This window comes from Streptomyces sp. NPDC087906 (assembly GCF_055584925.1).
In genome coordinates this window covers 283,236-396,227 of the sequence record NZ_JBVJLC010000002.1, presented here as the reverse complement: position 1 = coordinate 396,227, position 112,992 = coordinate 283,236, and the positions used below count along the sequence as shown (strand labels likewise).

At 71.0% G+C, this 112,992-nt stretch carries 107 protein-coding genes and 1 riboswitch (1 of these 108 cut by a window edge); of the genes, 55 read left to right on the top strand and 52 right to left on the bottom strand.

The genetic code is table 11. From position 1 onward, the window contains the following. The 5 genes from ACZ63I_RS07090 to ACZ63I_RS07070 all read right to left on the bottom strand — a co-directional run. A protein-coding gene (locus ACZ63I_RS07090) for a hypothetical protein (protein WP_469336183.1) crosses the window boundary here: on the bottom strand, positions 1-167 show its start. 178 nt of this gene lie to the left of the window's left edge; 167 of the gene's 345 nt are visible here — the first part of the coding sequence; its start codon is at positions 165-167; its stop codon lies off the left edge, out of view. Between the two features lie 11 nt (positions 168-178). Further along, positions 179-1,900, bottom strand: a complete 1,722-nt coding sequence (gene ctaD / locus ACZ63I_RS07085; protein ID WP_469337020.1) for an aa3-type cytochrome oxidase subunit I — start codon at positions 1,898-1,900, stop codon at positions 179-181. 218 nt (positions 1,901-2,118) lie between these two features. Beyond that, a complete protein-coding gene (locus ACZ63I_RS07080) occupies positions 2,119-3,189 on the bottom strand; it encodes an HTTM domain-containing protein (RefSeq protein ID WP_469336181.1) in 1,071 nt (356 codons plus the stop codon). Beyond that, positions 3,176-3,862: a DUF5819 family protein gene (locus ACZ63I_RS07075; protein WP_469336179.1), complete on the bottom strand. Its 687-nt coding sequence runs from the start codon at positions 3,860-3,862 to the stop codon at positions 3,176-3,178. The genes ACZ63I_RS07080 and ACZ63I_RS07075 overlap by 14 nt, the downstream gene beginning before the upstream one ends. 89 nt (positions 3,863-3,951) lie before the next feature. Further along, positions 3,952-5,103 carry an ice-binding family protein gene (locus ACZ63I_RS07070; protein WP_469336178.1) on the bottom strand — a complete coding sequence of 384 codons (1,152 nt, stop codon included), beginning with the start codon at positions 5,101-5,103 and terminating at the stop codon, positions 3,952-3,954. Positions 5,104-5,426: 323 nt separating this feature from the next. On the opposite strand from ACZ63I_RS07070, the gene ACZ63I_RS07065 reads away from it, so the two are divergent. Further along, a complete protein-coding gene (locus ACZ63I_RS07065; RefSeq protein ID WP_469336176.1) occupies positions 5,427-5,915 on the top strand; it encodes a hypothetical protein in 489 nt (162 codons plus the stop codon). Positions 5,916-5,942: 27 nt separating this feature from the next. Here the strand turns inward: ACZ63I_RS07065 and ACZ63I_RS07060 are convergent, their stop codons facing one another. Continuing rightward, entirely contained in the window at positions 5,943-7,253 is a 1,311-nt protein-coding gene (locus tag ACZ63I_RS07060; protein WP_469336174.1) for a S1 family peptidase, read from the bottom strand. Between the two features lie 185 nt (positions 7,254-7,438). Here ACZ63I_RS07060 and ACZ63I_RS07055 point away from each other — a divergent pair, with 185 nt between their 5' ends. Together ACZ63I_RS07055 and glgX are read left to right on the top strand one after the other, a co-directional pair. After that, the gene (locus ACZ63I_RS07055; protein ID WP_469336169.1) at positions 7,439-7,792 is read left to right on the top strand and encodes a PRC-barrel domain-containing protein; all 354 of its coding nucleotides are present in this window, start codon (positions 7,439-7,441) and stop codon (positions 7,790-7,792) included. A 57-nt stretch (positions 7,793-7,849) separates the two neighbouring features. Next, positions 7,850-9,958: a glycogen debranching protein GlgX gene (gene glgX, locus ACZ63I_RS07050; protein ID WP_469336167.1), complete on the top strand. Its 2,109-nt coding sequence runs from the start codon at positions 7,850-7,852 to the stop codon at positions 9,956-9,958. 79 nt (positions 9,959-10,037) lie between these two features. Here glgX and ACZ63I_RS07045 read toward each other — a convergent pair whose 3' ends face one another. Then, positions 10,038-11,465, bottom strand: a complete 1,428-nt coding sequence (locus ACZ63I_RS07045) for an MFS transporter (protein ID WP_469336166.1) — start codon at positions 11,463-11,465, stop codon at positions 10,038-10,040. Between the two features lie 118 nt (positions 11,466-11,583). Here ACZ63I_RS07045 and ACZ63I_RS07040 point away from each other — a divergent pair, with 118 nt between their 5' ends. After that, positions 11,584-12,246, top strand: coding sequence for a TetR/AcrR family transcriptional regulator (locus ACZ63I_RS07040; protein WP_469336164.1), 663 nt, complete (start codon positions 11,584-11,586; stop codon positions 12,244-12,246). Positions 12,247-12,253: 7 nt separating this feature from the next. Here the strand turns inward: ACZ63I_RS07040 and ACZ63I_RS07035 are convergent, their stop codons facing one another. Further along, on the bottom strand, positions 12,254-12,841 hold the full coding sequence (locus ACZ63I_RS07035; RefSeq protein WP_469336162.1) for a TetR/AcrR family transcriptional regulator: 588 nt from the start codon (positions 12,839-12,841) through the stop codon (positions 12,254-12,256). A gap of 201 nt (positions 12,842-13,042) precedes the next feature. On the opposite strand from ACZ63I_RS07035, the gene ACZ63I_RS07030 reads away from it, so the two are divergent. Continuing rightward, positions 13,043-14,284: an NAD(P)/FAD-dependent oxidoreductase gene (locus tag ACZ63I_RS07030; protein ID WP_469336160.1), complete on the top strand. Its 1,242-nt coding sequence runs from the start codon at positions 13,043-13,045 to the stop codon at positions 14,282-14,284. A gap of 22 nt (positions 14,285-14,306) precedes the next feature. On the opposite strand, the gene ACZ63I_RS07025 is transcribed toward ACZ63I_RS07030, so the two are convergent. Both ACZ63I_RS07025 and ACZ63I_RS07020 read right to left on the bottom strand, forming a co-directional pair. Continuing rightward, positions 14,307-16,112, bottom strand: a complete 1,806-nt coding sequence (locus ACZ63I_RS07025; protein ID WP_469336158.1) for an LTA synthase family protein — start codon at positions 16,110-16,112, stop codon at positions 14,307-14,309. A gap of 180 nt (positions 16,113-16,292) precedes the next feature. Beyond that, on the bottom strand, positions 16,293-16,691 hold the full coding sequence (locus ACZ63I_RS07020) for a DUF6221 family protein (RefSeq protein ID WP_469336157.1): 399 nt from the start codon (positions 16,689-16,691) through the stop codon (positions 16,293-16,295). A 451-nt stretch (positions 16,692-17,142) separates the two neighbouring features. Continuing rightward, a riboswitch (cyclic di-AMP (ydaO/yuaA leader) is annotated at positions 17,143-17,309 on the top strand. 2 nt (positions 17,310-17,311) lie between these two features. Between ACZ63I_RS07020 and ACZ63I_RS07015 the strand changes: the two genes are divergently transcribed. Beyond that, complete coding sequence (locus ACZ63I_RS07015; RefSeq protein WP_469336155.1) at positions 17,312-18,169, top strand: LysM peptidoglycan-binding domain-containing protein; 858 nt, start codon at positions 17,312-17,314, stop codon at positions 18,167-18,169. 8 nt (positions 18,170-18,177) lie between these two features. On the opposite strand, the gene ACZ63I_RS07010 is transcribed toward ACZ63I_RS07015, so the two are convergent. Continuing rightward, positions 18,178-18,387, bottom strand: a complete 210-nt coding sequence (locus tag ACZ63I_RS07010; RefSeq protein WP_469336153.1) for a hypothetical protein — start codon at positions 18,385-18,387, stop codon at positions 18,178-18,180. Positions 18,388-18,681: 294 nt separating this feature from the next. On the opposite strand from ACZ63I_RS07010, the gene ACZ63I_RS07005 reads away from it, so the two are divergent. The 4 genes from ACZ63I_RS07005 to ACZ63I_RS06990 all read left to right on the top strand — a co-directional run bounded on the left by ACZ63I_RS07005 (position 18,682) and on the right by ACZ63I_RS06990 (position 22,504). Beyond that, on the top strand, positions 18,682-20,370 hold the full coding sequence (locus ACZ63I_RS07005; protein WP_469336151.1) for a glycosyltransferase family 2 protein: 1,689 nt from the start codon (positions 18,682-18,684) through the stop codon (positions 20,368-20,370). Between the two features lie 41 nt (positions 20,371-20,411). Continuing rightward, a complete protein-coding gene (locus ACZ63I_RS07000; RefSeq protein ID WP_469336149.1) occupies positions 20,412-20,996 on the top strand; it encodes a TetR/AcrR family transcriptional regulator in 585 nt (194 codons plus the stop codon). Positions 20,997-21,078: 82 nt separating this feature from the next. Beyond that, entirely contained in the window at positions 21,079-22,050 is a 972-nt protein-coding gene (locus ACZ63I_RS06995; RefSeq protein ID WP_469336147.1) for an SDR family NAD(P)-dependent oxidoreductase, read from the top strand. A gap of 85 nt (positions 22,051-22,135) precedes the next feature. Then, positions 22,136-22,504 carry a nuclear transport factor 2 family protein gene (locus ACZ63I_RS06990; RefSeq protein ID WP_469336145.1) on the top strand — a complete coding sequence of 123 codons (369 nt, stop codon included), beginning with the start codon at positions 22,136-22,138 and terminating at the stop codon, positions 22,502-22,504. 19 nt (positions 22,505-22,523) lie between these two features. Here ACZ63I_RS06990 and ACZ63I_RS06985 read toward each other — a convergent pair whose 3' ends face one another. Further along, positions 22,524-23,399 (bottom strand): LLM class flavin-dependent oxidoreductase, encoded by an 876-nt coding sequence (locus ACZ63I_RS06985; RefSeq protein ID WP_469336143.1) that lies wholly within the window; start codon positions 23,397-23,399, stop codon positions 22,524-22,526. Between the two features lie 322 nt (positions 23,400-23,721). Beyond that, positions 23,722-24,693, bottom strand: coding sequence for an NADPH:quinone reductase (locus ACZ63I_RS06980; RefSeq protein WP_469336141.1), 972 nt, complete (start codon positions 24,691-24,693; stop codon positions 23,722-23,724). A 227-nt stretch (positions 24,694-24,920) separates the two neighbouring features. On the opposite strand from ACZ63I_RS06980, the gene ACZ63I_RS06975 reads away from it, so the two are divergent. After that, a complete protein-coding gene (locus tag ACZ63I_RS06975; protein ID WP_469336140.1) occupies positions 24,921-25,895 on the top strand; it encodes a TIGR03557 family F420-dependent LLM class oxidoreductase in 975 nt (324 codons plus the stop codon). Between the two features lie 68 nt (positions 25,896-25,963). Beyond that, entirely contained in the window at positions 25,964-26,416 is a 453-nt protein-coding gene (locus tag ACZ63I_RS06970) for a TIGR03618 family F420-dependent PPOX class oxidoreductase (protein ID WP_469336138.1), read from the top strand. A 56-nt stretch (positions 26,417-26,472) separates the two neighbouring features. Here the strand turns inward: ACZ63I_RS06970 and ACZ63I_RS06965 are convergent, their stop codons facing one another. Continuing rightward, positions 26,473-27,351, bottom strand: coding sequence for an alpha/beta fold hydrolase (locus ACZ63I_RS06965; RefSeq protein WP_469336136.1), 879 nt, complete (start codon positions 27,349-27,351; stop codon positions 26,473-26,475). A 175-nt stretch (positions 27,352-27,526) separates the two neighbouring features. On the opposite strand from ACZ63I_RS06965, the gene ACZ63I_RS06960 reads away from it, so the two are divergent. From ACZ63I_RS06960 to ACZ63I_RS06915, 10 genes are all read left to right on the top strand, one after another. Continuing rightward, positions 27,527-30,841 carry a BTAD domain-containing putative transcriptional regulator gene (locus ACZ63I_RS06960; RefSeq protein WP_469336134.1) on the top strand — a complete coding sequence of 1,105 codons (3,315 nt, stop codon included), beginning with the start codon at positions 27,527-27,529 and terminating at the stop codon, positions 30,839-30,841. 39 nt (positions 30,842-30,880) lie between these two features. Continuing rightward, on the top strand, positions 30,881-32,821 hold the full coding sequence (gene htpG / locus ACZ63I_RS06955; protein ID WP_469336132.1) for a molecular chaperone HtpG: 1,941 nt from the start codon (positions 30,881-30,883) through the stop codon (positions 32,819-32,821). Positions 32,822-33,073: 252 nt separating this feature from the next. After that, positions 33,074-36,520 (top strand): CARDB domain-containing protein, encoded by a 3,447-nt coding sequence (locus tag ACZ63I_RS06950; protein ID WP_469336130.1) that lies wholly within the window; start codon positions 33,074-33,076, stop codon positions 36,518-36,520. A gap of 297 nt (positions 36,521-36,817) precedes the next feature. Further along, complete coding sequence (locus ACZ63I_RS06945) at positions 36,818-38,983, top strand: carbohydrate-binding module family 20 domain-containing protein (protein ID WP_469336128.1); 2,166 nt, start codon at positions 36,818-36,820, stop codon at positions 38,981-38,983. 174 nt (positions 38,984-39,157) lie between these two features. Next, complete coding sequence (locus ACZ63I_RS06940; RefSeq protein WP_469336126.1) at positions 39,158-40,456, top strand: extracellular solute-binding protein; 1,299 nt, start codon at positions 39,158-39,160, stop codon at positions 40,454-40,456. A gap of 146 nt (positions 40,457-40,602) precedes the next feature. After that, positions 40,603-41,595: a carbohydrate ABC transporter permease gene (locus ACZ63I_RS06935; protein ID WP_469336124.1), complete on the top strand. Its 993-nt coding sequence runs from the start codon at positions 40,603-40,605 to the stop codon at positions 41,593-41,595. Between the two features lie 13 nt (positions 41,596-41,608). Next, entirely contained in the window at positions 41,609-42,532 is a 924-nt protein-coding gene (locus ACZ63I_RS06930; protein WP_469336122.1) for a sugar ABC transporter permease, read from the top strand. Positions 42,533-42,616: 84 nt separating this feature from the next. Beyond that, on the top strand, positions 42,617-44,401 hold the full coding sequence (locus tag ACZ63I_RS06925) for a glycoside hydrolase family 13 protein (protein ID WP_469336120.1): 1,785 nt from the start codon (positions 42,617-42,619) through the stop codon (positions 44,399-44,401). 4 nt (positions 44,402-44,405) lie between these two features. Further along, positions 44,406-45,455 carry a LacI family DNA-binding transcriptional regulator gene (locus ACZ63I_RS06920; protein ID WP_469336118.1) on the top strand — a complete coding sequence of 350 codons (1,050 nt, stop codon included), beginning with the start codon at positions 44,406-44,408 and terminating at the stop codon, positions 45,453-45,455. A 32-nt stretch (positions 45,456-45,487) separates the two neighbouring features. Next, positions 45,488-46,042, top strand: a complete 555-nt coding sequence (locus ACZ63I_RS06915) for a hypothetical protein (RefSeq protein WP_469336116.1) — start codon at positions 45,488-45,490, stop codon at positions 46,040-46,042. A 6-nt stretch (positions 46,043-46,048) separates the two neighbouring features. On the opposite strand, the gene ACZ63I_RS06910 is transcribed toward ACZ63I_RS06915, so the two are convergent. Next, a complete protein-coding gene (locus ACZ63I_RS06910; protein ID WP_469336115.1) occupies positions 46,049-46,762 on the bottom strand; it encodes a polyamine aminopropyltransferase in 714 nt (237 codons plus the stop codon). Between the two features lie 66 nt (positions 46,763-46,828). Between ACZ63I_RS06910 and ACZ63I_RS06905 the strand changes: the two genes are divergently transcribed. Next, complete coding sequence (locus tag ACZ63I_RS06905; RefSeq protein ID WP_469336114.1) at positions 46,829-47,188, top strand: cupin domain-containing protein; 360 nt, start codon at positions 46,829-46,831, stop codon at positions 47,186-47,188. A gap of 59 nt (positions 47,189-47,247) precedes the next feature. Here ACZ63I_RS06905 and ACZ63I_RS06900 read toward each other — a convergent pair whose 3' ends face one another. Further along, a complete protein-coding gene (locus tag ACZ63I_RS06900; protein WP_469336111.1) occupies positions 47,248-48,672 on the bottom strand; it encodes an MFS transporter in 1,425 nt (474 codons plus the stop codon). Between the two features lie 122 nt (positions 48,673-48,794). On the opposite strand from ACZ63I_RS06900, the gene ACZ63I_RS06895 reads away from it, so the two are divergent. After that, on the top strand, positions 48,795-49,130 hold the full coding sequence (locus ACZ63I_RS06895) for an ArsR/SmtB family transcription factor (RefSeq protein WP_469336109.1): 336 nt from the start codon (positions 48,795-48,797) through the stop codon (positions 49,128-49,130). On the opposite strand, the gene ACZ63I_RS06890 is transcribed toward ACZ63I_RS06895, so the two are convergent. Beyond that, positions 49,120-50,187 (bottom strand): SDR family oxidoreductase, encoded by a 1,068-nt coding sequence (locus ACZ63I_RS06890; protein WP_469336107.1) that lies wholly within the window; start codon positions 50,185-50,187, stop codon positions 49,120-49,122. The genes ACZ63I_RS06895 and ACZ63I_RS06890 overlap by 11 nt on opposite strands. 138 nt (positions 50,188-50,325) lie before the next feature. Beyond that, the gene (locus ACZ63I_RS06885) at positions 50,326-50,877 is read right to left on the bottom strand and encodes an RNA polymerase sigma factor (RefSeq protein WP_469336106.1); all 552 of its coding nucleotides are present in this window, start codon (positions 50,875-50,877) and stop codon (positions 50,326-50,328) included. A gap of 43 nt (positions 50,878-50,920) precedes the next feature. Here ACZ63I_RS06885 and ACZ63I_RS06880 point away from each other — a divergent pair, with 43 nt between their 5' ends. The 3 genes from ACZ63I_RS06880 (at position 50,921) to ACZ63I_RS06870 (ending at position 53,823) form a co-directional block, all read left to right on the top strand. After that, complete coding sequence (locus ACZ63I_RS06880; RefSeq protein WP_469336104.1) at positions 50,921-52,318, top strand: serine/threonine-protein kinase; 1,398 nt, start codon at positions 50,921-50,923, stop codon at positions 52,316-52,318. A 93-nt stretch (positions 52,319-52,411) separates the two neighbouring features. Next, on the top strand, positions 52,412-53,158 hold the full coding sequence (locus ACZ63I_RS06875; RefSeq protein ID WP_469336103.1) for a DUF4232 domain-containing protein: 747 nt from the start codon (positions 52,412-52,414) through the stop codon (positions 53,156-53,158). Positions 53,159-53,247: 89 nt separating this feature from the next. Then, the gene (locus ACZ63I_RS06870; RefSeq protein ID WP_469336101.1) at positions 53,248-53,823 is read left to right on the top strand and encodes a DUF4232 domain-containing protein; all 576 of its coding nucleotides are present in this window, start codon (positions 53,248-53,250) and stop codon (positions 53,821-53,823) included. Between the two features lie 24 nt (positions 53,824-53,847). Here the strand turns inward: ACZ63I_RS06870 and ACZ63I_RS06865 are convergent, their stop codons facing one another. Next, positions 53,848-54,513 (bottom strand): TetR/AcrR family transcriptional regulator, encoded by a 666-nt coding sequence (locus ACZ63I_RS06865; RefSeq protein ID WP_469336099.1) that lies wholly within the window; start codon positions 54,511-54,513, stop codon positions 53,848-53,850. A gap of 147 nt (positions 54,514-54,660) precedes the next feature. Here ACZ63I_RS06865 and ACZ63I_RS06860 point away from each other — a divergent pair, with 147 nt between their 5' ends. Then, positions 54,661-55,620, top strand: a complete 960-nt coding sequence (locus ACZ63I_RS06860) for an NAD(P)-dependent alcohol dehydrogenase (protein WP_469336097.1) — start codon at positions 54,661-54,663, stop codon at positions 55,618-55,620. A 66-nt stretch (positions 55,621-55,686) separates the two neighbouring features. On the opposite strand, the gene ACZ63I_RS06855 is transcribed toward ACZ63I_RS06860, so the two are convergent. The 3 genes from ACZ63I_RS06855 to ACZ63I_RS06845 form a co-directional block, all read right to left on the bottom strand. Further along, on the bottom strand, positions 55,687-57,045 hold the full coding sequence (locus ACZ63I_RS06855; protein ID WP_469337018.1) for a M1 family metallopeptidase: 1,359 nt from the start codon (positions 57,043-57,045) through the stop codon (positions 55,687-55,689). A 199-nt stretch (positions 57,046-57,244) separates the two neighbouring features. Beyond that, positions 57,245-58,144: a hypothetical protein gene (locus ACZ63I_RS06850; RefSeq protein WP_469336096.1), complete on the bottom strand. Its 900-nt coding sequence runs from the start codon at positions 58,142-58,144 to the stop codon at positions 57,245-57,247. Then, positions 58,141-59,151 (bottom strand): SPFH domain-containing protein, encoded by a 1,011-nt coding sequence (locus tag ACZ63I_RS06845; protein WP_469336094.1) that lies wholly within the window; start codon positions 59,149-59,151, stop codon positions 58,141-58,143. Before ACZ63I_RS06845 ends, ACZ63I_RS06850 begins: the two co-directional genes overlap by 4 nt. Positions 59,152-59,324: 173 nt before the next feature. Here ACZ63I_RS06845 and ACZ63I_RS06840 point away from each other — a divergent pair, with 173 nt between their 5' ends. Next, the gene (locus tag ACZ63I_RS06840; protein ID WP_469336092.1) at positions 59,325-59,744 is read left to right on the top strand and encodes a CBS domain-containing protein; all 420 of its coding nucleotides are present in this window, start codon (positions 59,325-59,327) and stop codon (positions 59,742-59,744) included. Between the two features lie 38 nt (positions 59,745-59,782). On the opposite strand, the gene ACZ63I_RS06835 is transcribed toward ACZ63I_RS06840, so the two are convergent. Further along, entirely contained in the window at positions 59,783-60,691 is a 909-nt protein-coding gene (locus tag ACZ63I_RS06835) for an aminoglycoside phosphotransferase family protein (protein WP_469336090.1), read from the bottom strand. A gap of 126 nt (positions 60,692-60,817) precedes the next feature. Here ACZ63I_RS06835 and ACZ63I_RS06830 point away from each other — a divergent pair, with 126 nt between their 5' ends. Further along, positions 60,818-61,594: a DUF427 domain-containing protein gene (locus ACZ63I_RS06830; RefSeq protein WP_469336089.1), complete on the top strand. Its 777-nt coding sequence runs from the start codon at positions 60,818-60,820 to the stop codon at positions 61,592-61,594. Between the two features lie 4 nt (positions 61,595-61,598). On the opposite strand, the gene ACZ63I_RS06825 is transcribed toward ACZ63I_RS06830, so the two are convergent. Together ACZ63I_RS06825 and ACZ63I_RS06820 are read right to left on the bottom strand one after the other, a co-directional pair. Continuing rightward, positions 61,599-62,273 (bottom strand): TetR/AcrR family transcriptional regulator, encoded by a 675-nt coding sequence (locus ACZ63I_RS06825; RefSeq protein ID WP_469336087.1) that lies wholly within the window; start codon positions 62,271-62,273, stop codon positions 61,599-61,601. Positions 62,274-62,346: 73 nt separating this feature from the next. Continuing rightward, entirely contained in the window at positions 62,347-63,132 is a 786-nt protein-coding gene (locus ACZ63I_RS06820; protein ID WP_469337016.1) for a polysaccharide lyase family 7 protein, read from the bottom strand. A 211-nt stretch (positions 63,133-63,343) separates the two neighbouring features. Here ACZ63I_RS06820 and ACZ63I_RS06815 point away from each other — a divergent pair, with 211 nt between their 5' ends. Then, entirely contained in the window at positions 63,344-65,788 is a 2,445-nt protein-coding gene (locus ACZ63I_RS06815) for a glycoside hydrolase family 2 protein (protein WP_469336085.1), read from the top strand. Here ACZ63I_RS06815 and ACZ63I_RS06810 read toward each other — a convergent pair. Next, positions 65,772-66,683, bottom strand: coding sequence for a DUF5753 domain-containing protein (locus ACZ63I_RS06810; protein WP_469336083.1), 912 nt, complete (start codon positions 66,681-66,683; stop codon positions 65,772-65,774). The genes ACZ63I_RS06815 and ACZ63I_RS06810 overlap by 17 nt on opposite strands. 104 nt (positions 66,684-66,787) lie before the next feature. After that, the gene (locus tag ACZ63I_RS06805; RefSeq protein ID WP_469336081.1) at positions 66,788-67,024 is read right to left on the bottom strand and encodes a DUF397 domain-containing protein; all 237 of its coding nucleotides are present in this window, start codon (positions 67,022-67,024) and stop codon (positions 66,788-66,790) included. A gap of 186 nt (positions 67,025-67,210) precedes the next feature. Between ACZ63I_RS06805 and ACZ63I_RS06800 the strand changes: the two genes are divergently transcribed. Next, entirely contained in the window at positions 67,211-67,801 is a 591-nt protein-coding gene (locus ACZ63I_RS06800; protein ID WP_469336079.1) for an ATP-binding protein, read from the top strand. 45 nt (positions 67,802-67,846) lie between these two features. Here the strand turns inward: ACZ63I_RS06800 and ACZ63I_RS06795 are convergent, their stop codons facing one another. Next, positions 67,847-70,966, bottom strand: a complete 3,120-nt coding sequence (locus ACZ63I_RS06795; protein WP_469336077.1) for a glycoside hydrolase family 2 TIM barrel-domain containing protein — start codon at positions 70,964-70,966, stop codon at positions 67,847-67,849. Between the two features lie 276 nt (positions 70,967-71,242). Here ACZ63I_RS06795 and ACZ63I_RS06790 point away from each other — a divergent pair, with 276 nt between their 5' ends. Continuing rightward, positions 71,243-72,895 carry a glycoside hydrolase family 27 protein gene (locus ACZ63I_RS06790; RefSeq protein ID WP_469336075.1) on the top strand — a complete coding sequence of 551 codons (1,653 nt, stop codon included), beginning with the start codon at positions 71,243-71,245 and terminating at the stop codon, positions 72,893-72,895. A gap of 7 nt (positions 72,896-72,902) precedes the next feature. Here ACZ63I_RS06790 and ACZ63I_RS06785 read toward each other — a convergent pair whose 3' ends face one another. Then, a complete protein-coding gene (locus ACZ63I_RS06785) occupies positions 72,903-73,100 on the bottom strand; it encodes a hypothetical protein (RefSeq protein ID WP_469336073.1) in 198 nt (65 codons plus the stop codon). 71 nt (positions 73,101-73,171) lie between these two features. Here ACZ63I_RS06785 and ACZ63I_RS06780 point away from each other — a divergent pair, with 71 nt between their 5' ends. Then, positions 73,172-74,014: a DUF1932 domain-containing protein gene (locus tag ACZ63I_RS06780; RefSeq protein WP_469336071.1), complete on the top strand. Its 843-nt coding sequence runs from the start codon at positions 73,172-73,174 to the stop codon at positions 74,012-74,014. A 44-nt stretch (positions 74,015-74,058) separates the two neighbouring features. On the opposite strand, the gene ACZ63I_RS06775 is transcribed toward ACZ63I_RS06780, so the two are convergent. Beyond that, positions 74,059-74,925, bottom strand: coding sequence for an oxidoreductase (locus ACZ63I_RS06775; RefSeq protein ID WP_469336069.1), 867 nt, complete (start codon positions 74,923-74,925; stop codon positions 74,059-74,061). Positions 74,926-75,030: 105 nt separating this feature from the next. After that, the gene (locus ACZ63I_RS06770) at positions 75,031-75,912 is read right to left on the bottom strand and encodes an NmrA family NAD(P)-binding protein (RefSeq protein ID WP_469336067.1); all 882 of its coding nucleotides are present in this window, start codon (positions 75,910-75,912) and stop codon (positions 75,031-75,033) included. Positions 75,913-76,034: 122 nt separating this feature from the next. Between ACZ63I_RS06770 and ACZ63I_RS06765 the strand changes: the two genes are divergently transcribed. Further along, the gene (locus ACZ63I_RS06765; protein ID WP_469336065.1) at positions 76,035-76,739 is read left to right on the top strand and encodes a TetR/AcrR family transcriptional regulator; all 705 of its coding nucleotides are present in this window, start codon (positions 76,035-76,037) and stop codon (positions 76,737-76,739) included. Positions 76,740-76,788: 49 nt separating this feature from the next. On the opposite strand, the gene ACZ63I_RS06760 is transcribed toward ACZ63I_RS06765, so the two are convergent. Further along, positions 76,789-77,244: a MarR family winged helix-turn-helix transcriptional regulator gene (locus ACZ63I_RS06760; protein WP_469336063.1), complete on the bottom strand. Its 456-nt coding sequence runs from the start codon at positions 77,242-77,244 to the stop codon at positions 76,789-76,791. An 85-nt stretch (positions 77,245-77,329) separates the two neighbouring features. Here ACZ63I_RS06760 and ACZ63I_RS06755 point away from each other — a divergent pair, with 85 nt between their 5' ends. Beyond that, positions 77,330-78,061 (top strand): zinc-binding dehydrogenase, encoded by a 732-nt coding sequence (locus ACZ63I_RS06755; protein WP_469336061.1) that lies wholly within the window; start codon positions 77,330-77,332, stop codon positions 78,059-78,061. Further along, a complete protein-coding gene (locus tag ACZ63I_RS06750) occupies positions 77,989-78,321 on the top strand; it encodes a hypothetical protein (RefSeq protein WP_469337076.1) in 333 nt (110 codons plus the stop codon). Before ACZ63I_RS06755 ends, ACZ63I_RS06750 begins: the two co-directional genes overlap by 73 nt. 85 nt (positions 78,322-78,406) lie before the next feature. Here the strand turns inward: ACZ63I_RS06750 and ACZ63I_RS06745 are convergent, their stop codons facing one another. Then, a complete protein-coding gene (locus ACZ63I_RS06745; RefSeq protein WP_469336060.1) occupies positions 78,407-79,036 on the bottom strand; it encodes a TetR/AcrR family transcriptional regulator in 630 nt (209 codons plus the stop codon). An 83-nt stretch (positions 79,037-79,119) separates the two neighbouring features. Between ACZ63I_RS06745 and ACZ63I_RS06740 the strand changes: the two genes are divergently transcribed. Beyond that, positions 79,120-80,064 carry an aldo/keto reductase gene (locus ACZ63I_RS06740; RefSeq protein WP_469336059.1) on the top strand — a complete coding sequence of 315 codons (945 nt, stop codon included), beginning with the start codon at positions 79,120-79,122 and terminating at the stop codon, positions 80,062-80,064. Positions 80,065-80,098: 34 nt separating this feature from the next. On the opposite strand, the gene ACZ63I_RS06735 is transcribed toward ACZ63I_RS06740, so the two are convergent. Next, positions 80,099-80,974 carry an SAM-dependent methyltransferase gene (locus ACZ63I_RS06735; RefSeq protein WP_469336057.1) on the bottom strand — a complete coding sequence of 292 codons (876 nt, stop codon included), beginning with the start codon at positions 80,972-80,974 and terminating at the stop codon, positions 80,099-80,101. A gap of 162 nt (positions 80,975-81,136) precedes the next feature. Between ACZ63I_RS06735 and ACZ63I_RS06730 the strand changes: the two genes are divergently transcribed. Both ACZ63I_RS06730 and ACZ63I_RS06725 read left to right on the top strand, forming a co-directional pair. Then, a complete protein-coding gene (locus ACZ63I_RS06730) occupies positions 81,137-81,478 on the top strand; it encodes an SCO4225 family membrane protein (protein WP_469336055.1) in 342 nt (113 codons plus the stop codon). Positions 81,479-81,619: 141 nt separating this feature from the next. Continuing rightward, on the top strand, positions 81,620-82,162 hold the full coding sequence (locus tag ACZ63I_RS06725; protein ID WP_469336053.1) for an EF-hand domain-containing protein: 543 nt from the start codon (positions 81,620-81,622) through the stop codon (positions 82,160-82,162). Here the strand turns inward: ACZ63I_RS06725 and ACZ63I_RS06720 are convergent. Next, complete coding sequence (locus ACZ63I_RS06720) at positions 82,159-82,899, bottom strand: TetR/AcrR family transcriptional regulator (RefSeq protein ID WP_469336051.1); 741 nt, start codon at positions 82,897-82,899, stop codon at positions 82,159-82,161. The two genes, ACZ63I_RS06725 and ACZ63I_RS06720, sit on opposite strands and share 4 nt — an antisense overlap. Positions 82,900-82,977: 78 nt before the next feature. Here ACZ63I_RS06720 and ACZ63I_RS06715 point away from each other — a divergent pair, with 78 nt between their 5' ends. Next, a complete protein-coding gene (locus ACZ63I_RS06715; RefSeq protein ID WP_469336049.1) occupies positions 82,978-83,292 on the top strand; it encodes a DUF1330 domain-containing protein in 315 nt (104 codons plus the stop codon). A 53-nt stretch (positions 83,293-83,345) separates the two neighbouring features. Beyond that, positions 83,346-83,738 carry a PPOX class F420-dependent oxidoreductase gene (locus ACZ63I_RS06710; RefSeq protein ID WP_469336048.1) on the top strand — a complete coding sequence of 131 codons (393 nt, stop codon included), beginning with the start codon at positions 83,346-83,348 and terminating at the stop codon, positions 83,736-83,738. Positions 83,739-83,817: 79 nt separating this feature from the next. Here ACZ63I_RS06710 and ACZ63I_RS06705 read toward each other — a convergent pair whose 3' ends face one another. From ACZ63I_RS06705 to ACZ63I_RS06690, 4 genes are all read right to left on the bottom strand, one after another. Then, positions 83,818-84,333 carry a DUF4232 domain-containing protein gene (locus ACZ63I_RS06705; protein ID WP_469337014.1) on the bottom strand — a complete coding sequence of 172 codons (516 nt, stop codon included), beginning with the start codon at positions 84,331-84,333 and terminating at the stop codon, positions 83,818-83,820. A gap of 116 nt (positions 84,334-84,449) precedes the next feature. After that, entirely contained in the window at positions 84,450-85,619 is a 1,170-nt protein-coding gene (locus tag ACZ63I_RS06700; RefSeq protein ID WP_469336046.1) for an outer membrane protein assembly factor BamB family protein, read from the bottom strand. Beyond that, positions 85,616-85,846 carry a nuclear transport factor 2 family protein gene (locus tag ACZ63I_RS06695; protein ID WP_469336044.1) on the bottom strand — a complete coding sequence of 77 codons (231 nt, stop codon included), beginning with the start codon at positions 85,844-85,846 and terminating at the stop codon, positions 85,616-85,618. Before ACZ63I_RS06695 ends, ACZ63I_RS06700 begins: the two co-directional genes overlap by 4 nt. A gap of 137 nt (positions 85,847-85,983) precedes the next feature. Beyond that, the gene (locus tag ACZ63I_RS06690; protein WP_469336042.1) at positions 85,984-86,781 is read right to left on the bottom strand and encodes a DUF899 domain-containing protein; all 798 of its coding nucleotides are present in this window, start codon (positions 86,779-86,781) and stop codon (positions 85,984-85,986) included. A 78-nt stretch (positions 86,782-86,859) separates the two neighbouring features. On the opposite strand from ACZ63I_RS06690, the gene ACZ63I_RS06685 reads away from it, so the two are divergent. The 3 genes from ACZ63I_RS06685 to ACZ63I_RS06675 all read left to right on the top strand — a co-directional run bounded on the left by ACZ63I_RS06685 (position 86,860) and on the right by ACZ63I_RS06675 (position 89,817). Further along, positions 86,860-87,645 (top strand): isocitrate lyase/PEP mutase family protein, encoded by a 786-nt coding sequence (locus ACZ63I_RS06685; protein ID WP_469336040.1) that lies wholly within the window; start codon positions 86,860-86,862, stop codon positions 87,643-87,645. Between the two features lie 88 nt (positions 87,646-87,733). Next, positions 87,734-88,927, top strand: coding sequence for a PP2C family protein-serine/threonine phosphatase (locus ACZ63I_RS06680; protein WP_469336038.1), 1,194 nt, complete (start codon positions 87,734-87,736; stop codon positions 88,925-88,927). Continuing rightward, positions 88,924-89,817: a class I SAM-dependent methyltransferase gene (locus tag ACZ63I_RS06675; protein WP_469336036.1), complete on the top strand. Its 894-nt coding sequence runs from the start codon at positions 88,924-88,926 to the stop codon at positions 89,815-89,817. The genes ACZ63I_RS06680 and ACZ63I_RS06675 overlap by 4 nt, the downstream gene beginning before the upstream one ends. A 33-nt stretch (positions 89,818-89,850) precedes the next feature. Here the strand turns inward: ACZ63I_RS06675 and ACZ63I_RS06670 are convergent, their stop codons facing one another. The 4 genes from ACZ63I_RS06670 to ACZ63I_RS06655 all read right to left on the bottom strand — a co-directional run bounded on the left by ACZ63I_RS06670 (position 89,851) and on the right by ACZ63I_RS06655 (position 93,217). Next, positions 89,851-91,011 carry an LLM class flavin-dependent oxidoreductase gene (locus ACZ63I_RS06670; protein ID WP_469336034.1) on the bottom strand — a complete coding sequence of 387 codons (1,161 nt, stop codon included), beginning with the start codon at positions 91,009-91,011 and terminating at the stop codon, positions 89,851-89,853. Between the two features lie 54 nt (positions 91,012-91,065). Next, entirely contained in the window at positions 91,066-92,286 is a 1,221-nt protein-coding gene (locus tag ACZ63I_RS06665) for an SfnB family sulfur acquisition oxidoreductase (RefSeq protein WP_469336032.1), read from the bottom strand. A gap of 83 nt (positions 92,287-92,369) precedes the next feature. Next, the gene (ssuE, locus tag ACZ63I_RS06660) at positions 92,370-92,930 is read right to left on the bottom strand and encodes an NADPH-dependent FMN reductase (protein ID WP_469336030.1); all 561 of its coding nucleotides are present in this window, start codon (positions 92,928-92,930) and stop codon (positions 92,370-92,372) included. A gap of 203 nt (positions 92,931-93,133) precedes the next feature. Beyond that, on the bottom strand, positions 93,134-93,217 hold the full coding sequence (locus tag ACZ63I_RS06655; protein WP_443043046.1) for a putative leader peptide: 84 nt from the start codon (positions 93,215-93,217) through the stop codon (positions 93,134-93,136). A gap of 139 nt (positions 93,218-93,356) precedes the next feature. Between ACZ63I_RS06655 and ACZ63I_RS06650 the strand changes: the two genes are divergently transcribed. From ACZ63I_RS06650 to ACZ63I_RS06625, 6 genes are all read left to right on the top strand, one after another. Next, complete coding sequence (locus ACZ63I_RS06650; RefSeq protein ID WP_469336028.1) at positions 93,357-94,295, top strand: LysR family transcriptional regulator; 939 nt, start codon at positions 93,357-93,359, stop codon at positions 94,293-94,295. A 334-nt stretch (positions 94,296-94,629) separates the two neighbouring features. Next, complete coding sequence (locus tag ACZ63I_RS06645; protein WP_469336026.1) at positions 94,630-96,327, top strand: ABC transporter substrate-binding protein; 1,698 nt, start codon at positions 94,630-94,632, stop codon at positions 96,325-96,327. Then, positions 96,324-97,268: an ABC transporter permease gene (locus tag ACZ63I_RS06640; RefSeq protein ID WP_469336024.1), complete on the top strand. Its 945-nt coding sequence runs from the start codon at positions 96,324-96,326 to the stop codon at positions 97,266-97,268. Before ACZ63I_RS06645 ends, ACZ63I_RS06640 begins: the two co-directional genes overlap by 4 nt. After that, positions 97,265-98,173, top strand: a complete 909-nt coding sequence (locus tag ACZ63I_RS06635) for an ABC transporter permease (protein WP_469336022.1) — start codon at positions 97,265-97,267, stop codon at positions 98,171-98,173. The genes ACZ63I_RS06640 and ACZ63I_RS06635 overlap by 4 nt, the downstream gene beginning before the upstream one ends. Beyond that, complete coding sequence (locus ACZ63I_RS06630) at positions 98,170-99,894, top strand: dipeptide ABC transporter ATP-binding protein (protein ID WP_469336020.1); 1,725 nt, start codon at positions 98,170-98,172, stop codon at positions 99,892-99,894. The genes ACZ63I_RS06635 and ACZ63I_RS06630 overlap by 4 nt, the downstream gene beginning before the upstream one ends. A gap of 1 nt (position 99,895) precedes the next feature. After that, positions 99,896-101,326, top strand: a complete 1,431-nt coding sequence (locus ACZ63I_RS06625; RefSeq protein WP_469336018.1) for an LLM class flavin-dependent oxidoreductase — start codon at positions 99,896-99,898, stop codon at positions 101,324-101,326. Here ACZ63I_RS06625 and ACZ63I_RS06620 read toward each other — a convergent pair. Beyond that, positions 101,300-102,295 (bottom strand): PLP-dependent cysteine synthase family protein, encoded by a 996-nt coding sequence (locus ACZ63I_RS06620; protein WP_469336017.1) that lies wholly within the window; start codon positions 102,293-102,295, stop codon positions 101,300-101,302. The two genes, ACZ63I_RS06625 and ACZ63I_RS06620, sit on opposite strands and share 27 nt — an antisense overlap. A gap of 169 nt (positions 102,296-102,464) precedes the next feature. Here ACZ63I_RS06620 and ACZ63I_RS06615 point away from each other — a divergent pair, with 169 nt between their 5' ends. From ACZ63I_RS06615 to ACZ63I_RS06605, 3 genes are all read left to right on the top strand, one after another. Beyond that, positions 102,465-102,647 (top strand): putative leader peptide, encoded by a 183-nt coding sequence (locus ACZ63I_RS06615; RefSeq protein WP_469336015.1) that lies wholly within the window; start codon positions 102,465-102,467, stop codon positions 102,645-102,647. Positions 102,648-102,783: 136 nt separating this feature from the next. Beyond that, positions 102,784-103,893, top strand: coding sequence for an LLM class flavin-dependent oxidoreductase (locus ACZ63I_RS06610; protein ID WP_469336013.1), 1,110 nt, complete (start codon positions 102,784-102,786; stop codon positions 103,891-103,893). Positions 103,894-103,903: 10 nt separating this feature from the next. Beyond that, the gene (locus ACZ63I_RS06605; RefSeq protein ID WP_469336011.1) at positions 103,904-105,256 is read left to right on the top strand and encodes an NtaA/DmoA family FMN-dependent monooxygenase; all 1,353 of its coding nucleotides are present in this window, start codon (positions 103,904-103,906) and stop codon (positions 105,254-105,256) included. Between the two features lie 37 nt (positions 105,257-105,293). Here ACZ63I_RS06605 and ACZ63I_RS06600 read toward each other — a convergent pair whose 3' ends face one another. The 7 genes from ACZ63I_RS06600 to ACZ63I_RS06570 form a co-directional block, all read right to left on the bottom strand. Then, positions 105,294-105,851: a hypothetical protein gene (locus tag ACZ63I_RS06600; protein ID WP_469336009.1), complete on the bottom strand. Its 558-nt coding sequence runs from the start codon at positions 105,849-105,851 to the stop codon at positions 105,294-105,296. A gap of 63 nt (positions 105,852-105,914) precedes the next feature. Next, entirely contained in the window at positions 105,915-107,174 is a 1,260-nt protein-coding gene (locus tag ACZ63I_RS06595) for a cytochrome P450 family protein (protein WP_469336007.1), read from the bottom strand. Then, complete coding sequence (locus tag ACZ63I_RS06590; RefSeq protein WP_469336005.1) at positions 107,171-108,457, bottom strand: cytochrome P450; 1,287 nt, start codon at positions 108,455-108,457, stop codon at positions 107,171-107,173. The genes ACZ63I_RS06595 and ACZ63I_RS06590 overlap by 4 nt, the downstream gene beginning before the upstream one ends. Continuing rightward, positions 108,454-109,164, bottom strand: coding sequence for a GTP-binding protein (locus ACZ63I_RS06585; protein ID WP_469336003.1), 711 nt, complete (start codon positions 109,162-109,164; stop codon positions 108,454-108,456). Before ACZ63I_RS06585 ends, ACZ63I_RS06590 begins: the two co-directional genes overlap by 4 nt. Further along, positions 109,142-109,507: a DUF742 domain-containing protein gene (locus ACZ63I_RS06580; RefSeq protein WP_041998874.1), complete on the bottom strand. Its 366-nt coding sequence runs from the start codon at positions 109,505-109,507 to the stop codon at positions 109,142-109,144. Before ACZ63I_RS06580 ends, ACZ63I_RS06585 begins: the two co-directional genes overlap by 23 nt. Continuing rightward, the gene (locus ACZ63I_RS06575) at positions 109,504-109,935 is read right to left on the bottom strand and encodes a roadblock/LC7 domain-containing protein (RefSeq protein ID WP_469336001.1); all 432 of its coding nucleotides are present in this window, start codon (positions 109,933-109,935) and stop codon (positions 109,504-109,506) included. Before ACZ63I_RS06575 ends, ACZ63I_RS06580 begins: the two co-directional genes overlap by 4 nt. Next, positions 109,932-111,413: an ATP-binding protein gene (locus ACZ63I_RS06570; RefSeq protein WP_469335999.1), complete on the bottom strand. Its 1,482-nt coding sequence runs from the start codon at positions 111,411-111,413 to the stop codon at positions 109,932-109,934. The genes ACZ63I_RS06575 and ACZ63I_RS06570 overlap by 4 nt, the downstream gene beginning before the upstream one ends. A 320-nt stretch (positions 111,414-111,733) precedes the next feature. Between ACZ63I_RS06570 and ACZ63I_RS06565 the strand changes: the two genes are divergently transcribed. Further along, entirely contained in the window at positions 111,734-112,189 is a 456-nt protein-coding gene (locus tag ACZ63I_RS06565) for an SsgA family sporulation/cell division regulator (protein WP_469335997.1), read from the top strand. A 19-nt stretch (positions 112,190-112,208) separates the two neighbouring features. Here ACZ63I_RS06565 and ACZ63I_RS06560 read toward each other — a convergent pair whose 3' ends face one another. Beyond that, on the bottom strand, positions 112,209-112,964 hold the full coding sequence (locus ACZ63I_RS06560; RefSeq protein WP_469335995.1) for a GAF domain-containing protein: 756 nt from the start codon (positions 112,962-112,964) through the stop codon (positions 112,209-112,211). Positions 112,965-112,992 lie beyond the last annotated feature (28 nt).

The following is a 112,992-nucleotide window of genomic DNA, read 5'->3' as shown; positions in this document are numbered from 1 at the left end:
TCGGCCGCGTAGACCCGTTCCACCTCCTCGCGCTGCGCCGTGGTGAGCCAGGGCAACTGCTCGGCGAAGAGCGCCGCCTGGCGCCGCGCCTCATGGACCTCGGTGCTCCACAGGAGATAGCCCTCGAGCTGCGCCAGCCCTCGCGCACTGTCCTTGTCCGGTTCCACGCGGTCTCCTCCTACTCCTGCTTGTCCCCGGGCGCCACGGTGACCGAGGTCTGCGGACGGGTGGCCATCTCGTCGATGACGGAGATCTCCGGGTGGTGCAGGTCGAACGCCGGCGACTCGGAGCGGATACGGGGGAGGGTGACGAAGTTGTGCCGCGGCGGCGGGCAGGACGTCGCCCACTCCAGCGAACGGCCGTACCCCCACGGGTCGTCGACCTCGACCTTCTTGCCGTACTTCGCCGTCTTCCAGACGTTGTAGAAGAACGGCAGCATCGACAGCCCCAGCAGGAACGAGCTGATGGAGGAGATGGTGTTGAGGGTGGTGAACCCGTCCACCGCGAGGTAGTCGGCGTACCGGCGCGGCATGCCTTCGGCGCCCAGCCAGTGCTGGATGAGGAAGGTCCCGTGGAAGCCGATGAACAGCGTCCAGAAGGTGATTTTGCCGAGCCGTTCGTCGAGCATCTTGCCGGTGAACTTCGGCCACCAGAAGTGGAATCCGGCGAACATCGCGAACACCACCGTGCCGAAGACGACGTAGTGGAAGTGCGCGACGACGAAGTACGAGTCGGAGACGTGGAAGTCGAGAGGCGGCGAGGCCAGAATGACGCCGGTCAGACCGCCGAAAAGGAAGGTGACCAGGAATCCGATCGTCCAGAGCATCGGTGTCTCGAAGGACAGCGAGCCCTTCCAGATCGTGCCGATCCAGTTGAAGAACTTCACCCCGGTCGGTACCGCGATGAGGAACGTCATGAAGGAGAAGAACGGCAGCAGCACACCGCCGGTGACGTACATGTGGTGCGCCCACACCGTCACGGACAGGCCCGCGATGGAGATCGTCGCCGCGACCAGTCCGATGTAGCCGAACATCGGCTTGCGGCTGAAGACCGGGAGCACTTCGGAGGCGATGCCGAAGAACGGGAGGGCGATGATGTACACCTCCGGGTGACCGAAGAACCAGAAGAGGTGCTGCCACAGCAGCGCCCCGCCGTTCGCCGGGTCGAAGATATGCGCACCGAACTTCCGGTCGGCCTCCAGCGCGAAGAGCGAGGCGGCGAGCACGGGGAAGGCGAACAGCACCAGCAGCGCGGTGAGCAGCACGTTCCAGCAGAAGATCGGCATCCGGAACATCGTCATGCCGGGCGCGCGCATGCAGATGATCGTGGTGATGAAGTTGACGGAACCGAGGATCGTACCGAATCCGGAGAAGGCCAGACCCATGATCCACAAGTCCCCGCCGATACCGGGCGAATGGACCGCGTCGGTCAGCGGCGAATAGGCGAACCAGCCGAAGTCGGCCGCGCCGTCGGGCGTCAGGAAAGCCCCTACGGCGATGGTCGAGCCGAACAGGTAGAGCCAGTAGGCGAACATGTTCAGCCGCGGGAACGCCACGTCGGGCGCGCCGATCTGCAGCGGCATGATCCAGTTGGTGAAACCGGCGAACAGCGGTGTGGCGAACATCAGCAGCATGACGGTGCCGTGCATGGTGAACGCCTGGTTGTACTGCTCGTTCGACACGATCTGGGTGCCGGGACGGGCGAGTTCGGCGCGCATGACGAGCGCCATGATGCCACCGAGAATGAAGAATACGAACGATGTGATGAGATACATCGAGCCGATCGTCTTATGATCGGTCGCGGTCGTCCAACTGACCACGATCGTCCCGATTTTTCGGCGCTTTCCCGGTCGCTTGTTCTGATAAGAATTCTCGGTCCCGGTCGGTCCTGCCGTACCCATGGTGGTCAATTGCGACGCTCCTCCGGTCGATTGTTTTTCACGACTCGGCACGAGCATGGCGGTGCATTCGGCGGCACGGTGCGATCTCGTCGTTTCCCGGCGCGTCGCCGCGACGTCAGGTGGATGAGGCCGGTGCGGCGACGAAGACGATCACCGGACAGGGCCCGGATCGGCGAGACCGTGCCGATCCCGCTCACCCAGGCCCTGTCCGGGATCGGCTAGCTCCTCGGCCCGGTCCTGCCCCCGGCAGGCGCGCTCACCGCGGCCCGGGGGCCGGGCAGGCTGCCGCTCTCCTGGCCGGGCGGCGCGGCGGCCGGGCGGCCGAACCGCAGCAGCCCGCGCACCCGGAGCCAGAACCGGTCAGGGACGAACACCGCGTCGGCGACGATCATCGCGCCGGAGAACAGCGGCAGCCCGAGCAGCAGCGCGATACCCAGATGCATGCCCAGCAGCATCACCAGCACCGGGTACTTGAGCCTGCCGAACAGCACGAACGGGAAGGCCACCTGCAACAGGACCGTCAGATAGCCGGCCACCGCCATGAACACCGCGTGGCCGTCCACGAAATGGGACAGGGCGGGCCACGGCCGGAACAGCTCCAGGTTCATGACGTAGTGCAGCGCCGTTCCGTCGCCCCACTTGCCGCCCTGCACCTTGTAGAGTCCCGCCGAGCCGTACAGGAAGCAGACCTGGGCGGCGATGACGAACATCCCGCAGTTGTGCACGGTGGTGACCAGCGTCCGCCGGGCGGCGCCGAGCCGCGAGGGCGCCGCGTCAACCACCGGCCGCCGCTCCCGCAGCGCGTCCAGGGACCAGCGGCGCCCGCACCCGGTGAGGGTGAGATACAGCGCCATCAGCAGGATCAGATTGTCGCCGCCGTCCGTCATGAAGATCGCCCGCGCGTGGAACGACGCCACCACGACGGCGAACAGCACGGATGTCACCCGGGTTCGCCAGCCCAGCAGGAACAGCGCGCAGACGACGACCGCCAAGGCGTAACAGCACTCGAAATAGGCCCGGTTGTCGGACAGCGTCAGCACACTGGCCCAGCCGGTCTCGGCGAAGAGCCGCCTTGCCATGGCGGGGGTCCACGGCGAGTCGGGACCCCAGATCTCGGCACGGTGCGGGAACTCGCGCAGCAGGAAGGCGAGATAGAGGAATCCGTACCCGATACGCAGCACGGACGCGGCGTACAGCGAGACCGGCCGCTCGGTCAGCAGGCCGTAGAGCCGCGCGGCCCGGTCGCGTACGGCGGCCAGCGCGCGGGGGGCGTGCTCAGTCGTTGTCATGGGAGATCACCGTCCACCAGGGCAGATAACGGGTGTTCGCAGGCGACGGCGGCTGGGCCGCGGGGTGCGGGGTGCCGGTAGCGCCCGGCGGCGGGATCTGCTCAGTGACGACCCGGAGTTGGATGGACTCGAAGGCGCCGCGCCGGTGCGCGGCGATCCGGTCGGTCGCGATGTCGCGCAGATACTCCTGGAGCAGCACGGCACGGTCCGAGTGCGGCTGGTCGTCCCCACCGTGCGATTCGAGGTACGACGACCAGGCCCTGCGCAGCATGTTCTGCGAGGTGTGGCTGGGAAACGGATTGTGCCGTACCGCTTCGTCGTCCACGGCGGACAGGTCGAACCAGCCGCTCACCTTGACGGCCCCGGCCGCGTCGGTGTGCGCGGTACGGGCCGAGATCCGCTGGTTGACCGACTCGGGATCCGGTGCGAAGAGCTTCCAGTTCTGTTCGAACAAGGGGTAGACCCACGCGTCGACCTGCCGGCTGAACTGCCGCGAGACGGCGTTGGCCGGGGCCACATGCAGAAACACCAGGAACACATGGGCCAGCGCCGCCGCCGCGCACAGCAGGACGGCGGCCCCGAGCCCCGCCGTCGGTCCGCGGGACGGCGTCGCCGGCTCTGCGTCAGGGCGGCTCTGTTCAGTTACATCCGTTGGTTCCGTGCCGACCAGCACAGCTCCACCCGGCCTTTCTTGCCTGGGGACGGCGGCGCGTGGCGGAATCGGCCTCGATTCCGCCACGCGCCTGTCGCTGTCCGGGTTGCTCAGTGCTTGTCCGGCTGGTCGCCGTAGCCCTCGTGCTGGCCGGGCTGCTCGCCGTACGGGGCCGGCTTGTGCGGCTTGCCGTGTCCGTGGCCCGGCGGCTTGCCGTGGCCGTGGCCGTGGCCGTGCCCGTGTCCGTGGCCGTGCCCGCCACCGGTGGTGGCGCCGGTGGTGCCGCCGGTGGTGGTGGCCCCGGTGGTGCCGCCCGTGACGGTGGCGCCGGTGGTGCCGCCCGTCACGACTCCGCCGAGTACCCCGCCGAGCACGCCGCCGGTGCCGCCGCCCGTCGTCACGCCGCCGAGCACGCCGCCCAGGACGCCCCCGAGGACGCCCGTCGTCGTACCGCCGGTGGTGGTGCCGGTGGTGGTTCCGGTCGTCGTGCCGGTGGTGGTACCCGTCGTGGTGCCCGTGGTCGTACCGGTCGTGGTGCCGGTGGTCGTACCGCCGGTGGTGGTGGAGCAGGTCGACCTGGTGATCCTGTTGGTGTCCAGCGACACCGTGCCATTACGGGCCAGCGCACGGCCGTCGATGGAGGCACCCGTGGTCACACTGATCGAGGTCAGCGCCAGGATGTTGCCGACGAACGTGGAGTTGGTGCCCAGCGTGGCCGAACTGCCGATCTCCCAGAACACGTTGCACGGCTGCGCGCCGTTGACCAGCAGCACCCGGCTCGCGGACGCCGTGGTCAGTCCCGAACCCACCTGGAAGACCCATACCGCGTTGGGGTCGCCCTGGGCGTCCAGCGTCAGGGTGCCGGTGAGGCCGAGTGTGGACGAGGCCGTGTACACACCGGGGACCAGGGTCAGACCGCCCGCGTCCGGCGGCAGCGCCGCGTCGGTGGCCTGTCCCGCCGCGTCGTTGAACGCCGTCACCAGGTCGGACTGGGCCTGCAGGGCCACCGCGTCCGCCGAGTGCTGCGCACCGTTCACAATGCCGGGCGGGAACCCGCTGATGGCCGTGCCCGGACTCACCCCGAGGTCTCCGGTGAGAACCGAAGGGCCTGTGTTGGTGACCGATTGACCGGCCAGTACGGCGAAGCTCGCCGCCGTGCCCAGCGGCACGGGAGTTGCGATGGCGCTCGCCTGAGTGGATGTCGTCGCCACTACGGCGGCGGCTACGAGCGGCGCGACAACCACGGCTGTCCAGCGGGACATCCGGTGTCGTTGCGGCGAACGCAGAAAATTCGGCTTCATCGAGGGCCCAGATCCTGTCAGAGTCGATGTTCTTTTTACGGGCGGCACGGGGTCTAAGCGCTGCCACATCTGTCGCCGGAATATTAAGCACGAAATCCGCGCCGGTATTCAACGCATCCGAGTGAATTGAAAGGAGTGCCGACTCGGCTCACGATAGATATGACAACGATACAAAGGTAATTCGGTTGAATCACTCCGGTGCGACACTCCGATGGCCGATGGCCTTCGCCCGCCGCCGCTCGTTGGCCCGGTGTGATCAATATTGCTGGGAAGGTGACCACACGATGAGCAAGCACAAGAAGGGCCGCAAGCACCGCACCGTCAACCGGACGCCCCGGCCGGTCGGCCCCGCAGCGGGACGGCGCGCCGCGGCGCCGGCGGCCAGGGGCATGATCCCGCCCCCGGCCCATACGGCTACGGGTGAGCCGCAGGGGCCGGGGGCGCCGGCCGCGCAGGAGGAGCCGGCGGGGCCGGTGTTCTACAACAGCGCGCGCAACGGCGGTCTCGGCCTCCACGCGGCCAGGACCTGGCGGGAGTTGACCGCCGCCGGCGCGTCGGGGCTGAGTGTCGACGAGCTGTGCGCGGCCGCCGGCTACCAGGCGCCGACCATCACGAAGCATCTGAAGGGCCTGGCCCGCTACGGGCTGGCCGAGCAGAACGGCGACCGGTGGCAGCCGACCGGCAGGAGCCAGTGGGAAGCGGCTGCCCAGCACGGCCTGCCGGTACGGGCGGGCGACGAGGTCCCCGCGGCCGGCGCGCCGGTCGGCGGCTGACCCCGCCGACGGGAGGTGCGGCGACGGTCAGTTGTCCATCATGTCGGGTTCTTCGCTGACCACGGTGTCCGAGGCGCCCTGGTCCGAGCCGTCCGAGCCGTCCGAGGCGCCGATCGTCGCGCCGGTGGCCGCCAGCGCCGTGGTGACCGGCTGGAAGAACGTCTCACCGCCGCTGGTGCAGTCGCCGCTGCCGCCCGAGGTCAGGCCGACGGCGGCGTCGGCGGCGAACAGCGCGCCGCCGCTGTCGCCCGGCTCGGCGCAGACATCGGTCTGGATCAGACCGTTGACGATGTCTCCGTTGCCGTAGTTGACCGTGGCGTCCAGGCCGGTCACCGTCCCTCCCCGCACCCCGGTGGTGCTGCCGGAGCGCGTCACCTGAAGCCCCACGCTCGCGTCCACGGCCCGGGTGATCTCCTGCGAACCGGCGTCCCCCAGGTCGACGGCGCTGGGCGGCTGGGTCGCCGCGTCGTCGTACGTGACGAGCGCGAAGTCGGCGACGGGGAACGTCGACACGGTGACGGCGCCCAGCGGTACGGTGCCGTCCGGGTCGGCGAACCAGGTGTCGGCCTCGTTCCCGCAGTGCCCGGCGGTGAGGAAGGCGGGCGCGCCCGCGACGTCGACGTTGAAGCCGAGGGAGCAGCGGACGGCGCCGCCGAATATCGCGTCACCGCCGCTCACCCCGCCGACGGCCTGCCCGCCCTGGTCCTGGCCGCCCGTGCCCTGGTCGCCGGGATCCTGGCCGCCCGTACCCTGCCCGCCCGTACCTTGCGCGTCCGAGCCCTGCCCGTCCATGCCCTGGTCGCCGCGGTGGTGGCCGTCGAAGGGCCGGAACACGCCGGCGCTGCGCTTCATGGTCACCAGACCGCCGAGATCGTCCACCGCCCGGTTCAGGGTCGCCATCCGGTCACCCGTGACGGTGCTGTCGGCGAGTACGGAGACCGTGTTGGTCTTCGGGTCGACGGACCACGCGGTGCCCGGCACCGAGGCGGTGGCCTTGAGGGTCCGTGCCGCGCCCTTGAGTTCGGCGGTGCTGTTCTGCACGACCCGCGCGACTCCGCCGCCCGCCTCGACGCTCCGGGCGCTCCGCGCGTCGAGGACGTTGACGACGAGCTGCTTGGCGCCGGCGCTGTAGTACCAGCCCGCCGCGCCGTTCCCGAGGGTCGCGGTGAGCGCGGTACCCAGCCGGGCCGCCGCGTCGGGCGTGAGCACGCGGCTCTCCGTACGCCTGTCACCTGGCTGGTCGTGTTCGGAACTCGCTTGGGCGCTCGGCAGCACGATGGCGGCTCCGGCGATGGCGATCGCGCAGGCCCCGGCGGCGAGGCCGGTCCGCTTGTTCACATGTCGGTGGCTCAACTCACGGCCCTCCAGAGAGGGACAGGTCCGTCCTGTCCACCGGGAGGTACGGGCGGGCGGCGCCGGATTCTCAACCGGCGGGCCGCCGATCTTCCTTGCGTGAACCCCGGAACAGGGGGCAGTCGGCGCAGAGAGGAACAATCCGTACACGCCGATGAGGGAGCCGTTTGATGAGCGACAACATGTGGGGCTACCAGCCGGCGACGGGGCACACCGCGGGCAACACCCTGACCGGCTACAAGGTCGAGGCGACGGACGGCACCGTCGGGAAGGTCGACAAGCACTCCGACGAGGTGGGCTCCGCCTACCTCGTCGTCGACACGGGCGTCTGGATCTTCGGCAAGCACGTACTGCTGCCGGCCGGCACCGTGAGCCGGGTCGACCCGGCAGAAGAGAAAATCTATGTCGACCGTACGAAGGAGCAGATCAAGGAGGCTCCCGAGTTCGACAAGGAAAAGCATGTGGGGGACGCCGCCTATCACCACCAGGTGGGCGAGCATTACGGCCGCCACCGCCGCGTCTGAAACTCGCGTACGGCAGTCAATACATTAGCCCGGCGGAGAATCCGTTAATGTTATCGCGTGCAAACGTGGACAGGAAATTCTCATCCTCTCGGAGCCACCTATGACGGCTCAGGTACCAATTTCGCTTTGTTCTCGGAGGTCGCGGAAAAGGTCGAACTCGCGCTGATCAGCGATCAGGGTACGGAGGAGCGCGTCAGGCTCACCGAGGTCGACGGGTTCGTGTGGCACGCGTATCTGCCAGGAGTGGGGCCCGGCCAGCGGTACGGCTACCGGGTGCACGGGCCCCACTCGCCCGCCGACGGGCAGCGTTGCAATCCGGCGAAACTGCTGCTCGACCCGTACGCCAAGGCGGTCGACGGCCAGATCGACGGGGACGAGTCGCTGTTCGGCTACCGGTTCGGCCGGCCCGACGAGCAGAACACCAAGGACAATCTCGGGCACACCATGCTGTCGGTGGTGACCGGCTCGTACTTCGACTGGGGCGACGACCGGCCGCCGAACCGGCCGTACCACGAGACGGTCATCTACGAGGCACACGTCCGGGGCCTCACCGCCACCCACCCCGGCCTGCCCGAGGAGATCCGCGGTACGTACGCCGGGATCGGCCACCCCGCGATCATCGCGCATCTGACCCGGCTCGGCATCACGGCGATCGAGCTGATGCCGGTGCACCAGTTCGTCCAGGACGGCACCCTGCGGGAGCGCGGCCTGTCGAACTACTGGGGCTACAACACCATCGGCTTCTTCGCCCCGCACAACGCCTACGCGTCGACCGGCACCCGCGGCCAGCAGGTGGACGAGTTCAAGACCATGGTCAAGGCGCTGCACGCGGCCGGCATCGAGGTCATCCTCGACGTCGTCTACAACCACACGGCGGAGGGCAACGAGCTGGGCCCGACGCTGTCCTTCCGGGGCATCGACAACGCCGCGTACTACCGTCTCGTGGACGGCGACCGCGCGCACTACTACGACACCACCGGCACCGGCAACAGCCTGCTGATGCGCCACCCCTCCGTGCTCCAGCTCATCATGGACTCGCTGCGCTACTGGGTGCTGGAGATGCGGGTCGACGGTTTCCGGTTCGACCTGGCGGCCACCCTCGCCCGGCAGTTCCACGAGGTCGACCGGCTCTCGGCCTTCTTCGACCTGGTGCAGCAGGACCCGGTCGTCAGCCGGGTGAAGCTGATCGCCGAGCCGTGGGACATCGGGGACGGCGGCTACCAGGTCGGCAACTTCCCGCCGCTGTGGACCGAGTGGAACGGCAAGTACCGTGACGCCGTGCGGGACTTCTGGCGCGGCGAGGAGTCGGCGCTGGCCGAGTTCGGCTCGCGCCTGACCGGTTCGTCCGACCTCTACCAGCACGACAGGCGCCGGCCGCTGGCGAGCATCAACTTCGTCACGGCGCACGACGGCTTCACCCTGCGCGACCTCGTCTCGTACAACGACAAACACAACGAGGCCAACGGCGAGGACGGCAACGACGGGGAGAGCGCCAACCGGTCCTGGAACTGCGGCGCCGAGGGCGAGACCGACGATCCGGACATCCTGGCCCTGCGCGCCAGACAGCAGCGCAATCTGCTGACCACCCTGCTGGTCTCGCAGGGCGTCCCGATGCTCGCCCACGGCGACGAACTCGGCCGCACCCAGCAGGGCAACAACAACGTGTACTGCCAGGACAACGAACTCGCCTGGGTGGACTGGGACCTCGACGCCGAACAGCAGGACCTGCTCGACTTCACCGGGCGGCTGATCCGGCTGCGCGACGACCACCCCGTGCTGCGCCGCCGCCGGTTCTTCCGCGGCGACACCGGCGCCGACGGACTGGCCGACCTGGTCTGGCTCCGGCCGGACGGCGGCGAGATGCAGGACACCAACTGGCAGCGCGGCGACGCCCGCGCGATCACCGTCTTCCTCAACGGCGACGCCATCTCCGAGCCGGACCCGCGCGGCGACCGGGTGACCGACGACTCGTTCCTGATCCTGCTCAACGGCCACCACGAACCGCTCGACTTCCGGCTGCCCGCCGAGCGGTACGGGGTGAGCTGGCAGGTCGCGGTGAACACCGCGGACGAGAAGGACGCCTCCGCCGAGTCGGAACTCAAGGCCGGCGCCACCGTACGCGCCGAGGCCCGCAGCACACTGGTACTCATCCGCACCGAGGGCTGAGCCGGGCAACGGTGGCCCGGGGCGGCTGAACGCCCCGGGCCACCGGTTCACCTCGACCTCGGTACGGGGCCGCGTCCGCTCACGCGGCGGCGGTCGCCTTCGCCAACTGCTCGGCGCTGGGGGAGATCCTGGGCGAGGCGAAGGTCACCACGATGGCGACGACCGTGAACACCCCAGCCACGAGCAGGCCCCGGTGGAAGCCGTCGACCAGCGCCTGCTCCTGCGAGGCTCCGGACGCCAGGGCCGCCGTGGTGTGCGAGAGGGACAGCGTGGTCACCACGGCCAGCCCGAGAGCGCCGCCCACCTGGTAAAAGGCCGTCACCACACCGGAGGCCGCGCCCGCTTCGTGGTTCTCGACGTCAACGACGGCCGCGATCTGGGCCGGTACGCCCAGTCCGATGATGCCGACGCCGAACAGCACCAGTCCAGGCAGGAGTTCGCTCGCGTACGAGCCGTGTGCGCTGACGCCCATCAGCAGCGCGAGACCGGCGACGTTCAGTAGCGCGCCGCCCAGTTGGACGGGCCGGGTGCCGAAGCGCTGGACGAGCTGGGTGGCGCCGACGGCGGCCGCGATGGCGGCCGCCCCCATGGGCAGGAAGTGCACACCGGCGTCCAACGCCGAGTCGCTGCGCACCTGCTGGAGATAGATGGACGTCAGGAAGAACATGCTGAGGAACGCGGCTCCGTTGAGGCCGAGCGCGACACTCGCCGTCGACAGGGCGCGGGAGCGGAAGAGCCGCAGCGGTACGAGCGGGGCGTGCGAGCGCGACTCGACGGCGACGAACGCCGCCAGCAGCACGGCGCCGCCGAGCAGGAAGCCGGCCACCTCGAGCGAGCCCCAGCCGGCGGGCTCGGCCCGTACGACGCCGTAGACCACGGCGAGCAGCCCGGTCGTACCGAGCGTGGCACCGAGGGCGTCGAAGTCGCGTGCCCCGGCACCGACTCCGGGGATGTGCCGCACGAAGGTCGGCGTGAGCAGCACGATCAGAGCGACGATGGGTACGTTCACGAAGAACACCCAGCGCCAGTCGAGGGAGTCGACCAGCAGCCCCCCGGCCACCACACCGAGGGTGCCGCCGAGACCGGCGAGTCCGCCCCACACGCCCATGGCGATGGTGCGCTCCCTGCCGTGCGGGAAGGTCACCGTCAGGATCGACAGCGCGGCAGGCGACAGCATCGCGCCGCCGAGCCCCTGCACGGCACGCGCCGCGATCAGCACACCGGGGGAGTCGGCGAACCCCGCCAGCAGCGACGTCACGCCGAAGAGCGCGAGCCCGGCGACGAACACCCGCCGTGAGCCGAGCAGATCGGCGGTGCGCCCGCCGAGCAGCAGGAAGCCGCCGAAGAGCAGCGTGTACGCGCTGATGACCCACTGCAGGTTCTCCGAGGAGAAGCGCAGATCGGTCTGGATGTCGGGAAGCGCGACGTTCACGATCGTCACGTCGAGCACCACGATGAATTGGGCGAAGGCCAGAACGGCCAGCGTGGCCCAGGGACTGCGTCGCACGGATTACCTCACAACAGGGAGACCGCCGGTTGAGTATGCGGTGTAAGCGTACATAGTAAACACGGCGAGGTGTGCGCCGTATACTCAAGGGGCCGAGCTACGGGAAGAGGCCGAGGTCATGGGTGCGAAGGCACGACTGAACAAGGAGACGCTGGTCTCCACCGCGCTGGAGCTGGCGGACGCGGACGGGCTCGACGCCGTCACCACGCGGCGCCTCGCCCAGCACCACGGCGTGACCCCCATGGCCCTCTACCGGCACTTCCGCGACAAGGACGAGATCCTCGACGCCGTCGCCGAACGGCTGCTCGCCGAGGCCGACCTGCCCGCACCGGACGACCGGCCCTGGCACGAGCAACTGCGGGACGTCTTCGACGCGTTGCTGCGCGCCCTGCGCCCGCACCCGGCCGCCGCCGCGCTCGTGCTGAGCAGGGTGCTCAGCTCGGACCCGGGCCTCGCGCTGGCCGAACGCGCCCTGGCGCTGCTGGCGGAGGCCGGCTTCCCGGTCGACCGAGCCGCCGAGGCGTCGAGCCAGGCGCTCAGCTCACTGGTCGCGCTCGTCCTGACCGAGCCGGGCCGGGGCGCCGCCATCGCCGACGAGGAGAAGCGGGACGAGGAGATCATCGCCAAGCGGGCCGCGCTCGCCGCCCTCCCGCCCGCCCGCTACCCCCATGTCGTCGCCGCGGCCGACGCGTTGGCCGACTGCGCGAGCGACGAGGTGTACTACGCCCGCGGCACCGCGATGATCGTCGCCGGGATGCGCTCCGTGGACGTACGGGCCTGACGCTCCGTCAGCGGCCGGTCAGCCCCGCGAGCGCCGCGTCCACCGCGCCGGCCAGCCGCAGCGGGTCGGGATCGACCTTCACCACGACCTGGAGTCCCTGGAGCATCATCGTGAGCATCGCCGCGTACCCCGGCAGATCCAGCGCCGCCGGGATCTCGCCCTGCCGGACCGCGTGCCGCAATCCGCTCAGCAGCCCTTCCTCCACCACGGATAGCACCTCGGCGAGGCAGTCGGCGACCGCGGGATCGCCGGGCAGCAGCTCGCCCGCCGTGTTGGCGATCAGGCAGCCGCGCGGCTCCGCCTCCTCGGCGGCCAACTGCAGATAGCCGAGCATGATGGCCCTGATCCTGGGCACGACCAGGCCCTCGCCCAGCAGCGCGGGCGCCACCGCACGGGCTTGCGAGTCCCGGTACTGCTCCAACGCCCGCAGGAACAGGCTGTGTTTGTCACCGAACGCGCGGAAGAGGCTGCCGGGGTGCAGCGCGAACTGCTCGCTCAGCTCGGCGACCGAGGTGCCCTCGTAGCCTTTCGTCCAGAACAGCTCCATGGCGCGATCGATGACGTCGTTCTCGTTGAAGGTCCGCGGGTGAGCCACCCCCGCATCGTAAAGGGGCACCGGGGTACCGGAACGGGGGGTGGGCACCCGCCGACCAGGGCGTTACGGGCCCGCCACCGGGAGTCACCCGTACGGCTGACCGAAGGCCGACAAGGCGCTGCGGACCGGCACTATGCGGATATACAGACACCCCTGACACGGACATCTCCGACGCGACACTGACGACAAGGACGGTTCCCGATGGCGACGACGAGCGGAGCGCTCGACGCGGTGGTGGTGGGCGCGGGTCTCGCGGGGCTCGCCTGCGCACGCGACCTGCTGGCGGCGGGGCTCGACGTACGCCTCGTCGAAGCGTCCGACGCGGTCGGCGGCCGGATGCGCTCCGACCGGTACGAGGGATTCGTCATCGACCGCGGGTTCCAGGTCTTCAACACCTCCTACCCGCAGGTCCGCCGGCGCCTCGACCTGCGGGCCCTCGCGCTGCGCCCGTTCACCCCCGGGGTGCTGATCCACACCGACCGGGGCCGGCTCCGCTTCAGCGACCCCACCCGCCGCCCGCGCGAAGCGGCCGACCTGCTGCCCGGCAGGCTCGCCGGCCCCCGCGACCTGCTGGCACTCGGCGTCCTCTCGGCCCGCGACATGCTCGCCCCCGCCGCGCTGCTCAAACGCGGCGAGGAGCGCACCACCCGCTCGGCGCTCGCCGCGGCCGGCCTCTCGGAGGAATTCGTCGAACGGTTCTTCCGGCCGTTCCTGTCCGGGGTCTTCCTGGAGGACGAACTCGAAACGTCCAGCCGGGTCTTCCACCTCGTCTGGCGCAGCATGCTGCGCGGCACGCTGTGCCTGCCCACGGACGGCATCGGCGCCGTACCCCGGCAGCTCGCCGACGCCCTGCCGGCCGGCACCCTCACGCTGGAGTCGCCGGTCGACCGGCTCACCGACGACGGCGTCCTGCTGGCGACCGGCGCCGAACTCGCCGCGAAGGCCGTGGTGGTGGCCACCGGGCCCGGCCCCGCTGCGGCCCTCCTGCCGGCCGCGCACATCGGCCCGTACCGGACGACGACCACCTACTACCACACGGCGGACAGCTCGCCGTTGGCCGAGCCCACGCTGCTCACGGACGAACGCCGCCGCTTCCTCAACACCTGCGTACTGAGCGAGGTCGTCCCCGGCTACGCCCCTGCGGGGACCGCGCTGATCGCCACGTCCGTGCTCGGCACGGACACCCCCGGCCGCGAGGCCCGGCTCCGGACGGCGCTCGCCGAGGCGTACGGGACGGACGCCTCGGCGTGGCGGCTGCTGACCGTACGGACCATCGAGGACGCGCTGCCCGCCATGCCGCCGCCGCACCGCCTCAGCACCCCGGCGCAGCTCGCGCCGGGCCGCTTCGTCTGCGGCGACCACCGCGCCACCGGATCCGTCCAGGGCGCACTGGCCTCCGGCGCGCGGGCGGCCCGTGAGGTCCTGCGCGAACTGCGTCCTTAGGTCGCCGTCCGCGCGCAACCGGTCACGGCGCCGCCGGCGCCGCACCGGCCGCCGGCTGCGGGCCGTACGCGGTCAGGAAGCGGTTGCGGAACGTGTCCATCCGCCAGACCGGGGCGTGCGGGCCGGGCCGCAGACCGTCCTGCCAGCCCCACGGGGCGATCTTGTCGAGGACGGCCGGGTCATGGGCCACGATCGCGATCGGCACGTCCCGGCTCGCGTGGTCACCCGCGACCTTCGGGATGGGCTGGTGGTCGCCGAGGAAGACCAGCACGGTGTTGTCGTGGCCGTACTTGGCCACGTACGACACGAGGCTGTTCACCGAGTACTCGACGGAGTCCGCGTAGTCGCCCCGGACCTCGGGCCTGCCGCGCAGCACGGCGCGCGGGTCCTTGCCGGCCGCGTGGATGGCGTCGTACACGGAGCCGTCCCCGACCTGGTCCCAGCCGACCGACGTGGGGAGCGGGGCCCACGGGTTGTGGCTGGAGGTGAGGATGATCTCCGACATCAGCGGCTTGGGGCCCGGTGTGCCGTGTTCGAGCCGCTCGAAGGACGACAGGACGAACTGGTCGGGCATCCGGGACCAGCCGAAGGACGGGCCCTGGTAGCCGAGCTGCCGGGAGTCGTAGATGTTGTCCAGGCCGAAGAACTTCCCCTCCGGCCAGGCCCGGGTGACCCCCGGCATGATCCCGACCGTCCGCCACGCGTCGGCACGCTGGAAGGCGCCGGTGAGTGTCATCCGGTCGCCGGAGGTGACGGTCTCGTAGCTGCGCTGGTTGGTGATCCACAGCCCGGACAGGAACGTGGAGTGCGCCAGCCAGCTCCCGCCGCCCGCCGTCGGCGAGGTGAGGAACGCGCTGCGGGAGGAGAACCCGGCCGCGCGCAGCTTGCTCGTGTTCTCCGCCAGCATCGCGTCGATCTGCGGCGCCATCGACGGATCCTCGACCGCGCTGCGGCCGTAGCTCTCGATGAAGGCGAAGATGACGTCCTTGCCGCGCAGCCCGGTGAGCAGTTGGTCGGGCGGCGTCTTGCCGAAGGGGTCGACGGCCGCGGCTTTGGCGAGCTGCCGCTCGTCCCGCAGACTGTCGCGCGCCTGCTTCACATGGCTGTAGACCAGCTCGCCGGTGCTCCGGGACGCCACCGGCGCCCCGGCGAGCTGCGTACCGAGCGCGGCGCAGATGATCCACGCGACGCCGAGGACCGCGGTGGTGCCGAGCGTGGCCCTGGTGTCGCGGACCACGGGACGGCTCACCCTGAGCACCGCGAGCGGCATGAGGACGAGCACGGCGGCGACGATCAGGATGACCCCGATCACGGCGCCGACGGCGAGCGCCTGGCCGCCCGAGTCCCGCAGGAACGCCTCGGCGTCGTCGAACAGGAACCAGTCGAGCCGCGCGTCGAACGGCCGGTCCAGCTCGTTGTAGAAACCTATGTCGAGGAACTTGAGGATGGTCACAAGACCGAGGGCCACCCCGGCGGCGATCGCCACCACCCGCCGCGCCCGCTGCGGCAGGAACGGCAGTACGGCCGCGCCGACCAAGCCCTCCACCGGGATCCGGAGGAAGGCGGAGACGGTGGGATCCGTGAGGTTGTTCGGCAGCAGCAGCGCGAGGAGGACGAGCACGGCGGCGAGCCCGGTGAGCACCAGCGCCGCAGCTCGGGCGACGCCGGGGCGCCTCTCCCGCCAGGTGCCGGAAGCCCCGGCCCCGGGAGTGCCGGCGCCTGGTGTGTCGGCGCCTGGTGTGTCGGGGGAGCCGTCGACAGGGCCGTCGGGGCCGGGGTTCCCCTTCTCGCCGGTCTTGTCCGTGTCCGGCAGTTGACGAGACTTCATGAAGGGCGACAACCCAAGTTCCTTCCGCGCGAGGCCCGGTGGTGACATCGCGGACCAGGCACAGAGGGTCGGGGCCGCAGACTGGTGTACGGCCCAGCGATGCGTTTCGTTCAACGCACGACTGCGGAAATCACGGTCACGCGGCAGGGCCGCGAGCGGCGGTCCCGGCCGTCCGTCAGCTCAACCCGCGAACCGGGGGAGCCACTTCACCCGGTAGTCGGCGTGTCCCGCGTGCTCGGCCGCGATCTGCCGGACGACGAACCCCAGGCCGACCGCGCGCCCGGAGGGGAAATCGCGGGCGGGGCGGTCCACGTCCAACTCGGCGACCTCGGCGTACTCACCGAGGAGCACCCGGGTGGTCTCGATGCGGCGGAGGGTCTGCGCCGGGTCCTGGTGGGCGATGTGCCGGTCGTAGCCGTAGTCCTTCATGCTGAAGGCGATCGGGCCCGTCGTGCTGTGGACCTCGCCCGGCCGCTCCGGCGGGCAGCGCCACGTGTCGCCGCCACCGCCCCGCGCGATCTGCTCCTCCTCGTCCAGCCGGGCCCGGACGAAGGCGATCAGTGCGTCGTTCTCGTTCACGCGTCTTGCTCCTCGAAACGGCCCGTCCAGAGCTGTCAGTGGGCTTGGCGGGCTGGGACGGCCGTCAGGAAGGATACCCCCGCGCGGCAACGGCACTTGCCTCACCGGCGACCGCACGAACACCGCCCATATGGGCGATTTGACGGTATTAACCGTCACGTCCGTATAGCCACCGAAAAAGCAACTTGTCGCCCCCCGTTCCTCGTTGAAGCGCGCGGTTGCGCCATATCTCCGTGATGTGTGTCACGTAAGGACATGTCGGTCGGGAGAGCGGTCCGCTGCCATTTCCCTCGCACAGAAGGAAAGTTGAGTTCTCGAACGTCCTGCGGGTAACGGGATTGCCGCTCCTTCGCATTCCTGATTCGAGATGTTTCTGTAATGCGGGACTTGTTCCGGCCGACTGTTGTCGCTTACGTTCACGTCACTCCGGGTGGACCGCCTAATCCTGCCGCCGTCCGGAAAACCCAATCCCACTCACTTACGGCAGGAGCGGGGGAACCAAGGTAAGCCGCCGGTCCTCATCCAGGACCGGCTAGGGGTGAAGTCGCATTCAGGTGCGGCCGGACATCTCCAGTCCGAACCCGACAGCTCACCTCGTAGGCGACGGAGAGGAATTAGTCATGCCCAGGAAGCACCGTCGTCCCCGTACCGGCCGGCTCACCCGACGCCTTATCGCATTCGGTACGGGTGGTGCGGCGCTCACCATTCCGCTGGTGGCCGCCACCACCGCCACAGCGGCGCCGTCCGTACACAGCTCGGCCGTCGCATCGGCAGTGAAGTCGGCGCCCGCGTCCGTCGTGGCCGCCAAGAAGGCCGCTTCGAGGACGTACTCCGTGGTCCACGGCGACTCGCTCGCCAAGATCGCCCGCAGCCACTCGCTGAGCGGTGGCTGGAAGAAGCTCTACCAGGACAACCGGCAGGCCGTCGGCGACAACCCGTCGCTGATCCACCCCGGTCTCAAGCTGACCCTGGGCGGCAAGGCCGCGTCGAAGCCGGCCGCGACGACCGCCGCCAAGAGCGCGAGCAGGACCGCCGTCAAGGCCGCTCCGAAGGCCGAGGCCAAGCCGGCCGCGGCCGCCGCCGCCCCCTCGGCGTCCGGCAAGAGCGCCCAGGGCGGTACGAGCACCACCCCGATCGAGACGGCGGCGAAGTCGTACACCAACGACCTGGACGGCTGGATCAAGGAGTCGCTGGACATCATGGCCGCCCACGGCATCCCGGGCAGCTACGACGGCATCTACCGCAACATCATGCGGGAGTCGTCCGGCAACCCGGCGGCCATCAACAACTGGGACTCGAACGCCGCCGCGGGCACGCCGTCCAAGGGGCTGCTGCAGGTCATCGACCCGACGTTCCAGGCGTACCACGTGGACGGCACGTCCATGGACAGCTACGACCCGGTGGCCAACATCACCGCCGCGTGCAACTACGCGGCTGCCACCTACGGCTCGATCGACAACGTGAACGGTCCCTACTGACCGGACCTTCACCCACCCGACGGGCCCACTCCGGCCGGACGACGCACACGTCCGGCGGGGGTGGGTCCGTTCGGCATGCTGGGGATGCGGCGCGTCACGCAGGCGCCGACACGGCGCGCACCGGTGCGTCCGCTGCCCCGGCCGAGCCCGGCCATCGCGTAGCCGATGCTGCCGAAGGCGATCAGGGTGAGCAGCAGGGCGAGGGTCCAGAAGAGCATCGCCGGGCCTCCGGGTCTCGGAGCGGGGCGTGACTCCTGCCCGCGGTGGGACGCATCGGCAACGATGCGCAGAGTGCGATCCCTGCGGACGATAGCCCGTCGGGCCGTTTCTGAACAGGCGTCAAGTCGCCATCCGCCACGCCCTCCGGGCCCGGCGCAGACCCGACGTGCCGGCTCGGCCGAATGAACGGCGGGGAAACGGCATCCGTCGTGTCGAAGTCATATTTACGTACAACCTTCTAGGGTGTGGATGAATCTCACTCGGTGACCGCCGCTGTTGACGAGGGAGCCCGAATGCTGAAAGTGAGCATAGTGATTCCGGTTTACAACGCCGGAGAGCATCTGGACCGCTGCGCCGCATCACTGACCGGCCAGAGCCTCGGATCCGACGCCTACGAGATTCTCTACGTGAACGACGGGTCGACGGACGATTCGGCCGATCGGCTGCACCGGCTCGCCGCCCGCCACCCGCATGTGCGCGTCCACCATCAGGAGAACTCCGGCTGGCCCGGCAAACCCCGCAACGTCGGCGTGCGACTGGCCCGCGGCAAGTACGTGCAGTTCGTGGACCAGGACGACGAACTCGCCCCGGAGTCGCTGGAACGCCTGGTCAGACTGGGGGAGCGGAACGACTCGGACATCGTGCTCGGCAAGATGTACGGCACGATGACGGGACCGAGCAACGTGTTCAAGCGGACCGTCGAGCGCTGCACGGTCAAGGACGCGCCGCTGATCGAGAGTTTGACGCCGCACAAGATGTTCCGAAGATCCTTTCTGCTGGATCACGGCATCACATTCCCCGAAGGGCGCGTCCGGCTCGAAGACCAGCTCTTCATGGCGCGCGCGTACACCCGCGCGCGAACCGTCTCCATTCTCGGCGACTATCCGACCTACCGCTGGGTCCGCCGGGCGGACGGCGGCAACAGCAGCAGCGGCGCCACGACGGCCGACACGTATTACCGCCATCTGCGGCACGTTGTCGACGCCATCAAGGAGGGCACCGAACCGGGGGAGTTGCGCGACAGACTGCTACGGCGCTCCTATCGGGTGGAATTACTCCGACCGGTGACCGAGCCGCGCGTTCTGCAACGGACCGGGACTCAACTGCGCACGTATTTCGATGTCGTTCGGCGGATGGCGCTTGAATGTTTCCCACCGGGGGTCAGAGAGGGAATGCCGGCCGTCGGAGGACTGCGGGCCACCCTGCTGGAGGAGGGCCGGCTGGAATCCCTTGTCGAACTCGCCCGGCGCACCGGCGGAATCAGACCGCGGCTCGACATGGAGAAGCCTTTCTGGCGGCAGGACAAACTCGTGGTGCGCACCACGGTCCGTCATGTCCGGCCGAATGGTGAGCCGTTGGTTCTCGTGCAGCGCGACGGAAAGATGTTCCTCGATCCCGAACTGCTGGCGGGCATCGAAGGCGCGGAGGACTTCGAGGTGACCGATCCTTTCTCCTATGCCACGGGCGAGCTGCTCGTACAGAACACCTCCGACGGCCACTGGTGGTATCCCGACAGCGAACTGACCCCGGAACTGCGGCCGCTCGGCGCGGGACGGCACGAAGTGGTGATCACGGGCGAGACCCTGCTCGACCCGCACTCGCTCGCCGGCGGCAACCCGCTGGCGAGCGGTCGCCACCATGTGTGGCTCAACTACCAGGTGCTGGGCCTCGGTCGGCGGGCCAGAGTCGCCAGCGACGACCGGCCCCATCTCCCGGTGCGGCGCATCGGCGGCCGCATCCTCGTCCCCAACTGGTTCGGGCCGCACTCCCAGCTCCAACTGACCGCCGGTCAGCCGGGCCGCCAGCTCTGGCTGCGGCACTTCGTGGCGTCCGCGGCGACCCGTCCCGGGATACGCCGCCTCGTCCGTACGGCCATGGGGAAGCTGCCGGCGGGCCTGCGGGGCCGGGTGCGGTCCGCCGCCCAGGAAGCCTCCCGCTGGGGACGCGGGGAGCGGGGGGAGCACGGGAAGCGCTCAAGCTGACGCGTTAGACAAAGTTCGTACGGCTGTCTAATGTGTCAGGTGTGAGTAGTCCTGAGCAGAAGTCCGACGACCCGAAGCGCGCCGCCGTGCTGGCGGCAGCCCTCGGCGTGTTCGGCAGGTACGGATTCCAGAAGACGTCCATGGAAGCGGTCGCCAAAGCGGCGGGCGTGTCCCGGCCCGGCCTCTACCTGCACTTCTCGAACAAGGAGGAGCTGTACCGCGCCACGATGCGCGGGGTACTGGAACGTGCCCAGCAGGGCATGGAGGCGAGCTTCGACGACCCGTCGGCGAGCTTCGAGGACCGCACGGTGGCGGCGCTGGACGCCCTGATGGGCCAGTACGTCGAGACCCAGGTGGCCAGAGACCTCGGTGAGCTGCTGGAGAACAGCGGACCGCAGCTCGGCTCGATGTTCCACGACCACCAGGAGCAGGCGCGGGCGACGATCAGCGACCGGGTCGGGGCACTGGCCCCGCCCGGCCTGCTCACCGACGAGCTGACCGCCGACGACGTCATGGACGTCATCTTCTCCGCGGCCCTCACCTGGAAGCAGACCTCGGCCACCCGCGCCGAGTTCCGCGACCGGATCAGACGTGCCGTCCGGCTGATCTGCCGCGCCGCCGGCTGACAGCCGCCGCCCCGACACCTCCGGGCCCCGGCCTCCGAACCCCGGCCTCCAGGCCCCGCACACCGACCCACGGAGTACAGCCATGCCCCGAACCACCACCCCGGTCACCACCACCCCCTTCACCGGCACCTCCACCGCTGCCGAGGTCATCGACGGTGTCGACCTGACCGGCCGGCGCGCCGTCGTCACCGGCGCCGCCTCCGGTATCGGCCTGGAGACCGCCCGTACGCTGGCCGGCGCCGGCGCCGACGTCACCCTGGCGGTACGGGACACCGCCGCCGGCGAGCGTGCCGCGGCCGACATCCGCACCGCGACCGGACGCGACACCCGGGTCGCCCATCTCGACCTGGCCGACCTCACCACCGTCGACGCGTTCGCCGAGGACTGGACGGGACCCCTGCACATCCTGGTCAACAACGCCGGGACCATGGCCCTGCCCGAGCGCAGCACGACCGCCGAGGGCTGGGAGACGCAGTTCGCCGTCAACCATCTGGGCCACGCGGCCCTGACCCTCGGACTGCACGACGCGCTCGCCGCCGCCGGTGGCGCCCGGGTGGTCGCCGTCAGCTCGTCCGCCCATCTGATGTCCCCGGTCGTCTTCGAGGACATCCACTTCACCGCCCGGCCCTACGAGGCGTGGTCCGCGTACGGCCAGTCGAAGACGGCGACCATCCTCTTCGCCGTAGCGCTGTCCAAGCGGTGGGCGTCCGACGGCATCACGGCCAACGCGCTCCACCCCGGGGGCATCATGACCAACCTCCAGCGCCATCTGGACGAAGGCCAGCTCCGGTTCGTCGGCGCCGTGGACGACCAGGGCCGGCGCCTGGACGTCCCCCCGGGCTGGAAGACCCCGCAGCAGGGAGCGGCCACCACGGTCCTGCTCGCCGCCTCACCCCTGGTCGAAGGCGTGAGTGGCCGCTACTTCGAGGACTGCGCCGAAGCCGCTACCGTCACCGCGCCCGGCGACGGCAGGAGCGGTGTGGCGTCCTACGCCCTCGACGCACACGAGGCCGACCGCCTCTGGGCGGAGACGGCGCGGCTGCTGCACCGCTGACGGCCGGCCGGCGGGACACGACAGGCCCGCCGGACACAGCCCGCGGCCGAACGCGTCCGGCGGCCTCGTCGGAGAGGATGGGGGAATGGCCATCTCGGATCCCACGCCTGCCGTCTCCGCCGCCGTCGAGGGCGAGCTGCGGTTTCTCGACCCCGCCGTGTACGCGTCGCCCGCGCGCCTCGGCGAGCTGCTCCACGACGACTTCACCTCGTTCGGCTCGTCCGGCACGGCGTACACGCGCGAGACGTACATCGCCGAACTCCGGGCGTGGGGCGCGTCGACACCGCCCGGCACGGTGTCGGGGATGACGGCGGCGCAGCTCGGCCCCGATCTCGTGCACCTCACCTTCGACCTCACCGTACGAGGCCGGGACGTCCATCGCAGTTCCCTGTGGAAGAACACCGAAGAGGGCTGGAAGCTCTACTTCACCCAGGGCACGACATTCGCGAGCTGAGGCACCGCCCCTTCACCGGTCAAGCACCCACCAGGGGCCGGACGTCGGTGGCCGCGAAGCGGACGAAGCCCTCCGGGTCCGGTTCGTCGGCCGTCGGCTGGAGCACCACCGTGTCCGCCCCCGCGTCCACCAAGCGCGCCACGGCCTTCGCGACGGCGTCCGCGTCGCCCGCGACTCCCGCCTCCGGGGTCTGCGCGAGGTCCTCCCGCGCCAGTTCCCGGCGCAGCCGCTCCGCCGCGTCGGGACCGGTCGCCGTGAGGAGGTACACCACCACCGGATGCGGTCCTGTGCGCCCCGCCGCCGCGCGGCCCTCGTCGATCAGGGCGCGGGCCCGGCGCACCCCGTCCGGTGTCGTACCGCCGGTGAGGATCGTGCCGTCGGCGGCCTCCCCGGTCAGCCGGAGGGAGCGCGGTCCTGTCGCTCCCGCGTAGATGCCGGGCGCCGCAGGCGGCGGCCAGTCGAGGGCGACGCCGTCGAGCTTCACATAGCGGCCGTCCGTCGTCACGGACTCGCTCCGCAGCAGCGCGCGCAGCGCCTCTAGGTGCTCGCGCAGCAGTGTTACGGGCGACTCGACACGCGCGCCGACCTGCGCCATCCAGTCCTGGACGCCATGGCCGACGCCCAGCAGGACGCGCTCGGGGAAGAGCCGGTGGAGCGTCGCCGCCTCCATCGCCGTCAGCGCCACGTTCCGCAGCGGCACGGGGAGCAGCCCGACCCCGATCCGCAGCCGCTCCGTCCAGGCGAGGGCGGCGGCCGCACTGGCGATTCCGCTTTCGAGGAAGCAGTCCTCCCAGAGCCACAGCTCCTCAAGACCGGCCTCGTCAGCGGCGCGCGCCACGTCACGCAGTCGCTCAGGGGGCAGTTGGGGGCGGAACACAGCGCCGAGTGTTGTCATACGGTCATCCAACACGGCGGCCCCGCCGGGTGTCGACCTCGGCCGGGGACCCCGACGCGCGCGGTCAGGCGCGTCGCACGGACGGCACTCGGGGCGGGACCGTGTGCCGGACCCGCCCCGAGCGTTTTTGCCCCCTGCCCCGGAGGCTGCACGGCGTGCTCTTCCCCGAGCATGGTGTGGCCGACCGTGCACAGTTCGAGTGCCCCGCCCGTAGATCGGTAGGCGCGTCCGATCGGGTGAGTTGGGGTCTGTCGTTCGGATCAGGCCGGATCAGGGAGCGGTGCCAGGGCCCGAGAGCCCGGCAAGATCCACACGACAGACCCTAGGCGTTGGGGTTGACGACGACCTTGCCCACGGCGCCGCTCTCCACGGCTTCGTGCGCCGCCGCCACCTCGGAGAGCGGGAAGCGCCGTACCGGCAGGGCGCTCAGCGCGCCCGCGCTCAGCGCCGCGCCCACGTCGGCCACCGCGTCGGCGAGGTCCGGCGCAGGGAACCCGTAGAGCAGGACGAACCGCAGCCGCACATTGGCCGTCATGAGCCGCCGCACCGGCAGGGAGACGTCCTCCGCCGCCGCGTACGTGGAGATCACCGTACGCGGGCCGCTGACCGCGAGGTCGAGATCGAGATTGGGGCCGAGGGCGACCTCCACGACGCGGTCCACGGTGGCGGCGAAGCCCTTCACCTGGTCCACGGCGTCCTTGTCGTGGTAGTTGACCACCAGGTCGGCGCCCGCCAGGCGGGCCAGCTCGGCCTTCTCGGGGCCGCTGACGGTACTGACGACCCGGGCGCCGGCGTGCTTGGCCAGTTCGATCGCGAAGTGGCCGACGGCTCCCGCGCCGCCCGCCACCAGCACCGTACGGCCGTTGAGCCGCCCGTCGGCGAACAGGCAGTGGTGCGCGGTCAGCGCGGGCACGCCCAGGCACACGCCCAGTTCGTCGTCGATGCCGTCGGGCAGCGGCACGGCGCGCTCCTGCGGCACGACGCTCCATTCGGCCGCCGTCCCCCACTTGTTGCCGAACGCGGCGAGATACGTCCAGACGCGCTGTCCGACGCGAGCGGTGTCGACACCGGGGCCGACGGCGTCGATCCGGCCGGTGGCATCGTGGTGCGGGACCTGGAACCCGGTCGGCGCTCCCGCGGTCGCGCCGCCCCGCGACTTCACATCGGTGGGGTTGATCCCGGAGAGGGCGATCCTGACCCGGACCTGGCCAGGGCCGGGTTCGGGGCGGTCGACGTCCTCGACCCGCAGCACATCACGGGCGGAACCCAGACGGTCGTACAGAGCTGCTTTCACTTCATCGTCCTTTTGCCGCGAGGCGGGCGGTGGCATCGAACCGCCCGATCGTACGGCGCTCCTGCCCGTAACGGCCTCCCTGACACCGGCCCCGCGCCGGGCTCCGTTACGGCACGCCGAACGCGGGTATTCCTGGTCGGACCACGACAGGCCCGACCACGACAGGCCCGACACGACTGGCCCGACACGACTGGCGGGACCACGCACCGAACCGGAAGGCGACGCACATGGAGATCGGCTACAAACTGGCGGCCGAGGCATTCGGTCCCGCGGAGCTGGTGCGGCAGGCGGTCCTGGCGGAGCAGGCGGGCTTCGACTTCGTGGAGATGAGCGACCACTTCCACCCCTGGCTGGACAACCAGGGGCACTCGCCGTTCGCCTGGACCGTGTTCGGGACGATCGCGGCGAAGACCGACCGTATCGGCCTCGCGACCGGCGTGACCTGTCCGACCGTCCGCTACCACCCGGCGATCATCGCCCAGGCGGCGGCGACCCTGGCCCTGCTCTCCGACGGCCGCTTCACGCTCGGTGTCGGATCGGGGGAGCGGCTCAACGAGCATGTGGTGGGTCCCGGTTACCCCGGCACGGTCCGGGTGCGGCACGAGATGCTGCGCGAGGCGCTGGAGATCATCCGGCTGCTGTGGAGCGGCGGCTACCACTCGTACGAGGGCAAGCACCTGACCCTCGACGACGCCCGCGTCTTCGACCTGCCCGGCGAACTGCCGCTCATCGCCGTGGCGGCCAGCGGGCCGCCGTCGACCCGGATCGCCGCCGAGCTGGGCGACGCGCTGTTCGCCACCGAGGACAAGCCCGAGATCGTCCAGGAGTACCGGGCGGCGGGCGGTGCAGGCCCCCGGTACGCGGAGGTCCCGGTGGCCTGGGCGCCCGACGAGCACACCGGCGCCCGGACGGCGCTGGAGACCTCGCGATGGGCCCTGACCGGCTGGAAGGTCATGAGCGAGCTGCCCAACCCGGTGAACTTCGACGCGGCCACCACGACCGTGCGCGAGGAGGACATCATGGAGAAGTTCGCCTGCGGCACGGACCCCGCCCGCCATCTCCAGGTCGCCCAGAGTTACGTGGACGCGGGCTTCGACCGGCTCGTCATGCAGAACGCCGGACCCGACCCGGACGGGTTCATCGACTTCTACCGGCGCGAACTCGACGGACCGCTGCGCGGGCTCAAGCCCTCGGGCGCGTAGCGGCCAGGCCCGGCTACGATCATGCCGACATCGCGCGCACGCCCGGCCTTCACGTACGAGGAGCCCCGATGACGACACTGGACGACGCGGCGGCGCTGGGCCGCAACGAGCAGGGGCTCGCGGTGATCTCGACGCTGCGGGCCGACTCCACCATCCAGGGCTCGCTCGTCAACGCGGGCGTACTCGCCCATCCGGTCACGGCCGAGCCGGTGCTCGCCTTCGTCACGTACGGCCGGGTGAAGCTCGCCAATCTGCGGGTCAGGCCCCAGGTGACGGCGACGTTCCGCAGCGGCTGGCAGTGGGCGACCGTCGAGGGCCGGGCCGAGCTGGCAGGGCCCGACGACCCGCGGCCCTGGCTGGACGCCGAAGGGCTGCGGCTCCTGCTGCGGTCGGTCTTCGTCGCCGCCGGCGGCACCCACCAGGACTGGGACGAGTACGACCGGGTGATGGCCGAGCAGCGCCGTACCGCGGTGCTCGTCAGCCCGGACCGGGTGTACAGCAACCGGCAGACCGGCTCCTGACCCGATCCGCTGCCGCTGCCCCTGCCCCGGTCCGGCGCCGGACGCCGGGCGCTGCGCTAGCGCGCCAGCAGGTCGCGCAGGGCGCCGATGACCTCGGCCGGTGACTCCTCCGCCATGAAGTGCCCGCAGGACACCGGGATGTGCTTCAGGTCCGGTGCCCAGGCCCGCCACAGCTCGGCCGCGTCGAAGCCCAGCGCCGCGCCCCAGTCCTGCTGGAGCACGGTCACCGGCATCCGCAGGTGGTTGCCGGCCGCCCGGTCGGCCAGGTCGTGTTCGACGTCGGCCCCGGCCGACGCGCGGTAGTCGGCGACGATCGAGGGGACCGCCGCACGGCACGCGTCGAGATACGCGGCGCGTACGTCGGCGGGGATCGCGGCCGGGTCGATCGCCCACAGGTCGAGGAAGTGGCCGAAGAACGCGTCGGGCGCGCCGCTGATCAGCTCCTCGGGCAGGCCGGGCGGCTGGGCCATCAGATACAGGTGGAAGCCGACGGCGGCCGACGTACCGTGCATCACCTCCCACATGTCGAGGGTCGGCAGGACGTCGAGCGACGCCAGACGGGTGACGGCTCCGGGATGGTCGAGCCCCGCGCGGATCGCCACCAGGGCGCCCCGGTCGTGTCCGGCGAGCGCGAAGCGCTCATGGCCCAGGGCCCGCGCCAGGGCGACCACGTCGGCGGCCATGGTGCGCTTGGAGTACGTCTCTCCGTCCGTCTCCGCCGGCTTGTCGCTGGCGCCGTAGCCGCGCAGGTCCGGGCAGATCACCGTGTGATCGGCGGCGAGATCGGCGGCGACATGCCGCCACATCAGATGCGTCTGCGGAAAGCCGTGCAGCAGGACGACGGGGCTGCCCGAGCCGCCCACGGCGGCATTCAGCGCCACACCGTCGGCGACGGTCACCCGCCGCTGGGTGAAGCCGGGAATCTGCGGGGTCATAGCTGCTCCTGGTGTGTTCTGTACGGGTCGGTACGGCCGAGTCTGCGGGCCGCCGATCAGCGGCGAATCAGCGGCGGATCAGCGGCGAATCAGTGCCGGATCAGCGGCGGCTCGGCGAGCTGACCTCGGCGGCGCCCGGATAGGTTGGCGCGTGTGCGGACGCGGGGACAGGGAGGTGGGTGAGCCGGTGATCAGCTTCGGTGTGCTGGGCCCGCTGACCGCCCGGAGCGCGCACGGTCCCGTCGATCTCAAGGGGCTGCGGCACCGCGCGGTCCTGGCCCGGCTGCTGATCGCCAGGGGCCGGGTCGTCCCCGTGACCCGGCTGATCGACGACCTCTGGGACGAGCCGCCGCAGGGCGCCCTCGGCGCCGTGCAGACCTTCGTCGGCGCGCTGCGCAAGACCCTGGAGCCGGACCGGCCGCCCCGCACCCCGGCCCGGCTGCTGGTCACGGCCGACCCCGGTTACGCGCTGCGGGCCGACCCCGGGACGGTGGACGCCTGGCGGTTCGAGGCCGCTGTCGCCGCTTCCGCCCCGCTGCTCGCCGAGGGCAGGGCCGAGGAGGTCCGGCTTCTGCTGGACGGCGCGCTCGGCGACTGGCGCGGACCCGCGTACGCGGAGTTCGCCGAGACGCACTGGGCGCGCGCCGAGGCGGACCGGCTGGACGAGTTGCGGCTGCTGGCCGTGGCGCGGCGCACCGAGGCGGCGCTCGACCTGGGGCAGGCTGCCGAGGCGGTGCCAGGACTGGAAGCCGCTGTGGCCGAGCGCCCCCTGCGCGAGGACGGCTGGCGGCTGCTCGCGCTGGCGCTCTACCGGGCCGGTCGCCAGGGCGACGCGCTCGCCGCGCTCCGCCGCGCCCAGGCCACGCTGCGGACCGAGCTGGGCGTCGACCCCGGTCCAGCCCTGCGGCAACTGGAGGCGGACATCCTCGGCCAGGCGGCGCGGCTCACCGCACCGCCGGTCGCCCCGGCGCACCGTACGCGACCGGCGCCCCAGGCGGCCGGCCGGCCGCGCTCCCCCGCGCATCCGTTCGTCGGCCGCGGCGCCGAACTGGCCGCGCTCGACGGGGCCGCGGCGGACGCGGCCGCCACCGGCCGCTCGCGGCTGGTGCTGCTGTCCGGAGCCGCGGGGGCGGGCAAGACGGCGCTGGCCTGCGCCCTCACCGAACGGCTCGCCGCCACCGGCTGGACCACCGCCTGGGGCGCCAGCCCCGAACCGGCGGGTGCGCCCGCTGCCTGGCCGTGGACCCGGATGCGCGCGAGTCTCGCGGCTGCCGGTCAGGACGGGCCCGTACCCGCGGAGTCGGCCGAAGCGGCCGGTCGGAGCACCGCCGCAGGCGACGACCCCGCCGCCGTACGGTTCCGGCGGCAGCGCGCGGCCGTGTCGTATCTGACCGCGGTCGCCGCGCGGGCCCCGGTCCTGCTGGTCTTCGACGACCTGCACTGGGCGGACGAGGAGACACTCGCCCTGCTGACCGCGCTCGCCACCGAATCGGGCACCGGACCCGTGCTGATCGTCGGGACGTACCGGACGACCGAGACCTCGGCGGCCCTGACGCAGGCGCTGGGCCGCGCCGCCCGCGCCGAACCCGCCCGGCTCTATCTCGGCGGTCTGCCCGAGCCGCAGGTACGGGAGTTGGTACGGGCGCTCACCGACCGCGAGCCGGACCCGGACGCCGCGCGGCTCATCCACGCACGCAGCGCGGGCAACCCCTTCTTCGTCAGGGAACTCACCCGGCTCTGGGAGAGCGAGGGCGAAGCCGGTCTGCACACCGTGCCGCCCGGCGTACGGGAAACCATCCGGCACCGGCTCGCCGCGCTCACCGAGACCGCGCGGACGCAGTTGCGGCAGGCCGCCGTGATCGGAGCCGAGATCGATCTCGATCTGCTGATCCCGCTCGCGGGCGACGAACAACTCGTCCTGGACACCGTCGAGTCGGCGCTCCTCGCGGGGTTCCTGGTCGAACAGGACGCCGACCGGGTGCGCTTCACCCACGCCCTGGTGCACGAGACGCTGTACGACGACATCGCGCTCGCCCGCCGCGCCCGGTGGCACGCGTCGGTCGCCGGGATCATCGAAGAGGTACGGCCCGACGACGTCACGGCCATCGCCCACCATCTGCTGCGGGCCGGCAGCCGCGCCCCCGGGGCCCGTACCGCGCACTACACCCGCGCAGCCGCCGAACGCGCCGAGCGGCGCTCCGCCCCGCACGAGGCGGCCCGGCTGTGGCGGGAGACGGTCGCGGCGCTCGACCGCTCGGCGGACGGCGACCCGCGCGACCGGCTCCAGGCCGTCATGGGCCTGGTCAGGGCGCTGGCCGTGACCGGCGACCTGCCGCAGGCGCGGCGCCGCCGCGCCGAGGCGGTCACCGCGGCCGAGGCCCTGGGCGATCCGCTGCTGACGGCCCGTGTGATCGGGTCCTTCGACGTCCCGGCGATCTGGCCGGCCAACGACGACCCGGAGCTGTCGGCCCGGCTGGTGACGGCCGCCGAGCACACCCTGGCCGCCCTGCCCGCCGACCGCACGGCGGACCGGGCCAGGCTGCTGACCACCATCGCGATGGAGCGGCGCGCCGACAGCGGACCGCGCGGCGACCGGGCGGCGCGGGAGGCGGAGAGCGCCGCACGTGCCCTCGGTGACCCGGCCCTGCTGGCGTACGCGCTCAACGGCCGCTTCATGCAGTCCTTCCAGCGCGCAGGACTCGCCCCGCACCGGGCCGAGATCGGCGAGGAGATCCTTGATCTCGCCACCCGGCACGGCGAGTTGGTCAGCTACGAAGTCCTCGCTCATCTGATCCTCGTGCAGAGCGGCGCCGCGCTCGCCGATCTCGCGGCTGCCGACCGGCACGCGGCGGCGGCCGACCAACTCGCCGACCGCTGCGGTCTGCCGCTCGTCGGTGTGTTCACCGACTGGTACGCCGCGCTGCGGCTCGCGGTCACCGGCCGGACGGACGAGGCGCGCGCCGCGTACCGCACAGCCGCCGACCGGCTGACCGGGTCCGGTATGCCGGGTATGGAGCAAGGCGTCCTGCCGCTCGCGCTGCTCTCGCTCGACGCCCCCGACCTGCTGCGGACCGCTGTACGGGACGCGGACTGGGGCCCGTACGAGAGCTGGGTGCGCCCGCTCGTGCTGCTCGGCAGGGGCGAGAGGGACCGCGCGCTCGCCGCCGTACGCGCCGTCCCCGACTCCCCGCGCGACTTGCTTCTCGACGTACGCACGTGTCTGCACGCGACGGCTGCGATCCACCTCGGGGACCGGCCGGCGATGGACCGCCTCTACGAGCAACTGCTGCCAGCGGAGGACGAGTTGGCGGGCGCGGGCAGCGGGCTGCTCACCCTCGGCCCGACGGCGTACCACCTCGGCCTGCTGGCCGCGGCGCTCGGGCGGCGCGGCCGGGCCGCGGCACACCACCGGCGCGCTGCGGCGGTCGCCGAACGGGCCGGGGCAGCACGCTGGGTGGCGGCCGCCCTACGATGTGAGACAGCTCAGTGACTTGACGCTGACCACTCACGATGAAGGGGATCCGCAGGTATGCCGGCCGAGACATTCGAGTTCCAGGTGGAAGCGCGCCAGCTCCTCCAGATGATGATCCATTCGATCTACTCGAACAAGGATGTATTTCTGCGGGAGCTGGTCTCCAACGCCTCCGACGCACTGGACAAGTTGCGTCTGGAATCTCTGCGTGACAACGAGCTGCGGGCCGATGTGTCCGATCTGCACATCGACATCGAGATCGACAAGGAACAGCGCACACTGACCGTTCGTGACAACGGCATCGGCATGTCGCACGACGAGGTGGTGCAGCTCATCGGCACCATCGCCAACTCCGGTACGGCCAAGTTCCTGCGGGAGCTGAAGGGCGCCAAGGACGCGGCGGCGTCCGAGGAACTCATCGGCCAGTTCGGCGTCGGTTTCTACGCCAGCTTCATGGTCGCCGACGAGGTCACGCTGCTGACCCGGCGGGCGGGGGAGACCCGGGGCACCCGCTGGGAGTCCAGCGGCGAGGGCACGTACACGGTCGACGAGGTGGCCGAGGCGCCGCAGGGCACCGCCGTCACACTGCGGCTCAAGCCGGCGGACACCGAGGACCAGCTCTTCGACTACACGTCGAGCTGGAAGATCAAGGAAATCGTCAAGCGCTACTCGGACTTCATCACCTGGCCGATCAGGATGGCGGCCGAGGACGACAGCGCGGCGGCCGACGGCTCGGCAGCCGACGGCGAGGACGGCGGGAAGACCCCCGCCGGGCCCGAGACGATCAACTCGATGAAGGCGCTGTGGGCACGGTCCAAGGACGAGGTGACCGAGGCCGAGTACAGCGAGCTGTACAAGCACATCAGCCATGACTGGACCGACCCGCTCGAAACCGTGCGGATGCAGGCCGAGGGCACGTTCGAGTACCAGGCGCTGCTCTTCGTCCCGTCGCACGCCTCGCCCGACCTCTTCACGCAGGGGCACAAGCGCGGAGTCCAGCTCTACGTCAAGCGCGTGTTCGTCATGGACGACTGCGAAGCGCTGATGCCCGAATACCTGCGCTTCGTCAAGGGTGTTGTCGACGCGCAGGATCTCTCCCTCAACGTGTCGCGGGAGATCCTGCAGCAGGACCGGCAGATCCAGCTCATGCACCGCAGGCTGGTCAAGAAGGTGCTCTCGACGGTCAAGGACATGATGTCCGCGAACCCGGAGCGCTACGCCACGCTGTGGAAGGAGTTCGGCCGGGTCCTCAAGGAGGGCCTGCTGAGCGACTACGAGAACCGCGACGCGCTGCTCGGCATCTCGTCGTTCGCCTCGACCCACGACGAGGAGCGGCAGACCACGCTCCAGGAGTACGTGGGGCGGATGAAGGAGGGCCAGCAGCACATCTTCTTCATGACGGGCGAGTCGCGCTCGGCCATCGAGACCTCGCCCCATATGGAGGCGTTCGCGGCGAAGGGCTTCGAGGTCCTGCTGCTGACCGACCCCGTGGACGAGGTGTGGGTCCAGTCGGTACCGGAGTTCGACGGCAAGCAGCTCCAGTCGATCGCCAAGGGCGAGGTGGACCTCGACACCGACGAGGAGAAGAAGGAGGTCGAGGCCGAACGCGAGAAGCAGCAGCAGGAGTTCGCCGGTCTGCTCGGCTGGATGACGAAGGAACTGGCCGAGAGCGTGAAGGAGGTGCGCCTGTCGTCGCGGCTCACGGTCTCGCCGGCCTGCATCGTCTCCGACACCCACGATGTGACCCCGGCCCTGGAGAACATGTACCGGGCCATGGGCCAGGACGTGCCCCACATCAAGCGCATCCTGGAGCTGAACCCCACGCATCCGCTGGTCGCCGCCCTGCGGCAGGCGCACAGCGAGGAGCGGGCGGAGGCGGGGCTCGCCGAGGCGGCCGAACTCCTCCACGGGATGGCCCTCCTCGCGGACGGCGGTGAACTGAGCGACCCCGCGCGGTTCGTGAAGCTGATGGCCGGCCGGCTGGAACGCACGCTGTGACGACGCCTTAGCAGCAACCGGCCCGCAGCCGGGGCAGGCCGCTCACGCGGTCTGCCCCGGCTTTGTCATGCCCGCTCACGGCACAACAAGTCGATCATCGTGCGGAAAGTATTGACAAACTGGTGACAGGATCGCAACCTGTGAATCGCAAAAAAGGAGTCAACGGGCTCAATTTCTATGCAAGTTCATGGCAAGAGCTAACCCCGGCCACTGCGGCCGCCGCTGTCTCGTTCCGACAGAACAGAGGACACCATGAAACGGAAGCAGTTCGGCCGGTGGCTCGTCACCGGATTGGTGCTGGCCGGCATGATCGCCTTCGGCCTCCTGCCCGTCTCCGCTTCGGCCGCCGAACGCGCCGATCTGGCCGTGGGCAGACCGGCGTCGGCGAGCGGGTCCGAGGGGAGCCATCCCGCGGCCAACGTGACCGACGGCAACCAGCAGACCTACTGGGAAGGCCCGAACAACGCCTTCCCCGCCTGGCTCCAGGTCGACCTCGGCAAGAACGCGACCGTCGACCAGGTGGTGCTCAAGCTCCCCACCACCTGGGAGGCCCGCACCCAGGCCGTCGCGGTGCAGGGCAGCACCAACGGCACCACGTTCACCACCCTGTCCGCCGCCCAGGCGCGCTCGTTCACCCCGGCGTCGGGCAACACCGTCACCGTCAACTTCACCGCGAGCAGCGTCCGTTACGTGCGGCTGAACATCACGGGCAACACCGGCTGGCCCGCGGGGCAGCTCTCCGAACTGGGGATCTACGGCACCGTCGACAGCGACCCCGGTGGTCCCGTCGACCCGGGCGGTCCGGTCGCCGGTACGGACCTGGCGCGCGGCAAGCCGATCGAGGCGTCCTCGTCGGTCTTCACGTTCGTCGCGCCCAACGCCAACGACGGCAAGCTCGACACGTACTGGGAGGCGGGCGGCCAGCCGTCGACCCTGACGGTCAAGCTCGGCGCCGACGCCGATGTCACCGGCGTCGTGGTCCGGCTCAACCCCGACACGGCCTGGGGGAACAGGACCCAGAACATCCAGGTACTCGGCCGCGCCCAGAGCGCGTCCGGCTTCACCTCGCTGAAGGCCCGCGCCGACTACGCGTTCGGTCCCTCGTCCAACCAGAACACGGTGACGATCCCGGTCACCGGCCGCGCCTCCGACCTACAGCTCCAGATCTTCGGCAACACCGGGGCGCCCGGCGGGCAGGTCGCCGAACTCCAGGTGATCGGCACGCTCGCGCCCAATCCGGACCTCACCGTCACCGGCCTGACGTGGACGCCGGCCGCACCGGTGGAGACCGACACGACGACGGTCAACGCCACCGTACGGAACGCGGGCACCGCGGCGTCCGCGGCGACCACCGTCAATGTCAGTGTGGGCGGTGTGGTCGCCGGCAGCGCCTCGGTCGGCGCACTGGCCGCCGGTGCCTCGGCGACCGTCCCGGTCGTGGTGGGCAAGCGGGCCGAGGGCAGCTACAAGGTCACCGCGATCGTCGACCCGACGGACACGGTCGTCGAGCAGGACAACAACAACAACAGCTTCACGGCGGCCGGGCAGTTGGTCGTCGGCCAGAGCCCGGGTCCCGACCTCCAGGTCCTGAGCATCACCTCGACGCCGCAGAACCCGGCGGTCGGAGCGGCCGTCCAGTTCGCCGTGGCCGTCAAGAACCGGGGCACCACCGCGTCGGGCGCCACCACGGTGACCCGGCTGACGGTGGGCGGCACCACGCTCAACACCAACACCCCGTCCATCGCCGCAGGCGCCACCACCAATGTGAGTGTCAACGGCAGTTGGACGGCGACCAGCGGCGGCGCGACCCTCGTGGCCACCGCTGACGCCACCAACGCCGTCACGGAGACCAACGAGACCAACAACGCCTTCTCCCGGGCGATCGTGGTCGGTCGCGGCGCCGCCGTACCGTACGTCGAGTACGAGGCCGAGTCCGGCCGCTACCAGGGCACCCTGCTGGAGGCCGACGCCGAACGCACCTTCGGGCACACCAACTTCGCCTCCGAGTCCTCGGGGCGCAAGTCGGTACGGCTCAACAGCACAGGCCAGTTCGTCGAGTTCACCTCGACCAACCCGTCGAACTCGATCGTCGTGCGCAACTCCATCCCCGACGCGCCGAACGGCGGCGGCATCGACGCCACCATCGGGCTCTACGTCAACGACACCTTCGTCAAGAAGCTCGACCTCTCCTCGAAGCACAGTTGGCTGTACGGCAACACCGACGGCCCCGAGGCGCTGACCAACACCCCGCAGGCCGACGCCCGCAGGCTCTTCGACGAGTCGCACGCCCTGCTGTCGCAGACCTACCCGGCGGGGACCAAGTTCCGGCTCCAGCGCGACGCGGGTGACACCGCCTCGTTCTACATCATCGACCTGATCGATCTGGAGCAGGTGGCGCCCCCGACGAGCAAGCCCGCCGAGTGCACCTCCATCACCTCGTACGGAGCGGTCCCCGACGACGGGATCGACGACACGACCGCCATCCAGCGGGCCGTGACGGACAATCAGAACGGCGCCATCGCCTGCGTCTGGATCCCGCCGGGGCAGTGGCGCCAGGAGAAGAAGATCCTGACCGACGACCCGCTGAACAGGGGCCAGTACAACCAGGTCGGCATCAGCAACGTCACCATCCGGGGCGCCGGCATGTGGCACTCCCAGCTCTACACACTCACCGAACCGCAGAACGCGGTCGGCGGCATCAACCACCCGCACGAAGGCAACTTCGGCTTCGACATCGACAACAACACCCAGATATCCGACATCGCGATCTTCGGCTCCGGCCGGATCCGCGGCGGTGACGGCAACGCCGAGGGCGGCGTGGGCCTCAACGGCCGGTTCGGCAAGAACACCAAGATCTCCAACGTCTGGATCGAGCACTCCAACGTCGGGGTCTGGGTCGGCCGCGACTACGACAACATCCCGGACCTCTGGGGCCCCGCCGACGGCCTTGAGTTCAGCGGGATGCGGATCCGCGACACCTACGCCGACGGCATCAACTTCAGCAACGGCACCCGGAACTCGAAGGTGTACAACTCGTCGTTCCGCACGACGGGTGACGACTCACTCGCGGTCTGGGCCAACCGGTACGTCAAGGACACCTCGGTCGACATCGCGCACGACAACCAGTTCACCAACAACACCATCCAACTGCCCTGGCGGGCGACCGGGATCGCCGTCTACGGAGGCTACGGCAACAAGATCGAGAACAATGTCGTCTCCGACACGGCCAACTACCCCGGCATCATGCTGGCGACCGACCACGACCCGCTGCCCTTCTCCGGGCAGACCCTGATCGCCAACAACGAACTGCACCGCACCGGCGGCGCCTTCTGGAACGAGGACCAGGAGTTCGGCGCCATCACGCTGTTCGCCGCGAGCCGGGACATCACCGGGGTCACCATCCGGGACACCGACATCTACGACTCGACGTACGACGGCATCCAGTTCAAGACGGGCGGCGGCAACATGCCCGGGGTCACCGTCAGCAACGTGAAGATCGACAAGTCCAACAACGGCGCCGGCATCCTCGCCATGAGCGGTGCGCGCGGCAGCGCGGCGCTGAGCAACGTGACCATCACCAACTCGGCCGACGGCAACATCGTCACCCAACCGGGGTCGCAGTTCGTGATCACCGGCGGAGCCGCGGCGGCCAAGTCGGCGGCCAAAACGCCCGGCGGCACAGCGGGCGGCAAACGCTAGGGCCCGCGACGAGCCGGTCATGCCGGTGAATCGCTGACACCCGTGGTCCCGGACCCCGTCGGACGCCCTCCAGGCGCCCGCCGAGGCCGGGACCACGGGCAGTTCACGGCAGAGGGTTTCCGCAAAGAGCAGAAATCTTTTGCAGCGGGCCTTGACGCCCACTGGCTTCCCCGGCAAGGTCTTCCTCGCCCAACTGCCCCTTGACGGGAGCGGTTTGGCCCCGCCCACACCGAGGCGCGTCGGTCCGGGCGACCAGTCAGGATGCCGGAGTTCTCCATCATCATGTGGGAGTCGTCCATGTTTCGATCACCAGGTCGCGCCGAGCCGCACACCCGCGAGCGGCGGCGCCGTTCCGGGCGCCTGCGCAGTCTGCTCGCCGTCGGCGCGCTCACCGCCGGCGCCGTCGTACCGCTGACCCTCCTCCAGGAGGGCGTCGCCCAGGCGGCCGGGAACGGGGGTGATGTGACGGCCAACATGTTCATGTGGAACTGGCAGTCCGTCGCCTCGGAGTGCACCAATGTCCTCGGCCCCAAGGGGTACGGCGCCGTGCAGGTCTCGCCGCCGCAGGACTCGATCCGGCTCTCCGGAGCCCATCCGTGGTGGGAGATCTACCAGCCCGTCGGCTACGACCTGAACAGCCGCATGGGCAGCGAGGCGCAGTTCTCCTCCATGGTCGCCACCTGCCACGCGGCGGGTGTGAAGGTCTACGCGGACGCCGTCATCAACCACATGTCGGGCGCCGACCAGCCCAGCACGGACTCCTACGGCGGCGACAGCTTCAACGTCGGCTCCCGGACGTACAGCCAAGTCCCGTACAGCTCAGGCGACTTCCACAGCTATCCGGGGAGCTGCCCCACCTCGAACCTGGCCATCAACGACTGGAACAACCAGGCCCAGGTGCAGGAGTGCTTCCTGTCGAACCTGGTCGACCTCAACACCGAGTCCGACGGGGTGCGCGGGAAGATCGCCGGCTATCTCAACAAGCTGATCGGCTACGGCGTGGACGGCTTCCGGGTGGACGCCGCCAAGCACATCAACCAGGCCGACATGGCGAACATCGAGTCCCGCCTCAACAACACCCAGTGGGGCGGCCGTCCGTACATCCTCCAGGAGATCGCGCTGGGCGGCAGCGGCAATCTGGCGCCCGCCGCTTTCGAGGCCAACGGCAGCGTGATCGGCTTCGACTACGCCAACGCGCTCAAGTCCGCCTTCCAGGGCAGCATCGCGGGACTGCGGAACCTGGCCACCTCCGGCCTTGAGCCCAGCGCCAAGAACGGCACCATGGTCACCAACCACGACACCGAGCGCAACGGCAGCACCCTGAACTACAAGAACGGCAGCACGTACACGCTCGCCAACGAGTTCATGCTCGCCTACGGCTACGGGGCCCCGACGGTCTACTCGGGGTTCGCCTTCAACGGCTCGGACGACTCGCCGCCCGCCGCTTCCAACGGGGTGGTCACCGGCACCGACTGCGCGACCACCTGGGTCTGCACCGACCGTACCCGGGGTATCGCCAACATGGTCGGCTGGCACAACGCGGCCAAGGGCGAGTCCGTGGCCAACTGGTGGGACGACGGCAGCAACACGGTCGCCTTCAGCCGCGGCGACACGGCGTGGATCGCCCTCAACAACAGCGGCGCCGCCGTCACCCGGACCTTCACGACGGGACTGCCCGCGGGCACCTACTGCGACATCATCCACGGCGACCTCGCCGGGTCCGGTTCCTGCTCGGGCCCGACCGTGACGGTCGACTCCTCGGGCAACGCGGCGACGACCGTGGCCGCCCATGACTCCGTCGCGCTGTACGGCGCGGGCAACGCGACCCCGACGGACCCGCCGACCGATCCGCCGGCCGGCAGCGTCACCGAGACCTTCCACGAGAGCAAGGCGGTCCCGGCCGGCCAGAAGGTCTATGTGGTCGGCTCCATACCGGAGTTGGGCGGCTGGAACACCGGCGCCGCCATCGCGCTCAGCTCCTCCGACCAGGCGAACTGGACCGGCTCGGTGAGCCTCCCCGCGAACACCTCGTTCGAGTACAAGTACCTCGTCAAGGACGCCTCGGGGAACGTCACCTGGGAGCCCGGAAACAACCACACGGCCGGCACCGGAGCCTCCGGCGGCACCCGGAACGACTCGTGGGGCACGCAGTCGTCCGGTGACGGCAGCGGTCAGATCGCCGTGGCCTTCCACGAGAGCAAGTCGGTCTCCGGCAGCCAGAAGGTGTACGTCGTCGGATCGATCGCCGCGCTCGGCAGTTGGAACACCGGCTCGGCCGTCGCGCTGACCTCCACGAACCAGACCGCGTGGGCGGGTTCGGTCAGCCTTCCGCCCAACACCTCGTTCGAGTACAAGTACATCCTCAAGGACGGCTCCGGCAGCGTCACCTGGGAGTCGGGTGGCAACCGCACCGCCAACAGCGGGAGTTCCGGCGCCCTCACCCTGAACGACACCTGGAAGTAGCGCGATCCGCCGCCCACCCGCGGCTGTCCGCCACCCGGCGGCCTCCCGTACCTCCCCGTACGCGAGGCCGCCGTTGCGGCGAGAAAATTCCTTGCAGACTCTTTCGCAAGAGATTGCAGCGCTGTTACGGTCCACCAAGTCCGAACGGGCACCACCCTCTTCAAGGAGTCAGGTATGCGACGCGGCATGTCCGCCGTCGCGATGGCCGCTGCCATCGCGCTCGGAGTCACCGCCTGTGGCGGCAGCGACAACGACGGCAAGAGTGACGGGGGTTCGGCAGCCGACCCCGCGTCGGTCTCCGGCGCGATCACCTACTGGGACACCTCGGACGCCAAGAACGAGGCGCCGGCCTACCAGGCGCTCATCAAGCAGTTCGAGGCCAAGTACCCGAAGATCAAGGTCACGTACCAGAACGTCGACTTCACCACCGTGGAGCAGCGGTTCAAGGCGGCGGCCCAGAGCGGCAAGGGCGCGCCCGACGTCATCCGCACCGACGTCGGCCTCATCCCCGAGTACGCGTCGCTGCACTACATCGCCCCGCTGGACGGCACCCCGGCGCTGGCGAAGAGCGAGGACTTCGTCGAAGGGCCGCTCGACACGACCAAGTACAACGGGAAGAGCTACGGCGCTCCCTCGGTCACCGACACGCTGGCCCTGCTCTACAACAAGGACATCTTCGCCAAGGCCGGCATCAGCGAGCCGCCGGCCACCTGGGACGAGCTGATCGCCGACTCCGAGACCATCGCGAAGAAGGTTCCCGGCGTCGCCGGCACCTACGTCAACCCCGACTCGTACTTCCTCTTCCCGCTGCTGTTCGGCGAGGGCGCCGACCTCGCCGACCCGGCGGCCAAGAAGATCACCATCAACTCGCCGCAGGCGGTGGCCGCGGTCACCAAGGCCAAGGAGATCTACGACACCTCCTCGCTGAAGGTCGACTTCGCCAGCGCGTACGACAACATGCAGACCTCGTTCAGGACCGGCAAGGTCGCCATGCTGATCCAGGGCCCCTGGTCCGTCGCCGACGACCTGACCGGATCCGCCTTCAAGGGCAAGGAGTCCAACCTCGGTTACGCGCCCGTCCCGGCCGGCTCCACCGGCAAGGCGCTCGCCCCGACCGGCGGCCACGACCTCGCCGTCTACCAGGGCTCGAAGCACCTGGACGCCTCGTACCTCTTCACGCAGTTCATGACCTCGTCGGCCAGCCAGCAGCAGATCGCGCTGAAGAACGGCACCCTGCCGACCCGCACCTCGGCCTACACCCCCGAGGTGCTGAAGGACCCGGAGATCGCCGGCTTCAAGCCGATCCTCGACACCGCACGGCCCCGGGTCGCACTGCCGCAGGTCGGCAGCCTGTTCGTACCGCTCCAGCAGCAGTACATCAAGATCCTGCAGGGCCAGACCCCGGTCAAGGCCGGACTGGACGCCGCCGCCGAGCAGTTCGGCAAACTGCTGCCCGGCTACAGCGTGCAGTAGGCCGTCCCCCCACGCCGGGCCGGCCGGCCGGGACTCCGTCCGCCACCGGGCGCGCGGGGTCCACGCGCCCGGCCGGCCGGTCCGGTCCACCCCCGCCCGGCCGACGCCGGCCACCGACCCCGCACAGCCGAAAGAGCCGAGGAGCGATGACCACCGCCACCATGGACCAACCCGCCCGGGACACGGCCCCCGAGCCGCGCGCACCCAGGCCAGGGCCCGTGACACTGCTCAAACGGTCCTGGGACAAGCACTGGTACGCCTGGGCCATGGTCGCCCCCGTCGTCATCGTGATCGGTGTCCTGGTGCTGTACCCCCTGGGCTACGGGCTCTACCTGTCGTTCACCGACGCCACCGAGGCCAACGTCGCCAAGGACATCGGCGCCTTCCACGCCGAGGCCACCTACCAGTTCGTCGGCCTCGACAACTACTGGAAGATCGTCTCCGGCCAGGACGGCGACTTCTACCCCCGGTTGGCGTGGACGGTGATCTGGACGGTCTCCTGCGTCGCGATCACCTACTCCATCGGCCTCGCACTGGCGAACCTGCTCAACCGCCCGGTGAAATTCCGGCTGTTCTACCGACTGGCGCTGATCCTGCCCTGGGCCGTGCCCGCCTTCGTCGGCGTCTTCGCCTGGCGGCTGATGTTCAACTCGCAGTACGGCGTGTTCAACGACCTCGTCAACGCGGCGGGACTGCCCTCCCAGGACTGGCTCGGCACCCCCTTCGCCCAGAAGATCGCCGTCATCATGGTGAACGTCTGGTGCGGCGTGCCGTTCATGATGGTGGCCATCCTCGGCGGCCTCCAGGCCATCCCCAACGAGCTGTACGAGGCAGCGGAGATGGACGGCGCCTCACCGCTCCAGCGCTTCCGCGACGTGACCCTGCCCGGTCTGCGCCCGGTCACCGCCGCGGTGATCCTGCTGAGCACCGTATGGACGTTCAACATGTTCCCGATCATCTATCTGCTGCTCGGCAACAACACCACCGGCGACACCGACATCCTGGTGACCTACGCCTACCAGAAGGCGTTCACCGGAGTGTCCGACTACTCGGGCGCCGCGACCTACGGCATCGTCATCCTGCTGATCCTGGTCGCCTTCTCCACCTTCTACCGCCGCCAGTTGAAGACGCAGGACTAGGAGCCGGACCACCATGAGCGTCACCACCGAGCGCGGCTTCGCCGCGTCCAGCGCGCCGAGCGGCAAGACCGTACGGGACACCGGCGGCGGCGCCCGCCGCACCTACCGGCGCAGAGGCGAGCGCGGCCGGAGCGCCTCCGTCCTGCTGCACGCCACCCTGCTGGCGGCCAGTGCCACCGCCGTCTTCCCCGTGCTGTGGATCGTCTTCATCTCGCTGGGCCCCGGCACCGCCTGGCAGCAGCCCGGCGAAGTGCTCAGCCATCTCGGCCTGGAGAACTACCGGTTCGTGCTGTTCCACAGCCACTTCCCGCGCTGGATGCTCAGCTCGCTGATCGTGGCCGGCTGCACCACCGTGCTCGGTGTGCTGATCGCCGCCAGCGCCGGCTACGCCATCTCCCGGATGAGATTCCCCGGACACCGCTCGCTGATGTGGACCTTCCTGCTCACCCAGATGTTCCCGGTCGCCGTACTGATCGTGCCGCTCTACAACCTGCTCGCGCGGTTCGGACTCATCGACAGCTATCTGGGGCTGATCCTGGTGTACTGCACCATCGCGGTGCCGTTCTGCGCCTGGATGCTCAAGGGGTACTTCGACACCATCCCGCGCGAGATCGACGAGGCGGGCCGGGTGGACGGCCTCAACCCGTTCGGCACGTTCTGGCGGCTGATCGTGCCGCTCGCCAGGCCGGGCCTCGCCGTCACCGCGTTCTACACCTTCCTCACCGCGTGGGGCGAAGTCGCCTACGCCAGCCAGTTCATGGGCGCCGACCACTACACGCTTGCGGCCGGCATCCGCACCTTCGCCTCCGACCAGCGCGCCAACTGGGGCGCCATGACGGCGGCTTCCGTCATCATCGCGATACCCGCGGCCATCGTCTTCCTGCTCGTCCAGCGGCATCTGGTCGCCGGACTCACCGCGGGCGGCGCGAAAGGCTGACCCGGCCGAGCGCCGCTCCCCCTGCCGAGCGCCGCTTTCCCCACCCATGTCACCTGTCTCAACTCCACGTAGTGAAGAGAGTCCATGAGCCAGCACCTCACCGACACGCCCAGCTCCGCCGCGACCGCAGCCGCCGCCGAGCGCGCGGACTGGTGGCGCGAAGCGGTCATCTACCAGGTCTACCCGCGCAGTTTCGCGGACAGCGACGGCGACGGCATCGGTGACCTGCCGGGCGTCACCGCCCGGCTGCCGTACCTGCGCGAACTGGGCGTGGACGCCGTGTGGCTGTCACCGTTCTACGCGTCGCCGCAGGCCGACGCCGGGTACGACGTCGCCGACTACCGCGCCGTCGACCCGGTGTTCGGCTCCCTGCCCGACGCCGACGACCTGGTGCGGACAGCGCACACCCTGGGTCTGCGGGTCATCGTGGACCTGGTGCCCAACCACTGCTCCGACCAGCACGAGTGGTTCAAGCAGGCACTGCGCGAAGGCGCCGGCTCCCCGCTGCGCCGCCGCTTCCACTTCCGTCCCGGTCAGGGCGCGCACGGCGAACTGCCGCCCAACGACTGGGAGTCCGTCTTCGGCGGCCCCGCCTGGACCAGGACAACCGAGCCGGACGGCGCCCCCGGCGAGTGGTACCTCCACCTCTTCGCGCCCGAACAGCCCGACTTCAACTGGGACTGCGCGGCCGTGCACGACGAGTTCCGCTCCGTGCTGCGCTTCTGGCTGGACCTCGGCATCGACGGATTCCGGGTGGACGTCGCACACGGCCTGGTCAAGGCCCCCGGGCTGCCGGACGTCGGGCACGGCGGACAGGTCGCCCTGCTCGGCACCGACGCCATGCCGTACTTCGACCAGGACGGTGTGCACGAGATCTACCGGAGCTGGCGGCGGATCCTGGACGAGTACGACGGCGAGCGGATCGCCGTCGCCGAGGCCTGGACCCCGACCGTCCAAAGGGCCGCGCGCTACCTGCGCCCCGGCGAACTGCACCAGGCGTTCAACTTCTCGTATCTGACGACCCCTTGGGACGCCGCGGCGCTGCGCGACGTCATCGACCAGTCGCTGGACGCCATGGGCGCGGTGGGCGCCCCCGCCACCTGGGTGCTGTCCAACCACGACGTCACCCGGCACACCACCCGGCTGGCCCACCCCGTACCGGCCCTCGGCCGGGGCGAGCCCGCCCCCACCCAACTCCGCGAGGCGGGCGACCGCGAACTGGGGCTGCGCAGGGCCCGCGCGGCGACGCTGCTGATGCTGGCGCTGCCCGGCTCGGCCTATGTCTACCAGGGCGAGGAGTTGGGGCTGCCCGATGTCACGGACCTGCCCGACGAGGTGCGGCAGGACCCGTCGTTCTTCCGTGCGGCCGGCCAGGACGGCTTCCGCGACGGCTGCCGGGTGCCGATCCCCTGGACCAGGGACGGCGGCTCGTACGGCTTCGGCGCGGGCGGCAGTTGGCTGCCGCAGCCCGCCTCCTGGGCCGGGCTGAGCGTCGAGGCGCAGACCGGCGACCCCGGTTCCACCCTGGAGCTGTACCGCGGCGCGCTCGCCGTACGCCGTGCGCACCCGGCGCTCGGCGCCGGCGCTTCGGTGACCTGGCTGCCGGCCCCGGACGGTGTGCTCGCCTTCCGCCGCGACGCCACCGGCGCCTCCGACACCGCGGTCGCCGCCGACAGCGCCGGGGAAGCCGTGGTGTGCACGGTCAATCTGACCGGAGCGCCGATCACCATGCCCTGTCCGGGTCGTATGCTGGTCGCGAGCAGCACGGCAACGGCAACCGACGCCGGGTCGCACGCGGCGGCGGTTGATGGAGGTTCGGCCATGGAGATCAAGATCCCCGCTGACACGGCCATCTGGTGGGCGATCTGACGTGATGGCATTCCGTCCCTCCGCCGGCACCGGAACCGCCCGCCTCGCCGACATAGCGGTGCAGGCCGGAGTGAGCGAAGCGACGGTCAGCCGGGTGCTCAACGGCAAGCCCGGCGTCTCCGCCACCACCCGCGAGTCCGTACTGGCCGCTCTCGACCTGCTGGGTTACGAGCGGCCGGTACGGCTGCGGCAGCGCAGCGCCGGGCTGATCGGGCTGATCACACCCGAGCTGGAGAACCCGATCTTCCCCGCCTTCGCGCAGATCATCGGGCAGGCGCTCACCCGGCAGGGATACACGCCGGTGCTCGCCACCCAGACGCCGGGCGGCTCGACCGAGGACGAACTGGTCGAGATGCTGGTGGAGCGCGGGGTGGACGGATTCATCTTCGTCTCGGGGCTGCACGCCGACTCCACCGCCGACACGGAGCGCTACGCCCGGCTCGAAGGGCAGGGCGTGCCCTTCGTCCTCATCAACGGCTTCTCCGAGAAGATCAACGCCCCGTTCATCTCGCCGGACGACCGGGGGGCGATGCGGCTCGCCGTCACCCATCTCGCGTCGCTGGGACACCGCAAGATCGGTCTCGCGGTGGGCCAGAAGCGCTTCGTACCCGTCCTGCGCAAGATCGAGGGGTTCACCGACGCCATGGCGGACGTGCTCGGCCTCACCGGCGCCGAGGCGCAGACGCTGATCCAGCACTCCCTGTACACGCTGGAGGGCGGCCAGGCCGCCGCCACCGCGCTGATCGACGCGGGCTGTACGGCGGTGGTGTGCGCTTCCGACATGATGGCGCTCGGCGCGATCAGGGCCGCCCGCCAGCAGCGGCTGCGGGTGCCGGAGGACGTGTCGGTGGTCGGCTTCGACGACTCGCCGCTGATCGCCTTCACCGACCCGCCGCTGACCACCATCCGGCAGCCGGTGGCCGCGATGAGCCAGGCCGCCGTGCACGCGCTGCTGGAGGAGGTCGGCGGAACGCCGACCCCGCACAGCGAGTTCATCTTCCTGCCGGAACTGGTCGTACGCGGCTCGACGGCGGCGGGCCCCACCGCCCCCTGAGCCCGGCCTGGCCGCCGGATAGTGTTCTGTGCATGACCAATGAACGGGGCGGGCACACCGGAGCGGTGTGTCCAGGATGCGGCGGGACCGACGTGCGCTCGGTCGAAGAGGCGACGACCGGGAAGGGCGCGCTGCGCGAACAGCTCGCGCGGCGACTGGCCAAGGGCCCGGACAAGGGCGGCGACGGCTGTCTGCACTTCGTCGAGGGCATGGTGATCACCGGCATCGGGATCGCGCTCGCGGTCTTCGGCGTACAGCAGCACAAGCAGCTCTACGTAACCGGCGGCGTGGGCATGGCCGTGGTCATGTTCATCGGCACCTTGGTCGTGGTCAGGGGCGACGGGCGCGAGAAGGCGGCCGAGCAGGCCGGCGCCGACCGCGCCGACAGGCTCTGGCAGCCAGCCCGTTACTGCTACGGCTGCACATCGGTCTTCTGCCCCGGCGGCGCCCCCTGGCAAGGCACCCTGACTCCTGAGCAGTTCAAGAAACTGGTCTGGACGCAGGCCGGTTACGCGGACCAGTTGGACGGCGCCGACAAGGCCAGGGACGCCGAGGTGCCGCAGGGAATTCTTACCGGGCGGAGCTGATCGGGCTCATTTCCGCGCGACGTACACGGTGTTGGTCGAGGTACCGCCCTGCAGTGGATTGTCGAACTCGACCACATGGGCCCGCGCTTCGGCGAAGACCTCGCCGAGCAGGGCGGTGAACGGGTCGTCGGGCGGATCGTTCGACCACAGGGCGAACACCCCGTCGGGCCGCAGCCGTTCACCGAGCGTGCTGAGCCCGGCGGCCGTGTAGAGGGCCGCGTGGCTGGGGTGCAGTACGTGGCGCGGTGAGTGGTCGACGTCCAGCAGGATCGCGTCGAAGAGCCGGCCGGGGGCCAGCGGGTCCAGCCCCTTCGCGTCGCCGGCCATCGCGAAGAAGTCGCCCCTGACCAGCCGGCAGCGCGGGTCGGCAGCCAACCCGGCGCCGAGCGGCACCAGTCCGCGCTCGTGCCACTCGATCACCTCGGCGAGCGCGTCGACCACGATCAGCGAAGCGACGCGCGGGTCCTCCAGCGCCGCACGGGCGGTGTACCCGAGACCGAGTCCGCCCACGACGACGTCGAGCGGGCCGCTCGGCGCCTGCGCGAGGCCGAGTTCGGTCAGGGCGATCTCACCGGCCGTGAAGAGGCTCGACATCAGGAACTCGTCGCCGAGCTTCACCTCGTACACGTCCTCGCCCGACACCGGCTCCCTGCGGCGGCGCAGACTGATGTCGCCCATCGGGGTCGGCCGCCAGTCGATCTCCTCGAAACGCGCGCTCATGCGGTTCCTTCTCCGTGCGGAATCATGGCCTGGAGCCTATGCCCCCGACCGTCAGGAACCGGCACGATGAAGAGCGAGCACGAATTCTTCCCGGCGGACGCGCTGCCGTGGTCCGACGGGCCGCAGCCCGGGACCGCCGAGAAGGTCCTCAGCAGGGACGAGACCGACCCGGACGTACTGACCCGGCTGGTCCGCTGGGAAGCGGGCCTCGACACCTCGGCCGCCGGGGTGATCCGGCACGAGTGGGTCGAGGAGGTCTATCTGCTCGAAGGCGAGCTGCACGACCTGGGCATCGGCCGGACGTTCCGCGCCGGTGAGTACGCGGCGCGGCCCCCGGGGATGCCGCACGGCCCGTACCGCACGGCGGGCGGCTGCGTGATGCTGGAGATCCGCTACCGGAGTGCGGCCGCGGAGCTGCGTCCGTAGGCGTGCCGCGTGGTGACGTCCGGCCGGGTGGAGCCGCGCGGCAGCCGGCCCGGCGGGTGTCACCCCGTCCGGCACAACCGCGGCTCGGCGCCCGTCTGTTCGGGCGCCCCCTCGGCGTTCTGCCCGGCTTCGACCGGCTCGCCGCCCACGTGCCGCGCGGCCACGGTGCGTTCCGACGACGGACGGGCAGCGGCGAGCCGTGCGCGGTGCAGCAGCGCGACCGCCACCGTCGTGATCGCCACGAGCACGGCCAGGGCCGCGACGACCCAGTGGAAGGCGCTCGCGTAGGCGCCCGCCTGTCCGGTGTGCCCTGCCGCCGTCGCCCGCGCCACGTCGCCGTCGGGGATCGACCGGCCGATGAGCCAGGCCAGGACGGCCGCGTACAGGCCGACGAAGACCGCCTCGCTGCCGACCCGGACGAAGTTGAGCACACCGGCCGCTGTGCCGCTGCTGCGGGCGGGCACGGTGGCCAGCGCCTCGCCGTCGACCAGCCCGAGCGGCAGCCCGAAGCCGAAGCCGACGAGCAGCATCGGTACGACGAGCCGGCCGAGCGGGGTGCCGGGGGAGAGCAGCAGCATGCCCAGCATCCCGAGGACGAGGCTGAGGAGCGCGGCGTAGATGACGGTCATCGACGTGACCCGGCGGAACCGCGCGGTCAGCCGCGCCGCCAGGATCGGGCCGAGGAGTACCGGCACGGTCATCGGCAGCATGAACAGCCCTGCGGCGCCCGCCGAGAGCGAGGCGATGCCGCTGAGCGCCACCGGCAGGTACGTCAGCAGGGTCACATAGCCGAGCGCGCCGGCCACGGGGACGAGCGTCAGCGCCAGGAAGGCGGGATTGCGCAGCAGCGAGAAGTCGACGACCTTCCGGTGCGGATCCTGCTCGTGCCGGATGTGCGGCAGTACGGCGCCGGCCGCGAGCGCGACCACCAGCACGAGGGCGTGCCCCGCGAACACCCCGCGCCAGCTCATCAGCGCGATGAGCGCGCCCGAGATCGTCGGACCGAGGGCGAGACCCAGCCCGATCACCGTGCCGAAGACCGCGAAGACCCGGCCGCGCGCCGCCCCGCCGTAGGCGTTGGACAGGATCGCGGTGCCGCCGGTGAGGACGGCCGCGCTGCCCACGCCAGCCACGAGCCGCGCCAGGTCCAGCACCAGCAGGTTCGGGGCGAGTGCGCTGCCGACGACCGAGACCAGCACGAGCGCCGTGCCGAGCCGGAAGGTGTTGCGGTAGCCGAGCCGGTCGGACGCCACTCCCCAGACCAGCGTGAACACGGCGAAGGTGATGTTGAACCCGTTGACGATCCACTGGAGCAGTGTGGGGGAGTCCCCGAGATCGTCGGCGATACGCGGGAGCGCGATAGCCGTGCCCGAGATCCCCATGGGGATGACGAACACCGCGAGCAGAATGACGGGCAGCAGCAGCCGGGACGGCCGCCGCACCTGCCCGGCCCCGGAGGACGGGGCTTCGACCTGCGCTGTCATCGGACGGCTCCTTGTAGGTACGATGGTCGTGGTACCCGCGAAGTAGAACAGAAAGAAAGGTACGACGCAAGCCGTACCTTCGGTCCCGTACGTTCAGGGTCGTACCTTCGAAGGAGATGGTCATGGCTGACGAATTCGGACACCCCGCGGCCGAGGAGATGGACCTCGGCAAGATCATGGGGGCGCTGTCCGACCCGCTGCGCCGGCGGGTCGTGACCGAACTGCTCGAACTGCCGGACGGCGCCGAGCGCACCTGCGCCTCGTTCAGCCTTCCGGTGTCGAAGTCGACCTGCACCCATCACTTCCGCGTCCTGCGCGAAGCAGGGCTGATCAAGGACCCCGACTACGGGAACCGCCGCGGCGTGATGCTCAGGCGCGGCGAGGTGGAACGGCGCTTCCCCGGCCTGCTCGGCGTCCTGGCGCACGACGCGCGGCAGGACGCCGCGGTCAGGGGATGACCTTGCGCTTGCGGAACTCGGCGAAGATGTCCAGGAACATCCGCTCGGTCTCCACGTACTCATGGAAACCGGCCCGCCGGATCTTCGAACTGTCGGCGAACATGTCGTAGTCCAGGCCGAAGACGAAGTCCCCGAAGCTCCAGCTCGACACCTCGGCGTAGCCGGCCGTCAGGCCGTACTTCGCCGACATCTCGTTCCACAGCGGTTCCTTGTCGGCCATCACGGTCGCGAGCGACATCGGCAGCGGCGGCGCCACGTCGAGTGCGAAGAACTCCGCGAGCTTGGGCCACATCTCGCTCCACCGGAACAGGTCGCCGTTGGCCACGTTGAACGCCTGCCCCGCGCCCCGCTCGTCGGTGGCGGCCCAGACGGTGGCCTTCGCCAGCAGGTCGGCGTCGGTCATTTCCCGCAGGCTGCCGTAGGCCCCTGGCTTCCCCGGGAAGCGCAGCGGCAGGCCCAGCTCCTTGGAGACCGCCGCGTACACCGCGATCACCAGCGCCAGATTCATCGGGTTGCCGAGCGCGGTGCCGCCCACCATCGAGGGCCGCAGGGCCGACCAGCTCCAGGTCTTGCCGCGCTGCCGCGCTTCGAGGAAGGCCTGCTGGTCCACGTTGAACTCCGGCGGCATGTGTCCGGCGTCCGACTCCCGGGCCGGGGTCTTGAACGGGCCGAGATGCGCGCCGTAGACCTTGTAGCCCTGCATCAGGCTGATGTGGCGCAGCCCGGGAGCGGCCGGCTCGACCGCGTCCACGGTGTTGACCAGCATGGCGAGATTGGGCGGCACCAGTTCCGCCCAGCTCGGCCGGTCCTGGAAGGCCGCGTAGAAGAGGTGCGTGACGTCCGTCAGCCTGCCCAGTTTCCGCCGGGTGTCGCCGGCGTCGAGGAGATCGGCCGCGACGTACCGCAGGCGGCCGCTGTCGGTGCCGCCGCGCCGCGAAACGCCGACGATGTCCCAGTCGCCCTGGCCGCGCAGACGCTCGATGAGGTCGCGTCCGACGACCCCGCCCGCGCCGATGACAAGGGCGACCTTCCGGTCGGCCGGCTGCTCTGTGGTCATGATGTGCTCATACCCGTCTCGAAGGTGTGACGCTTCTCGTAGGTATGAAGGGAATCACACCTGAAGGTACGGTGCAAGCCGTACCTTCAGGTCGCGGGCCGCCCCGGAGCGCGAAGCGTCAGGGGCAGCCGGCCGTCGTCACGCCGTGTCGGAGAGCCACGGCCGGATCTGCCGGCGCGCGTGGTGCAGCCGCGACTTGACCGTGCCCAGCGGGATACCCATCCGCTCCACGATCTCGGCGTATTCGAGCTGGCAGATGTCCCGGTAGACCAGCGGCGCCACCAGATGGGGACTCTCCCGCTCCAGCCGGTCCAGCGCCTCCAGCAGGTCGAGCCGCGAACCCGCTATCACGCTCGTCGTGCGGGGATCCACCCGCCCGGCCTCCTCGCCCGTCAACGGCCGCTCGTCGGCCCGGCGTTTGAGCTCCCGGTACTTCTGCCGCGCGCAGTTCGCGACGACCGTGTACAGCCACGTACTGAACCGGCTGCGGCCCTCGAAACTCCGGATGTTCCGCGACACCTGGAGCAGCGCGTCCTGCGCTGCCTCCTCGGCGTCTTCCCTGTACAGCAGGAAACGGGCGCAGCGCCGGACAACTTCCGGCCTGATCACCTGGAGCAGTTGCTCCAGCGCACGCTCGTCCCCCGACGCCGCCTGCGCCGCGAGTGCCTCGGTCTCGGGAGGATAGGTCACGGTGCCTGCACCGGCTGGGAGATCACCCAGGCATCATAAACACATGCCTTCACCTGAGATGATCGGCCGCTACCGGATCGAGCGGCGCCTGGGCGCAGGGGCCTTCGGCGTCGTCTGGCTGGCCCACGACGACCGGCTCGACGCGCCCGTCGCGATCAAAGTGATGGCAGAGAACTGGTCGTACCGGATGGACATCCGCGAACGGTTCCTCTCCGAGGCGCGCCTGCTGCGCCGCGCCACCTCCGGCGGCGTGGTCCAGGTCTTCGACATCGGCGAACTCTCCGACGACCGGCCGTACTTCGTGATGGAGTACGCCGACGGCGGCACGCTGGAGGACCGGCTCACCGCGGGTCCCCTGCCGATACCGGAAGCGCTGCGCCTCACCGCGCAGGCCGCACGCGGCGCCGCCGCCCTGCACGAGGCCGGCATCCTGCACCGCGACATCAAACCCTCGAACGTCCTCCTCGCCGGCGGGGCCGAAGGGCAGCAGCGGGTGCTGCTCGCCGACCTCGGCCTGGCCAAGAACCTGGCCCAGGCGTCCGGGCTCACCGTCATCGCAGGATCCACCGGCTACATGGCACCCGAGCTGACGGACCCCGTGGACGGCATCGACGCGCGCGCCGACGTCTACAGCCTCGGCGCCCTGCTCTACCACCTGCTCACCGGTACGACACCGGCGCCGCCCGGCAAGAACCTGCGCCCCGACGAGCTGCGCCCCGATGTGCCGCGCGACGTGCAGCGCGCGGTCCTGCGGGCCATGGAGCCGGACCGGGAGCGGCGCAGAGCGACCGCGAAGGCGTTCGCCGACGAGCTGGACCAGCTCGCCGGCGACGCCCCCGACCAGCCGCCCGCCCGTACCAAGCGCCGGATCCGCCGGCCGTACGTGATCACCGCCGTGGCCCTCGCCGCCGCGGTCGCGCTCGGCGCCGTCCTCACCGTACGAGCGCTGGACGGTCCCACCGCGCCGTCCAGGACGCGGGTCCAGGACGCGACCGGACGGATCAGCGTGGCGGTCCCCGCCGGCTGGGCCGGACAGCTTATCGGCGCGGGCTGGGCGCCGGCCTCGCTCGGCCTGAAGGGCCAGCGGCAGCCGGGCCTGACCGTGGCGCACGACGCGCGGCACTGGACGGACCTGTCCGCCGATGTCAGCGGCGTCTTCGTCGGCCTCAGCACGGACCCCGCCCTGCCCGCGCGGGTGAAGGCGATCGGCCACAGCGGCTGCGCGTACCGGGGCAGCCGCGCGTACGAGGACAAGTCCTGGCACGGCCAGGTGCGTACCTGGTCCTCCTGCGGGACACCAGGAAAGTCACTGGAAGAGATCGCACTCGCCCCGGCGGCGGGAGACCAGCCGCAGGTCTACGTGCAGATCAGGTCCGACGACGGCACCGAAGGCGCCGACAGCACCGACCGGATTCTGCGGGAGCTGCGCGTGACCGGGTGATCGTCGTGAACTTTTCCAGCCGGCCGGGCATCGAAGTGGTTGTACGGCTCGTGGCGGTCGCACAGCCGGCTTGAAGAAGGGAACGGGATCGACATGACGAAGCACCAGGACCTGAACGACAGCGGAACCGGGCGGCACGCGGGCGGGCACCGCGCCCTCGCCGCGGGCTGCGCCGGGCTGCTCGCCGCCGCCGCGCTGCTGACCGGGTGCGGTACGGAAGGGTCGGGGTCCGCCGCTGCCCCCGAGTCCGTTTCGGGGGCAGCGACACCCGCGAGCGGCGACGCGTCGAGTGCGGCGCCCACGCCGACGGCCGGAGAGAGCACGGAGCCCGGCAGCGCGCCGCCGTCCGCCCCGCACAGTTCGGGCACGCACAGCACGCCGCCGAGCAAGGACGCCGCGACTCCCGCGGCCCCCGCCGCGAGCAGCCGCTGCCACACCTCGGAGCTGTCGGCCTCGGTCGGCCCCAACGACCCCGGCGCCGGACAGGAGAACTTCGCGCTCGTCCTCACCAACCGCTCGGGCCGCACCTGCACCGTGCACGGCTTCCCCGGCCTGGCGTTCGTCAACAGCGCGGGCAAGCAGGTGTCGGGGAACCCGGTACGTACCGGCTCGTCGACCGCGGCGGTGCGGCTGGCACCCGGGCGCAGCGCCTGGGCCCCGCTGAGCTTCACCAACCCGGGCATCACCGGCGCCACCACGGTGACACCGGCCGCCGTGCGGATCACCCCGCCCGACGAGACCGCCTCGATCAAGGTCACCTGGTCCGGCGGCCCCGTGCCCAACCCGCAGAAGAACTCCGTCCCCAAGGTCGGCGCCTTCAACCCCGGCACCGCTCCCTGAAAGCTGCCGTCCCCGCGTGAACTTTCCCGGCGCGGGCGGCATCGAACGTGTTGTACGGCTCGACGGTTCGACGGAGAGAGGCGACAGAGATGATGAAGTACGACGGAACGGCAGCCACGGGCAAGCGGACGACGCGCAGGATCGTCGTGGCCGCCGCTGCCACCGCCCTGCTGGCCGTGACCGGCGTCGGGGCGGCGCAGGCGGGCACCGTGTCCACCGGCGCGGGGGCCGCGCTGCCGACCTGCACCACCGCGGGCCTGGCGGCCTCGCTGCACCAGCCGCTGGCCGGCGGGATGAACCACCAGGGCGCGGTGCTGGAGCTGAAGAACACGAGCAGCCGCACCTGTGCGCTGCTCGGGTACCCGGGCCTCGGCCTGGAGAACGCGCAGCACAAGGCGCTGACCACGCGCACCGACCGGGGCTCCACCTGGTACGCGGGCAACCCCGGGAAGCAGGTCGTCGAGCTGAAGCCGGGGCAGGCCGCCCAGGCGGTCATCGCGTGGACGCACGCGAACACCGGCACCTCGGGCGCCGCGCACGCCGCCTACCTGGAGGTGACGCCCCCGGCGTCCACCACGCACAAGACGCTGGCCTTCCCGAACTGGGCCGACCACGGGGAGCTGGCCGTGACGGCTCTCGCGCACCACATCACCGTCACCGACTGATCGCCGTCATCGACCGGATCGCTGTCATCGACCGACAGGCCCGTAGATCTGGTCCAGGTCCAGCGGTGCGGGCGGCGGCAGCGGCCTGGCGCCGTCCGCCCGGAAGGACTGGAGCAGATAGCCGACCAGCCGCCGGGTGGCGGCGGGCGAGCCCTGCCGGGAGCGGGCGATGACACCGCCGTTGGCCAGCAGCACGAGGGTGACGTCCGTGTGGTCGAAGTCCGCGCGGAGCTGCCCCGCGTCCTTGGCGCGCCGCACCAGCTCGGCGAGGCCGCGCTCGGCACGGATCCGCTGCCGGCCGAAGCCGGTCTCGTCGGGGAACTCGGTGAGGAAGGCGTCGGTGAAGCCCCGGTCGGCCGCCTGCATCAGACACACCTTCTCGATGACGGAGCAGAAACCGCGCCAGGGGTCGGGATCGCCAAGCGCCTCGTCAAGTACCGCCACGCAGTGGGCCAGTTGCTCGGCGAACGCCTCGGTGACGAGCGAGGCGCGCGTCGGGAACCGCCGGTACAGGGTGGCGACCCCGACCCCGGCCCGCCGGGCGATCGTGGTGAGCGGCGCGTCGATCCCGTCGGCCGCGTAGGTCTCGCGGGCGGCCTTCAGGATGCGCTCCCGGTTGTGCCGGGCATCGGCGCGCAGCTCGGCCCCGCGGTCGGCCGCCGAACGCTTTTGAGAGGGCTGAGCAGGCATGTCTCTCACTTTCACTCAGACGGAAGGTGCCTTCCGGTTGTCGCGTTACCGTGATGGCAGTCTAAGTGGAAGCCCCTCGCCACTTGTGCCGGCCGATTGCGCCGGCCGGTCTTCGGCAGCGGGCGAGGCAGAGAACAGGAACACCGGATGAACGAGATGCGCACCGCGCTCTACGACAGCTACGGCCCGCCCGATGTGCTGTACGTGGGCCACACACCGGCGCCGTCCCCGGGACCCGGAGAAGTGCTCGTCCGGGTCCATGCGACGAGCGTCAACGGCGGCGAGCTGGCGGGCCGCGCCGGACGGGTGCGGCTGGTGACGGGCCGCCGCTTTCCGCAGCGGACCGGCATCGACTTCGCGGGCGAGATCGCGGCGGCCGGCGGCTCGGTGACCGGGCTGCGGGTGGGCGACCGGGTGTGGGGAGCGCTGCCGCGCGGCCGGTTCGGCAGCGCCGCGGAGTATGTGGCCGTCCGCCCCCGGCAGCTCTCCTTCGCCCCCAAGGGCAGCACCCTGGTGGAGGCCGCGTCATTGCCCGCGACCGGTACGACCGCGATCACGGCCCTGAAGGCCAAGGCGCGTCTCGCGCCTGGCGAGCGGCTGCTCGTCCGGGGCGCCAGCGGGGGCGTCGGCAGCGTCGCCGTCCAGCTCGGCAAGGCGCTCGGCGCCCGTGTCACCGCGCTCGCCGGGCCCAAGAACCTGGATTTCGTGCGCGAGTTGGGCGCCGACGAGGTCCTCAGCTACGCGACGACAGGGCCGTCCGAACTCGGCACGTTCGACGTCGTCCTGGACACGGTCGGCAGCGAACACGCCGCGTACCGCAAGCTGTTGGCCCCGGGCGGCCGGATGGTGTCGATCGCCTTCGACCTCGACCGGCTGCTGCCCTCGCTGTCGTACCTCGTCACCTCGACGGTCTACGGATCGCGCCGGGTCCGCTTCTTCAGCGGCAACCCCCAGCACGATCTCTTCGCCGAACTGGCCGGGTACGTGGAGAGCGGCGCGATCCGCCCCGTGGTGGACACCGTCCACCCGCTCGACGGCATCGCCGCCGCGCACCGGGCGCTGGAGGCGGGCGGTGTACGGGGGAAGCATGTCGTCCAGATCGTGTGACGACTGAGACCACGACGACGGCGGGCGGACCGGGATACGGCCCGCCCGCCGGAAGCTGACGAATCGTCAGGGAGCCGGGAACACGGCCGGCTTGGCCGGGGTGTACAGCCAGGTCTGGAAGAAGTCGCCCAGATCCTTCCCCGACAGCTTCTCCGCGAGCCGCTGGAACTCGGCGATGGTCCCGTTGCCGTACCGGTGCGTGGCGGGCCACGCCTTCAGCAGCGCGAAGAAGTCGCGGTCGCCGATGGTGGTGCGCAGCGCCTGGATGGCGACGGCGCCCCGGTCGTAGACGGCGTCGTCGAACTGGTTCTGCGCCCCGGGGTCACCGGGCTTGACCGTCCAGAACGGGTCGTCGGCCGGGTGCGCGTCGTACACCCGCTGGGCGAGTTCCTGCGGGGTGCCGGTCTTCTCGTGCTCGGCCCACAGGTACTCGGCGTACCCGGCGAAGCCCTCGTTCAGCCAGATGTCGGACCAGCGGGCGAGCGAGACGTCGTCGCCCCACCACTGGTGCGCCAACTCGTGCGCGACCACGGAGGTGTCGGGGCCCTTGGCGAAGAACTTCGGGCTGTAGAACGGCCGGGTCTGCGCCTCCAGGGCGAACCCCGACGTCACGTTCGGCACGTAACCGCCGACGGAGTCGAAGGGGTACGGGCCGAAGTAGCCGCTCAGGAAGTCGATGATCTCGCCGGTACGCTCCACGCTGGCGCGGGCGTTGGCCGCGTTCGCACCCAGATCCTTGCTGTACGCGTTGACGACGGGCACGCCCGCGCGGGTGCGGCTGTGCGTGATGTCGAACTTGCCGACGGCGAGCGTCGCCAGATACGTGGCCTGCGGCTTGCTCTGCCGCCAGTGGTAGCTGGTCAGGCCGGCCGCCGTACGCGACGAGAGCAGCGAGCCGTTGCTGACCGCCTGCGAGCCCTTCGGCACCCGCACGGTCACGTCGTAACTCGCCTTGTCCAGCGGGTGGTCGTTGCTGGGGAACCACCACCACGCCGACTCGGGCTCGTTGGCGGCGACCCCACCGTCCGGCGTGCGCTGCCAGGAGGTGAAGCCGTAGCGCTTCACGGTGGACGGCACACCCGAGTAGGTGACGGCCACGGTGATCCGTTGGCCGCGCGAGATCGGCCGGTCGGGCGTGACGACGAGCTCCTGTTCGCCACTACTGGCGAACCGCGCGGTACGGCCGTTGACCCGTACCTTGCTCACGTCGAGCGCGAAGTCCAGGTCGAAGCTGGTCAGCCCCTGGGTCGCGGTCGCCGTGACCGTGGCGGTACCGGACAGCCGGTCGGTGGCCGGCCGGTAGTCGAGGTCCAGGTCGTAGTGCGAGACGTCGTAGCCGCCGTTCCCGTAGGTCGGGTAGTACGGGTCGCCGATCCCGGGATCCCCGGCCCCGGCCCCTGCGGCGGACGCCGGGATCGCCAGCATCAGGCCGAGGGCGACGGCAGTGGACGTGATGACTCTCTTGCGCACAGAAATTCCTCCGACGCGATGAGCAGAAGATGGCAGGTACACGGTGACTCTAGGAAGGCAAGGTGCCCAGGTCACCCGAATTCCTCCGCTGTCGCAGAACTTTCACGTGGCGCAACAACCCGCTCCGTGCGCCGCACGGGCCGCGCCGGGCCGCTCAGTTCAGCAGCCGCAGCGTCGTCGCCGACGTGGTCAGGCGGAGGGACTGGCCCCAGGTTAGTTCCAGCGCGTCGCTCTCCATGCCGTCGCCGAAGGCGATCAGCCGGTCGGACTCGACCGTCAGGCGCAGCGAGTCGCGGCGGGTCAGTACGCCCTCGACCTGGGCCGTGCCGGTGGTCGGTGACGGCCACGCCTCGCGTACGTACCAGACCAGCCGGGGGTCCGTCGGGTCCGGTGGGGGGAGTGCGGTGGCGCGTTCCTGGCGCAGGGAGCTGAGCCAGCCCGTGGCGCCCGTACCCGTGCCGACGAGGACGCCCGACGATGCCTGCTGCTCCATGGGCACGGACCCGTCGTCGGGGCCGATCCGGTAGCGGGCCGTCTGGTGGCCCGCGCTGCCCACGTAGATCTCGTTCAGCGCCAGCAGCCGCTGCGTGTCGTCGGTGACCGCCTCGACCATGGTGAGTTCGTCGTACGTGCCGGACGCCGCGACGGCCGCGTGGAGCAGCGCGGCCGTGTCGGACGCGCGGTGGCGGACCAGGACGCCGGGGTTGCGGCCCGGGTCGGTGTCGATGCCGATCACCGGCTGCCCCGCGAGGTACTTGGCCGCGTTGGCGACGAGGCCGTCGGGTCCGACGACCACCACCACGTCCTCGGGTGCGAAGAGGAAGCGGTCCAGATCCGCCCGTTCCACCTGGGCCTGCCGCCATTGCAGCGGTACGGCCGCGGCGACCTGCGCCAGGGCCTGGCGCAGCCGTTCGTGGCGCAGCAGCACCTCGTCGATGCTCCGGCCGCGCGACGACAGGAAGAACGCGGCCTGGCCGTGCGTGCCGTGCCGGGCGAGCAGCTCCTCGTACTCGCTGGTGCGGCGCACCAGCACCGCGCGCGGCGCGAGACTCACGGCCGCGCCCCGTCCGCGCTGCCCAGCTTGCTGAGCAGTCCGGTCAGCACGTCGGGGGAGAGGGTCAGATTGTCGATGTGCGGCAGATTCCCGGCGACCAGGGTCGCGGCCAGCGCGTGCAGGGTCGCGGTGTCCACCTCGGCGTGCGCGCGCAGCCAGGCGGTCTGCGCCGCGGCCCGCGCCGCGCCGTTCTCCCGCGCCGCCTCGGCCTCCGCCTTGGCCAGCCGGACCGTACGCGACGCCTCGGCCTCGGCCCGTACGGCGTCGGCCGCCGCGCTCTCCTCGGCCTCCCGGCGGGCGTTCGTGCCGTGCTGCTCGACCAACTCCTCCTCGCGGCGGGCCAGTTCGATCTTGCTGGAGAGTTCGTTCTCGGCGATGGTCCGCTCGCGCTCGACCGCGACCGCGCGCCGCTCGTAGGTCGCCCGGTCGGCCTCCTGCTGGATCAGTTCGCGCGCGGGGGTACGCAGCGCACGCTCGACGTCCGCCTCCGGGCGGATCGCGACGACCCGGGTGGCGACGACCTCGATACCGGTGGCCGGCAGCCGGGGCTCGGCCGTGAGCCCGGCGCCGATCCGCTCGCGCACCGAGGCGACGCCGTCCGCGAGCGCGACGGCGAGCGGCGTACGGGAGAGCACGTCCAGCGCGTGCTGCTGCGCCGTCTCGGTGAGCAGCGTGCCGAGCTGCTCCAGCGGCGCCGCGCGCCAGCCGCCGCTGTCCGGGTCGACCGAGAAGTCGAGCCGGGCCGCGGCGAGTGCCGGGTCGCTGATCCGGTACGTGACGGTGGCCTGCACGGTGACGTCCTGGAAGTCGGCGGTCCTGGCGTGGAACATCATGGCCAACTCGCGGTCCTCGACCGGGACTTCCGAGATCGCGGCGGAGAGCGCGCGGAACCAGAAGCTCTGTCCTGGACCGTCGTGGACCAGCGTGCCGCGCTTGTGGTGGCGGATGTGGGCCGTGGGTGCGGAACGCAGATGGCGCCAGCCGAAGCGCCGGGTGATGTCGGCCATGGAGTCCCCCTGTTGTCGCTCTTTTCGTCAGTGCGACGATAGCGTGGCGCGCTGTTCTCGTCAATGAGACGCAATGGGTGGGGTGGGGAACGTGAGGCAGGCGGGGATGCGGCGGGGCACGGCGTGTTCCAGACTGGAGCCAAGGACGCGCCCACAACGATTCGGATGCGCCGATGCACTACGTACGTGAACTGATGAGTACGAAACTCCTCACCGTTCCGCCGTACATGTCCCTCACGTCCGTGGCCTCCTGCATGCGCGACGCGGACGTGGGATGTGTGCTGGTCACCTCGGACGAGGGGGTGCACGGCATCGTCACGGACCGCGACATCGTGGTACGCGTCGTCGCCGAGGGCACCATCGCGGGCCCCGCGGTGGCGCTCGCCGCCGTCTCCGGGGACCTGACCACCGTCGGTCCTGACACGTCGGTGTGCGAGGCGGCGGAGACCATGGCCGTGCACGGCCTGCGCCGACTGCCCGTCGTGGCGGACGACGGGCAGTTGGTGGGGCTGCTCACCCTCGGCGACCTGGCGGGCACGGCGCACGCGCAGGAGGTGCTGGCCGCGCTGACCGGCTCCGAGGCCAACCACTGAGCGAAGCGACAGCCCCGGCTCAGCCGAACTCGGCAACCTCAGCCGAACTCGGCGTAGTCGTCGAGGACTTCGCCGATGATGTGCCGGTTGACCGCCGCCAGCGCCGGATCCGACTCGACCGACTGGCTGAGCACCAGCATCGCCTTCCACAGCGCCCAGCCCCTGGCCCGCGCCCAGGTGCCGTCGTCCTGCGCGACGGTGCGCCGGAACGCTTCCCTGCTGTCCCCCGAGAGCATCCCCCAGGCGATGACCAGGTCGCAGGCCGGGTCGCCGACCCCCGATGTGCCGAAGTCGATGGCGGCCGCCAGCTTTCCGTCCTTCACCAGCAGATTGCCGGGCGCGATGTCGCCGTGGAACCAGACGGGATCGCCGGTCCACTCGGCGGCCAGCGCGGCGTCCCAGACAGCCGCCGCCCGGTCCGTGTCGATCAGCCCCTTGAGCGCGGTCAGACAGCGCCGGGTCTCGTCGTCGTAGTGGGCGGGCGACGCTCCCCGGTACCAACTGTGCTCCCCGCCGAGCGGCCCCTCGGCGGCGTCGCACCGCTGGAGGGCGAGCAGGAACTCCGCCACCGAGACCGCGAACTGCCGCCACTCGCCGACACGTTCGGGCTGAGCGGTCTCGCCGTCCAGCCAGCCCCGTACCGACCACGGGAACGGGTATCCCTCGCCCGGCACCCCCGCCCCCAGGATCGAGGGGATCGGCACGGGCAGCGACGGCGCCAGCAGAGGCAGCCAGTGGTTCTCCTTGGCGACCGCCGGGACATAGCCTTCGGCCGTGGGCAGCCGGACCGTCAGCCGCTCGCCGAGGCGGTACGTGCGGTTGTCCCAGCCGTCCACCGAGACCGGTGTGACCGGCAGCCCGCTCCACCGCGGAAACTGTGCGGCGATCAGCCGTTGTACCAGGGCGGCGTCGATTCCGGCGCGGCCGTCCGGGGGAGTTGAGAGCATCCGCCGATCATCACCTCCGGGCCCCTTCCGGGCAACGGAATTTCGCAGCGTGGCGCGCACGGAGCGTCGATCCGTGATGTTCTGGAGGAACAGGCAAGATCCGACCCGTGGACCGAGGGATCACCCATGGCGGACGAGAGTGTGCTGTACCCGGGGCTGATCGTGCCGGTCGGGCACGTCGAGCCGGTGCCTCGGTGTATCCGGGGGACGGTCGGCGGCCGCGTCGCCTTCGACACCCGGCGCGCGCTGTACGTGTGGGAGCACCGCCCCTATCCCCAATTCAGCATCCCGATCGAGGACTTGGTCGACGCGACGCTCGTCGACGAGGGGCACAGCGCACCGCGCGGCGCCGGGTCGGCGCGGCGGCACAGCCTGCGGGTCGGCTCCGAGATCAGGGCGGGCGCCGCGTGGGTGTGGGCGGACGACGCCCCGGAGCCGCTGCACGGCACCGTCCGCTTCGAGTGGGAGGCGCTGGACTCCTGGTTCGAGGAGGACGAGGTGGTCTTCGTCCATCCCAGGAGCCCCTACGCGCGTGTCGACACGCGGCGCTCCTCCAGCGGCGTCCGCGTGGAGATCGACGGGGCCGTGCTGGCGGACGCGCCGCACTGCGTCAAGCTGTTCGAGACGGGCCTGCCGACCCGGTACTACCTCGACCGCCCGTACGTGGACCTGACCAGGCTTCGGCCCACCGACACGGTGACCAGTTGCCCGTACAAGGGCACGACGAGCGGCTACTGGTCGTACGACGGCGACGCCGCCACCCACGAGGACATCGCCTGGGCGTACGACCACCCGACGGACCAGATCGCCGGCATCGCCGGCATGATCACGTTCTACAACGAGCGCGTGGACCTCTACGTCGACGGGACGCTGCTGCCCCGGTCCGCCGACCGCGCCGGGTAACCCGTCAGACCTCGCCCGCCGCGGCCCGTGCGATGTCCGGTGCTTCGAGCGGCGGCCGGCGCAGATCGAGGTGGTCGGCGCGGAAACCCGCCATCACCACCGCCAGATGGCGCTGCCACACTTCCGGTGCCACGGAACCGGACGTCTCGATGACGCCCCGCAGCGCCCAGACAGCCATCGCCACGTCCGTCAGGGTGAGTTGGGCGTTGACAGCCCCCGAGCGCTGGGCGCCGGCCAGCAGCTCGGCGGTCATCTCCTGGAGCCTGCCGACCTGTTCGGGCCGCGCCAGCTCGCCCCACGACCGGGGCAGGATCCCCCGGCTGGTGGCGATGTGCCAACCGACCGTCCGCAGGAACTCGTCGAGAGCGACGTCCGGTTCATGGCCGGCCGCCTCGGCGGCGAGGCCGAGGAGCTTGTCGTAGAAGACGGAGACGAGTTCGGAGACCAGCGCGTCCTTCGAGACGAAGTGCCGGTACAGCGTGGCGGGGCCGATGCCCGCTTCCCGCGCGATGGCCTCCATGCTGACGCCAGGCCCTGACGCCTGGAAGGCCAGCCGCGCCGCCGCCAGGATGCGCTCCCTGTTCTCGGCCGCGTCGCGGCGCCGCGCCCGCCGCACGGGCCGCTGCCGCCCGGCGGCGGGCACGCTCGCGTCCGGCCCCGGCGCGCCGTGCTCGTCCATCGAGACTCCTCATGAGAACGGATCCCGTAACCGATAGTATCACTCTCGGTTACGGGATCCGTCGTCAAAGGTGTCAGCCGTGCGACACGGTCAGCCCGTAGAACGCGACGCGCGCGCCCTTCGTGGTGCTGTCGGAGGACGACTGGTTGTACGAGCCGGCCTTGAAGTACTGCTTGTACGCGTTGAAGGACGACGGGATGGCGTAGTGCGTCGTGCTGCCGTTGACCGTCAGATCGATCGTGTTGCCGCCGGAGACGGCGATCGTGTACGTCCACGTCTTGCCGATCGACACATGGCCCACGGTGTGCGGGGTCTGGCCGCCGTCCGGCGAGTTCTCGATCCCCGCGACGATGTCGCCGTTCGAGTGGTAGTACAGCTCGATCAGCGGCTTGGTCGACGAACCGCCGCTGCCGAGGTGGATCTGCCCGACGCAGACGTTCGACGTCACGGACACCACGCGCAGCGTCGCGCTCAGCCGGTGGGAGCCGCTGAGCGACCAGTCCGCCGCGCTGCCGTTGCTGTTCATCTCCCGCAGCTCGGACCGGGCGTAGTTGGAGTTCGGCGTGGTGACGCCCTTCTCCGGTGCCCAGAAGGTCATGGCGCCGTCGCGGGTGTCGGTGTAGAAGTACGAGTCCTGGAACCCGTTCGCCCCCTGGAGCCGGGACGACGAGATGGTGGTCGGTGAGCCCGGGGAGCCCACCGGCTCCTGGAGCTGCCAGACCGACAGGTTGAAGTTGCCGCCCGGGGCGACCGACGGGTCCGCGGCGATCGCGGCGACGGCGTTCGTGCCACCCAGGAAGGTGAGCGAACTCGCGAAGGCCAGGGCGGCCGCTGTCGCGAGCAGTTTGGAACGGATCATCATGTGGGGGGTCCTTCCGCGCTCGGTGATGTGAGGTGAGCCGATCCAGGTCTAGTCCAATAGGCGTCAGTTGTAAAGAACACTTACAGTTCTCCCCGTCAACGCCACCGGCCCGTGGCGGAGTTCGCCGCACTGATCACGCCGCGCCCGCGCCTCAGCCGTCGGGTGGGTAAGTTTGACGGCCAACAGCACCTGCGACGAGGAGACTTCGTTGAGCACCCTTCGCCCGCTGCACGACGGCTGGACGCTGACGGCCGCCTCCGGCGCCGTCCAGATCTCACAGGTGCCCGCGGCGGTGCCGGGCTGCGTGCACACCGACCTCCTGGCCGCCGGGCTGATCCCGGATCCCTATCTGGACGACAACGAGACGCGGCTGTCCTGGATCGGCCGCACGGTATGGCAGTACGACACCACGTTCGCCTGGAGCGACGACGGTCACGAGCGCACCGATCTGGTCTGCCAGGGACTCGACACCGTGGCGACCCTCACCCTCAACGGCACCGTCGTCGGCCGGACCGCCAACCAGCACCGCTCCTACCGCTTCTCCGTCCGCCATCTCCTCCGCGAGGGCGCGAACACGCTCAGCGTCCGCTTCGACTCGGCCTACACGTACGCCGAAGCCCAGCAGGCGGCGCTCGGCGCCCGGCCCGGCGCCTACGCTGAGCCGTACCCCTTCATCCGCAAGATGGCCTGCAACTTCGGCTGGGACTGGGGACCGACCCTGGTCACCGCGGGGATCTGGAAGCCGATCGGCCTGGAGAGCTGGAGCGGCGCCCGGCTCGCCGACGTACGCCCCCGGGCGACGGTGGACGGCGGCACAGGACACCTGCGGATCGACGTACGCGTCGACAGGACCGACGAGCAGCCCAGGACCGTCACCGCCGAGGTGGCAGGCGTACGCGCCGAGGCGGTCCTGGCCCCCGGCAGCCGCACGGCCCGGCTCGACCTCACCGTCGACAGCCCCGGACTGTGGTGGCCGCGCGGCCACGGCGAACAGCCCCTCTACGACGTGACGGTACGGCTGTCCGGCCCGGCCGACCGCCCCGACGAACCGCAACCGTGGCACCGGCGGGTGGGTTTCCGCACCGTCGACCTGGACCGCGAGACCTTCACCCTCCGTGTCAACGGCGCCCCGATCCTGGTCAGGGGCGTCAACTGGATCCCCGACGACTGCTTTCCCAGCCGTATCACCCGCGAACGGATCGCGGAGCGCTTCGCGCAGGCCACCGAGGCCCACATCAATCTCCTGCGGGTCTGGGGCGGCGGTCTCTACGAGAGCGACGACTTCTACGAACTCGCCGACGCGCTCGGCCTCCTGGTCTGGCAGGACTTCCCCTTCGCCTGCGCCGCCTACCCCGAGGAGGAGCCCTTCAGGTCGGAGGTCGAAGCCGAGGCGAGGGAGAACGTCACCCGGCTCGCCGGCCACCCCTCGCTGATCCTGTGGTGCGGGAACAACGAGAACATCGAAGGGCGCGCCGACTGGGGATGGCAGGAGGAGCTGGCCGGCCGGAGCTGGGGCGCCGGGTTCTACTACGACCTGCTGCCCGCCGTGCTGGCCGAGTTGGACCCGACACGCCCGTACTGGCCCGGCAGTCCGTACGCGGGCCGCCCCGACCTGGCCCCCAACGCCCCGGACCACGGCACGACCCATATCTGGGACGTGTGGAACCGCGAGGACTACACGCACTACGGCACCTACACACCGCGCTTCGTCGCCGAGTTCGGCTTCCAGGGCCCGCCCGCCCACGCGACGCTGCGCCGCGGCGTCACCGGCGAACTGGCCCCGGACGCCCCGCTGGTGCTGCACCACCAGAAGGCGGAGGACGGCAACGGCAAGCTGCTGCGCGGTCTGCGCGGGCATCTGCCGCCGCCCGCCGGCTACGACGACTGGCACTACCTCACCCAGCTCAACCAGGCGCGGGCGCTCACCTACGGCATCGAGCGCTTCCGCGCCCTCGCGCCGTACTGCCGGGGCACCATCGTCTGGCAGCTCAACGACTGCTGGCCGGTGACCTCTTGGTCGGCCGTCGACGGTGACGGCCGCCGCAAGCCGCTGTGGTACGCGCTGCGCCGGGTCTACGCGGACCGGCTGCTGACCTTCCAGGACGGCGCACTCGTGGTCGTCAACGACAGCGCCGAGCCCTGGCACGGCACCCTCGGCGTGACCCGCCACCGGTTCGACGGGGCCCCGGAGGCCACGACGGCCCAGGAGCTGCGGGTGCCCGCGCGCGACCAGCTAAGGGTGCCGCTCGCCGACTCCCTGACCCGCCCTGCCGACCCGGCCGCCGAACTGCTCGTCGCCCGACTCGACGGCCACCGCACCGTCTTGCTCTGCACGGAGGACGACCGGGCGGCCCTGCCGCCCGCCCGCTACGACGCCTCGGTGGAGCAAGTCCCGGGCGGATACGAGGTCGCGGTCACCGCCCGCACCCTCCTGCGCGACCTCGCCCTGTTCCCCGACCGGCTCGACCCGGCCGCCGCGGTCGACGACATGCTGCTGACACTCCTGCCGGGCGAGACGGCGACGTTCCGGGTCAGCACCGGGCGCCGACTGGACCCGGACGATCTCACCGCGGCGCCCGTCCTGCGCTGCGTGAACCAGACGGTGTCGGTCCAGGACGTGTCCGGCGCGCGGAGCGTCAGTCGCCCTGCTTGAGGAGCGCTTCGAGCCGGGGCACGGTCTCCTGCGGCAACTCGGCCTCGGTGACCAGCCGGTCCATGATCAGCGAGTACTGGTCGATCTCTTCCTGCTTGTCGAGATAGACCGCGCCGGTGAGCTGCTCCAGATAGACCTTGTCCGGCAGATCCGGCTCGTTGAACCGCAGGATGGTGATCGGCGTGCCGGCCGCGGCTCGCGCGCCCACGCTGAACGGCGCGATCTGCAGCGTGATGTTGGGCAGCCGGGTCACCGCCAGGAGGTGCTCCAACTGGGCGCGCACCACCTTGGCCCCGCCGAAGGGGCGGCGCAGGACGGCCTCGTCGACGACCGCCCAGAGCGTCGGCGCGCCCGGCCTGGTGAGCAGCCGCTGGCGCTCCATGCGCAGTTCGACCAGGCGGTTGATCTTCGCGTCGGACGCGTCCGGGTAGCCGAGCCGGGTGACCACGCGGGCGTAGTCGGGCGTCTGGAGCAGACCGGGCAGGAACTGGACCTCGTAGGTGCGGATCAGCGAGGCCGCCTCTTCCAGGCCGATGTGCAGCTCGAACCAGTTCTCCAGCACATCGCTGTACCGGTGGTACCAGCCCGGCAGATTGGCCTGCCTGGTCATCTCCACGTATTCGGCGCGCTCTTCGTCGCCCAGGACGCTGTAGAGCGTCAGCAGGTCGGCCACGTCCTGCTGCTTGAAGCCGACCTGGCCGCGCTCCATGCGGGTGATCTTCGCGTCCGATGCCCGGATCGCCTTGCCCGCGTCCACCCGCGAGATGTCACGGGCCTGGCGCAGCCGCCGGAGTCGGCCGCCCAGCAGGATGCGCAGTGCGGTCGGCCCGATCGGTTGGTCCAAGTAGCGCCGTAACGAAGGCTGTTCACCGGACGGCCGCGGCATGGCGGTCATGACAACTCCCGTAAGTCACTACGCGGACACGAAAGCCCCAGTCTTCCATCCCGCACCCGGTCGCGTACAGCGGGGAGGGCCGGTCGCCGCCCATGACGTCGCTCTCAGTGCGTCAGCGTGTCGAACTCTCCGTCCTTGGCCCCGGCCACGAAAGCGGCGATCTCGGCGCGGGTGTAGACCAGCGCAGGACCCTGCGGATGACGGGAGTTGCGGACCGCGATGCTGCCGTCGGACAGCTCGGCGACCTCCACGCAGTTGCCCCCGGGGGCGCTGTGCCGGCTCTTGCGCCACGCGGCGCCGTCGATCCGGTCCGACCGTGTTCCGTTCTCGAACTCTGCCATTCCACCCACTCCTTGATGAGTCGCGCGCCTGACCAGGCGTCACCCGAATGCAATTGCATCTGCACTTGAGGCCGCAACTGCACTCCAACGACTGTAATTGCAGATGCAGTTGCGGCACCATCCTTTGGAGGGGGATAGTGGGCGCCGATCACCCACTTGTCACCACCGGCCCCCACGGAGAACGCGATGACATCTGGCTCAACCGGACCATTAGGCGCATTACCCGGCGCTCCCGTCGGCCGTCTGCTGGAGCGCGTCTCGCGCGACGCGTTCCCGTTCGACGAGCCGGACACCACAACTCCGTACACGACAGCCGGATTCACCGCCCGCGCGCTGTCGGCGGACAAGCAAGCGGTGGGCGAGGGGCGCCGGTTCACCGGCACGATCCTGAACCGCTGGGCGCTCAGCCCGCTCGTGGACAACGCGGCGCTGATCGTCTCCGAACTCCTCAGCAACGCCCTGCGGTACGGACTCGGCGGCTTTCCCGCCTGGTCCTCTCCTTCGCAGGCCGTCTGGCTGGGCCTGATGCGCCGCGAGGGCACGGTGCTGTTCGCCGTGTGCGACCACAGCGCCCGCGTCCCGCAGGTCAAGGAACCGGATCAGCTCGCCCAGTCGGGGCGGGGACTGCACATAGTCGACTGCCTCAGCGACACCTGGGGCTGGACGACCCCCGACACGGACGGGAAAGCGGTCTGGGCGGCCGTCTCGTGCCGCCGCGAGAGCGAAGGCGCGCCGGTCTCACCGCGCCACGCGCAAGGAGCGGGACGGCTCATATGAGTTGAGCCGTCCCGCTCCCGCTACTCCGCTATGCGTCAGGACTCATCACTCCGGCACGGACAGCGTGGTGATCCGCTGCGCTCCGTCGGCGGTGCCGGGGCGGGCACTCGTCAGATCGAGCCGCACCCGCTCGGTGGTCAGCCGGTCGAAGGCCACGACCGTCGGCTGGTCCGAGGCGGCGGCCCAGGTGACCGTCTGGTGCCGCGCCGGCACGTACTTCCTGCCGTCCCAGTACGAGACGGTGACGGACGCAGGCAGCGAGTGCTTGGCGTCCACGGTGAAGGACACCTCGACCTCGGTGAGGCTGCGCGCCCGCTCCCAGGTCACCGACACCCAGTCGGCGGCCCGCGCCCCCGAGAAGGCGGGCAGCAGTGCGGTGGCGCTCTTGGAGAACGCGTTCGACCAGCCGGTGGCCGCGTTCCCGTCGAGCATGGCCGCGGGCAGGGAACTCGACGCACCCGAGTAACTGGCGTCCGCCAGCGGGTAGACGGGGGCGCCGGGGCCTGGGTCGGGCTTCAGCGCCACGGCCGGGGTACGGGACAGGACGGGCGCGGCGACCGCGCGTACGGTGACGGTGGCGGGCCGCAGCCCGTGCGCCTCCGCGGTCACGGCGACCCGTCCCGGCTTGGTCCCGGCCCGCACGATGGCCAGCGCCTTGCCGTGGAACGCGGTCCTCGTGGACGCCTGGTACCGCTCGGCGCTCTCCTGGCGGCCGTTGTCCAGGCCCGCCAGCGAACCGCCCGTGACGCGGAAGGAGATCAGGTCCTCGGCGTCCGGCACGACGACCCCGTGGGAGTCGATCACCTCGGCTGTCACGTACGACAGGGAACGGCCGTCGGCGTCGAAGGTGTCGCGGTCCGTGGTGAGCCGCACGGCGTGCGGCGCGCCCGCGGTGCGCAGGACGTCGGTGGCCACCTGCCGCCCGCGCCGCCGCGCCACCGCCTTCAGCTCTCCCGGCGCGAAGGGCACGTGCCATATGAGGTGCAGTTTGCCCGCGCTGCCGTTCGGGCTGGTGTAACTCCCCGGGTAGGCACCGGAGACGACGGTCTTGTCGTCACCGCTCGCCTCGGTGGTCTCCAGGTAACTCCGGCCGTCCTGCGTCTTCTTGGTGTCGAAGGTCCGCACGCCGAGCGACTTGCCGTTCAGATACAGCTCCACCGACTCGACGTTCGCGTACGCCCACACCTCGACGCTCTCGCCCGGCTTGTGCCCGGTCCAGTCCATGGGCAGCAGATGGACCATCGGCTCGCTCGTCCACTGGCTGCGGAAGAGGTGGTAGGTGTCCTTCGAGAAGCCCGCGGTGTCCACGGCGCCGAAGAACGACGCCTTCACCGGGAAGACGTTGTACGGCGTGGGCTCGCCGATGTAGTCCGTGCCCGACCAGAGGAACTCGCCCAGGAAGTACTTGCGGTCCCGGTCCTTCTTCAGCCCGTACTCGCCGCTCATGGTCCAGGACGCGAGGTTGTTGTCGAAGGAGGACGCCTCCCGCTTCCCCGGGGTGTAGTTCTCCCCGGTGTTGAGGTGTTCGGGCTCCTGGTACGACCCCCGGGTGGAGGTCTCCGACGAGGACTCGGACTCGAAGAGGAACAGATGCGGGTAGCGCGCGTGCAGGGCGTCGACGGAGGCCGCGGTGTTGTAGTTGAGGCCGAGCCCGTCGAGCTTGGCCAGCATCAGGTCGGCGGGCGACCCCACGGCGGGCAGCGAGCGGTACTTGTCCGAGCCGATCACGATCGGCCGGGTGGTGTCGACGGCGCGGATGGCGTCGATGAGGCTCTGCGCCATCCCGAGCCCGGCCTCACTGGTGGAGTCCGGGATCTCGTTGCCGATGGACCACATCAGCACGGCGGGGGAGTTGCGGGCGGCCTTGACCATCTCCGTGATGTCGGCCTGGCTCCACTCGTCGAAGAAGCGCCCGTAGTCGTAGGTGTTCTTGCCGCGGTGCCAGCAGTCGAACGCCTCGACCATCATCAGGATGCCCAGGCTCTCGCAGACCGCGATCATCTGCGGCGACGGCGGGTTGTGCGAGGTTCTGAAGGCGTTGACGCCCATGGACTTCATGATGGTCATCTGGCGGGTCAGCGCGTCCGTGCTGATGGCGCTGCCCAGGGCGCCCTGGTCGTGGTGCAGGTCGACGCCCTGGATCTTGGCGTACTTCCCGTTCAGCGTCAGCCCGTTGTCCGGGTCGACGGTGATGTAGCGGAAACCGAAGGGCGTGCGGTACGTGTCCACGGTCCGCCCGTGGACCCGGAGTTCGGTCTCCAGGCTGTACAGGTGCGGTGTCTCGAACGACCAGAGCCGTGGCCCCCGTACGGTGAACTCCTGCGTGGTGTCGGCCGCTTCGGTGCCCGCCTTGACGTGCGAGCTGGCGCTCGCCACCGTACGTCCCTCCGGGTCGCGGACCGTGGAGACGACCGTGACGTCGGCGCCGGCGCCCGAGTCGTCCACGACGCTGATCTGCGCGTGCACGGTGCCCCGGCCCGAGGCGATGGTGCGGGCGAGGTCCGGCGTGGTGACCGCGGTGCCCCAGCGCGCCACATGGACCGGGTCGGTGACCACGAGCCGGGCGTCCCGGTAGATACCGCTGCCGGAGTACCAGCGGCTGCTGGGGAGTTGGTTCTGCACCTTGACGGCGATCACGTTGGGGGTCTTGCCGTCGGTGTGCAGCAGGCCGGTGAGGTCGAAGGCGAATCCGGTGTAGCCGTACGGGTGGTTGCCGACGAGCGTGCCGTTGCAGTAGACGTACGAGTCCATGTACACGCCGTCGAACTCGACCGAGATCCGCTGCCCCTTGAGGTCGCGGGGCAGGGTGAACGACTTGCGGTACCAGCCCAGGCCGCCGGGCAGGAAGCCGGTGCCGCCTGACGTGCCGGATTCGGTGGTGGGAGTGAGTTCGATGCTCCAGTCGTGCGGTACGGCGACGGCGCGCCACTTCGAGTCGTCGTACCCCGGCTCCGCCGCGTCGGCGAAGGCGCCCGTCGGATCCGTGATGCCCGCCGGGTTGACGAGCGCGAACCGCCATCCGTCGGTGAGCGGGAGGGTACGGCCGGACGAGGCACGGGCCGCGCCGGCGGCCGAGGGTGCGGCCGAGGCGATACCCGGGGCGAGCACCCCCACGAGGGATCCGGCGGCGCCGGCTGCCAGCAACGACCTGCGATTGACTGCCACGGTAACTCTCCGGTTCTTCGTTCACATGACACGAATGCCAACCGATTGACCAGAAGTGATCAGTACTCAACAGAATCACTCATCGGCGAGCGGATTCTCGCAGTGAGGTTCTGCGAGTCGTCAAGAGTCGTGCCGATGCTTTCCTTTTCTTGCGAAGTGTCTTGACCGCCAATCGGACACAAGCACACACTGTCGGGCGTCCACCTCAACACAGAGCGTCAATTCCGATCGTCTGTGTTCGGCAGCGCTTCCTCGAACCCCACGAAAAGAGGAGTTATGTCGCACTTCGCACGACGCCCGAGATCCCTCCTGCTCGCCCTCGTCACCGCGCTGGTCGTCCTCGGCCCCGTCGCGGGCGCCCAGGCCGCAGGGGCCCAGGCCGCCGCCGCTGCCCCGGCCGTGGCGCCCGCCGCGGCGAGCGGTCCCGCGCTCGACAACGGCCTCGCCAAGACCCCGCCGATGGGCTGGAACGACTGGAACGCCTTCGGCTGCGACGTCACCCAGCAACTCGTCGAGCAGACCGCCGACTACCTCGTCTCCTCCGGCCTCAAGGCCGCCGGATACTCCTACGTCAACATCGACGACTGCTGGATGACCCACAGCAGGGACGCCCAGGGCGCGTTGGTCCCCGACCCGGTCAAGTTCCCCGGCGGGATCAGCGGCACAGCGGCATACGTCCACAGCAAGGGGCTCAAGCTCGGGATCTACGAGAGCGCGGGCACCGCCACCTGCGCCGGCTACCCCGGCAGCCTCAACCACGAGCAGCAGGACGCCAACAGCTTCGCGGCCTGGGGCGTGGACTACCTCAAGTACGACAACTGCAACAACCAGGGCGTGCCCTGGCAGCAGCGCTACAACGCGATGCGCGACGCGCTCGCCGCCACCGGCCGGCCCATCGTCTACAGCCTCTGCGAGTGGGGCGAGGACAACGTGTGGACCTGGGGTGCCAATACCGGCAACCTGTGGCGCACCACCGGGGACATCAACGCCTCGTACGGCTCGATGCTCTCGATCTACCACACCAACGTCGGTCTCGCGCAGTACGCGAAGCCGGGCGCCTGGAACGACCCGGACATGCTGGAGGTCGGCAACGGCATGTCGTTCACCGAGGACCGCGCGGAGTTCAGCCTCTGGTCCGAGATGGCGGCGCCGCTGATCGCCGGCACGGATCTGCGCAAGGCGTCGGCCGCGACGCTGTCGCTCTACAAGAACCAGAAGGTCATCAACGTCGACCAGGACTCGCTCGGCAAGCAGGGCACCCAGGTGTCGTCGTCCGGCGGCCTCGACGTCCTGGCCAAGCCGCTGGCAGGCGGCGACGTCTCGGTCGTCCTGTTCAACGAGAACGCGTCGGCGGCGACCATCACCACGTCGGCCGCGGCCGTCGGTCTGCCCGCCGCCTCCTCGTACCGGCTGGACAACCTCTGGTCCAACCAGGTGACCAGCACCACCGGCAGCATCTCGGCCACGGTGCCGGGACACGGCGTCGTCATGTACCGGGTGTCCCAAGGCAGCGGCACGAGTGTCGGCACCAACCACCCCTTCGTCAGCGCCTCGTCGGGCCGCTGCATCGACGCGTTCAACAACCAGACCGCTCCCGGCACCAAGATCGAGATCTGGGACTGCGGCGGCGGCGCCAACCAGACGCTGACGCCCACGGCGGCCGGCGAACTGCGCCTGTACGGCGGCACGCAGTGCCTGGACGCCGACGACAACGGAACGGCGCCTGGCACCAAGGTGCAGCTCTGGACCTGCAACGGCGGGGCCAACCAGAAATGGCGGCTGAACCCCGACGGCACGGTCACCGGAACCCAGTCCGGACTGTGCCTCGACGTCACCGGCGGTAACGAGCCGGCCGGCAACGTCAACGGCACCGCGCTGGAGCTGTGGAACTGCAACGGCGGCGCCAACCAGCAGTGGCGGCTCGCCTGACGGGTAATCAGCCCTCGGGCTCCCCGACGACGCGCCACTGCCCCACTTCACGGTAGTCCGAGTCGTACACGGGCGAACCGTCACCGGGCTTCAACTCGTAGTGGTGCAGATTCCCGGCCCAGTAACGGAGGACGCGGCCTAACTCCCCGGCCGCGTCCTCCGCCACCTTTCCCTCGTTCAAGTCGACCTCAAGCACGAACTTCACGCGCGCCGCCTCCCGGGCATCGATCTGTGCGCCCCCTGCCGGAGCGCCGATGTCCGACCATAATGCTCAACATGAGCGAGAACCTTCAGGAGCGTGGGGCCCGGTTGAAGAGGCGGCCTGTGGTCGGGGTGTTGCATCCCGGGGCCATGGGCGCGGCGGTCGGGGCCGCGCTCAAGGGCAGGGCCGGGGAGGTGCTGTGGGCTGCCGCCGGGCGGTCGCAGGCGACGTCGAAGCGGGCCGAGTTGGCCGATCTCGTCGCCGTTCCCGATTTCGCCGCGCTGGTCCGGCGCTCCGACCTGGTGATCTCCATCTGCCCGCCGCACGCCGCGATCGACGTGGCGGAGCAGGTGGCCGACGCGCTGAAGACCCGGGAAGCCGACGACCGGCCGCTGTTCCTGGACGCGAACGCGGTGTCGACAGCGACCATGCGGGCGATCGCCGGCACGCTCGGCGCCGAGCGGGTGGTGGACGGCGCGGTGATCGGACCGCCGGCCTGGGAGCACGGGCAGAGCGTGCTGTGGCTGGCAGGGCCGCAGGCCGCAGCGGTGGCGGGCCTGTTCGAAGGGTCGCCGTTCGACGCGCGGGTGCTCGGCGGCCCGCTCGGCAGCGCCAGTGCCCTGAAGGCGTGCTTCGCACTCCAGAGCAAGGCACTGCCGACCGCGTGGCTGCTGCTCGCCGAGGCGGCGGAGAAGGCGGGCGTCGCCTCCGAGCTGCGCTCCGAACTGGCCCGCGACGGCGTCGACCTGGACCAGCGGCTGACCGCGCTCAGCACCAAGGCCGGGACGAAGGCATGGCGCTGGGCCGGCGAGATGGACGAGGCGGCCGACACCATGGCCGAGTTGGGGATGCCGGACGGCTTCTCCCGCGCCGCCGCCGAGCTGTACCGCAGGATGGCGGACCAGCAGCCGGACTGATCGGCAGTCGGACTGACCGGCAGTCGGGTCGGCCGGCAGCCGGATCAGCCGCCGATCGTGTCCAGTTCGGCGAGCGCGTCGGCGGGCAGGACGAGCCGCGCCGCCGCGATGTTGTCGCGCAGGTGGTCCACGGACGACGTGCCGGGGATGACCACGGACGTCGCCGAGCGCTGGAGCAGCCAGGCCAGCGCCACCTGCTGGGGCGTCGCCTCCAGGCGTGCGGCCACGTCGTCCAGGGTCTGCGACTGCAGCGGGCTGAAGCCGCCGAGCGGGAAGAACGACGCGAAGGCGATGTTCTCGGCCGCGCACCGCGCCACCAGCGCGTCGTCCTGCCGGTTGGCCAGGTTGTACATGTTCTGCACGGTCACCACCGGCGCGATGCTCTGCGCCTCGGTGAGCTGGGCGTCGGTGACGTTGCTCAGGCCGAGGTGCTTGATCAGCCCTTCCTCCCGCAGCTCGAACAGCGCGCCGAACTGCTCCGCGATGGGCTCGTCCGTCGGCACACCCATACCGCCGACCCGCAGATTGACCACATCCATCGCGTCGAGACCGAGGTGCTGGAGGTTCTCCCGGACGGCGGTCTTCAGGTCGGCGGGGTCCAGCGCCGCGTTCCAGCCGCCCTCCGCGTCGCGCCGCGCACCCACCTTCGTGACGATGTGCAGGTCGTCGCCGTACGGGTGAAGCGCTTCCTTGATGATCTCGTTGGTGACGACAGGACCGTAGTAGTCGCTGGTGTCGATGTGCGTGACGCCGAGTTCGACCGCCGTGCGGAGCACCGCGACGGCCTGGTCCCGGTCCTTGGGCGGGCCCATGACCCCCGGCCCCGCCAACTGCATGGCTCCGTAGCCCATCCGGCTGATGGTGAGGTCGTCGGCCAGGGTGAGGGCTCCGCCGGGAAGGGTCTTCGACATGGGTTCGCACGCTTTCGTCCGTGGGGTGCCGGGGTACGTCGGTGTGACCCGGCATGACAACTGTGGCAGCGCCGCGAGAGCTTCGCGAGGCCGTCCGTACCGCGCTCAGGCCAGGACGGCCGGTTTGAGCGCGTCCTCGCACCACTGCCGGAAACCGGTCGCGGCCCTGGATCCCGCGCCGCGCAGCGCCTGGTCGTAGACGCCCTGCTCGTTCTGGGCCTGCGCCATGTCGACCATGCCCTGCGCCCACGCCTCGGACATCCCGTAGCCCAGCAGGGTCTCCTTGTAGTCGGCGAGGGAGACCTCCTGGAACCGGACGGGCCGCTCCAGCACCTCGGACATGACCCGCGCCATGCCGTCGGGGGAGAGGTCGTCGGGTCCGACGACGGGCACGCCCTCCTGGCCGCGCCAGGAGCTGTCCCGCAGCAGCCGGGCGGCGGTGCCGGCGATGTCGCGCGTCGCGCAGGTCGCGAGCGTACGGTCGCCGGGCGCCGCCAGGTAGAACGTGCCGTGGCTCTTGATCGCCGGGACCTGGCTGAGCAGGTTCTCCATGAAGAAGGGCATGCGCAGCGCCCGGTAGCCGACGCCCGTGCTCTCGATCAGCTCGTCCATGGCCAGCGCCGCCGTCAGATGCCCGGCGTTCTTCGCGATGCCGCGGCCCAGGGTCGAGACACCGACGACCCGCTCGACGCCGAGGGCGCCGATGGCCGCGCAGGCCGGCCGGGTGAAGTCCAGGTAGTGGCCTTCGACGCTGCCGGCGCGGGGGTTCGGTGGCACCAGCCAGAACACGGCGTCGGCCCCGTCGAACGCCTCGGCGACGACACGGGCGTCGTCGTGCGACCCCTGGACGACCTCGACGCGCTCGCGCGCCTCCTGCGGGAGCCGCGCCGGGTCGCGCGCGATCACGCGGATCGCCTCAGGGCCGGCAAGGAGGTCGGCGAGCACCTGGCGACCGGTCTGACTGGTGGGAGCGGTAATGACGATCATGAAAACCTCCGGGGCGAGACCGGCGTCGGCAGGGCTGCTCTGGCACCCGTGCTTCCGGTGATAACGAAACTACGTTAGCACTGAAATTACGGTGGTAACGAACTCCTGTTATCGTTGACACCATGAACGCCAGTCGCTCCGCCGTCGCGGACAGCACCCGCGAACGCATCATCGACGCGGCGACCGCGCTGCTCGCCGAGGGCGGCCGTGACGCGGTGTCGACCAGGGGGGTCAGCGCAGCGGCCGGCGTCCAGGCCCCGACGATCTACCGGCTCTTCGGCGACATGCGCGGGCTGCTCGACGCGGTCGCCACCCATGGCTTCACGACGTATCTGCGCGACAAGGCGGAGCTGAAGTCCGGCGACGACCCGGTCGAGGACCTGCGCAGGGGCTGGGACCTGCACATCGGGTTCAGCCTCGCCAACCCGGCCCTGTACGCGCTCATGTACGGCGAGCCGCGCCCCGGCGCCGCCACGCCGGCCGCCGTCGCCGCCGCCGAACTGCTCGCCGGGTACGTCCACCGCGTCGCGGAGGCGGGCAGGCTGCGGGTCGCCGAGGAGCGCGCCGTACAACTGATCCACGCGGCGGGCGGCGGTACGGCGCTCATGCTGATCGCCCTGCCTGAGGAGCGCCGCGATCCCGCCCTGTCCGGCCTCGCCCGCGAGGCCGTCATCGCCGCCGTCACCACCGACGCCCCCGGGCCCGCGACGCCCGGCCCGGTCGGCGCCGCCATCGCGCTGCGCGCGGTCCTGCCGCAGACCTCCGCGCTGACCGCGCAGGAGCGGGGCCTGCTGGGCGAGTGGCTCGACCGTATCGCCGAAGCCTGATCCCTACCCGCGCTGGCCTACTCGCCTTGCTGCCTACCCGCCCTGCTAGTTAGCCGCGCTGGTCCGTACGTACGAGTGACGCGGCGAGCCGCGTCAACCGGGCGCGCTCCATGTCCGGGAGATGCGCGGTGAGTTCGTCGACGCGGCGGGTGATCTCGGCCGTGCACAGGTCGGTGAGCTGCTTGCCGAGCGGTGTCGCGGTGACCAGGACACCGCGCCCGTCGTGCGGGGACGGCGAGCGCCGGACCAGACCGCGCTTCTCCGCCCGGCTGACCAGGCCGGTCATGGACGACTTGTCCAGTCCGAGCCGGCTGCCCAGTTCCAGCATGCCCGGCTGCCGGTCGCGCAGGATGCCCAGCAGCCTGATCTGGACGATCGACAGATCGTGCGCGGCGCCGGTGGTGGCGAGGACGCGCTGGATCAGGAAGGAGAGCTGCACCAAGGCGTCCACCGTGTTCAGCGGCTGCTCGTCCGGGCTCTCTGGTGTGGCGGAATCCGTGGGCATGGGGCCAGCTTAGTTGACCTGGTACGTGGCGCGAACTACTTTGAAAGTAGTACGTGCCGCAAACCTTTCGCTTGAGGGAGTCCTCATGCACGCCGCAGTCGTCCGGTCCTTCGACGCCCCGCCCCGCTACGAGACCTTCCCGGCCCCCGACGCGTCGGGGGAGCACGACATCCTGGTCGACGTACTGGCGGTGGGGCTGCATCCACGGGTGCGCTCGGCTGCCGACGGCAGCCATTACACGTCCGACGGCACCCTGCCGCTGATCCCCGGCGTCGACGCCGTCGGCCGTACGGCACAGGGTGAACTGCTCTACTTCGTCGCCTCCGACGGTGCGCTCGGCACCATGGCCGAGCAGGCCGTGGTGGACCGCCGCCGGGCCGTCACCCTGCCGGCCGGTACCGACCCCGTCGCCGTGGCCGCCGCGATGAATCCCGCCATGTCCTCCTGGGTGGCGCTGCGCAGCCGGATCGCCTTCCCGCCCGGCGGAACCGTGCTGGTCATGGGCGCCACCGGCAACGCGGGCCAGCTCGCCGTCCAGATCGCCAAACACCTCGGCGCCGCACGGGTGATCGGCGCCGGCCGCGACCCGCGACGGCTTGACCTGCTGAAGAGCCTCGGGGCCGACGACGTGATCAGCCTGGACGGTGGCGAGAGCGACGGTGACGGGAGCGACGGCGACGGCAACGACGTGGCCGACCGGCTCGCCAACGCCGCTGCGGACGTCGATGTCGTCATCGACTACCTGTGGGGCCGGCCCACCCAGCAGGCCATGCCGGCGCGCTGCTCACCGCCCGCGGCGACCGGTCGAAGGCGCTGACCTGGATCCAGATCGGTTCCATGGCGGGCGAGGACATCACCCTGCCCTCGTTCCTGCTGCGGGCGGCCAACCTCACCATCGTGGGCAGCGGCCAGGGTTCGGTGACGACCGCCGGTATCGTCGCCGAACTGCCCTCCCTCGCACGGGAGATCGGCTCCGGCGCGCTCGCGGTGAATCCGCTGCCCCTGCCGCTGGCCCAGGTCGAAGAGGCATGGCACACGCCGACGGCCCCCGGCCAACGCGTCGTACTGGTCCCGTAGATCACCACGAAAGGCGGCGCGGTGCCGCGTCGCGTCGCTCAGCGGCCGGTGCGGAAGGCGTGGTCCGCCTTCCAGGGCGGTCTGGTCAGTCCCGGCGACCTTCCGGCGGGGTGACAGGTGAGATCGGGCGCAGGGCGTCCACGAGGAGGTCGAGCAGCCGTCCGGTCTGCTCCGGTGTGCTGCTCGCCGCCGTCGAGAGGAAGATGCCGAGCATCATCGCGGTGACGTCGTCGGCCTCAACATCCGCGCGCAGCGCACCCGTTCGCGCGCCGCGCGCGAGGATCGCACCGATCCCCGCCGTGATGCGCTCGCGGGTGCTCGGCGTCGTGATCCGACCGGAGGCCCAGCCGGCGCGCAGTGTCTCGGCCATCCCGCGCTTCGTCGCGATGAACCCCGCGTACCGGTCCAGCCAGGCGCGGAGCGCGACCTCCGGCGGGAACTGGTCGAGCAGGGTGGGGACGCTCGCCGTCACCGCGTCGAGTTCCGCGGTGTAGACGGCCTCGACGAGCGCCTCGCGGGTGGGGAAGTGGCGGTAGAGCGTGCCGATGCCGACACCCGCCTCGCGCGCGACGGTCTCCAGCGCCACGGTGTCGTCGGCTGCCGCGAAGGCGGCCCTGGCCACGGCGACGAGCTTCTCGCGGTTGCGGCGCGCGTCGGCGCGCACCGGCCGGTCCCCTGCGGGCTCGGCGGCGCGGCCGGATTCGGACGGAGTCAAAGCGGAGGTACCTCCGTTAGTGCTACTGTCGGTGGAACGGAGGAACCTCCGTTTCTCCCATCATCGCACGAGGACGGGCTTCCATGACATCGAGCAGCAACCCATCTCCCGAGGTCACCACCGCCGGAGCGGCGCGCCCCGGCGGACCTGGCCCGCTCGCCGGCGGCGCGGTCTCCCGGGTCGGCTACGGAGCGATGCAGCTTGAGCGGCTGCGCGAGGAGCGCGGCACCGCCGTGGCGCTGCTGCGCCGCGCTGTCGAGCTCGGCGTCGACCACATCGACACCGCCGAGTTCTACGGCAACGGACTCGTCAACGGGCTGATCCGCGAGGCGATCCGCCCCGAGGACGGCGTGGTTGTCGTCAGCAAGGTCGGCGCCGACCCCAACCCCGGAGGCCGCATCCCGCTGCGTCCCGCGCAGCGCCCCGAAGAGCTGCGGGCGAGCGTCGAGGACAACCTCAAGAGCCTCGGCCTCGACCGGATCCCGGTCGTGAACCTGCGCCGGATGGACACGGGCCCCGGGCTCCGTCCCGGCCCCGACCAGGTGGTCGACATCGACGACCAGCTCGCCGTGATGGCCGCGCTGCGCGACGAGGGCAAGATCGGCGGGATCGGACTGAGCAGTGTGACCCTCGACGTGCTGCGCCACGCGCTCCCCGTCGGCATCGTCTGCGTGCAGAACGCCTACAGCCTCGTGGCCCGCGGCGACGAGGACCTGCTGGACCTCTGCCTCGCCGAGGGGATCGCCTGGGTACCGTACTTCCCGCTCGGCGGCGCGTTCCCCGGACTGCCGAAGGTGACCGAAGAGCCCGCGGTGCTCGCCGCCGCACAGGCCATCGGCAGCACCCCGTCGCAGATCGGCCTCGCCTGGCTGCTCCGGCACGCCCCGAACACACTGCTCATCCCCGGCACCGCCGATGCCGGTCACCTGGAGCAGAACGTCGCCGCAGGCGCCGTCGAACTGGACGAGTCGACACTGGCCGCACTCGACGCCGTGGAGTCGCGGTCGACGGACGTCGCGATCGGCTGACGGACCCCGTGATCGGCTGACGGACGCCGACGGATCAGGACGTCTTCAGCGCGACGCCCGCCCAGATCGGTGCGTCGCCGTCGCCCGGCACGGCCGCCAGCCCACCCGGCGCCGCGTCCTCCAGGTCGGGGCGCCAGTGCTGGGGTACGACGAGCCCGGGGTCGACGAGTTTAGTTCCGTCGAAGAAACGGAGCGCCTCCTCCTTGGTGTGGGCGTGCAGCGCCGTGCCCTCCTCGGCGAAGTCGCCCTCCAACCCGTCGGATCCCGCCGCCAGTTCGCGTGCCATGACGCTGATCACCAGATAACTGCCCGCAGGCAGCGCGTCGACCAGCGAGCGGACGATCGCGTGCGGATCGGCTTCCTGGGGGAGCCAGTGCAGCAGCAGGCACATCGTCATCGCGATCGGCTGCGTGAGATCCAGCGTGTCACGCAGCGCGGGGGAGTCGAGGACGCTGCCGGGCTCGGTCACATCGGCCTGGATGTACGCGGTGCGGCCATGGGGGTGGCTCACGTGCAGGGCGCGGGAGTGGGCGAGGACGATCGGGTCGTTGTCCGCGTACACGACACGGGTGTCCGGCGCCACCTTCTGGGCCACTTCGTGCAGGTGGGGGGCGGTCGGTATGCCCGTACCGATGTCGAGGAACTGCCGGACACCGGCCTCGGCCGCCAGATAGCGGGTGGTGCGGAGCACGAAGGCGCGGTTGACCCGGGCGGCGGTCTGCGCCGTCGGCATCTTCGCGATCACTTCCGCGGCCATGGCCCGGTCGGCGGGATAGTTCGTCTTCCCGCCGAGCAGCACGTCGTACACGCGCGCCGCGTGAGCCCTGTCGGTGCGCAGGTCGATCGGCCGGCGTAAGTCGCCGTCCATCCAGCCCTCGTCGGCCATCGCCATCCCTCCCTGGAAGGTCAACTTCCCTGACCTTAGCGGGAGTACACGGCGCGCGCCGCAAGCGGCCCGGGTTCGGCGGGATTCTGAGTGTCCGTACTCATGCGGTGCGCCGTCCCCGAACGGATCATGGGACGTGTCCTCGCTTCCCGAGGGCACATTTCCGAAGGTGACAGGAGAGAGACGATGCGCAGCGACAAGCGCTGGTACCGACCGCTGGCGGCTGCCACGGACAACTGGGTCTCGCGCGGCTATCTGCTGGTGTTCGCCGCTGTGCTGGTGTGGGTTGTCGTGGACACACTGTTCGTGTCCCACGCGGACGCCTCCTTCGCCGGGGTGTGGCCCTTCTTCCTGGCCGCGCCGACCAGCCTGCTGGTCCTCGCACTGCCCGATCTCGACGCGTGGGCCATCCTCGCGAGCCTCGCGGTGGCCGCCTTCGTGAACGCCGTACTGCTGGGGCTGCTCGTCCGGGCGCTGACGTCGCCGGGCAACGGCGGCCGGGGCTCGCAGCTCGGGAGCAGGACCTGAACAGGACCTGACGGGTGACGGTTCGGGCATATGTGCTGGTGGGAGCGGGGGCGGCTCCCGACCTATAGTCACATTGTCCGCGCCGGGTAGGGGCGGTCGCCGGCGGTTCAGGGTTCGGTTCGGCGCCAAGGGAGGCCGCTCATGGCCAACGCGTTTCAGGAGCGAAAGCTCAGGGATATGTTCGCCGCGTTCGACGCGGACGGGGACGGCTACCTCCGCGAGGAGGACTTCAGAGCCCTCGTCGCCCGCTGGAGTCGGCTACCGGGAGTGGGCCCGGGGACCGAGCTGCGCGACCGGGTGGAGACACTGCTGATGGGCTGGTGGGCGGCGCTGCTGGACGTGGGCGACACCAACGGCGACGGCGCGATCGACATGGGCGAACTGCTCGCGCTCGTCGACAAGTTGCCCGGCATGGTCGCGGACGTCACGGCGACCGCCGAGACCGTCTTCGAGGCGGTGGACTCCAACGGCGACGGCGTCATCTCCCCGGAGGAGCACCGCAGGCTCGTCGAGACCTGGAACGGCCGGCCCGTGGACATGACGGGCGTCTTCGAACTGCTCGACCTGAACGGTGACGGCCACCTCAGCCGCGACGAGTTCGCCCTGCTGTGGCGGCAGTTCTGGATCAGCGACGACCCGGTGGAACCGGGCAACTGGCTCTGCGGCCGGTTCGCGGTCGGCTAGCGTCCGGACGACACCGGATCCAGGCCGAGTGACCTGACCAGGTCGAGCATTTCGGCCCGGTGCAGGGCTGCCGGGTTGCCGGCGACGGGCTGGATATGGCCGTCGATCTCCAGGGCCACCAGGCCATGCATCCGGCCCCAGACGCGCAGCGCGAGCGCCGCCGCGGCGGGTGGTACGTCCGGGAGGTCTTCCTTGATCTTCGCCACGTAGTCCGGGTGGAGGTCGGACCAGGAGGTGTCCGCCGGCTGGTGGTGCCGGGCCTGCGGCCACGCGGCGGCCACCAGGCTGGTGAGCTGGCGGCACACTCGGCGTGCTGTCCGGTCCACCGGCCCGTTCTCGGGGGGCTGGTAGCCCGGAACGGGGTGGCCGTAGAAGAGCCGGAAGCCCTCCGGGTGAGCCAGCGCCCATTCCCGCAGAGCCTGCCCCCACGCCAGCAGCCCCGCGCCGGGGTCGGTCTCCGGCACCGCGTCGCACGCCGTTTGCACCGCCTCGGTGAGTGAGGTGGCGATTTCGCTGATCAGCGCCGTGATCAGGTCGTCCCGGGTGGGGAAGTAGCTGTAGATCGCGCGAGCGGTCATCCCCATCTCGCGGGCGATGCCACGCAGGGAGATCCCGCCGGGTCCCGCGTCCGTCATCTGACGCAGGGCGATGGCTTTGATCTCCCGGCTCGTCTCCACCCGCAGCCGCTCCCGGCGGCTCAGCACGCCTACTCCGCGTTCGCCCTCGTCGATGCCCATCTGAGAGAGGTTACAGGGGTGCGATATTCTCCCCCGTGACATTTGGACACACCGTGTCCAAAGGAAACGGAGACTCCGATGCCCGCTTATGTCATCGTCAACGCCGATGTACTGGACGCGGAAGCCGCCTGGGCCTACGCACCCGTGGCCCAGAAGTCCATCCTCAGCCACGGCGGCCGCTACCTGGTCGCGGGCCCCAGGCCCGAGCCTGTCGAAGGGAGCTGGGCGGCGTCCCGGTTCCTCGTCATCGAGTTCCCCGACATGGACCGGATCCGCGAGTGGTACGACTCGCCGGAGTACCGGCGGGCCCGGGAGATACGCGGGGACGGGATCCGGGTGGGCATGCTGTTCGTCGAGGGCGCACCGCCCGAGGGCTTCTCCCTCCCGGCGTAAGATCGCCCAGAGCGGTTCAGCCGCGCCGCCCCCGCACCGTGAAAAGAGCAACTGTGGACCTTCCGGACGAACTTGTCGCGCTGCTTCGCCGTCCGAGCACCTGCTATCTCGCCACGCTGATGGCGGACGGCTCGCCCCAACTCACCCAGACCTGGGTGGACACGGACGGTCAGCATGTCGTCATCAACAGCGTGGAAGGCCACGTCAAGACGCGAAACGTGCGGCGCGACCCGCGCGTTGCCGTGACCGTCTCGGACCCGGAGAACCCGTCCCGGTACTACCAGGTGCGGGGCGAGGTCGTGGAGGTCACGAACGAGGGCGCCACCGAGCACATCGAGACCCTGGCGCAGAAGTATCTGGGCGGCCCGTACCCGTGGTTCGGGGGCCGGGACCAGGTCCGGGTGAAGTTCGTCATCGCACCGAAGTCCGTGAGCGGCATCGCCTGACGACGTACGGCGGCGTCCCGCGACAGTGGCGCTGTCGCGGGACGCCGTGCCGGGGACGCTGCCGAGGTACGGGACGGGATCAGGCGCCGCGCTGGACCGGCCCGACGAGGGTCCCGGCGGCCACCGCGAGCCTGCCGTCGGCGACGGACCTGCCGGGGATCTGCCCGCCCGGGGCGCGCAGCGTGAAGGAGACCTCGTCCGCCGAGGTCGTACGGCCCCCGTTCGGCACCTGGATGTCGAAGTGCACCGGACGCCCCGGGCCGAAGGTCACGGCCGTCCGCTGATCGCCGTAATGGCCCGCTGTGCCCCTGGTCGCCACGCCGTGGTGCGAGAACCGCACGTCCGTGGGCGAACCGGCCAGCCGGCACGGGTCGTATCCGCGTGGTGCGGTCAGGGTCACGCGGTAGTGGTGGTGCCCCGCGCTGTTCGGCGCCTTGGTGATCTTCGCGAGATGGTTGGCCGGACGGCACGCGGAGGGGGCGGCGCGGCCGGTGGGCGCGGCCGTGGTGGGTGCCGCCTGGGCGGCTCCCGTACCAGCGGCGCCCAGCAGCGCGGTGGCGGCGAGGGCCGCCGCGATCCTCCGGTTGATACGCATACGCGTCATGAACGCTCCTTGCCTTGGCCGGCGCACTGTGGTCACCGTCATCCCTGCCCGCTGAGCCGAGCGCGAAATGTCCCAGAGTCGTCACAATGTTACGTAATGTCACGGACCTATGGTGTCGGCACCGTGCGGAGTACCGGCCTCACCTGCGTCTGGAGATAGAGGCGCGTGCCGTGACCGGTCAGGCGCGGGGCGCGGCCGCCTGCCGCCTCCGGGTACGCGGGTGAGCGGCGCGGCGCGGCGCTACCGGTGGCGCGGGGGCCACCGCGCGGGTCGACGGAGACCAGCCGTCCGCCCGAGATCCACACCACCCGGGATCCGGCGAGTACGACGTCGTCCCCCGTTCCCGTGGTCCGCCACAGCGTCTTGCCGGTCCTGAGGTCGACGGCGGTCCAGTCGCCGCCCACGGGATCCTCGGCGTTGACGGTGCGCAGCACCAGCACCCCGTCCGGGGAGATCACCCCGCCGCTCGGCTTGTCCGCCGGCCGGAGGAGCGTCCTCCGGAACGCGAGGGTGCCGGGGTCGATCCGTACGACCGGCGGGAACGTGTCACCGGCGGCGCTCCGGCCGGCCGCGCAGACGAGGTACCCGGGGGCGCTGATCAGCTCCGGACAGGGGTGCGAACCGTCGGACGTGGCGACGACCTCGCCGGTCTGTCCGTCCCGTGCGACGGCGCGCGTGACGGCCCGGCTGTCGGGCTCGGCGGCGTACACCCGGCTGCCCAGGGCGACCGGCGCGGTCTCGGTGCCGGCGCGCTGCCAGAGCGGCGTCCCGTCCGAGGCGCGGTACGCGAACAGCGTCTGGGGCTCGGCGGCGCTCGCACCGTACGTGGCGGCGTAGACGACACCGCCCGCGACGGTGGGCGGGCCCACCTTGCGGCCGGCGGGGTACGTCTTCGCCCACGCGGTACGGCCGGTGGCCAGGTCGACGGCACGCACCGTGCGCCCGCCCGCCGACACGGCGCGGTCGCCGTCGACCGCCAACCCCGCGTTCCTGCCCGCCGGTTGGTCCGCGCCGACGCGCCAGGCGGGCGCACCTGTCGAAGCAGAGCGGGCGACGACACCGGCCGGGGCGACCGGGCACACGACGAGCCGGTCGGTGGCGAGGCAGTCGCCGGACGCTTCGGCCGCGCCGATCCCGACGACCCAGCCCCCCGCGCCGGCGCCATGTGTCGGCTCGTCCCGGCCCGGACCGTTGGACGCCCCCGCGCACCCGACGACCCACACGAGCAGCCCGGCCGTAGCCAGCCGGCGCCCGCGACGCCACCTGTCCCGCCTCACGTGCGCCCCAGCGGTGCGCGTCGCGCGAGCAGATCACCCAGCGCGAGCGCCGCCGCGCGAACCGCCGCCACTCCGGTCAGTGGTTCCTGGCCGAAGTCGGTGAGGTCGTGGACGACGTCCTCGGTGAACAACTCGCCGAGTCTGTCCAGCTCTCCGCTGCCGACGAGGTGACCGTGCATCGAGATCAGGTCGGTGACGACGAAGCGATCCTCGGCTGAAAGTGTCATGACAGCCCTCCCGTCAAGTCCCATGAGCAGCACGGAACTCACCGATTGTGCCAGGGGCCGGGCCAGCGTGAGCCGGAGCCACCCCGGAAGGGGCCCGCCGCGCCGGCGAACGCGCGGCGCACCGGGGGGCCGCCCCGTCAGGTGTCGTATTCGTCCGGCAGGCGCATCGCCGGGCCGCCGACCTGGAGGCCCAGGGGGGCCGCGCGGCCCTTCGGTTCTTCCCAGGGCTCCTGACGGCCCAGTGCGGTGAGGTCCAGGTAGTGGTAGCCGTTGTGGAACTCCTCGATGCCGCGCCCGAACGTCGAATACGTGTGGAAGACCTCGTCCCGCACGCGCAGGAAGGTGCTGATGCCCGGCCAGTCGCCGCGCATCTCCTGCGACCACGGCATGCCCGCCTCGGCGAGTTCGGCCTCCGTGCGGTGGAACACCCGCACCGGCGCCAGGCGTTCGTCGACCGTCGCGTGGAAGTCGTAGTTGAAGTCGCTGCCGGCCGAGGAGTACCAGGGGAACGTCCACCCCATCCGCTCGCGGAACGCGGCGAGTGTCGCGTACGGCGCGCGGGTCACCGCGACCAACGTGGTGTTGCGGACGTGGAGTTGCCGCAGGTTGCCGATTCCGTCGGCCGCCGACGAGCAGCTTGAGCAGCCGGTGTCGCGGGGGTGTTCGGTGCCGTCGGCGTCGATGTCGAACATCCACATGAAGTGGTGCATCACCAGTTGGGGCCGGCCGTCGAACAGGTCAAGCAGGCTGACCTGACCGTCCGGGCCTTCGAAGGTGTACGGCTTGTCGACGCGCACCATGGGCAGCCGGCGCCGCTCCGCGTTGAGCCGGTCGCGCGCCCGGGTCACTTCCTTCTCCTTGGCCAGCAGCTCCGTGCGAGCGGCGAGCCATTCCTCGCGCGACACGACCTGGGGCAGGTTCGCCGGCGTCGTCATCTTCGTCCTCCCGGTCACGGTCGGTCCAGCCCGATACTTCGCCTGGCGCCGGAACGACAGGCCAGTAGCGTCAGTATCATGACCTTCCGCGATCTCCACCACGGTGACACTCCCCTTGTCCTGCCGAACGCCTGGGACCTGCCGTCCGCCCTGGCCTTCGTGGCCGCCGGGTTCCCGGCCGTGGGCACCACCAGTTTCGGGGTGGCCCAGAGCCACGGCCGTCCCGACGGTGCGCGCTCCAGCAGGGACGCCACTCTCGCCCTGGCCCGCGCACTGACCGGGATCTCCGACTCCGGCCGTCCCGTGTACGTGACGGTGGACGTCGAGGACGGCTACGCGGATCTGCCGGGCGACGTCGCCGACTACACCGCGCGGCTCGACGTGGCGGGGATCAACGTCGAGGACAGCACCGCCGAGCGCCTTGTCGCCCCGGAGCTGCACGCCGACAAGGTCCGCGCCGTCAAGGACCGTTCGCCCGAGCTGTTCGTCAACGCGCGCGTGGACACGTATTGGCTCGGCCAGGACGCCACCGTCGCCGCCACCCTGCGCCGGGCGAGCGCGTACGTCGAGGCCGGCGCCGACGGGATCTTCGTGCCCGGCGCGAGCGATCCCGCGGTCCTGCGGGAGCTGGCGGACAGCATTCCCGTACCGGTGAACGTCCTGGTCGTCCCGGGGCTCACCGTGGAGCGGCTGGGGGAGCTGGGCGTGCGGCGGATCAGCACCGGCTCCCTGCCCTACCGTGCGGCGGTCCAGGCAGCCGTCCGCACAGCCCTCTCGGTCCGCGACGGCCACCCCGACCTGCCCGAGGCGGCGCCCTACGCGGAGCTGCAGGCCCGTCTGACCGACCATCAGCACGGCTCATGATATGCATGGAAACATCCCGGAATGGGAGGTGCGGCGAGTGCTGGCGTGAGGGGTCGGGACGGTAGTGGCGGATCGGATGTTCGCGGGTTTGCTGAAGGTCATCGGCACCACGTCGTTCGACGACCTTCCGGACACGGTGAGCGGGCATGCCAAGGCCGTCGGCTTCACCGAGGTACGGCTCTACGTCGGTGACGTCGAGCGCCGCGGGCTCCATCTGATCGCGGGAGCGCTGACCGCCCCGTCCGTCGAGCGGGTGATCAGCATCAAGGACACCGAGGGCGGCCGGGCCTACCAGTACGGCGAGATCCGCCCCGTGCGCACCCCGCCGGCCGCCGGGACCGCGTACTGGGTGCCGATGTTCAACGGCAAGGAGCGCATCGGGCTGATGTTCGTCGCCGCCGCACACGACTCCGACGAGGTCCGCGAGAACGCCACAGCGCTGGCGACCCTGGTGGCGCTGTCCGTATCCACCAAGCGCGGGCACAGCGACACCTACGCCCGGCTGAACCGTACGCAGCCGATGAGGGTGTCGGCGGAAGCGCAGTGGCAGCTCATCCCGCCGCGCACCTACACCGACTCGCGGGTCGCCGTGTGCGCGACGCTGGAGCCGTCGTACCGGGTCAGCGGCGACGCGTACGACTACGCGACGGCCGGTCCACGGGTCTATTTGTCGATCTTCGACGCGATGGGCCACGACACCGCGGCGGGCCAGACGGCGGCCCTCGCCGTCGCCGCTTCCCGCAGTGCCCGCCGCCGGGGCGCCGGGATCGCGGAGACGGCCGACGTCATCGACGGCGAGCTGGCCGCGCAGTTCGACGATGTCCGCTACGCCACCGCTGTGCTCGCCTTCCTCGACACCCGTACGGGGCTGCTGAGCTGGTCGAACTTCGGCCACCACCCACCGCTGCTGGTGCGCGGGGGCGACGCCGCCGTGCTGCGGTGCACACCGGCGTTTCCGCTCGGCACCGGGCTCGGCGACCTGGACACGACGATCTGCCACCAGCAGCTCGAACCGGGGGACCGGGTGGTGCTCTACACCGACGGGATCACGGAGGCGCGGCGCCCGCACGGCCCGGAGTTCGGCCTCGACCGGTTCGTCTCCGTACTCACCCGGTACCCGGCCGACGGGCTGAGCGTCTCGGAGACCGTCCGCCGCTCTCGCACGCCTTCCTCGACTACCATCACGGCGAACTGCACGACGACGCGACCGTGCTCCTGTGCGAATGGCTGGGGGCCGGTCCTCCGCTCGGCGGCTGACCACGACGAGCGGAGAGCGCCATGACGGACGAACGGAACGCGGCCCCGGACAGTACCGCGGCCCCGGACAGTACCGCGGCCCCGGACAGCACCGCGGTACGGACCGCCCTCTGGCGGGCGATGCACGTCCAGGTCGACGCCCCGCCGTACGTGATCGAGGACGAGGTCGGTCTGCGGCTGGCGGGCCCCGACGACGACTGGCGCGGCCGCCCCGACATGGACCCGCACGCCACCAGCGGATTCCGGGCGGCCATGGTGGCCCGCGCCCGCTTCGCCGAGGACCTGGTCGTGGAGCGGTCCGAGCACGGCATCGGCCAGTACGTCATCCTCGGCGCCGGTCTCGACACCTTCGCCCAGCGCAGGCCGGAGATCGCCGGCCGGCTGCGGATCTTCGAAGTCGACCGGCCGGGCCCGCAGGCGTGGAAGCGCCACCGGCTGACCGAACTGGGCTACGGCGTCCCCGACCGGCTGCGGCTGGTGCCGGTCGACTTCGAGGCGAGCGAGGACTGGCTGGAGAAGCTGACCGAGGCGGGCTTCGACCCCGGCAGCCCGGCGGTCATCGTCTCCACCGGCGTGACCATGTACCTCACCAAGGAGGCGACAGCGGCCACCCTGCGCCAGATCGCCGGGCTCGCGGCAGGCTCGACGCTCGCCATGACCTTCCTGCTGCCGCCCGACCTGGTGCACGACGCCGACCGGGGCGGTCTTGAGACGAGCCAGAAGGGCGCGCGGGCGTCCGGCACACCCTTCGTCAGCTTCTACACCCCGCAGGAGATGCTGGCACTGGCCAGGGACGCCGGATTCCCCGACGCCGGGCACGTGTCGGGGTCCTCACTCGCCGAGCGCTACTTCAGCGGTCGCGCCGACGGCCTCCGCCCGTCGAGCGGCGAAGACCTGCTGCTCGCGACCACCTGAGGATCAGCCCCGCGCGGCGGGCGCCGTGCGGGCTCAGCCCTTGCCGCTCACGCCCGCGAACGGGACCGCCCCGTCCTGCTGCGCACCGGCGGGGCTGTTCGGGTGCGTCCACAGGCCGGACCTGGCGAGCAGCGGCAGGACGCCCTCGCCGAACCAGTACGCCTCCTCGACATGCGGATGGCCCGACATGATGAACTCGTCGATGCCGAGGTCGTGGTACTCGGTGATACGTTCAGCGACCTCGGCGTGGCTGCCCACCAGCGCCGTACCCGCGCCGCCGCGCACCAGACCGACGCCCGCCCACAGGTTGGGTGACACCTCCAGGCCGTCCCTGTCCCCGCCGTGCAGGGCGAGCATGCGGCGCTGGCCCTCCGACTCGCTGCGGGCCAGTCCTGTCTGGACCGCCTTCACCGCCTCGTCCGAGAAGCCGTCGAGCAGCCGCCGGGCCTCGGCCCACGCCTGCTCCGCCGTGTCGCGGGTGATCACATGCAGCCGGATGCCGAAACGCACCGTACGGCCCTGCTCGGCCGCCAGGGAGCGGATCCAGGCGACCTTCTCCGCGACCTGCGCCGGGGGCTCTCCCCAGGTCAGATACACATCGCTGTGGCGCGCCGCGACCTGGCCCGCCGCCGGGGAGGAACCACCGAAGTAGACGGGCGGCACCGGATCGGGGACGCGGGCCAGTTGGGCGTTCTCCACCTGAAGGTGTTCGCCGCTGAACGAGACGGCCTTGCCCTGCCACAACTCCCTGACGATATGCAGGAATTCACCGGTACGCGCGTACCGGCCCTCCTTGTCGAGGAAGTCGCCGTACGCGCGCTGCTCATGGCTCTCGCCGCCCGTGACGACATTGAGCAGCAGCCGTCCCGGCGCGTGGCGCTGGAACGTGGCCGCCATCTGGGCAGCGAGCGTCGGCGCGACGAAGCCGGGGCGGAAGGCGACCAGGAACTTCAGCCGTTCGGTCTCCCGCGCCAGCATCGCCGTGGTCAGCCACGCGTCCTCGCACCAGGCGCCCGTCGGTGTCAGTGCCCCCACGAACCCCAACTGCTCGGCCGCCCGGCCGATCTGGCTGAGATAGCCGAGACTGGCGGGGCGCTGACCGCCGGCCGCGCCGGCGGGCAGACCGTGTCCGCCGCCGACGATGTGGCGGCTGTCTCCGTAGGTGGGCAGGAACCAATGGAAGGTGAGGCTCACTGAATTCTCCGGACTCTTCTGGCAGACACTTCTGAGGGGAGGGCGAGGGCAGGCTCAGATCAGGCCGTGCCGGGGCGGCAGCGTCCCGTTGAGCACGTAGCGGCCGATGTGCTGGATCTTCCAGCGCGCCGGGTCGTGCAAGGTGTGGGTACGGGCGTCGCGCCAGTGCCGGTGCAGATTGAGGCTGTCCAGCGCCGAGCGGGTGCCCGACACCTCGAACAGCGCACTGCTCGTCTCGACGGCGGTGGCGGCTCCGTGCACCTTGACCGCCGACACCGCGATCGACGCCTCGGCGGCCGTGGCGTCCGTCAGATCGGCCGACGCCGCGTCCACGGCGGTCGCCGCAGCGACCAGCAGCGCCTCCGACGCCCGTACCTGCAGCGCGAGTTCACCGAAGCGCTGGATCAGCAGCGGATCCTCGACTGCGGTCTCGTAACCGCTCTCGAACCACGGCCTGCTCTTCGTACGGACGAACTCGGCCGCCTCCGCCAGGGCGCCGCCGGCGATCCCCACATCGATCGCCGCATGCAGCAACTGCGCCACCGCGCCGTGCAGTTGGGGCCCCTGAAAGGTCAGGTGGTGCGGTACGACCCGGTCGGCGGCGACCGCGACCTCCGCGAGGCGCACGGTACCGCTCGCCGTGGTGCGCTGGCCCATGCCGTTCCAGTCGTCGACGACCGTGACCCCTGGCGCGTCGCGTGCCACGTACGCGACATGCAGCGCGTCCTCCTCGGCCCGCGCGAGGACCGGGATCCAGTCGGCGAACAGGGCGCCCGTCGAGTAGTGCTTCTCGCCGGTCAGCAGATACGAGCCGTCGCCCGCCGGGACCAGCCGCGTCCTGATGTCCTGGACGTGCTTGGTGCCGGCCTCCGACTGCGCGTTGCCGAACCTGCGCCCGGCGAGCACCTCGGCGAAGAAGAACTTCCGCTGCCCTGCGCTGCCTTGGCGGCGGAGCACATTGACGTAGACGAAGTGGTTCTGCGGGATCTGCGACAGGCTGGCGTCGGCCGTCGCCAGCAGCCGGAAGACCTCGGCGAGCGTGCGGGCCGACACATCGGCGCCGCCGTACGCCCGGGGCACCGTGATCCCGAGCAGCCCGCTCGCCGAGAGCCGGGCCAGCTCCTCGCGCGGCAGGATCCGCTCCGCGTCCCTGCGCGCCGCACCGGCCCGGAACGCGTCGGCCAACTCGGCCGCAACGGCGAGCGCCTCGGTGTCGTCGGCGATCACATGGGCGCTCGCCTGCGCCGCGTCGTCGGGGAGTGTGGATGCGGTCACGGTGGTCCTCCGTGCGGAGTGCGGCAGATGGGAAGCGGCAGACGGGAAAGGGGGTACGGGCCGGACGGGGAGCGGGCGTACGGTCAGGCGGCGGCCGGCACCTCGTACGCACCGCCCGGCCGCAGCGCCCACGCGAACTGCTCCACCACCTGGTGGAGCCCCTTCTCCGCCTCGGCGTCGAGCGACACACCACCACCGTCGAGGACCGTGATGTGCCGGTCGAGGACGAACCAGCCCTGCACGATGTGCTGCGCGCCCATGGAGGACAGCACGGGCCGCAGCGCGTAGTCGATGGCGAGGACGTGGGCTGTGGTGCCGCCGGTGGCCAGCGGCAGCACGGTCTTGCCGGCCAGCGCGTACTGCGGCAGCAGGTCGAGCAGGGACTTGAGCAGCCCGGAGTAGGCCGCCTTGTAGACGGGTGTGCCGATCATCACGGCGTCGGCCTGCGCGAACAGCTCCTTCGCGCGGACGATCTCTGGGTGCGCGAAGTCGGCGCCGAGCAGTGCCTCGGGCGGCAGGGTGCGGACGTCGAACGGGACGACGTGATGGCCCTTGGACGCGAGCCCCGCGTCGAGGTGCCTGAGCAGCCGGGCGGTGCGGGAGTGGGCTGACGGACTGCCGGAGACGGACAGAATGGTGGCCATGATCACCTCGTGAAATCTGCGGGTGCGGTGGTGCGCGCGGGGCGGCCGCACGGTGTCGCGGCGGGCGGCCGTACGGCCTGGCACAACGGCCCGTCAGGCGTACGGAAAGCCGCAGGTGGACCGGGAAAGAGCCTGCCCGCGTGCGGTGGACACCGGGCCTGCGCCGCGTCGGTGTGACACGCGGCTGCTCGGGGGACCCGGTTCTATCGCGCCCGACGACACAGGGCGCTGGAAACACGCACAAGGTCCACGTGACGGCGGCAGGTCAGCTCCCACAGATCCCGCATCGCTCGTCACCACCTCTCGAACCTGTTTCAGCGAAGCATGTGCTCACGAGATTAGCCGCCGCCGTCCACCGCGTACATTCGGTATCCGCGAAGTGGTGATAGGGATTCCCTTCCACCCCGATCGGAGACCATGAGTGCCATGCGGATAGAACAGCTCGAATACATCGAGGCCGTGACCCGTCTCGGGTCCCTGCGCCGGGCGGCCGAGGCACTGCATCTGTCGCAGCCCGCGCTGAGCGAGACCGTCCGCAACCTGGAACGCGAACTGGGCGTGGACATCCTGGACCGCAGGCGCTCGGGCGCCAAGATCAGCGCCGAGGGCCGGGAGCTGCTGCCGCACATCACCGGTGTGCTCGACGCGGTCGAAGGGCTGCGCAGAGCCGCCGACGAGCAGCACCACACCAGCCGGATGATCCGGCTCGGCACGGTCCACGCCGCGACCGTGCCGCTGCTCGTCCCCACCATCCGCGCCTTCCGCGCCGCGCATCCCGAGACGCAGGTCGAGGTGGTCAGCGCCCAGCAGGGCGCGCTGCACAGCGCGTTGCTGGAAGGCGGCCTCGATCTCGGCCTCGTCAACTACCTGGAGGGCGACGACACTCCGCCCGGCTTCCACACCACGGAGCTGCTGCGCGGCCGGCCGGTGGCCTGCGTGCGCTCCGACAGCCCGCTCGCGGCGAAGGAGCGGATCACGGTGGACGATCTGCTCAGCCAGCCGCTCGTCGTGATGCGGTCGGGCTACCTCATGCACCGCTACGTCCACCGGCTCCTGCACGGGCGCAGCCCGAGCTTCTCGTACTCGACGGACGGCGCCGAGATGGGGAAGCTGATGGTCGCCGAGGGGCTGGGCACCACGGTGCTGCCCGACTTCAGTGTGCGCGGGGACCCGCTGGAGCGGGCCGGGATGATTACCTTCCGGCCGCTCGAAGTCGCCGACACCGCCGTGCTGCTGGTGATCCAGCGGGCCCTCGCCGGGTCGGTGCCGGCCGCTTCCCGCGCACTGCACACGATGTTCGTGGACCTCGCCGCCGCCCACAAGGCGGAGGTCGCGGCGGCAAGTCCGGGTCCGGCGGAAGGCTGATCACAGCCCCCGTTGGGGCGGCTGTTTCGTTTGTTGCCGAGACATTGCTACTTGATGGCGGCTCGACCGTGCCACTTCCGGCCGCCGCACACCGGCGTCTAGCGTCATGGACCGGACGTATGCGCCAAGATTCCGGCTCTCCGGACAGCTCCAGCCGTTCGTCCTCCTAGGGCCTGATCCCAACGAAAGACCCTGGCCGCCGCGCGGCGTCGCGCGCCGATCCGGCCTGCCCGCCGTGCCGGCCCTCCGCTCCCGCGCCGCTGTCTGCCTTGACGACCGCCCCTGATCTTTGCGACGACCCGGCCTTCGGGCTGCCCGGTCTGAGGAGAACTCCGTGTCCACACTCCCGTTCCGAAAACTGGCGAAGAGAGCTGTCCCCCTGATCGCCGCAGCGGCCCTGCTCGCCGGGTGCAGCACATCGGCCCCCGAAGGCGCGTCGCCAGCGGCGCGGAGCGACGGGCAGAGCACGGCCAAGGCCGGCCAGGTGCTGAACGGCGGCGGCGCCCCCGTCGACGGCGGCACACTGAAGCTGTCCATGTCGGCCGACCCGCTCTGCCTCGACCCGCACGCCATCTCGGCCGACACCGAGCAGATACTCGGCCATCTGCAGTTCGACAACCTCACCTATCTCGGCAAGGACGGTGCGCCCAGCCCCTGGCTGGCGACGTCCTGGACCATCTCGCCCGACGGCAGGACCTACCGGTTCACGCTCAAGAAGGGCGTCACGTTCGCCGACGGCACCCCGTTCGACGCGCATGCCGTGGTGGTGAACTTCGAGCACATGCTGGACCCCAAGACCCGCTCGCCGCTGGCCGGTCCGTACATCGCGCCGTACGAGAGCAGCAAGGCCGTCGACGACCACACGCTCGATGTCCACCTCAAGACCCCGTACAGCCCGTTCCTCAGTGTGCTGGCGCAGGGCTGGCTCGGCATGCAGTCGCCCAAGGCGATCCAGGAGTCCACCCCGGCCGAACTGTGCGCGCACCCGGTGGGCTCCGGGCCGTTCAAGCTGACCAAGTACACCCCGAACGTGGGCGCCAGTTACGTGCGGCGCGACGACTACGACTGGGCGCCGCCCGCGCTCGGGCAGAGCGGTCCGCCGCATCTGGCCGGTGTCGACCTCTCCTGGATCGGCCAGGACCCCGTACGGTACAACTCGCTGGTCAGCGGCCAGTACCAGCTCACCGGATACGTACCGCCGCAGAACGGTGCGGCGCTCGCGTCGAACGGTGACTTCGTCTACGAGAACGTCAACCGCATCGGCTGGCCCTTCACGCTGGACTTCAACACCGGCAGGGCGCCGCTCGACGACATCGACGTCCGTACGGCGCTCGTGCGCGGCGTCGACACCAAGGCCATCGTCGACACCTCGCAGTTCGGCCAGCGGCCCACCGCCACCAGCTACTTGGACTCGGTCACCGCCTTCTACGACCCGTCGGCCAAGCTGCCCGGGTACGACCCCACCGCCGCCGGTGAGCTGCTGGACAAGGCCGGCTGGAAGACGAAGAACGCGGCCGGGTTCCGCACCAAGAACGGCAAGGAACTCGCCCTCTCCCTGCCCGTGTCGAACGCGACGACGGTCAGCCCGGTCTACGACCTGCTCCAGGCGCAGCTCAAGAAGATCGGTGTCAACCTGAAGATCGAGCTCCAGCCGCAGACCCAGGTCACCACCCGGCGCTACCAGGGCGACTACGACGTGCTCTCCGGTGTGTGGCACACCAACACACCGGACGTGCTCTCCATCAAGTACGCCTCCAGCCAGATCCCCGACGCCAAGCACCTGGGCCAGAACCTGGCCAGGCTCTCCGACCCCGCCCTCGACAAGGTCCTCCAGCAGGCGCGCGAAACCACCGACAGGGCCCGGCTCACCTCGCTCTACTCGACGGCGCAGAAGCGGCTCGTCGCCGATGTGCCGGGGCTGCCGATCTACCAGAACACCGTGCTCTGGGCCTTCAACAAGAAGCTCCACAACGTGGTGGTCAACACCTCCCACGGCACCCCGCTGCTCACCTACGCCTGGCTCTCCCGATGAAGGCAGCCTCGATCGCCCGCAGGGCGGGCTGGCGGATACTGGCCGGGACCGGTGTGATGTGGGGAGCCGCCACCGCCGCCTTCTTCACCCTGCACGGCACGGCGGGCGACGCCGCCCTGTCGACCGTGTCGGGCCAGGGCGCCGACCCCACCCAGGCGGTGCTGGAGCAGGTGCGCAGCGACTACGGCCTCGACCTGCCGCTGTGGCACCAGTACACCGACTACCTGGGCCGGCTGCTCCACGGCGACCTGGGCGAGTCGTACCAGCAGCGACTGCCGGTGAGCCGCGCCATCGGGGCCCAACTCGGCCAGACCGTCGAACTGGCCGTGGGCGCCGTCGCCATCGCCCTGCTGCTCGCCCTCACCGTCGGCGTCCTCACCGCGAAGCGGCGCCGCCGGTGGATCGGCCCCACCACGACGGGCGGTGAGCTGGTGCTCGCCTCGATGCCGACCTTCGTGCTCGGTCTGATCCTGCTGCTGGTCTTCTCGATCGGCCTCGGCTGGTTCCCGGTGTCGGGGCAGGAGGGCTTCCGCTCGCTCGTCCTGCCGATGTGCACACTGGCCCTGCCGGTGGCGGCCGTGCTCTCCCAGGTGCTCAGATCGGAGCTGGAGGACGTGCTGGAGCAGCCGTTCATCCTGACGGCGCGGGCGCGCGGCATGCGGGACGCCGGAGTGCGCTTCCGGCACGCCCTGCGGCACGCGCTGATCCCGCTGGTCACCATGTCGGGATCGGTCATCGGGTGGATGCTCGGCGGCGCCGTCGTCACGGAGTCGCTGTTCAACCGGCAGGGGCTCGGGCAACTGATGCTCACCGCCACCACCAACAAGGACATCCCGCTGGTGGTCGGTGTGATCATCTTCGCCGCCCTGGTCTATGTGATCGTCAACCTCGTGGTGGACATCGTGTACACCGTCGTCGACCCGCGGGTGGTGACCCGGTGAGCGCGCCGACCACGACCAAGACCGAAGCACCGCCCAGCACACCACCCACCGCGGCGTCCGCCGCTTCGCGCACCGCCTGGCTGCGCTCCCGGCGCCCGCGTGTCGGTACGGCCCTGGCCGTCGCCTTCCTGGTGCTGCTCGCCGTCGCCGCGCTCGCACCAGGGCTGCTCACCGCGCAGGATCCCCTCGCGACCGGCGGCGATCCCGGCTTCCTCGCACCGTTCCGCAGCCAGGCGCACATCCTCGGCACCGACCAGGCGGGGCGCGACCTCTTCTCCCGGCTGGTCCACGGCACCCGCGCGTCCCTCGCCATGGGGCTCGGGGCCACCGCCATCGGGGTGACCGGCGGCACCGTGCTCGGGCTGCTCGCCGGGCTCGGCACCCGCTTCACCGAGTCCCTGGTGATGCGGCTGCTCGACATCGTGCTCGCCATCCCCGAACTGCTGCTGGCGCTCGTCGTCATCGCCCTGCTCGGGGTCGGCACCGTGGACGCGCTGGTCGCCGTCGGCGTCGCCACCGTCCCGTACTACGCCCGGATGGTGCGCGCCCAGACCCATGTGGTGCGCCGATCGGCGTACGTGGAAGCGGCGACCGCCCTCGGTGTGCGCCGATCGACCGTCGTGCTGCGGCATGTCCTGCCGAACGCCGTCCGGCCCCTGATGGTGCTCGCGACCATCGGTACGGGCACCGCCATCGGCGTCGGCGCCAGCCTCAGCTTCCTCGGGCTCGGCGCCAAGCCGCCCGCGCCGGAGTGGGGCAGCATGCTCTCCTCCGCCATCCCGTACATCTCCAACGACTGGGCCCTGGTGGCGCTGCCGGGCGGCCTGATCACACTGACCGTCCTCGCCGTGACGGTGGCGGGGCGCGACATCAAACGCCGCAGCGAAGGAAGGACGGGCCCGTGAGCACCACAGCATCCGCACGAGAACCGGTGACACCCGCGGCCCCTGAGCCACGCCCCGGTGCCGGTGCGCGTACCGGTGGCGCGCGGCTGCTCGACGTGGCGGGACTGCGCGTACGGTTCGGCTCCCGCACCGCACAACCCGTCGTGGACGATGTCTCGTTCACCCTCGACCGGGGCGAATGCCTGGCGCTGGTCGGCGAGTCGGGGTCCGGCAAGAGCGTCACGGCCCGCACGCTCGTCGGGCTCACCGGCGCCGGCGCCGTCCTCGAACACGACCGGCTGCTCTTCGACGGCGAGGACTCGTCCCGTTTCCACGAGGCGGCCTGGCGCCGGATCCGCGGCAGCCGCGTCGGTTTCGTCATGCAGGACGCGCTGTCCTCGCTGGACCCGCTGCGGCCCGTCGGCCGCGAGATCGCCGAACCGCTGCGGCTGCACGCGCCCCTGACGAAGCATCAGCGTGAGGCGAAGGTCCTCGACCTGCTCACCTCCGTCGGGGTGCCGGAGCCCGCCTTCCGGGTCACGCAGTATCCGCACGAACTCTCCGGCGGACTGCGGCAGCGGGCCCTCATCGCGTCCGCCATCGCCTGCGACCCCGAGCTGATCATCGCCGACGAGCCGACCACCGCGCTGGACGCGACCGTCGCCGCGCAGGTGGTCGATCTGCTCAGAGAACTCAAGACGGCGGACCGGGCCCTGCTCGTCATCAGCCACGACCTGGCCGTCGTCGCCCGCCTCGCCGACCGGGTCGCCGTGATGCGGGACGGCCGGATCGTCGAACAGGGCCCCACCGAGCAGGTGTTGAACGATCCCGCGCACCCCTACACCAAGGAACTGCTCGCCGCCGTACCGTCGGCCGCCTCCCGCACCACCCGGCTCAGCCCGGCGCCGCCGGCCACCGTCAGCACCGACCGGAGCACCCGGCGGCGCCGACGGCCCGACCGGGGCACCGTCCTGATCGAGGCGACCGGCCTGACCCGGTCGTACAAGGGCGGAGACGGGGTGGCCCGCAAGGCCGTGGACGACGTGTCCTTCACCCTCGCGGCGGGCGAGACGCTCGGCATCGTGGGGGAGTCGGGCTCGGGCAAGACCACAACGGCCCGTATCGTGCTCGGCCTTGAGACGGCCGACGCCGGGACCGTGACCCTGCGCGGGCGGGCGTGGCAGAGCCTGACCGCCCCCGAACAGCGGGACGAACGGCGCCATCTCCAGGTCGTCCACCAGGACCCGCTCGCCTCCTTCGACCCGCGCTACACCGTGGAGCGGGTGCTGACCGAGGCGCTGCGCGTGGCGCGGGTCCCCCGCGGCGCACGGCGCACCCGGCTGCTCGAACTGCTCGCCCTCGTACAGCTCGACGCCGCTCTGCTGCGGCGCCGCCCCATCGAACTGTCCGGCGGCCAGCGCCAGCGCGTCGCCATCGCCAGGGCCCTGGCGCCCGAGCCGGAGATCATCGTCTGCGACGAGCCGGTCTCGGCGCTCGACGTCTCCGTACAGGCCCGCATCCTCGACCTGCTCACCGATCTGCAGCGCGAACTGGGCCTCGCCTACCTGTTCATCTCGCACGACCTCGGGGTGATCCACCACCTGAGCGACCGGGTGCTGGTCATGAAGGACGGGGCCGTCGTGGAGTCGGGCGGCGTCGAGGAGATCTTCGACCGCCCGGCCCACCCCTACACCCGAACCCTGCTGAGCGCCGTGCCACGGCTCACGACCGCCGGAGACTGATGTGAAAGAACCCAAGAAACTCCACGTCAACCTGTTCGAGATGAACTGCGTCGGACACATCTCGCACGGCCTGTGGGTGCACCCCGACAACAACCGGCACCGCTTCAACGACATCGAGTTCTGGCTGGAGTTGGCGCAGCTCCTGGAGTACGGGACGTTCGACGCGGTCTTCCTCGCCGATGTCATCGGCGCCTACGACGGCTTCCGCGGCGGACCCGCGACCGCGCTCACCGAGGCCGTCCAGATCCCCAACAACGACCCGCTGCTGCTGATCCCCGCCATGGCGGCCGTGACCAAGGGCCTCGGCTTCGCCGCCACCTTCTCCACGACGTACGAACCGCCGTTCGCCTTCGCCCGCAGGATGAGCACGCTCGACCACCTCACCAAGGGCCGCGTCGCCTGGAACGTCGTGACCTCCTACCTGCCCAACGCGGCCCGCAACTTCGGCCTGCCCGACGAGGTCGACCACGACCACCGCTACGAGATCGCCGACGAGTACCTGGACGTGCTCTACAAACTCTGGGAGGGCTCCTGGGACGACGACGCGGTGGTCCAGGACGTCGACAACCGCGTCTACACCGACCCGGCGAAGGTCAGGTACATCGACCACGTCGGCCGCTACTACAAGGTGGCGGGACCGCACCTCTCCCAGCCGTCACGCCAGCGCACCCCCGTCATCTACCAGGCCGGCAGCTCCACCGCGGGACGGGCCTTCGGCGGCCGGCACGCCGAGGCGGTGTTCGTCGGCGGCGGCACCCTCGAAGACACCCGCACCTACATCGAGGGATACCGCGCGCAGGCCAAGGCGGCGGGCCGCGACCCGCGGCACATCAAGTTCCTCGCGGGCGCCTCCGTCATCGTGGGCAAGAGCGACGCTGAAGTCGCCCGCAAGGTCGACGAGTTCACCGCGCTGCGCAGTGTGGACGGCTACCTCGCGCACTCGGGCGCCGGCCTCGACTGGACGCGCTACGCGGCCGAGACCCGGATCGGGGAGATCATCGCCCGCAAGGACCCCGGATACCAGCGCCTCATCCGGCAGTACAAGCCGGAGTTGACGGTCGGCGACATCATCGCCCGCACCGGCCGCTTCGACCGGGGACCCTTCTACGTGGCGGGCACGCCGGCCGTCGTCGCCGACGCCATCGAGAACTGGCTGGACGAGGGGGGCATCGACGGCATCAACCTGCGCCAGTTCCTCACCCCGGGCACCGCGCGGGACTTCATCGAGCTGGTCGTCCCCGAACTGCGCCGCCGGGGCCGGTTCCGCGAGTCGTACGAGGACGGCGAGACCCTGCGCGAACGGCTCTTCGGGCAGGGCAACGCCCGGCTGCTCGACGACCACCCGGGCACCCGCTTCCGCGACCTCGCGGGCACGGGCCGCGCCGCAGGGCCCGGACCGGTCGCCTCAGCCGGGGAGTTCGCCGTCCAGTAGGCCGAGTTGACGCATCCAGTCGTCGTCGAACACCTTGGAGAGATAGTTGCGGCCGGAGTCCGGCAGTACGGCGACGACGAGATCGTCCGGGGTCAGCCCGGCCGCCACCCGTACGGCGGCGGCCACCGCCGTACCGGCAGAACCGCCGACCAGCAGGCCCTCCTCGCGGGCCAGCCGGCGGGCGGTCAGCAGGGAGTCGCGGTCGCTGATCCGCTCGAACCGGTCGACGACCGCCTGGTGGTAGGCGGTCGGCCAGGTGTCGTCGACCGTGTCCGGGTGGCGGGAGTGGCCGATGCTCTCCACGGAGTACGCGCCGCCGTCGCCGCCGGAGTAGACAGACGCCTCCGGGTCGGCGCCGACGACCGTCACCCGGCCGCCGCTCGCCTTCTTGAGGTACTCGCCCGTTCCGGAGATGGTGCCGCCGGTGCCGATGCCCGACACCAGATGCGTGATCCGCCCGTCGGTCTGCCGCCAGATCTCCGGACCTGTCGTGCGGAAGTGGACCTCCGGGTTGGCGGGGTTGTCGTACTGGTTCGCCAGCCAGGCCCCCGGGGTCTCTGCGGCGACCCGGCGGGCCACCGAGCGCACATGGTCAGGATGCTCGCGCGGCACATTGCTGGGGCAGACGACGACCTCGGCGCCGTACGCGCGCAGCAGGGCGACCTTCTCCGTACTGCTCTTGTCCGAGATCGAGAAGACGCACCGGTAGCCGCGCTGGGCCGCGATCATGGCCAGACCGACCCCGGTGTTGCCCGACGTGCCTTCGACGACGGTGCCGCCCGGCAGCAGCGCCCCGGACTCCTCGGCCGCCTCGATCATCGCCAGCGCGGCGCGGTCCTTCACGCTGCCACCGGGATTGACGAACTCCAGCTTCACGTAGACCGGCGCGGGCGCCTCGCCGGTGACGCGGTTGAGTCGCACCAGCGGGGTGTTGCCGACCACGTCGGCCAGGGATGCGTGGACGTCCAAAGCAGTGCTCCTTGCGTGCGCTCGTACCGCCGGATCCGCGAAGTCAGCCGCGGCCAGGCTATCCGGGAGGCGCGGCCCCGCGGGCGGCGGGCACGGCGGCCGGCGCATCGTTTCAGTCGTATGAAATGCGGCTGCCGGGGGAAATGCCGACCGCGCGCCGACGGTTACCGTGAAGGACGATCACACGCTTCGGCGCGGCGGCCGACGAGCCGCCGCCCGATCCGACGACGGCGAGGTGAACGGTATGCGGGCGCGCCACTTCGGCGACGACGGGCCGTTGGTCTCCCGGCGCCATGTCGACCTGCTCCGGGTGAGCAGCGCGCTGTGTCCGAGGACATCGCCGGGCCGCTGAGAGCCGGTGTGCGCCTCGCACGCCCCGATGTTCCTCAGCCGCGTCTCGCGTGTCCGGCAACTGCCGCGTCCGGCCTGCCCGTACGCCTCGGCCGCCCCCTGCCTGCCCTGAACTCACCTCGACCGGAGGCACCCCCATGACTGACAGCGACGCCGGGCCCACCGCACTGCACATCGCCCTGGAGGCCGACGGCGACGGCGCCCATCCGGCAGCCTGGCGCCACGCGGGACGGCCGCCCGCCGCCGTACTGACCCCGGCCGCCCTGCGGGAGGTGCTCGGGGCGGCCGAGGGCGGCGGCTTCACGCTCGTCACCTTCGCCGACTCCCCGCTGCCACCGGGTACAGGGCAGGGGCCGGTCGGCCGGCTGGAGGCCGGGACCAGGGCCGCCTACGTCGCGCCGCTGACCGACCGGATCGGCCTCGCACCCACCCTGCATGCCGCCACCACCGAACCGTTCCATCTCGCGACCCAGTTGGCGAGCCTGGACCACGCCTCGCACGGCCGGGCCGGCTGGGTGGTCGGCGCGTCCGGCGGACCGGACGACCTCGCGACCGTCGGGGGAGTGGCACCGTCCGCCGCAGCGCTGCACCGGGAGATCGCCGACGTCATCGACACCGCCCGCGCCCTGTGGGACTCGTGGGAGGACGACGCGGTCATCAAGGACGTGGCCACCGGCCGGTTCGTCGACTCCCGGCGCATCCACCACATCGACTTCGAAGGGCCGGCCTTCACGGTCAAGGGCCCGCTGATCACGCCGCGTCCGCCGCAGGGCCAGTTGGTCGTCCTCGTCCCCGACACGCTGGACGCCGACGCGCGCGCCGACGTGGTCCTGGTCCGACGGCCCGATCCCGCCGCCGTCGCCGCCCGCGCCGGGCAGGCCAGGGAGGCGGGCGCCCCGCTGGTCTTCGCCGACGTGGAGGTCGTCCTCGACGCGGGCAGGCCGGCCGCCGCCCGGCTCGCCGAGCTGGACGGCGCTGCCGAGTGGCCGTCCTCCGGTGCGTTGCGCCATGTCGGCTCCCCGGACCAACTGGTCGACCTGCTGGGCCGGTTGGCGGAGTCGGTCGACGGGGTCAGGCTGCACCCCGCCGTACTCGCCGTCGATCTGCCGGTCCTGACCGAGCGGGTGCTGCCGGAGCTGGCCGCCGCGGGGCTGGCCCGCGCCCCGAGGGCGGGCGACACCCTGCGCGAAACGCTCGGCCTGCCCCGTCCCGCCAACCGATTCGCCCCCGCGGCGACGAGCAACTGAGGTGACTGCCATGACCGGACCCGAACCCCGACCCCGGCTCCATCTCGGCGTGTTCTTCACCGGCGTCGGTCCGCAGTTGATCTGGACCGACCCGGACGCGCTCTCCCACACGGCGATCGAGACGTTCGTGGAGATCGCGCAGACCCTCGAACGCGGCCTGTTCGACGCGTTCTTCCTCGGCGAGGGGCTGCGGGTACGGGAGAACCGCGGCCAGGTCTTCGACCTCGACGTGGTGGGCCGCCCCGACGCGATCACCCAACTCTCCGCACTCGCCGCCGTCACCGAGCGGATCGGCCTGGTCGCCACCCAGAACACCACCTACAACTACCCGGCGGACCTGGCCCGCCGGCTGGCGAGCCTCGATCTGCTGTCCGACGGCCGGGCCGGCTGGAACGTCGTCACCACCGACAACGCCTGGACCGGCGCCAACTTCCGCCACGGCGGCTGGCTGGAGCACGAACGCCGCTACGACAGGGCGGGACAGTTCGTCGAAGCGGCCAAGGAGCTGTGGGCGTCCTGGGCCCCGGACGCCGTCGCGCCCGACGGGCGGGCCGCCGGCTGGGCCAGGCCCGGCGCCGTCAGCCCGGTGGAGCGGGACAGCGACCTCGTACGGCTGCGGGCGACCGCCACCGTGCCGGGCAGCCGGCAGGGCCGACCTGTGCTGTTCCAGGCGGGCGACTCCGACGGCGGACGCGAACTCGCCGCGCGCCACGCCGATGTGGTCTTCTCCGCCAACACCGAGTACGGCAAGGCCGTCGCCTACGCGGCCGACCTGCGCGACCGGCTGGCCCGGCACGGCCGTACGCCGGACTCGCTGCGGATCCTGCCGGGCGCGAGCCTCGTCCTCGGCGACACCCCGGCCGAGGCGGCGGAGAAGGCCCGCTGGGTGCGCGGCGAGCAGGTCAACGGCCCCCGGTCGATCGCGTTCCTGGAGCAGTACTGGGGCACCGACCTGTCGGGGTACGACCCGGCAGGACCGCTGCCCGACATCGAGCCGACCGAGGGCGAACTCGACCCCTCGCGGGGCACGATCTCGGTCGAGCGCCGCAGCGGCAAGCTGGCCCTGATCCAGAAGTGGCGCGACCTGGCAGCCGAACGGAACCTGTCGATACGCGAGTTGGTGGCCGAGGTCTCCCCGGGCCACCCGTCGTTCGTCGGCACCCCCTCGTCCGTCGCCGACGAGTGGACCCGCTACGTCAGCAGCCGCGCCGTGGACGGCTTCAACCTGCTGCCGCACCTGCTGCCGGCCTCCATCGACGACATCGTCGACAAGCTCGTGCCGGAACTCCAGGAACGGGGCGTCTACCGCACCGAGTACACGGGCACCACCCTGCGCGAGCACCTGGACCTGCCGCCGCTGTGACGTCCGGACAGCGCCGCCGTCGCCGCCCCCGACGGCGTCAGCGGCCGAACGTCTCGGCCAGGCGCACCTGGTGGCCGTCCTCCTCCATCAGGATCACGGTGACGCCGAACGGGTTCAGATGGTCCATCTCCATAGGAATGAAGGCGTAGTCGACCGCCGCCTGGACGGGCGGCGGCAACGCGCCGCCCGGCTCGGGCGCGAGGGGCTGCTGCCACCGAGGTTCGGCCGGCGCGTCGGCGCGGACTTGCGCCTCGTAGGGGAACCGGTGCAGCACGTGCCCGTCCCGGGTGGCGTGGACCAGGTTCAGGCACGGTGCGGGGCCCGAGACGGGCAGATGGCAGGCGCTGGCGACATCGCCGGTCTCCCAGGCGAGCACGACCTCGTCGGCGCCGGCCGCCGCCGCGATGTTCGACAACTCGGCGACGGCGGTCAGCGCGTCGTCGCCCGCCGTGTAGGGGCGGACCCAGATCAGCCCCACCAACTCGCCCCGTACCAGCGGCATGATGACCGGCCTCGGCACGGCGCCCCTGCCCAGCTCGGCGCTGTAGGCGCCCTTCATCGAGCTGACAAGCCCGTCCCACGTCCGTGCGTCCACGGAACTCCCCTTCACCCTCTGCTGCCTTCGGTCACCGCCGACCCTGTCACACGGCGCGCACCGTCAGCGGGCCGGGCTGTGCAGCCGGGCGCGCAGTTCCTGTACGCCGTTGCCGATGAAGCTGGCGTGCCGGGGGAGTTCGGCGTCCGGGAGGATGAGGTCCAGGTCGGGGAAGCGGGTAAAAAGCTGCTCAAGGGCGATGGTCGCCTCCAGCCTGGCCAGCGGCGAGCCCAGGCAGAAGTGCGGGCCGTGGCCGAAGGAGATGTGCCGGTTGGCCCCCCGGGTGATGTCGAAGCGGTCGGCGTCCGGACCGTGGGCCGCCGTGTCGCGCCCTGCGGCGGAGTAGGCGGCCAGCACCGGGGTGCCGGCGGGGATCTCGGTCCCGGCCACCGTCAGGTCGCGGGTGGGGTAGCGGAACGGGAAGTAGCTGACGGGGCTGTCCCAGCGCAGCGTCTCCTCCACCACGTCCGACCAGGTGGCCCGTCCTGCGCGGACCAGCTCCAACTGGTCGCGGTGCGCGCACAGGGCGCGGACGCTGTTGCCGATCAGGTTCAGCGTGGTCTCGTGCCCCGCGATGATCATCAGCAGCAGCGTACCGACGAGTTCGGCCTCACTGAGCTGGTCGTCCTCGCGCTCGCTGGCCGCGATCAGGGCGCTGGTGAGATCGTCCCCGGGCGCCGCACGGCGCGCTTCGACGACAGCGGCGAGCGCGGTGAGCACATCACGGCTGGCTGCCTGCGCGACCTGCGGGCTGACATCGGTGCTGACGATCCGGTTGGACAGTTCGTGCAACTGCTCCCGGTGCTCGCGGTCGACGCCGAGCAGTTCGCTGATGACGTCGAGCGGCAGCGGCAGCGCGAAGTGCCGCCGCAGGTCGACGGTGCCGTCACCCTCCGCCGCCACCCGATCCAGGCCGTCCAGCAGCTCGGCTGTCAGCGCCGTCACCTTCGGCCGCAGCGCCTCGACCCGGCGCGGGGTGAAGGCGGCGGTCACGAGGGAGCGCAGCCGCCGGTGCTCCGACCCGTCGGCCGTGGTCATGCCCTGCACGCTCGCGAAGGCCCGCAGCGGCCAGTCCTCCGGGATCCGCCCGTCGTGCAGCGCCGCGAAGTGCGTATCGCCCTTGGCGACATCGGGGTGGGCCAGGAAGTCCTTGAGCGCCTCGTGCCCGAGGACGGCCATGGCCGGCACCTCGCCGGGCAGGACCACGGGCGCCACACCGCCGCGGGCGAGAAGGGCGGCGTTGGCGGCGTGCGGGCAGCCGCCCGCCGGGTCGATCCGGTACGGGACGTCCACGGGCGGTTCGGGTGCGGGGGACGAGGTCAACGGAGTGCTCCTGCCTGCCGTGCGAGGTGCGGTTGCGGGGCGGTGAATCGGACGGGCAGGGCGCGCAGCCCCCTGCTCCAGGGAGAGTTGATCCAGGACAGCTCCGATTCGGGTACGGCCAGTGTGAGGTCGGGCAGCCGGTGGCGGATGGTGTCCACGGCGGCCCTGGTGATCAGCCGGGCCGGGTCCTGCGCCGGGCAGGCGTGCGGCCCGGCGCCGAACGCCAGATGGGAGCGGTTGCCGACGACCGGGACGCCGTCGGCGGGCAGAATGCTCGGGTCGGCGTTGGCGCCGGCCAGCCCCAGGATGAGCATGTCACCCGTACGGATGTCCTGACCGCCGAACCGCAGGTCGCCGGTGGCGTAGCGGGCGGGGAAGTTCTGCGTCGGCGGGAACCGCCAGAGGACCAGGTCCAGCGCGTCGTCGACACTGAGCCTGCCGCCCGTCAGCGAGGACTGGAACGAGGGGTCGCACAGGATGATGCGCAGCGTGGTCGCGATCCAGTTGAGGACGGTCTGGTTGCCGGCCACCAGGATCGACACCAGATTGGCCTGTACTTCCGCGTCGGACAGATTCGCCGGATGGCGCAGCAGGACGGACGTGATGTCCGTGCCGGGCCTGCGCCGCTTCTCCGCGATGAGGTCGTACAGGATCTCGTCCATCCGCTTGCCGGAGCCGGCGGACGACGCGTCGGCGCGCGACAGTCCTGAGATGGCCCGCACCAGGTCCTGCCCGGTGGCCTCGTCGAGACCGAGCAGACCGGTGATGACCCGCATCGGCAGCTTCCTGGCGTAGTCCAGCACCAGATCGGCCTCGCCGCGGTCGGCGAACCCGGCGATGAGCTGCTCGGCCGCCGCCTCGACCGTACGGCGGAGCTGGTGTCCGTCCACGCCGGTCAGGGCGAGCGAGACGGGCCGGCGCATCCGGCGGTGCTCGCGGCCGTCGGCGAACAGCACGGCGGGCCGGTAGCCGACCATCGGCAGGATCGGTGAGTCGGCGGGCACCTTGCCCTCCCGCATGAGCCGCCAGCGGCGCGGGTCGTGCGAGAAGTGGTGCTCCTCCCGGGTGAGCCGCAGCAGCTCGCTGTGGCCGAGGACCAGCCAGGCGTCGAGTCCGGGGGCGAGCATCACCGGCGCCACCGGGCCGTGCACGCGCCGCAGTTCCTCGTACAGGGCGGGCAGCGTGTCGCCGTCCAGCTCGGGCCCGTACAGCGGCGTCGGCGTCGCGGGGTCGACGGACGGTGTCCGCTGGTGCGGTGGGACGGCGGAGGGGGTGGCGGTCACGCGAGCTCCCTGACGGAGTCGATGTGGATGAGGTGGCGTACGAGCGTGATCAGGGCCCGGACGCTGGAGGTGCGGTCGCGGGCGTCCAGGACCACCAGGGGAGTGCTGGGCAGCAGGTCGAGCGCGGTCCGCAGATCGTCCTCCGGATGGGTGGGGCTGTCGGGGAACTGGTTGACGGCCACGACGAACGGCAGGTCGAGGTCCTCCAGATGCCCGAGGGCGTCGAAGCTGGCGCTCAGATCGCGGGTGTCCACCAGGGCGAGACCGCCGAGCGCGCCGATGGCGAGGTCGCGCCAGGCCGGCAGGAAGCGGTGCTGGCCCGGCGTGCCGAACAGGTAGAGCACCAGTTCGCCGCCGAGCGTCATCCGGCCGAAGTCCAGCGCGACCGTGGTGGTGGTCTTCGCGGCGGGCCCGCCGGTGTCCACCCGGGAGCCCGCCTGCGTCATCGCCGCCTCGGTCTGGAGGGGGGCGATCTCGGAGACCGTGCCGATCAGGGTGGTCTTGCCGACCCCGAGCGGACCGACCACCATGATCTTGGCCGCCCCGGCGACGCCCGGCGCGAGATACGCGGGCGCGCTCGCCCCTGGTGCGCCCGCGTCCGAGGTGCCGCCGTCCGTCGCGCTCCCGTCCGTCGTGCTCCGGTCCGGCGCGCCGCTCTCCATGACACCGACGCCCGACGACGGCTCAGATTTGTTGTTCGAGGCCATCCAGGATCCTTTGCAGCATGCTCACGTCGGTGCGTTCGGCCCGGCGAATGGGCGGACGGGTCAGTATCAGACCCCAGGTCAGAAGGTCGGACAGCAGCACCCGGACCACCGGCAGGGGCTGGTCGATGTACGCCGCGACCTCCCCGACCGAGATCAGCCCCTGGCAGTACGCCAGGATGTCGCGATGCTCCGGCTGTAACGCCGCCGCCCCGGCGGGCTGCTCCGGGTCGACGGCGACCACCAGGGACTCCCAGGACAGCGTCGGCCCCTCGGCGTCCGCCCGGCCGCCGGTGATGACGTAGGGCCGGATCGCAGGGACGGTCCGTTCCTGCGGTTCCGTCATGACGACGGGCTCACCGGCTCTCGCGCGGGGTTGCTCAGGTGCTCGTTGATCTTCACGACCAGCACCTGCATCTGATGGGCCACCCGCCCCATGTCGGCGTCGAGTTCGGCCGCGACCCCCAACTGCGCACCGACACCGCCCGAGGTGAACAGCACGAAGCCGCGATCGGACTCCACCATCACCTGCCGTACGGCGGCGTCCTCCCCGTACAGCAGGGCGGCGGTGGATTTGCTGGTCGCCGCCAGCGCGGCGCTGGCCGCCGACAGCGTGTCGGCGGTGTCCTTGCCCAGCGCGGGCGCCGACTCGGCGGACGACCGGCCGCGGAGCAGCCCGTCCTCGGACAGGACGACGGCGTGCCGCACACCGGGCAGCGTGGTCAGGGGTTCCAACATCCAACCCAGGTCGGGAAGTCGGGCGATTCCGGTCATGACCGGCCTCCATCATCGTGTGTAGGTACGTCGTCGCTGTCCACGGCTGTGCCGTCTGTCTCGTCGCTGTCGTTGCCGTCCCCGCTGCCCGCCGCGTTGCTCCGGCGGCCCTTCAGCGTGCCGGCCACCACACTGGAGATCGAGGCGGCGGCGGCCTCCGGCGACCAGGCCGGGGCGTCCTCCGCCTCGCCGGCCGCCGACAGCGGCTGCGGGTCGGCCGAGCCGGTCGGCCGGGCGGCGACGGCGGACGCGCCCCGGCGACGGCTACGCCTGACGGGCAGCCCGCCCGGGGTCTGCGCGGCCACCGCGACCGGAACCGCCGTACCGCTGTCCTCGGCGAGCGGCCTGGCCGGCGCCGCGCCGGCCGCCGGCTCGGTCAGCAGGGCGAGCGGCACGAACGTCACCGCACGGGTACCGCCGTAGGCCGAAGCGCTCGAAAGCTCCACCCGGAAGCCCAGTTCACGTGTCCAGCGTCCGACGCAGGCGAGGCCCAGCCGGGGTACGGCGCCGAGCTGGGTCAGGTCCAGATCGTCCCGCAACTGCGCGGTGGCCTGCTCCAGCACGTCGTACGGCATGCCGAGTCCCGCGTCGTCGATCTCCACCACGGCCCCGGCCGCCACTTCCCGTACCGTGACGACGACTTGGGTGGAGGAGGGCGAGTACACCGTGGCATTCTCCAGGAGTTCGGCGATGCTGTGCATCAGCCCCTCCACCACGGGAGGCGCCACGTACAGCGACTCGCCGCCGTGCACCGAGACCCGCTGGAACTCCAGGATGCGGGACTTCGCCCCGCGAACGCAGTCGTAGAGCGAGACGGGCCGCGACTCCCGCACGGCGGGCCACACCCCGCACATCACCAGCAGCACCTGCGCCTTGCGGGTCATCTGCGCCGCCGCGTGGTCGGCCTGCATGACCGGGCCCATCAGCCGCGGATCGCTCAGCGTCTGCTCGACCCGGTCCAGGACCTCCTGCTGGACCGTCGCCATCTGATGGACCGTACGGGCGACGGCCTCGAAGGCCGCCATCACCGCGTCCCGCATGGCCCGCTCCTGGCGGACCGCCTCCGCGGGCCCCTTCTCGGCGAACCACGCGACCAGCGCGTCCATGTCCCTGGCGAAGGTCTCGCCGGTGGCGTCGGGCCGCGCGAACCTGCCGGTGAGGCCGGTCAACTCCTGCCCCGTACGCACCTGTTCGACGACCGCCGGCAACTCGGCCGTCAGGGCGGCGACCGCCGCGCCCCGGGCCTGCGCCGTGCTCTGGTCGCGCCGGTACTCCGCCCGTACCGACAGGAGCCGGTGGCGCAGCCACAGCGCCCAGCCCACCGCCAGGACGAACGCCGCCGCGCAGCAGCCGGCCAGCAGCGGCCGCGCGGATTCGGGGAACGCCCAGCCGGCGAGGGCGGCGCAGCCCGCCGCCACGACCACGACGCTCACTGACCAGGCCGCCCGGCGGGCCGTCCCGCTCAGCACGGCGACCACACTCTGACGTTCACACAAACCACGGCCACGAAGATAGAAACCTTCCCGAAATTGTGGGGCTCCCGGGGCGGGAGTGATCGGAAACGTTCAGATCATATGAGCAATTAGGTGACTGCGGGCGGTAGTTGTTCGATTGTTGTCGTCACGCCCCGCTGCCGCCGGTCGGCGGCAGCGCGCGGGCGGCGCGAACAATTTCCGGCATACGGGTATGGAACGGCCGCGCCGGGGCAGCAGACTGATCGCCTTCCGCCTACGGCGGTCAGCGCGGCGACGGCGCGCGAGAAGGTGCCCCTGTCCTGCCGTGCTGAAACGGAAGCTCCATGACCCGATGCCCCACGTCCGCCGCGACACGCCTGGGCGGTCAGGAGCCTCCCGACCTGGTGACGACGGCGCGTCAGATGCGGCTGCCGGACGCCGGAGTCCCGGTGCACGCGCGGTTCCGCTACGACAGCGCCGACCCGTTCGGCGTGACACTGGTCCTCACCCCGGCCGGCCACCCGCCGGTCGTCTGGCACCTCTCGCGCGAACTGCTCAGCTCGGGTCTGCGGGTCTTCTCCGGCATCGGAGCTGTCCGGGCGTGGCCGTCGCCCGGCCAGGGAGCCGAGGGCCAGCTCCGGCTGCGTCTCGGTCCCAGCGAGGGGTACGCGCTCTTCGAGATCGACCGCGCGGGGCTGCGGCGCTGGCTGGACCGTACATACGCCTCCGTGCCCAGGGAGACCGAGGCGCAGGGCGTGGACTGGGACGCGCTGACCACCCGGCTCCTGTCGGAGCCCTAGCCGAATCCCGGTCGGGCCGTCAGCCCGCTTCCGGGGTGAGGGGCTCCCCCCGGGACGTGATCACGGCGGCCGGGTCGAGCGTGCGGTGCACGAGTTCCTGGGCGATCTCGCTCGGGCGGCTGCCCTGCCGCGAGCTGTACGCCCGCAGAGCGGCCGCCGCCTCGGCCGGGGTCAGCAGTCCGTCGGCCGCGAGCATGCCCTTCGCCGTCTCCACGGTCGCCTTCGCCGAGATGACCGCCTGGACCAGGGTGAGGACGTCCTGCGGACGTACCGGCTCCGCCTTCCACTGCATCAGCGCCACGGCCGTGACATCGGCGAAGGCGCCCGCGAGCCGCAGGTCGTCGTCGGACAGCGCGCCGGGCGCGGCGCCGAGCAGGTTGAGCGCGCCGATCACCTGGCTGTTGACCCGTACGGGCACGGCGTGCGCGCTGCGAAATCCCGCCGCACGCGCCAGCGGTACGAACCCCGGCCAGCGGTCCTCGTGTTCGGCGAGATCCGCCGCGTCCACCGGCCGGCCCTCACGCCGGCACTCCACGCACGGGCCTTCGCCGGTCTGGAGCTGGAAGATCTCCAGCAGATCGGCGCGGTCGTCGGACACGGCCATCGTCCGCAGCCCCGCCCGCGCCGTGACCATCATGATCCCGGCGGCCTCGGCACCCGTGAGCCGCACGCAGTGGTCGACGAGCCGGTCGACCAGGGCCAGGGGATCCACGCCAGGGGCGAAGGTGTCGGCGAGGCTGACAAAAGCCTCCGAGATCTGCTGCTGGCGGCTCATGCCGGATCCACCGTCTCTGTCTTCGGCG

Bases quoted from the DNA above. Each gene is read 5' to 3' on its own strand.
- ctaD (WP_469337020.1), bottom strand. From the start codon at position 1,900: ATGGGTACGGCAGGACCGACCGGGACCGAGAATTCTTATCAGAACAAG.
- ACZ63I_RS07080 (WP_469336181.1), bottom strand. From the start codon at position 3,189: ATGACAACGACTGAGCACGCCCCCCGCGCGCTGGCCGCCGTACGCGAC.
- ACZ63I_RS07070 (WP_469336178.1), bottom strand. From the start codon at position 5,103: ATGTCCCGCTGGACAGCCGTGGTTGTCGCGCCGCTCGTAGCCGCCGCC.
- ACZ63I_RS07065 (WP_469336176.1), top strand. From the start codon at position 5,427: ATGAGCAAGCACAAGAAGGGCCGCAAGCACCGCACCGTCAACCGGACG.
- ACZ63I_RS07055 (WP_469336169.1), top strand. From the start codon at position 7,439: ATGAGCGACAACATGTGGGGCTACCAGCCGGCGACGGGGCACACCGCG.
- ACZ63I_RS07040 (WP_469336164.1), top strand. From the start codon at position 11,584: ATGGGTGCGAAGGCACGACTGAACAAGGAGACGCTGGTCTCCACCGCG.
- ACZ63I_RS07030 (WP_469336160.1), top strand. From the start codon at position 13,043: ATGGCGACGACGAGCGGAGCGCTCGACGCGGTGGTGGTGGGCGCGGGT.
- ACZ63I_RS07025 (WP_469336158.1), bottom strand. From the start codon at position 16,112: ATGAAGTCTCGTCAACTGCCGGACACGGACAAGACCGGCGAGAAGGGG.
- ACZ63I_RS07015 (WP_469336155.1), top strand. From the start codon at position 17,312: ATGCCCAGGAAGCACCGTCGTCCCCGTACCGGCCGGCTCACCCGACGC.
- ACZ63I_RS07010 (WP_469336153.1), bottom strand. From the start codon at position 18,387: ATGCTCTTCTGGACCCTCGCCCTGCTGCTCACCCTGATCGCCTTCGGC.
- ACZ63I_RS07005 (WP_469336151.1), top strand. From the start codon at position 18,682: ATGCTGAAAGTGAGCATAGTGATTCCGGTTTACAACGCCGGAGAGCAT.
- ACZ63I_RS06995 (WP_469336147.1), top strand. From the start codon at position 21,079: ATGCCCCGAACCACCACCCCGGTCACCACCACCCCCTTCACCGGCACC.
- ACZ63I_RS06990 (WP_469336145.1), top strand. From the start codon at position 22,136: ATGGCCATCTCGGATCCCACGCCTGCCGTCTCCGCCGCCGTCGAGGGC.
- ACZ63I_RS06985 (WP_469336143.1), bottom strand. From the start codon at position 23,399: ATGACAACACTCGGCGCTGTGTTCCGCCCCCAACTGCCCCCTGAGCGA.
- ACZ63I_RS06975 (WP_469336140.1), top strand. From the start codon at position 24,921: ATGGAGATCGGCTACAAACTGGCGGCCGAGGCATTCGGTCCCGCGGAG.
- ACZ63I_RS06970 (WP_469336138.1), top strand. From the start codon at position 25,964: ATGACGACACTGGACGACGCGGCGGCGCTGGGCCGCAACGAGCAGGGG.
- ACZ63I_RS06965 (WP_469336136.1), bottom strand. From the start codon at position 27,351: ATGACCCCGCAGATTCCCGGCTTCACCCAGCGGCGGGTGACCGTCGCC.
- htpG (WP_469336132.1), top strand. From the start codon at position 30,881: ATGCCGGCCGAGACATTCGAGTTCCAGGTGGAAGCGCGCCAGCTCCTC.
- ACZ63I_RS06950 (WP_469336130.1), top strand. From the start codon at position 33,074: ATGAAACGGAAGCAGTTCGGCCGGTGGCTCGTCACCGGATTGGTGCTG.
- ACZ63I_RS06945 (WP_469336128.1), top strand. From the start codon at position 36,818: ATGTTTCGATCACCAGGTCGCGCCGAGCCGCACACCCGCGAGCGGCGG.
- ACZ63I_RS06940 (WP_469336126.1), top strand. From the start codon at position 39,158: ATGCGACGCGGCATGTCCGCCGTCGCGATGGCCGCTGCCATCGCGCTC.
- ACZ63I_RS06935 (WP_469336124.1), top strand. From the start codon at position 40,603: ATGACCACCGCCACCATGGACCAACCCGCCCGGGACACGGCCCCCGAG.
- ACZ63I_RS06930 (WP_469336122.1), top strand. From the start codon at position 41,609: ATGAGCGTCACCACCGAGCGCGGCTTCGCCGCGTCCAGCGCGCCGAGC.
- ACZ63I_RS06925 (WP_469336120.1), top strand. From the start codon at position 42,617: ATGAGCCAGCACCTCACCGACACGCCCAGCTCCGCCGCGACCGCAGCC.
- ACZ63I_RS06920 (WP_469336118.1), top strand. From the start codon at position 44,406: ATGGCATTCCGTCCCTCCGCCGGCACCGGAACCGCCCGCCTCGCCGAC.
- ACZ63I_RS06915 (WP_469336116.1), top strand. From the start codon at position 45,488: ATGACCAATGAACGGGGCGGGCACACCGGAGCGGTGTGTCCAGGATGC.
- ACZ63I_RS06910 (WP_469336115.1), bottom strand. From the start codon at position 46,762: ATGAGCGCGCGTTTCGAGGAGATCGACTGGCGGCCGACCCCGATGGGC.
- ACZ63I_RS06905 (WP_469336114.1), top strand. From the start codon at position 46,829: ATGAAGAGCGAGCACGAATTCTTCCCGGCGGACGCGCTGCCGTGGTCC.
- ACZ63I_RS06900 (WP_469336111.1), bottom strand. From the start codon at position 48,672: ATGACAGCGCAGGTCGAAGCCCCGTCCTCCGGGGCCGGGCAGGTGCGG.
- ACZ63I_RS06895 (WP_469336109.1), top strand. From the start codon at position 48,795: ATGGCTGACGAATTCGGACACCCCGCGGCCGAGGAGATGGACCTCGGC.
- ACZ63I_RS06890 (WP_469336107.1), bottom strand. From the start codon at position 50,187: ATGACCACAGAGCAGCCGGCCGACCGGAAGGTCGCCCTTGTCATCGGC.
- ACZ63I_RS06880 (WP_469336104.1), top strand. From the start codon at position 50,921: ATGCCTTCACCTGAGATGATCGGCCGCTACCGGATCGAGCGGCGCCTG.
- ACZ63I_RS06875 (WP_469336103.1), top strand. From the start codon at position 52,412: ATGACGAAGCACCAGGACCTGAACGACAGCGGAACCGGGCGGCACGCG.
- ACZ63I_RS06870 (WP_469336101.1), top strand. From the start codon at position 53,248: ATGATGAAGTACGACGGAACGGCAGCCACGGGCAAGCGGACGACGCGC.
- ACZ63I_RS06865 (WP_469336099.1), bottom strand. From the start codon at position 54,513: ATGCCTGCTCAGCCCTCTCAAAAGCGTTCGGCGGCCGACCGCGGGGCC.
- ACZ63I_RS06860 (WP_469336097.1), top strand. From the start codon at position 54,661: ATGAACGAGATGCGCACCGCGCTCTACGACAGCTACGGCCCGCCCGAT.
- ACZ63I_RS06855 (WP_469337018.1), bottom strand. From the start codon at position 57,045: ATGCTGGCGATCCCGGCGTCCGCCGCAGGGGCCGGGGCCGGGGATCCC.
- ACZ63I_RS06845 (WP_469336094.1), bottom strand. From the start codon at position 59,151: ATGGCCGACATCACCCGGCGCTTCGGCTGGCGCCATCTGCGTTCCGCA.
- ACZ63I_RS06840 (WP_469336092.1), top strand. From the start codon at position 59,325: ATGCACTACGTACGTGAACTGATGAGTACGAAACTCCTCACCGTTCCG.
- ACZ63I_RS06835 (WP_469336090.1), bottom strand. From the start codon at position 60,691: ATGCTCTCAACTCCCCCGGACGGCCGCGCCGGAATCGACGCCGCCCTG.
- ACZ63I_RS06830 (WP_469336089.1), top strand. From the start codon at position 60,818: ATGGCGGACGAGAGTGTGCTGTACCCGGGGCTGATCGTGCCGGTCGGG.
- ACZ63I_RS06825 (WP_469336087.1), bottom strand. From the start codon at position 62,273: ATGGACGAGCACGGCGCGCCGGGGCCGGACGCGAGCGTGCCCGCCGCC.
- ACZ63I_RS06820 (WP_469337016.1), bottom strand. From the start codon at position 63,132: ATGATCCGTTCCAAACTGCTCGCGACAGCGGCCGCCCTGGCCTTCGCG.
- ACZ63I_RS06810 (WP_469336083.1), bottom strand. From the start codon at position 66,683: ATGACCGCCATGCCGCGGCCGTCCGGTGAACAGCCTTCGTTACGGCGC.
- ACZ63I_RS06805 (WP_469336081.1), bottom strand. From the start codon at position 67,024: ATGGCAGAGTTCGAGAACGGAACACGGTCGGACCGGATCGACGGCGCC.
- ACZ63I_RS06800 (WP_469336079.1), top strand. From the start codon at position 67,211: ATGACATCTGGCTCAACCGGACCATTAGGCGCATTACCCGGCGCTCCC.
- ACZ63I_RS06790 (WP_469336075.1), top strand. From the start codon at position 71,243: ATGTCGCACTTCGCACGACGCCCGAGATCCCTCCTGCTCGCCCTCGTC.
- ACZ63I_RS06780 (WP_469336071.1), top strand. From the start codon at position 73,172: ATGAGCGAGAACCTTCAGGAGCGTGGGGCCCGGTTGAAGAGGCGGCCT.
- ACZ63I_RS06775 (WP_469336069.1), bottom strand. From the start codon at position 74,925: ATGTCGAAGACCCTTCCCGGCGGAGCCCTCACCCTGGCCGACGACCTC.
- ACZ63I_RS06770 (WP_469336067.1), bottom strand. From the start codon at position 75,912: ATGATCGTCATTACCGCTCCCACCAGTCAGACCGGTCGCCAGGTGCTC.
- ACZ63I_RS06765 (WP_469336065.1), top strand. From the start codon at position 76,035: ATGAACGCCAGTCGCTCCGCCGTCGCGGACAGCACCCGCGAACGCATC.
- ACZ63I_RS06760 (WP_469336063.1), bottom strand. From the start codon at position 77,244: ATGCCCACGGATTCCGCCACACCAGAGAGCCCGGACGAGCAGCCGCTG.
- ACZ63I_RS06755 (WP_469336061.1), top strand. From the start codon at position 77,330: ATGCACGCCGCAGTCGTCCGGTCCTTCGACGCCCCGCCCCGCTACGAG.
- ACZ63I_RS06740 (WP_469336059.1), top strand. From the start codon at position 79,120: ATGACATCGAGCAGCAACCCATCTCCCGAGGTCACCACCGCCGGAGCG.
- ACZ63I_RS06730 (WP_469336055.1), top strand. From the start codon at position 81,137: ATGCGCAGCGACAAGCGCTGGTACCGACCGCTGGCGGCTGCCACGGAC.
- ACZ63I_RS06725 (WP_469336053.1), top strand. From the start codon at position 81,620: ATGGCCAACGCGTTTCAGGAGCGAAAGCTCAGGGATATGTTCGCCGCG.
- ACZ63I_RS06720 (WP_469336051.1), bottom strand. From the start codon at position 82,899: ATGGGCATCGACGAGGGCGAACGCGGAGTAGGCGTGCTGAGCCGCCGG.
- ACZ63I_RS06715 (WP_469336049.1), top strand. From the start codon at position 82,978: ATGCCCGCTTATGTCATCGTCAACGCCGATGTACTGGACGCGGAAGCC.
- ACZ63I_RS06705 (WP_469337014.1), bottom strand. From the start codon at position 84,333: ATGCGTATCAACCGGAGGATCGCGGCGGCCCTCGCCGCCACCGCGCTG.
- ACZ63I_RS06695 (WP_469336044.1), bottom strand. From the start codon at position 85,846: ATGACACTTTCAGCCGAGGATCGCTTCGTCGTCACCGACCTGATCTCG.
- ACZ63I_RS06690 (WP_469336042.1), bottom strand. From the start codon at position 86,781: ATGACGACGCCGGCGAACCTGCCCCAGGTCGTGTCGCGCGAGGAATGG.
- ACZ63I_RS06685 (WP_469336040.1), top strand. From the start codon at position 86,860: ATGACCTTCCGCGATCTCCACCACGGTGACACTCCCCTTGTCCTGCCG.
- ACZ63I_RS06675 (WP_469336036.1), top strand. From the start codon at position 88,924: ATGACGGACGAACGGAACGCGGCCCCGGACAGTACCGCGGCCCCGGAC.
- ssuE (WP_469336030.1), bottom strand. From the start codon at position 92,930: ATGGCCACCATTCTGTCCGTCTCCGGCAGTCCGTCAGCCCACTCCCGC.
- ACZ63I_RS06655 (WP_443043046.1), bottom strand. From the start codon at position 93,217: ATGCGGGATCTGTGGGAGCTGACCTGCCGCCGTCACGTGGACCTTGTG.
- ACZ63I_RS06650 (WP_469336028.1), top strand. From the start codon at position 93,357: ATGCGGATAGAACAGCTCGAATACATCGAGGCCGTGACCCGTCTCGGG.
- ACZ63I_RS06640 (WP_469336024.1), top strand. From the start codon at position 96,324: ATGAAGGCAGCCTCGATCGCCCGCAGGGCGGGCTGGCGGATACTGGCC.
- ACZ63I_RS06610 (WP_469336013.1), top strand. From the start codon at position 102,784: ATGACTGACAGCGACGCCGGGCCCACCGCACTGCACATCGCCCTGGAG.
- ACZ63I_RS06605 (WP_469336011.1), top strand. From the start codon at position 103,904: ATGACCGGACCCGAACCCCGACCCCGGCTCCATCTCGGCGTGTTCTTC.
- ACZ63I_RS06585 (WP_469336003.1), bottom strand. From the start codon at position 109,164: ATGGCCTCGAACAACAAATCTGAGCCGTCGTCGGGCGTCGGTGTCATG.
- ACZ63I_RS06580 (WP_041998874.1), bottom strand. From the start codon at position 109,507: ATGACGGAACCGCAGGAACGGACCGTCCCTGCGATCCGGCCCTACGTC.
- ACZ63I_RS06575 (WP_469336001.1), bottom strand. From the start codon at position 109,935: ATGACCGGAATCGCCCGACTTCCCGACCTGGGTTGGATGTTGGAACCC.
- ACZ63I_RS06565 (WP_469335997.1), top strand. From the start codon at position 111,734: ATGACCCGATGCCCCACGTCCGCCGCGACACGCCTGGGCGGTCAGGAG.
- ACZ63I_RS06560 (WP_469335995.1), bottom strand. From the start codon at position 112,964: ATGAGCCGCCAGCAGCAGATCTCGGAGGCTTTTGTCAGCCTCGCCGAC.